The 113041-nt window shown below is 61.2% G+C and carries 107 protein-coding genes, 1 tRNA gene and 1 riboswitch (2 of these 109 only partly in view); of the genes, 44 read left to right on the plus strand and 64 right to left on the minus strand.

Annotated elements, in window-relative coordinates:
• The 3 genes from ACN0SO_RS07515 to ACN0SO_RS07525 form a co-directional block, all read left to right on the plus strand.
• On the plus strand, positions 1–385 hold the 3' end of the coding sequence (locus ACN0SO_RS07515; protein WP_417676129.1) for a L,D-transpeptidase. It extends 848 nt beyond the left edge of the window; the window shows 385 of its 1233 coding nt (coding positions 849–1233); its start codon lies off the left edge, out of view; the stop codon is at positions 383–385.
• Between the two features lie 154 nt (positions 386–539).
• A complete protein-coding gene (locus ACN0SO_RS07520; protein ID WP_417676131.1) occupies positions 540–1814 on the plus strand; it encodes a DUF3419 family protein in 1275 nt (424 codons plus the stop codon).
• On the plus strand, positions 1798–2496 hold the full coding sequence (locus ACN0SO_RS07525; RefSeq protein WP_417676132.1) for a class I SAM-dependent methyltransferase: 699 nt from the start codon (positions 1798–1800) through the stop codon (positions 2494–2496). The genes ACN0SO_RS07520 and ACN0SO_RS07525 overlap by 17 nt, the downstream gene beginning before the upstream one ends.
• On the opposite strand, the gene ACN0SO_RS07530 is transcribed toward ACN0SO_RS07525, so the two are convergent.
• Positions 2475–3176 carry a hypothetical protein gene (locus tag ACN0SO_RS07530; RefSeq protein WP_417676134.1) on the minus strand — a complete coding sequence of 234 codons (702 nt, stop codon included), beginning with the start codon at positions 3174–3176 and terminating at the stop codon, positions 2475–2477. The genes ACN0SO_RS07525 and ACN0SO_RS07530 overlap by 22 nt on opposite strands.
• A 158-nt stretch (positions 3177–3334) precedes the next feature.
• Between ACN0SO_RS07530 and ACN0SO_RS07535 the strand changes: the two genes are divergently transcribed.
• On the plus strand, positions 3335–3973 hold the full coding sequence (locus ACN0SO_RS07535; RefSeq protein WP_417676136.1) for a LysE family translocator: 639 nt from the start codon (positions 3335–3337) through the stop codon (positions 3971–3973).
• 69 nt (positions 3974–4042) lie between these two features.
• On the opposite strand, the gene ACN0SO_RS07540 is transcribed toward ACN0SO_RS07535, so the two are convergent.
• The 4 genes from ACN0SO_RS07540 to ACN0SO_RS07555 all read right to left on the minus strand — a co-directional run bounded on the left by ACN0SO_RS07540 (position 4043) and on the right by ACN0SO_RS07555 (position 5994).
• Positions 4043–4315, minus strand: a complete 273-nt coding sequence (locus ACN0SO_RS07540; RefSeq protein ID WP_417676138.1) for a hypothetical protein — start codon at positions 4313–4315, stop codon at positions 4043–4045.
• Between the two features lie 189 nt (positions 4316–4504).
• Entirely contained in the window at positions 4505–4903 is a 399-nt protein-coding gene (locus ACN0SO_RS07545) for a TIGR02301 family protein (protein ID WP_417676140.1), read from the minus strand.
• An 89-nt stretch (positions 4904–4992) separates the two neighbouring features.
• The gene (locus ACN0SO_RS07550; protein WP_417676142.1) at positions 4993–5430 is read right to left on the minus strand and encodes an NUDIX hydrolase; all 438 of its coding nucleotides are present in this window, start codon (positions 5428–5430) and stop codon (positions 4993–4995) included.
• A 51-nt stretch (positions 5431–5481) separates the two neighbouring features.
• Positions 5482–5994 (minus strand): hypothetical protein, encoded by a 513-nt coding sequence (locus ACN0SO_RS07555; protein ID WP_417676144.1) that lies wholly within the window; start codon positions 5992–5994, stop codon positions 5482–5484.
• 117 nt (positions 5995–6111) lie between these two features.
• Between ACN0SO_RS07555 and ACN0SO_RS07560 the strand changes: the two genes are divergently transcribed.
• The 4 genes from ACN0SO_RS07560 to ACN0SO_RS07575 all read left to right on the plus strand — a co-directional run bounded on the left by ACN0SO_RS07560 (position 6112) and on the right by ACN0SO_RS07575 (position 10497).
• A complete protein-coding gene (locus tag ACN0SO_RS07560; protein WP_417676146.1) occupies positions 6112–6870 on the plus strand; it encodes an SOS response-associated peptidase in 759 nt (252 codons plus the stop codon).
• An 82-nt stretch (positions 6871–6952) separates the two neighbouring features.
• On the plus strand, positions 6953–7780 hold the full coding sequence (locus ACN0SO_RS07565; RefSeq protein ID WP_417676148.1) for a methyltransferase: 828 nt from the start codon (positions 6953–6955) through the stop codon (positions 7778–7780).
• Positions 7781–7852: 72 nt separating this feature from the next.
• Positions 7853–8392, plus strand: coding sequence for an RNA polymerase sigma factor (locus ACN0SO_RS07570; RefSeq protein WP_417676151.1), 540 nt, complete (start codon positions 7853–7855; stop codon positions 8390–8392).
• Between the two features lie 215 nt (positions 8393–8607).
• Positions 8608–10497: a vWA domain-containing protein gene (locus tag ACN0SO_RS07575; RefSeq protein WP_417676153.1), complete on the plus strand. Its 1890-nt coding sequence runs from the start codon at positions 8608–8610 to the stop codon at positions 10495–10497.
• 61 nt (positions 10498–10558) lie between these two features.
• Here the strand turns inward: ACN0SO_RS07575 and ACN0SO_RS07580 are convergent, their stop codons facing one another.
• Both ACN0SO_RS07580 and ACN0SO_RS07585 read right to left on the minus strand, forming a co-directional pair.
• Positions 10559–10996, minus strand: coding sequence for a glyoxalase superfamily protein (locus ACN0SO_RS07580; RefSeq protein WP_417676155.1), 438 nt, complete (start codon positions 10994–10996; stop codon positions 10559–10561).
• Positions 10997–11231: 235 nt separating this feature from the next.
• Complete coding sequence (locus ACN0SO_RS07585; RefSeq protein WP_417676157.1) at positions 11232–12644, minus strand: FAD-binding oxidoreductase; 1413 nt, start codon at positions 12642–12644, stop codon at positions 11232–11234.
• 168 nt (positions 12645–12812) lie between these two features.
• On the opposite strand from ACN0SO_RS07585, the gene fabI reads away from it, so the two are divergent.
• The 4 genes from fabI (at position 12813) to yghX (ending at position 16716) form a co-directional block, all read left to right on the plus strand.
• Complete coding sequence (fabI, locus tag ACN0SO_RS07590) at positions 12813–13631, plus strand: enoyl-ACP reductase FabI (RefSeq protein ID WP_417676159.1); 819 nt, start codon at positions 12813–12815, stop codon at positions 13629–13631.
• A 123-nt stretch (positions 13632–13754) separates the two neighbouring features.
• Complete coding sequence (locus ACN0SO_RS07595) at positions 13755–14378, plus strand: histidine phosphatase family protein (RefSeq protein ID WP_417676161.1); 624 nt, start codon at positions 13755–13757, stop codon at positions 14376–14378.
• Between the two features lie 174 nt (positions 14379–14552).
• Positions 14553–15638, plus strand: a complete 1086-nt coding sequence (gene aroC / locus ACN0SO_RS07600) for a chorismate synthase (RefSeq protein WP_417676163.1) — start codon at positions 14553–14555, stop codon at positions 15636–15638.
• Between the two features lie 190 nt (positions 15639–15828).
• Entirely contained in the window at positions 15829–16716 is an 888-nt protein-coding gene (gene yghX / locus ACN0SO_RS07605; RefSeq protein WP_417676417.1) for a YghX family hydrolase, read from the plus strand.
• On the opposite strand, the gene ACN0SO_RS07610 is transcribed toward yghX, so the two are convergent.
• The 8 genes from ACN0SO_RS07610 to ACN0SO_RS07645 form a co-directional block, all read right to left on the minus strand.
• A complete protein-coding gene (locus ACN0SO_RS07610; RefSeq protein ID WP_417676165.1) occupies positions 16708–18510 on the minus strand; it encodes a TRAP transporter permease in 1803 nt (600 codons plus the stop codon). The two genes, yghX and ACN0SO_RS07610, sit on opposite strands and share 9 nt — an antisense overlap.
• Before the next feature lie 66 nt (positions 18511–18576).
• Positions 18577–19536 carry a TAXI family TRAP transporter solute-binding subunit gene (locus ACN0SO_RS07615; protein ID WP_417676167.1) on the minus strand — a complete coding sequence of 320 codons (960 nt, stop codon included), beginning with the start codon at positions 19534–19536 and terminating at the stop codon, positions 18577–18579.
• Positions 19537–19682: 146 nt separating this feature from the next.
• Entirely contained in the window at positions 19683–20237 is a 555-nt protein-coding gene (locus ACN0SO_RS07620) for a hypothetical protein (RefSeq protein ID WP_417676169.1), read from the minus strand.
• 210 nt (positions 20238–20447) lie between these two features.
• The gene (locus ACN0SO_RS07625) at positions 20448–21647 is read right to left on the minus strand and encodes a multidrug effflux MFS transporter (protein ID WP_417676171.1); all 1200 of its coding nucleotides are present in this window, start codon (positions 21645–21647) and stop codon (positions 20448–20450) included.
• 252 nt (positions 21648–21899) lie between these two features.
• Positions 21900–23219 (minus strand): 3,4-dihydroxy-2-butanone-4-phosphate synthase, encoded by a 1320-nt coding sequence (ribB, locus tag ACN0SO_RS07630; protein ID WP_417676173.1) that lies wholly within the window; start codon positions 23217–23219, stop codon positions 21900–21902.
• 86 nt (positions 23220–23305) lie between these two features.
• The gene (locus tag ACN0SO_RS07635; RefSeq protein ID WP_417676175.1) at positions 23306–23980 is read right to left on the minus strand and encodes a gamma-glutamyl-gamma-aminobutyrate hydrolase family protein; all 675 of its coding nucleotides are present in this window, start codon (positions 23978–23980) and stop codon (positions 23306–23308) included.
• Positions 23977–24960 (minus strand): amidoligase family protein, encoded by a 984-nt coding sequence (locus tag ACN0SO_RS07640; protein WP_417676177.1) that lies wholly within the window; start codon positions 24958–24960, stop codon positions 23977–23979. The genes ACN0SO_RS07635 and ACN0SO_RS07640 overlap by 4 nt, the downstream gene beginning before the upstream one ends.
• A 31-nt stretch (positions 24961–24991) precedes the next feature.
• Positions 24992–26116 carry a class I SAM-dependent methyltransferase gene (locus ACN0SO_RS07645; RefSeq protein WP_417676179.1) on the minus strand — a complete coding sequence of 375 codons (1125 nt, stop codon included), beginning with the start codon at positions 26114–26116 and terminating at the stop codon, positions 24992–24994.
• 139 nt (positions 26117–26255) lie between these two features.
• Between ACN0SO_RS07645 and ACN0SO_RS07650 the strand changes: the two genes are divergently transcribed.
• Positions 26256–27212 carry a formylglycine-generating enzyme family protein gene (locus tag ACN0SO_RS07650; protein WP_417676181.1) on the plus strand — a complete coding sequence of 319 codons (957 nt, stop codon included), beginning with the start codon at positions 26256–26258 and terminating at the stop codon, positions 27210–27212.
• Between the two features lie 22 nt (positions 27213–27234).
• Here ACN0SO_RS07650 and ACN0SO_RS07655 read toward each other — a convergent pair whose 3' ends face one another.
• From ACN0SO_RS07655 to ACN0SO_RS07710, 12 genes are all read right to left on the minus strand, one after another.
• Positions 27235–28476: a class I SAM-dependent RNA methyltransferase gene (locus tag ACN0SO_RS07655; RefSeq protein ID WP_417676183.1), complete on the minus strand. Its 1242-nt coding sequence runs from the start codon at positions 28474–28476 to the stop codon at positions 27235–27237.
• A 50-nt stretch (positions 28477–28526) separates the two neighbouring features.
• Positions 28527–29291 (minus strand): TlyA family RNA methyltransferase, encoded by a 765-nt coding sequence (locus ACN0SO_RS07660; protein ID WP_417676185.1) that lies wholly within the window; start codon positions 29289–29291, stop codon positions 28527–28529.
• Between the two features lie 8 nt (positions 29292–29299).
• On the minus strand, positions 29300–29434 hold the full coding sequence (locus ACN0SO_RS07665) for a hypothetical protein (RefSeq protein WP_417676187.1): 135 nt from the start codon (positions 29432–29434) through the stop codon (positions 29300–29302).
• 42 nt (positions 29435–29476) lie between these two features.
• Positions 29477–30103, minus strand: a complete 627-nt coding sequence (locus ACN0SO_RS07670) for an SCO family protein (RefSeq protein ID WP_417676189.1) — start codon at positions 30101–30103, stop codon at positions 29477–29479.
• A 7-nt stretch (positions 30104–30110) separates the two neighbouring features.
• Positions 30111–30623 carry a copper chaperone PCu(A)C gene (locus tag ACN0SO_RS07675; protein ID WP_417676191.1) on the minus strand — a complete coding sequence of 171 codons (513 nt, stop codon included), beginning with the start codon at positions 30621–30623 and terminating at the stop codon, positions 30111–30113.
• 58 nt (positions 30624–30681) lie between these two features.
• Entirely contained in the window at positions 30682–31083 is a 402-nt protein-coding gene (locus ACN0SO_RS07680; RefSeq protein WP_417676193.1) for a hypothetical protein, read from the minus strand.
• Positions 31084–31156: 73 nt separating this feature from the next.
• Positions 31157–32602: an MFS transporter gene (locus ACN0SO_RS07685; protein ID WP_417676195.1), complete on the minus strand. Its 1446-nt coding sequence runs from the start codon at positions 32600–32602 to the stop codon at positions 31157–31159.
• A gap of 148 nt (positions 32603–32750) precedes the next feature.
• Positions 32751–34670 carry a 1-deoxy-D-xylulose-5-phosphate synthase gene (gene dxs, locus ACN0SO_RS07690; RefSeq protein WP_417676197.1) on the minus strand — a complete coding sequence of 640 codons (1920 nt, stop codon included), beginning with the start codon at positions 34668–34670 and terminating at the stop codon, positions 32751–32753.
• A gap of 351 nt (positions 34671–35021) precedes the next feature.
• Complete coding sequence (locus ACN0SO_RS07695; RefSeq protein ID WP_417676199.1) at positions 35022–36188, minus strand: helix-turn-helix transcriptional regulator; 1167 nt, start codon at positions 36186–36188, stop codon at positions 35022–35024.
• 155 nt (positions 36189–36343) lie between these two features.
• Positions 36344–36601 carry an exodeoxyribonuclease VII small subunit gene (locus ACN0SO_RS07700; protein WP_190292420.1) on the minus strand — a complete coding sequence of 86 codons (258 nt, stop codon included), beginning with the start codon at positions 36599–36601 and terminating at the stop codon, positions 36344–36346.
• A 379-nt stretch (positions 36602–36980) separates the two neighbouring features.
• Positions 36981–37910, minus strand: a complete 930-nt coding sequence (locus ACN0SO_RS07705) for a histone deacetylase family protein (RefSeq protein ID WP_417676202.1) — start codon at positions 37908–37910, stop codon at positions 36981–36983.
• 469 nt (positions 37911–38379) lie between these two features.
• Positions 38380–39366: an L-threonylcarbamoyladenylate synthase gene (locus tag ACN0SO_RS07710; RefSeq protein WP_417676204.1), complete on the minus strand. Its 987-nt coding sequence runs from the start codon at positions 39364–39366 to the stop codon at positions 38380–38382.
• A 180-nt stretch (positions 39367–39546) separates the two neighbouring features.
• Here ACN0SO_RS07710 and ACN0SO_RS07715 point away from each other — a divergent pair, with 180 nt between their 5' ends.
• From ACN0SO_RS07715 to ACN0SO_RS07730, 4 genes are all read left to right on the plus strand, one after another.
• A complete protein-coding gene (locus tag ACN0SO_RS07715) occupies positions 39547–41328 on the plus strand; it encodes an acyl-CoA dehydrogenase (protein ID WP_417676206.1) in 1782 nt (593 codons plus the stop codon).
• Positions 41329–41344: 16 nt separating this feature from the next.
• The gene (locus tag ACN0SO_RS07720) at positions 41345–42085 is read left to right on the plus strand and encodes a crotonase/enoyl-CoA hydratase family protein (RefSeq protein ID WP_417676208.1); all 741 of its coding nucleotides are present in this window, start codon (positions 41345–41347) and stop codon (positions 42083–42085) included.
• 429 nt (positions 42086–42514) lie between these two features.
• The gene (locus ACN0SO_RS07725) at positions 42515–43453 is read left to right on the plus strand and encodes a hypothetical protein (protein ID WP_417676210.1); all 939 of its coding nucleotides are present in this window, start codon (positions 42515–42517) and stop codon (positions 43451–43453) included.
• 225 nt (positions 43454–43678) lie between these two features.
• Positions 43679–44203 (plus strand): 2'-5' RNA ligase family protein, encoded by a 525-nt coding sequence (locus ACN0SO_RS07730; protein WP_417676212.1) that lies wholly within the window; start codon positions 43679–43681, stop codon positions 44201–44203.
• Between the two features lie 143 nt (positions 44204–44346).
• Here ACN0SO_RS07730 and ACN0SO_RS07735 read toward each other — a convergent pair whose 3' ends face one another.
• Together ACN0SO_RS07735 and ACN0SO_RS07740 are read right to left on the minus strand one after the other, a co-directional pair.
• Positions 44347–45330 (minus strand): DnaJ C-terminal domain-containing protein, encoded by a 984-nt coding sequence (locus tag ACN0SO_RS07735; protein ID WP_417676214.1) that lies wholly within the window; start codon positions 45328–45330, stop codon positions 44347–44349.
• Between the two features lie 201 nt (positions 45331–45531).
• Positions 45532–45993, minus strand: coding sequence for an RT0821/Lpp0805 family surface protein (locus ACN0SO_RS07740; protein ID WP_417676216.1), 462 nt, complete (start codon positions 45991–45993; stop codon positions 45532–45534).
• Positions 45994–46067: 74 nt separating this feature from the next.
• On the opposite strand from ACN0SO_RS07740, the gene pdxH reads away from it, so the two are divergent.
• The gene (gene pdxH, locus ACN0SO_RS07745) at positions 46068–46703 is read left to right on the plus strand and encodes a pyridoxamine 5'-phosphate oxidase (protein ID WP_417676218.1); all 636 of its coding nucleotides are present in this window, start codon (positions 46068–46070) and stop codon (positions 46701–46703) included.
• 13 nt (positions 46704–46716) lie between these two features.
• On the opposite strand, the gene ACN0SO_RS07750 is transcribed toward pdxH, so the two are convergent.
• Positions 46717–47691, minus strand: coding sequence for a magnesium transporter CorA family protein (locus ACN0SO_RS07750; protein ID WP_417676220.1), 975 nt, complete (start codon positions 47689–47691; stop codon positions 46717–46719).
• Between the two features lie 238 nt (positions 47692–47929).
• Complete coding sequence (locus tag ACN0SO_RS07755; protein WP_417676222.1) at positions 47930–48082, minus strand: hypothetical protein; 153 nt, start codon at positions 48080–48082, stop codon at positions 47930–47932.
• Between the two features lie 385 nt (positions 48083–48467).
• Between ACN0SO_RS07755 and ACN0SO_RS07760 the strand changes: the two genes are divergently transcribed.
• Positions 48468–49451, plus strand: a complete 984-nt coding sequence (locus ACN0SO_RS07760) for a DUF1499 domain-containing protein (protein WP_417676224.1) — start codon at positions 48468–48470, stop codon at positions 49449–49451.
• 2 nt (positions 49452–49453) lie between these two features.
• On the opposite strand, the gene ACN0SO_RS07765 is transcribed toward ACN0SO_RS07760, so the two are convergent.
• A complete protein-coding gene (locus tag ACN0SO_RS07765; protein ID WP_417676419.1) occupies positions 49454–50308 on the minus strand; it encodes an MBL fold metallo-hydrolase in 855 nt (284 codons plus the stop codon).
• 262 nt (positions 50309–50570) lie between these two features.
• Between ACN0SO_RS07765 and ACN0SO_RS07770 the strand changes: the two genes are divergently transcribed.
• From ACN0SO_RS07770 to phoB, 8 genes are all read left to right on the plus strand, one after another.
• Positions 50571–51050 (plus strand): SRPBCC family protein, encoded by a 480-nt coding sequence (locus ACN0SO_RS07770; protein WP_417676226.1) that lies wholly within the window; start codon positions 50571–50573, stop codon positions 51048–51050.
• A gap of 170 nt (positions 51051–51220) precedes the next feature.
• The gene (locus ACN0SO_RS07775) at positions 51221–52549 is read left to right on the plus strand and encodes an ATP-binding protein (protein ID WP_417676228.1); all 1329 of its coding nucleotides are present in this window, start codon (positions 51221–51223) and stop codon (positions 52547–52549) included.
• 455 nt (positions 52550–53004) lie between these two features.
• Complete coding sequence (locus tag ACN0SO_RS07780) at positions 53005–54051, plus strand: substrate-binding domain-containing protein (RefSeq protein WP_417676230.1); 1047 nt, start codon at positions 53005–53007, stop codon at positions 54049–54051.
• A 70-nt stretch (positions 54052–54121) separates the two neighbouring features.
• Entirely contained in the window at positions 54122–55582 is a 1461-nt protein-coding gene (pstC, locus tag ACN0SO_RS07785) for a phosphate ABC transporter permease subunit PstC (RefSeq protein ID WP_417676232.1), read from the plus strand.
• Positions 55579–56940, plus strand: coding sequence for a phosphate ABC transporter permease PstA (gene pstA / locus ACN0SO_RS07790; protein ID WP_417676234.1), 1362 nt, complete (start codon positions 55579–55581; stop codon positions 56938–56940). Before pstC ends, pstA begins: the two co-directional genes overlap by 4 nt.
• Before the next feature lie 15 nt (positions 56941–56955).
• Positions 56956–57759 carry a phosphate ABC transporter ATP-binding protein PstB gene (gene pstB / locus ACN0SO_RS07795; RefSeq protein WP_417676236.1) on the plus strand — a complete coding sequence of 268 codons (804 nt, stop codon included), beginning with the start codon at positions 56956–56958 and terminating at the stop codon, positions 57757–57759.
• Positions 57760–57792: 33 nt separating this feature from the next.
• On the plus strand, positions 57793–58503 hold the full coding sequence (gene phoU / locus ACN0SO_RS07800) for a phosphate signaling complex protein PhoU (protein WP_417676238.1): 711 nt from the start codon (positions 57793–57795) through the stop codon (positions 58501–58503).
• A 42-nt stretch (positions 58504–58545) separates the two neighbouring features.
• Positions 58546–59241: a phosphate regulon transcriptional regulator PhoB gene (phoB, locus tag ACN0SO_RS07805; protein WP_417676240.1), complete on the plus strand. Its 696-nt coding sequence runs from the start codon at positions 58546–58548 to the stop codon at positions 59239–59241.
• 96 nt (positions 59242–59337) lie between these two features.
• Here phoB and ACN0SO_RS07810 read toward each other — a convergent pair whose 3' ends face one another.
• Positions 59338–59889 carry a GcrA family cell cycle regulator gene (locus ACN0SO_RS07810; protein ID WP_417676242.1) on the minus strand — a complete coding sequence of 184 codons (552 nt, stop codon included), beginning with the start codon at positions 59887–59889 and terminating at the stop codon, positions 59338–59340.
• A 401-nt stretch (positions 59890–60290) separates the two neighbouring features.
• Between ACN0SO_RS07810 and ACN0SO_RS07815 the strand changes: the two genes are divergently transcribed.
• Genes ACN0SO_RS07815 through ACN0SO_RS07825 form a run of 3 tightly spaced genes read left to right on the plus strand, consistent with a single transcriptional unit; the run spans position 60291 to position 63422 of the window.
• Positions 60291–61493 carry an aspartate aminotransferase family protein gene (locus ACN0SO_RS07815; RefSeq protein ID WP_417676244.1) on the plus strand — a complete coding sequence of 401 codons (1203 nt, stop codon included), beginning with the start codon at positions 60291–60293 and terminating at the stop codon, positions 61491–61493.
• 11 nt (positions 61494–61504) lie between these two features.
• Entirely contained in the window at positions 61505–62419 is a 915-nt protein-coding gene (argF, locus tag ACN0SO_RS07820) for an ornithine carbamoyltransferase (RefSeq protein ID WP_417676421.1), read from the plus strand.
• Positions 62420–62432: 13 nt separating this feature from the next.
• Complete coding sequence (locus ACN0SO_RS07825) at positions 62433–63422, plus strand: Hsp33 family molecular chaperone (RefSeq protein WP_417676246.1); 990 nt, start codon at positions 62433–62435, stop codon at positions 63420–63422.
• Here the strand turns inward: ACN0SO_RS07825 and ACN0SO_RS07830 are convergent.
• From ACN0SO_RS07830 to ACN0SO_RS07850, 5 genes are all read right to left on the minus strand, one after another.
• Positions 63419–64063 carry an alpha/beta family hydrolase gene (locus ACN0SO_RS07830; RefSeq protein ID WP_417676248.1) on the minus strand — a complete coding sequence of 215 codons (645 nt, stop codon included), beginning with the start codon at positions 64061–64063 and terminating at the stop codon, positions 63419–63421. The genes ACN0SO_RS07825 and ACN0SO_RS07830 overlap by 4 nt on opposite strands.
• A gap of 160 nt (positions 64064–64223) precedes the next feature.
• A complete protein-coding gene (locus ACN0SO_RS07835; protein WP_417676250.1) occupies positions 64224–64922 on the minus strand; it encodes an alpha/beta family hydrolase in 699 nt (232 codons plus the stop codon).
• Between the two features lie 32 nt (positions 64923–64954).
• Complete coding sequence (locus tag ACN0SO_RS07840) at positions 64955–65770, minus strand: transporter substrate-binding domain-containing protein (RefSeq protein ID WP_417676252.1); 816 nt, start codon at positions 65768–65770, stop codon at positions 64955–64957.
• A 259-nt stretch (positions 65771–66029) separates the two neighbouring features.
• Positions 66030–66103: transfer RNA gene (locus ACN0SO_RS07845), tRNA-Gly, on the minus strand.
• Between the two features lie 257 nt (positions 66104–66360).
• On the minus strand, positions 66361–66660 hold the full coding sequence (locus tag ACN0SO_RS07850) for a BA14K family protein (protein ID WP_417676254.1): 300 nt from the start codon (positions 66658–66660) through the stop codon (positions 66361–66363).
• Between the two features lie 406 nt (positions 66661–67066).
• Between ACN0SO_RS07850 and ACN0SO_RS07855 the strand changes: the two genes are divergently transcribed.
• Both ACN0SO_RS07855 and ACN0SO_RS07860 read left to right on the plus strand, forming a co-directional pair.
• Complete coding sequence (locus ACN0SO_RS07855; protein WP_417676256.1) at positions 67067–67579, plus strand: FecR domain-containing protein; 513 nt, start codon at positions 67067–67069, stop codon at positions 67577–67579.
• Positions 67576–69444 carry a CHASE2 domain-containing protein gene (locus tag ACN0SO_RS07860; protein ID WP_417676258.1) on the plus strand — a complete coding sequence of 623 codons (1869 nt, stop codon included), beginning with the start codon at positions 67576–67578 and terminating at the stop codon, positions 69442–69444. The genes ACN0SO_RS07855 and ACN0SO_RS07860 overlap by 4 nt, the downstream gene beginning before the upstream one ends.
• Before the next feature lie 51 nt (positions 69445–69495).
• On the opposite strand, the gene ACN0SO_RS07865 is transcribed toward ACN0SO_RS07860, so the two are convergent.
• On the minus strand, positions 69496–71541 hold the full coding sequence (locus tag ACN0SO_RS07865) for an FAD-dependent oxidoreductase (RefSeq protein WP_417676423.1): 2046 nt from the start codon (positions 71539–71541) through the stop codon (positions 69496–69498).
• 37 nt (positions 71542–71578) lie between these two features.
• The gene (locus ACN0SO_RS07870; RefSeq protein WP_417676260.1) at positions 71579–73150 is read right to left on the minus strand and encodes a trimethylamine methyltransferase family protein; all 1572 of its coding nucleotides are present in this window, start codon (positions 73148–73150) and stop codon (positions 71579–71581) included.
• A gap of 91 nt (positions 73151–73241) precedes the next feature.
• Here ACN0SO_RS07870 and ACN0SO_RS07875 point away from each other — a divergent pair, with 91 nt between their 5' ends.
• Together ACN0SO_RS07875 and ACN0SO_RS07880 are read left to right on the plus strand one after the other, a co-directional pair.
• Positions 73242–74144, plus strand: coding sequence for a LysR substrate-binding domain-containing protein (locus ACN0SO_RS07875; protein WP_417676262.1), 903 nt, complete (start codon positions 73242–73244; stop codon positions 74142–74144).
• 151 nt (positions 74145–74295) lie between these two features.
• A complete protein-coding gene (locus tag ACN0SO_RS07880; RefSeq protein ID WP_417676264.1) occupies positions 74296–74760 on the plus strand; it encodes a hypothetical protein in 465 nt (154 codons plus the stop codon).
• A 20-nt stretch (positions 74761–74780) separates the two neighbouring features.
• On the opposite strand, the gene ACN0SO_RS07885 is transcribed toward ACN0SO_RS07880, so the two are convergent.
• Together ACN0SO_RS07885 and ACN0SO_RS07890 are read right to left on the minus strand one after the other, a co-directional pair.
• A complete protein-coding gene (locus ACN0SO_RS07885) occupies positions 74781–75329 on the minus strand; it encodes a YigZ family protein (RefSeq protein ID WP_417676266.1) in 549 nt (182 codons plus the stop codon).
• A 6-nt stretch (positions 75330–75335) separates the two neighbouring features.
• A complete protein-coding gene (locus ACN0SO_RS07890; RefSeq protein ID WP_417676268.1) occupies positions 75336–76436 on the minus strand; it encodes a 2'-deoxycytidine 5'-triphosphate deaminase in 1101 nt (366 codons plus the stop codon).
• Between the two features lie 117 nt (positions 76437–76553).
• Positions 76554–76633: riboswitch (SAM riboswitch) on the plus strand.
• A 40-nt stretch (positions 76634–76673) separates the two neighbouring features.
• On the opposite strand from ACN0SO_RS07890, the gene ACN0SO_RS07895 reads away from it, so the two are divergent.
• Entirely contained in the window at positions 76674–77876 is a 1203-nt protein-coding gene (locus tag ACN0SO_RS07895) for an O-succinylhomoserine sulfhydrylase (RefSeq protein WP_417676270.1), read from the plus strand.
• A gap of 182 nt (positions 77877–78058) precedes the next feature.
• Here the strand turns inward: ACN0SO_RS07895 and ACN0SO_RS07900 are convergent, their stop codons facing one another.
• Positions 78059–78676, minus strand: coding sequence for a CDP-alcohol phosphatidyltransferase family protein (locus ACN0SO_RS07900; protein ID WP_417676272.1), 618 nt, complete (start codon positions 78674–78676; stop codon positions 78059–78061).
• A gap of 430 nt (positions 78677–79106) precedes the next feature.
• On the opposite strand from ACN0SO_RS07900, the gene apaG reads away from it, so the two are divergent.
• Positions 79107–79499, plus strand: a complete 393-nt coding sequence (gene apaG / locus ACN0SO_RS07905; protein ID WP_417676274.1) for a Co2+/Mg2+ efflux protein ApaG — start codon at positions 79107–79109, stop codon at positions 79497–79499.
• A 5-nt stretch (positions 79500–79504) separates the two neighbouring features.
• Here the strand turns inward: apaG and ACN0SO_RS07910 are convergent, their stop codons facing one another.
• Positions 79505–79918 (minus strand): tellurite resistance TerB family protein, encoded by a 414-nt coding sequence (locus tag ACN0SO_RS07910; RefSeq protein WP_417676276.1) that lies wholly within the window; start codon positions 79916–79918, stop codon positions 79505–79507.
• A 268-nt stretch (positions 79919–80186) separates the two neighbouring features.
• Between ACN0SO_RS07910 and ACN0SO_RS07915 the strand changes: the two genes are divergently transcribed.
• Complete coding sequence (locus tag ACN0SO_RS07915; RefSeq protein WP_417676278.1) at positions 80187–81845, plus strand: lysine--tRNA ligase; 1659 nt, start codon at positions 80187–80189, stop codon at positions 81843–81845.
• A gap of 281 nt (positions 81846–82126) precedes the next feature.
• Here ACN0SO_RS07915 and ACN0SO_RS07920 read toward each other — a convergent pair whose 3' ends face one another.
• Positions 82127–83029: a thermonuclease family protein gene (locus tag ACN0SO_RS07920; protein WP_417676280.1), complete on the minus strand. Its 903-nt coding sequence runs from the start codon at positions 83027–83029 to the stop codon at positions 82127–82129.
• Positions 83030–83237: 208 nt separating this feature from the next.
• Here ACN0SO_RS07920 and ACN0SO_RS07925 point away from each other — a divergent pair, with 208 nt between their 5' ends.
• Positions 83238–83582 (plus strand): DUF952 domain-containing protein, encoded by a 345-nt coding sequence (locus ACN0SO_RS07925; protein WP_417676282.1) that lies wholly within the window; start codon positions 83238–83240, stop codon positions 83580–83582.
• A complete protein-coding gene (locus ACN0SO_RS07930; RefSeq protein WP_417676284.1) occupies positions 83579–84673 on the plus strand; it encodes a quinone-dependent dihydroorotate dehydrogenase in 1095 nt (364 codons plus the stop codon). Before ACN0SO_RS07925 ends, ACN0SO_RS07930 begins: the two co-directional genes overlap by 4 nt.
• Here ACN0SO_RS07930 and ACN0SO_RS07935 read toward each other — a convergent pair.
• Positions 84670–86019: an MATE family efflux transporter gene (locus tag ACN0SO_RS07935; RefSeq protein WP_417676286.1), complete on the minus strand. Its 1350-nt coding sequence runs from the start codon at positions 86017–86019 to the stop codon at positions 84670–84672. The two genes, ACN0SO_RS07930 and ACN0SO_RS07935, sit on opposite strands and share 4 nt — an antisense overlap.
• Positions 86020–86178: 159 nt before the next feature.
• On the opposite strand from ACN0SO_RS07935, the gene ACN0SO_RS07940 reads away from it, so the two are divergent.
• Positions 86179–87132: a histone deacetylase gene (locus tag ACN0SO_RS07940; protein WP_417676288.1), complete on the plus strand. Its 954-nt coding sequence runs from the start codon at positions 86179–86181 to the stop codon at positions 87130–87132.
• Here ACN0SO_RS07940 and ACN0SO_RS07945 read toward each other — a convergent pair.
• The 14 genes from ACN0SO_RS07945 to ACN0SO_RS08010 form a co-directional block, all read right to left on the minus strand.
• On the minus strand, positions 87113–87385 hold the full coding sequence (locus tag ACN0SO_RS07945; protein ID WP_417676290.1) for a DUF6460 domain-containing protein: 273 nt from the start codon (positions 87383–87385) through the stop codon (positions 87113–87115). The two genes, ACN0SO_RS07940 and ACN0SO_RS07945, sit on opposite strands and share 20 nt — an antisense overlap.
• A 645-nt stretch (positions 87386–88030) precedes the next feature.
• Positions 88031–88375, minus strand: coding sequence for a helix-turn-helix transcriptional regulator (locus ACN0SO_RS07950; RefSeq protein WP_417676292.1), 345 nt, complete (start codon positions 88373–88375; stop codon positions 88031–88033).
• A gap of 407 nt (positions 88376–88782) precedes the next feature.
• Entirely contained in the window at positions 88783–89052 is a 270-nt protein-coding gene (locus ACN0SO_RS07955) for a hypothetical protein (RefSeq protein WP_417676294.1), read from the minus strand.
• A 104-nt stretch (positions 89053–89156) separates the two neighbouring features.
• Complete coding sequence (locus tag ACN0SO_RS07960) at positions 89157–90179, minus strand: helix-turn-helix domain-containing protein (RefSeq protein WP_417676296.1); 1023 nt, start codon at positions 90177–90179, stop codon at positions 89157–89159.
• A 472-nt stretch (positions 90180–90651) separates the two neighbouring features.
• Entirely contained in the window at positions 90652–91743 is a 1092-nt protein-coding gene (locus ACN0SO_RS07965) for a helix-turn-helix domain-containing protein (RefSeq protein ID WP_417676298.1), read from the minus strand.
• Positions 91744–91951: 208 nt separating this feature from the next.
• A complete protein-coding gene (locus ACN0SO_RS07970; RefSeq protein WP_417676300.1) occupies positions 91952–93007 on the minus strand; it encodes a helix-turn-helix domain-containing protein in 1056 nt (351 codons plus the stop codon).
• Between the two features lie 197 nt (positions 93008–93204).
• Positions 93205–95421, minus strand: a complete 2217-nt coding sequence (locus tag ACN0SO_RS07975; RefSeq protein WP_417676302.1) for a 3-hydroxyacyl-CoA dehydrogenase NAD-binding domain-containing protein — start codon at positions 95419–95421, stop codon at positions 93205–93207.
• A gap of 21 nt (positions 95422–95442) precedes the next feature.
• Positions 95443–95901 carry a cupin domain-containing protein gene (locus ACN0SO_RS07980; protein WP_417676304.1) on the minus strand — a complete coding sequence of 153 codons (459 nt, stop codon included), beginning with the start codon at positions 95899–95901 and terminating at the stop codon, positions 95443–95445.
• Between the two features lie 9 nt (positions 95902–95910).
• Complete coding sequence (locus tag ACN0SO_RS07985) at positions 95911–97119, minus strand: acetyl-CoA C-acetyltransferase (protein WP_417676306.1); 1209 nt, start codon at positions 97117–97119, stop codon at positions 95911–95913.
• Positions 97120–97148: 29 nt separating this feature from the next.
• Entirely contained in the window at positions 97149–97781 is a 633-nt protein-coding gene (locus tag ACN0SO_RS07990) for a glutathione S-transferase family protein (RefSeq protein WP_417676308.1), read from the minus strand.
• Between the two features lie 34 nt (positions 97782–97815).
• Positions 97816–98973: an acyl-CoA dehydrogenase family protein gene (locus tag ACN0SO_RS07995; RefSeq protein WP_417676310.1), complete on the minus strand. Its 1158-nt coding sequence runs from the start codon at positions 98971–98973 to the stop codon at positions 97816–97818.
• Between the two features lie 69 nt (positions 98974–99042).
• Complete coding sequence (locus tag ACN0SO_RS08000) at positions 99043–100839, minus strand: acyl-CoA dehydrogenase C-terminal domain-containing protein (protein ID WP_417676312.1); 1797 nt, start codon at positions 100837–100839, stop codon at positions 99043–99045.
• 224 nt (positions 100840–101063) lie between these two features.
• Entirely contained in the window at positions 101064–101624 is a 561-nt protein-coding gene (locus ACN0SO_RS08005; RefSeq protein WP_417676314.1) for a DUF4865 family protein, read from the minus strand.
• Positions 101621–102055, minus strand: coding sequence for a cupin domain-containing protein (locus tag ACN0SO_RS08010; RefSeq protein WP_417676316.1), 435 nt, complete (start codon positions 102053–102055; stop codon positions 101621–101623). The genes ACN0SO_RS08005 and ACN0SO_RS08010 overlap by 4 nt, the downstream gene beginning before the upstream one ends.
• A 114-nt stretch (positions 102056–102169) precedes the next feature.
• Here ACN0SO_RS08010 and ACN0SO_RS08015 point away from each other — a divergent pair, with 114 nt between their 5' ends.
• On the plus strand, positions 102170–103075 hold the full coding sequence (locus tag ACN0SO_RS08015) for a LysR family transcriptional regulator (protein WP_417676318.1): 906 nt from the start codon (positions 102170–102172) through the stop codon (positions 103073–103075).
• A 21-nt stretch (positions 103076–103096) separates the two neighbouring features.
• On the opposite strand, the gene ACN0SO_RS08020 is transcribed toward ACN0SO_RS08015, so the two are convergent.
• A complete protein-coding gene (locus ACN0SO_RS08020; protein ID WP_190291810.1) occupies positions 103097–103561 on the minus strand; it encodes a MerR family transcriptional regulator in 465 nt (154 codons plus the stop codon).
• 420 nt (positions 103562–103981) lie between these two features.
• Here ACN0SO_RS08020 and ACN0SO_RS08025 point away from each other — a divergent pair, with 420 nt between their 5' ends.
• The 3 genes from ACN0SO_RS08025 to ACN0SO_RS08035 all read left to right on the plus strand — a co-directional run bounded on the left by ACN0SO_RS08025 (position 103982) and on the right by ACN0SO_RS08035 (position 109972).
• A complete protein-coding gene (locus tag ACN0SO_RS08025; RefSeq protein WP_417676321.1) occupies positions 103982–108142 on the plus strand; it encodes a peptidoglycan-binding protein in 4161 nt (1386 codons plus the stop codon).
• A gap of 124 nt (positions 108143–108266) precedes the next feature.
• A complete protein-coding gene (locus ACN0SO_RS08030; RefSeq protein ID WP_417676323.1) occupies positions 108267–109196 on the plus strand; it encodes a sulfite exporter TauE/SafE family protein in 930 nt (309 codons plus the stop codon).
• Positions 109193–109972, plus strand: a complete 780-nt coding sequence (locus ACN0SO_RS08035; RefSeq protein ID WP_417676325.1) for a TIGR02186 family protein — start codon at positions 109193–109195, stop codon at positions 109970–109972. Before ACN0SO_RS08030 ends, ACN0SO_RS08035 begins: the two co-directional genes overlap by 4 nt.
• On the opposite strand, the gene ACN0SO_RS08040 is transcribed toward ACN0SO_RS08035, so the two are convergent.
• The 3 genes from ACN0SO_RS08040 to ACN0SO_RS08050 form a co-directional block, all read right to left on the minus strand.
• Entirely contained in the window at positions 109959–110663 is a 705-nt protein-coding gene (locus ACN0SO_RS08040) for a TetR/AcrR family transcriptional regulator (protein ID WP_417676327.1), read from the minus strand. The genes ACN0SO_RS08035 and ACN0SO_RS08040 overlap by 14 nt on opposite strands.
• Before the next feature lie 389 nt (positions 110664–111052).
• The gene (locus ACN0SO_RS08045) at positions 111053–112099 is read right to left on the minus strand and encodes an IS110 family transposase (protein ID WP_417676329.1); all 1047 of its coding nucleotides are present in this window, start codon (positions 112097–112099) and stop codon (positions 111053–111055) included.
• Between the two features lie 350 nt (positions 112100–112449).
• Positions 112450–113041 carry the 3' portion of an amino acid ABC transporter ATP-binding protein gene (locus ACN0SO_RS08050; protein WP_417676331.1) on the minus strand. Its footprint extends 221 nt past the window's final position, so the window shows 592 of its 813 coding nt (coding positions 222–813); its start codon lies off the right edge, out of view; it ends in the stop codon at positions 112450–112452.

Genomic DNA, 113041 nt, shown 5'->3' on the forward strand with positions numbered 1-113041 from the left:
TGTGACCACGGCTCTCGTCAACCGGATCTATCAGGACGCGGGCTATGAAGAAGGGCAGAACGCAACCCTGCGTATCCGCCGCAGCTTCCGCGACATTTACGAAGCCCCGGTCACGCTGAAGGATGCGGACAAGAAGATCGGCACCTTTGTCTATACCGCGCTTGCTTTCGAACCGGGCGATGCCCACGTCGACTGGATGGCTGTGCCTGCCGAAGGCGAGCAGTACGGCACGCCGACGGAAATCCTCGACCGCGTGGTCCTGTCGGACAAGGTGCGCCGTGACCTGTCCAGGATGCTGACCCCGGGATCCTCGCTGATCGTGACGGACCGCTCCTTTGCCCGCAACACGGGTCTCGGTACGGACTTCGTTGTCGTCACCAAGTAACCGATCAACATCCCATTGAGCGAAAAAGGCCGCCTGTTTCGGGCGGCCTTTTTTGTCGGACAGGGATCGGAATCGCCGCGGCGTCACCAAACTGTCGTCTCACTCCCGTATCGCATCGTAAATTTTTTAAACGAGCGCCGAATCGGAGAGAACGATGACGCCTAGCCCACGGGCCGACACCCTCAGTGCCTCCAAGGTCCGATTGAAGAATGCCGTTCACCGGTCCGAAGCGACGTCCCGCGATGGAATTCTGGAACGCCTGTTCACCTTCGCCTTCAAGGGTCTGGTCTATCCGCAGATCTGGGAAGATCCGGACGTCGATATGGAAGCGCTGAAGCTGACCCCGCAATCGCGCATGGTGACGATTGCCTCCGGCGGCTGCAACGTGATGTCCTACCTGACGGCGGATCCGGCGGAAATCACCGCCGTCGATCTCAACCGGGCCCATGTCGCGCTCGGCCGGCTGAAACTGCTGGCGGCTCAACGCCTGCCCAACTACGACAGTTTCTACCGCTTCTTCGGCGAAGCCGACGAAAAGGCGAATATCGCCGCTTATAACCGGTTCCTCCGCGATGAACTGGACGGGGACTCCCGCGCTTACTGGGAGGGCCGGGATCTGGTCGGCTGGGGACGCAAGCGGATCACGCTCTTCTCCCGCGACCTTTATCATCATGGGCTGCTCGGCTATTTCATCGGCATCGGCCATTTTATCGCCAAGCGCTACGGCATCGATCCCAAGCATTTCCTCAAGGCTCGCTCGATCGACGAACAGCGCAGCTATTTCGAGACGGCCCTTGCCCCGCTGTTCGACAAGCGGCTGGTGCGCTGGGCGACGTCGAAGAAAATGTCGCTTTACGGTCTCGGCATTCCGCCGGCGCAGTATGACGCGCTGGTCTCCGCGAATGCGCAAGGCAACATGTCGGAGGTCCTGAAAGAACGTCTGAAGAAGCTCGCCTGCGACTTTTCCATTCAGGACAACTACTTCGCCTGGCAGGCCTTCAGCCGCGGTTACGCGCCTCAAGCAGGCGAGTCGACCGGAGAAGCCGGTCCCCTGCCGCCCTACCTGAAGCGGGAGCATTTCGACGCAATCCGCCAGCGGGCCGACCGGGTTCAGGTGCTGAACCGGAACTTCACCGAGCACCTGCAGGGCGAAGCCGACGACAGTCTCGACGCCTATGTCCTGCTCGATGCCCAGGACTGGATGACCGATGCCCAGCTGAACGCGCTGTGGAGCGAGATCACGCGGACCGCACGGCCGGGCGCGCGGGTGATCTTCCGCACGGCGGCCGAGCCCACGCTTCTGCCGGGACGGGTCGCGGACGAGACGCTCGATCGCTGGACTTACGAGGAAGCCGAAAGCCTGCGGCTTGGACGGCAGGACCGTTCATCGATCTACGGCGGGTTCCACCTGTATGTCTATAACGGATAAATCCCCGGCGGCCGCCACGGAAACGGCGCGGCTGATGGATGCGGTCTACCGCAACCAGCGTCATTTCTACGATCTGACCCGGAAATACTATCTTCTCGGGCGCGACCGGCTGATCGAGCGGCTTGAGTTGCCCCGAGGCGCCACTGTGCTGGAACTGGGCTGCGGCACCGGCCGCAATCTGATCGCGGCCGCGAAACGCTATCCGGACGCCCGCTTTTTCGGGGTCGATATTTCCGAACACATGCTTGAGACCGCCAGGCACAATGTTGCGCGCGCGGGACTGGGCGACCGGATTGTGTTCCGCCAGGGAGATGCCGCCGATCCTTTGGCGGCGGACGCCTTCGGCCTCGATGTCTTCGACCGGGTGATCTATTCCTATACGCTGTCTATGATCCCGGTCTGGCGCGAAGCGCTCAAGGCGGGCATGGCCCGGCTTGCTCCGGGCGGGCGCCTGTCCGTGGTGGATTTCGGTCAGCAGGACCGGCTGCCGGGGGCCTTCAGGAAGCTGTTGTTCCTGTGGCTTGCGAAGTTTCACGTCAGCCCGCGTGCCGACCTCCCGCGGGAACTCGAACAGTTGTCCGCCGAAAATGGCGCAAGCCTGAACGCGTCGGATCTCTACCGCGGATACGCCTGGTACGCGGAAATCAGTCGTCCCGTGGGCTACTCGCCCGCGACGAAGTAGTGCAGGGTTCCGTCCTTGCCGATGCCGACCCGGTAGAACAGCCAGACGCCATAGTCCTCCATTTCCGCAAAGTCGGCGGAAGTGATCAGCCGGTACATCTCGACCTTCTGCTGTGGCGTCAGCCGGGTCAGCGGGTATCGGGCGAAGTAAGGCCAGATATACATTTCCTGAGCCGTGCCAACGTCCACATGAACGAAACCGGCCGACAGCGTGTCCGCCAGAATTCCCAGGACCTCCAGTCCGTCATCGTCGCCGGAGCTCTCTTTCAGAAACTGGATCGGGTCGCCGATTTCCGTCAGCGACAGCGTCGGCGGCATCTCGTTGCTTTCCAGCACCATGCGCAGACGGTTGAAATCGGCTCCGAGCGCGGCTTCCAGCAATTGGGCATGCATGCGGGCCACCGGCGGCGGCAATTGGCCGAGATCGTAAAGAACCTCCGGCAATGCCACCTGATCCTGGTTTGCCGGAGCGCCGGCTTCGGCCTCCGGTTCTGCATCTTCGGGAGTGGACGGCATCACGGAAGGAACGTCGCCTTCCGGAATGGAGGAGCCACCCGGGGTTTGTCCCGGAGTGACCGTAATCGTATCCGTCTTGACGGTTTTCGCCCCGGCCACGCAGGGCACGCCGCCCGCAATGGCGACACTTGCGGCGACCAGCAAAATTTTCAGGCGGACAATCACGGCTCTCACTCCCTCCAGTCGCGAATGACGGACTTTCAATACACGCAAAGGCGCCCCGCTGACCACAGATATTCCCGCAGTGCACATCCATTCTTGTCATCCGGCTGTTGCAGCGGTATCGACAGGCACGACAATCCTGCAAATGAGGGGCCCGGGGTTTGAGCTTTCTGGAATTCGCCTTGATCGGATTTGTGATTGGCGTCATCACGACCGCACCGGTCGGACCGGTCAACATCATGGCGATCCAGCATGCCGCCCAGCAGGGCTTCCGTCAGGGGCTTTACGTGGGGCTCGGGGCGGTCGTCGCCGACGCCATCTACGCCGCGGCCGCCATATTCGGCGTTTCGGCGGTCACCCGGTTCGTCGAAGGCCAGTTCGATCTGATCAAGACGGCGGGTGCGATCCTGCTCATCGTTTTCGGTCTGAAAATCATGAACACCCATCCGCATCTGGAGCGGGAGGACGGCAGTCGGATCAAGGGGCTTTGGAGAGAAGCGACGGCGGCATTTTTCATGGTTCTGACGAACCCGGGGGTGGTGCTGGCTTATGTCGCCATCATCGGTGGCCTGGGAAAATGGCGTCCTCAACCCGGCGATCACAGCGGCGCATTGGCGATGGTTCTGGGCGTCGCATTGGGGGCTGCCTCGTGGTGGGCGCTGCTATCTGCGATCGTCACGCGGTTTTCTGAAAAAATGGATGATCACTGGCTCGACCGTGCCAATCGCATTGCCGGATATATCCTGATCGCCTTCGGACTTGTCATTGGCGCCGACCTGGCTTTCGACCTGTTCGGTTGAATAGAACGAACGCAGAAAATAAAAAGCCGGCACGATGCGCCGGCCTTTTTAGTGTCTCGTCTATGCCGATTACTGCAAGATACGGTTGACCGTGTAATCGCCGCGCTGGATCCGCTCCGGAAGCCCTTCCGCAAGCTTGGAGACCGCATCTTCGCCATAGGTCGCCACCAGATCCGCAAGAGCGGTAAACATGGCCGCATGGGCGACCGCATCCGCATCCACGCCGCAGGCGATCGCCTCGGCCCAGGCATCTGAAATAAAGCCCAAAGCGGCGCGCCGAATGTCCTCGTCTTCGGCAAACTCCGCTTCCATCGCCGCATCACTGTATTCGTCGTTAATCATTGTTCCCTTACCGGTTCCTACCCATCCTTGGCCAAATCAGCGGCGGATGAAGCCCTTCGAATCTCTTGATAAAAATCCTAGCACGGCGAACCGCGAGGATAACCAACCGTGAACGCAAACTTAACAAGCATTCACAAAATTGACGAAAAAGGTTAACCAATCGGTAAGAGTTAAGGCACGACCTTCTGTTTACCGGCCGTAACGGCTGGTAACGTCGCCGATGATCGTTTCGCCCTCGGATATATACTGTCTCAATGCGAGACGCGCGGAGATTGTGCAATCTCGGTAAACGGTTGAGAAACCACGATATCCGCGGTTAAACCGCGCGATGAAGCGTCGCCGGCGGTTTTCTTCCACAACTTCGGTGTCCAGGAGCGTGGTCATCCGGTCGCGCCAGGAGGGCTCGTCGTCATTTCCGCACAAGGGGCGGAGGAAGTGCAAGGCGCCCATAACTTCCGCGAGCCGCAGAAGGTCCTGCTCGTAAGGCGGCTCGGAGCCTTGCGCCGGTTGCGCCTGCGCGACGGAAGGAGCAAGCGCCAGACCTGCCCAGAGGGCGGCAATCGTGAGTGTGCGAAGCAGGAGCGTCATGGCCGGATGATGTACATGGCCCGCCTCCCTGCGCAAGACCAAACACCGATCAGTCGCCTCAACCTGAATAGGAGCAATCCGCTGAAAGCTCACATCTGGTCCAGCCCCAGGATTCGGCGGATGCGCGGTGGCGTACCCGGCGTCGTTTCGAGGTTCTCGAGGCCGGAAAGCGGTATCCAGCCGGCGTCCGCGGCATCGTCGCCCGCATCCACAGTGCCGGATACATAAGGTCCTGAGAACACCACCAGGACGAAATGGGATGCGACCCGCCCGTCGCCATCCTTGTGGATACTGTCGAAGGTGTCGACCGGCGCGCCCAGGTCCGCGTGGACCCCGGTTTCCTCAAATAACTCCCGTTCGGCTGCGGCCTTCAGGGGTTCGCCCAGATCGACGAGACCGCCGGGAAGGCTCCAGCATCCCTGATAGGGTGGCTTGGAACGCTTGATCAGGAGAACGTCGTCATTGCGATGACAAACAACGCTGACGCCCAGAAGCGGAACGGGTGGATAGTGGCGCGGAACACTCATGCCGCCGTTTGTGCCACAACCGGGATGCCGTCGCCATCGGCCAGAGCCGTGTCAGGCGAACATCGCGTCGATTTCCGCTTGGGCGGCTTCGCCTTCGGGCGCTGTTTCCAACGGTTCCACATGTCCGTGGATGACACCGCTGGCGACGGAGATCAGCGGCTTGATCACATTGGTGGCCGCCTCCGCTATTTCGGCTGCGACCATGCTCGGGTCCGGCGCATTCCGCAATTTCTCCTGGGCCGCCAGAACTTCCGCGTCGATTTCCGCGACACGAGACTCCAGATGGGTCCGCAGCTTGACCGGGGCTGCGTGATAGGCGGTGATCGCCAGTTGTTTGTCGGAAAAGCTAGAGTTTTCGAAATGGGATTCGTAGTCGAGCGGCTCCCATTCCAGAACGTCCTCGGCGCAATCCGGCATGGCAGGAAGCATTTCCAGCAGCATGACGACTTCGTTGAAATGGTTCAGATAGTCCGTCGCCAGCCCGGTGTTGGGATTGATATTCGCCCGCTCCAGCCTGTCGGCTGCCAGGATACCGGCGCCTAGAACTGGATCTTCGGATTCCATACTTTTCCCCCAACGGCTAAACTCACCAAACAAGTTAGTATGTCTTTGTTGCCAATTGCCTAACTTAAGGGGAGAGTCCCCGGACGGGTGGCAGGAGACACCAGTACAGGATATGACATGTGCGGCCGCTTTAGCCTGACAGCCACACCGGAAGATGTGCGCGCGCTCTTTGCCTATATCGATCTGCCGAACTTTCCACCGCGCTACAACATTGCGCCGACACAGCCGATCGCGACTGTGCGTCGGGAACACGGCGAGCGGCATTTCGCGCTCGTGCGCTGGGGGCTTGTACCCTCCTGGGTGAAGGATCCGGCAAGCTTCTCCCTCCTGATCAACGCCCGCGCCGAGACTGCTGCCGAAAAGCCCTCGTTCCGCGCCGCCATGCGCCATCACCGCTGCCTGATCCCGGCCTCCGGGTTTTACGAATGGCGCAGGACACCGGACGGCAAGCAACCCTACTGGATCAGCCCGGCCGACGGCGGTCTCATGGCTTTCGCCGGCTTGTGGGAGACCTGGTCCGATCCGGACGGCGGCGACCTCGATACCGGCGCGGTGCTGACCACGCCTGCCAACAGGACGATCGGCCGGATCCATCACCGCATGCCGGCGATCCTGATGCCCGAAGCCTTCGATGACTGGCTTGACACCGGCAATGTCATGGCAAGGGATGCAAAGAAGATGCTGGGGCCGGCGCCGGAGGATTACCTGACAGCGGTTCCGGTGTCTGCCAGGGTGAACAAGGTCTCCAACGACGATCCGGACCTGCAAAGCGAGGTCGAACCTGAAGAACCGGCCACCCAGTCCACAAGATCTGAAAAGCCGAAACGGGCAGCCGCCACTTCAAAACCCGGTGACGGGCAGATGGACCTGTTTTAACGGCGCGGCCCGGAAATAGCTCTGTTCAAACGATCGCGCCTCGACTATCTGGGCAGTTCGATTTTCAAGAGAAAGCGGACGCATGAGCGATATCGACGAAGACGCCCTGGCCGAAGTCTATAACCGGGGGCTGGATCTGGAGAAATCCGGCGACCTGGAAGGTGCGGCCAAGGCGTATCGCGAAGCGCTCGAGCTCGATCCTTCCGATACGGGCGGGGTCTCGATCCGCCTGGCCGCCATGGGCCGGGGCGAAACGCCGGAAAAAATGCCGGACGCCTATGTGGAAACGCTGTTCGACCAGAATGCGGATGTGTTCGACGACATTCTGGTCGATCAACTCGGCTACTGTGTGCCGCTGATCTTGCGCGATAAGGTGCGCCAGCTCGGCATTGGTCCTTTCCAACGTCTGCTGGATCTGGGCTGTGGCACCGGCCTGACCGGCGTGGCCTTCAGCGATTGCGCCGATCATCTGACCGGGGTCGACTTGTCCGAGCGCATCGTCGAACTCGCCTTCGACCGGGAGGTCTATAACGATCTTTATGTGGGCGAAGCGGTCTCCTTCCTGGAAGAGTTCGAGGAAGACGACGGCAGTCGTCCGTCCTGGGACATGATCGCGGCAACCGACGTCTTTCCCTATCTCGGCGCCGTCGAACCGATCCTGAAAGCGGCGGCCGACCGGCTTGCTTCGGGCGGCTATCTGGCCTTTTCGACCGAAACCCTACCCGACGACTTCCTTCAGGGGAGGCCCTATATGGTCGGGCCGAAGCAACGCTTCGCGCAAGGGGAAACCTATTTGCGGCAACGTCTGGCGGCGGAAAGCTTCGAAATCCTGTCCTTCGAACCGATCACCGTGCGGCTCGAAGACGGGGAACCGGTGCCGGGTCATCTGGTGGTCGCCCGAAAATCCTGACAGCGAAACTTTTTGAAAAAAATTTGTCCGACCGCCAAGGATCGGCCGTGGGGTTTCGTCTAATCTATCAAGATGGACACGCAGGCGAACGACGAGGATCTGGCAGAACTGGCCGCGGCGGGCAACGCGGGCGCGTTCCGCTGCCTGCTCGAACGCCATTATGACCGGGTCTACCGGCTGGCCTTTCGTCTCACTGGCCTGCGCGAGGACGCGGAGGATCTGGCGCAGGATATCTGCGCGTCCCTGCCCAAAAGGCTGCAGAGTTTTCGCGGGCAGGCGAAATTCACCACATGGCTCTACAGGGTCGTTCTGAATGCGGCCCGGGACATGCACAGGCGCAAGGCGTCGGCAAACCGGGCCTCCGACGGCTTTGAAGAACTCGCCAGGCTTGAGAGCGACGCCCGCGACGACGCGGAAGACCAGACCGCCTGGCTCTACGATGCGCTGGACCGGATCGGCGGCGATCTTCGTGAAACCGCGATCCTGGTATTGGCCGAGGACCGAACCCATGCGGAAGCCGCTGAAATCCTGTCGGTGAAGGAATCGACGGTTTCCTGGCGCATGTCGAAACTGAAAGAAAAACTCAAATCCATCGCGAAAGCAGACGCATGACGGACGAGTTGGAAAAACTGAAGGCGGCTTTCCGCCAGGAACGGGCAAGCGACCCCGATCCTGAGGCGCGCCATGCCGCGATCCACGCGGCGATGCTTCAGTTCGAGGCGCTTGAACAGGAAAAAAATGTTGCGGCCGGCCAAGGATCGGCGGCTTCGGATCGTCTCAAGACAAGAGCCAGTGAAATTTCGGCTCGGATCTTGAGGAGATTTTCAATGACACTGACCCGTTCAAGGCTTTCCTACATTCTGGCCGGCGGCGTGAGCCTCGCCGCCCTTGTTCTCGTCGTCAATCTGAATTCCCAGAACCTGCCCGGCCTGTCCTCGTGGCAGGGAGATAAAGATCAGTCGGCACCCGCCGGTGGTGGATTGCTGAGCCGGGATTCCGCTAAGCCGGAAGCGCCAGCGCCTGTGGTTGAAGAACAGGCCAGCCCCGATGTCAGCTATGATGTGGCTGCGGAACCGACGCCTGCTCCGGCATCAGGCGCAATCGCGCCGATGGCGCCGCCTTCGTCGATGGCAGCCCGGAAAATGACCGACGGACGGGCGCGGTCGATGGGACCGATGCGCATTCAGCAATCCTTCGGCGATCAACTTTCTTCCGGTCTCGCGCCCCAGGCAGAGGTGTCTCCGCCGGTCTATCAGGACCAGGGCCGCGACCGGTTTTCCAACGTGCCCGACAATCCGGTGAAACGGGTCGCAGATGATCCCGTCTCGACCTTCTCCGCAGATGTCGACACCGCCTCTTATGCCTTCATCCGCGGTTCTCTGAACATGGGCGTCCTGCCGCCCAAGGATGCGGTCCGGATCGAGGAGATGGTGAATTACTTCGACTACGATTATCCGTTGCCGGCGGACCGGAGCCAGCCGTTCAAGGCGGACGTTTCCATCATGCCCACGCCCTGGAACGCGGAAACCCGTCTGATGCGGATCGGGATCAAGGGCTACGAGATCGAACGGGCGGAAGCGCCGAAAGCCAATCTGGTGTTCCTGATCGACACCTCCGGGTCGATGAACGCTCCGGACAAGCTGCCGCTGCTGCGCCAGGCCTTCCGGATGCTGGTGTCCAATCTCCGGCCCGACGATGTGGTCTCAATCGTGACCTATGCGGGTAGCGCTGGAACGGTGCTGGAACCGACGAAGGTTTCCGAAACCGGAAAGATTTTCGCGGCGCTCGACAACCTGTCGGCCGGCGGCAGCACCGCAGGCGGCGAGGGCATTCGTCAGGCCTATCAGCTTGCCGGAGAACACATCGACAAGACCGGCATCAACCGGGTCATCCTGGCGACCGACGGCGATTTCAATGTCGGCATCAGCGATCCGGAGCAACTGAAGGACTTCGTTGAGCGAAAGCGTGAAACCGGCGTGACCCTGTCCGTGCTCGGGTTCGGACGTGGCAATTACAACGACCTTTTGATGCAGGAGTTGGCACAGAACGGCAACGGCAACGCCAGCTACATCGACACGTTGAGCGAGGCGCGCAAGGTGCTGGTCGACGAGGCAAGCTCCACGTTGTTCCCGATTGCGAAGGACGTAAAATTCCAGGTCGAGTTCAACCCGGCCGAGGTCAGAGAATACCGCCTGATCGGCTATGAAACCCGCACGCTGCAGCGTGAGGACTTCAACAACGACAAGGTCGACGCCGGCGATATCGGCGCGGGCCACACGGTGACGGCACTTTACGAATTTCGGCCGGCATCGACGTCCGGTGCCCTGATCGAGCCCTTGCGCTACCAGACAGAAGCCAAACCTGCGTCGACGGACAAGACCGATAGCACCGACAAGATGGGCGAGATCGCGTTCCTGAAGATCCGCTACAAGCTGCCGGATGAGGACGTGAGCAAGCTGATCACGACACCCATCGGCGCGGATGCGGTCAAGGCGGAGATTTCCGAAGCCTCGAACGACACGCGGTTTGCGGCTGCGGTGGCCGGCTTCGGCGAGATCCTGAAGGGCGGCAAATATACCGGCAGCTACAGCCTGGATGACGTCCTCGCCCTGGCAGGAGGTGCCCGCGGCAGCGATCCCTATAATTACCGGGGATCGTTCGTGGAACTGGTCCGCCTCGCCAAGAGCGCCGGGGCGATGGAACCCTTGAAGAAATAAAATAAGAAGCGGAAAAGGTAAGCCCCTGCCCATCGAAGGGCAGGGGCTTCCTGTTTGTCGACTAGCTCGCCAGACGGCGAACGCGCATATGCGGGACGCCGTCGGACGTCTTGGCGGCGGTGACGCCGTATTCGTCGACCGTAGCCGTCACGCGGGTCCGGTAGGCGGAGAAGCTGTCGAAGGTCACCACATCGACCGGCTCGTCGAACCGGACGGTGACCCGCAGGTGCCCGTGGGCGCCGACAGCGGCCACGCCGATGACTTCGCCGGTAAACGGCTGATGCAGATAGTCTCCGCTCACCCGGTCGCCGAGCGACAGCAGCACCTTCGGCCCGTTTCCGGCAGCCGCGTGCAGGGTGTTCCAGTCACGGTAGCCGTATTGCCGGGCAACGAGTTCCAGTGCCTGGCCGTGGCCGAGCGGTTTTCCGTCCACCACGGGAACGGCCGTACGTAATCTCTTCGCCTGAGCCTTGAGCTCAGAAATGGTCGGTAGGGACATTGCTAACGCCTTTCATGTCGTCACAGGCGCATTCGACGGGGCTCGCATTGCCATCGGCCTGCATGAACATGCAAAGGCTGATTGAACCGGCAGGTATTCGAAAACGAATTCTCTGCCGGGAAGGTTTCACCAAAGACACGTGTCTGCGAGCGGCCGGGACCTTCTGCCCGGATGCCCAGATAGGAAGGCGTCCGGCATTTGTCAATGCCGGACGCCGGCTTGGATGATTGCAGCTTTAGAGAACCCGGCCCGGATTGAGCAGGTCCTTGGGATCGAAGGCCGCCTTCACCCGTTGCATCAGGTCGAGCTCCAGTTCGCTCTTCACGCCTTTCAGCAGGTCGCGCTTCAGGCGGCCGATACCGTGCTCGGCGGAAATCGATCCGTGGAAGTCATGGACGATCCCGTGGACGATGGCGTTCATCGGGTCCCACTTGGAAAGATATTCTTCCTTGTCCATGCCGAGCGGCTGGCTGACGTTGAAGTGGATGTTGCCGTCGCCCAGGTGGCCGAAGGGAACCGGGCGGCAACCCGGCACGAATTCGGTGACGGCGGCCATGGCCTTGTCGAGGAACGCCGGGATCGAGGCGACGGGAACGGAAACGTCGTGCTTGATCGAGCCGCCCTCGTGCTTCTGCACCTCCGACATGCCATGGCGGATGTGCCAGAAGTCCTTCACCTGGGCCAGGCTCTGGGCAAAGGCGGCGTCTTCCACGAGACCGGCCTCGAAGGCTTCGCCGAGGATCGATTCCATCAGGTCGCGAACCGGAAAGGCTTCCGAACCGCTGGACAGTTCCATCAGCACGTACCAGGCATGGGTGCCTTCCAGCGGATCGCGGGCGCCGTCCAGGTGGGCCAGGCAGAAGTCGATCCCGATGCGTGGCAGGATTTCGAAACCCGTCAGCACCGGTCCGGCCTGGGCCTTGGTGATGGAAAACAGCTTCAGCGCCTCATGCGGGCTGGCCAGCCCGATGAAGGCCACTTCCAGCTTCTTCGGCTTGGGGAAAAGTTTGAGCGACGCTGCGGTGATGATGCCGAGCGTCCCTTCCGCACCGATAAACAATTGTTTCAAATCATAACCGGTGTTGTCCTTGCGCAGGGTGCGCAGGCCGTTCCAGATGTCACCGTTCGGCAGCACCACTTCCAGCCCCAGAACCAGGTCCCGGGTGTTGCCGTAAGCGAGTACGGCGGTGCCGCCGGCATTGGTGGAGATGTTGCCCCCGATCTGGCACGAGCCTTGGGCGCCGAGCGAAAGGGGGAACAGCCGGTCGACCTTTTCCACTTCGTTCTGCAGCGTCTCCAGGACCACGCCGGCATCCACGGTGATGGTGAAACCGTCCGGATCGACATGGCGGACCTTGTTCATCCGGCCGAGGCAAAGCACGATTTCATCACCGGTTTCCGTAGGGATTTGACCGCCGACGAGCCCCGTATTGCCGCCCTGCGGAACGATCTTCAGGCCGTTCTCGTAAGCATAGGTCAGGACCGCGCTGACTTCCTCGGTCGAGCCCGGACGCAGCACGATGGGCGCCGTGCCCCGGTACAGGTCGCGCTGTTCGACCAGAAACGGCGCCTTGTCTTCCGGGGTGGTCAGAACGTTGCCGGCACCAATGATTTCGGCAAAACGGTCGGCATGGGAGTTTCGCTCCATGAGCGCGGATCCTCGTCTTTGGTAAGGGTGAATTCGGCCGGCAACATAGTTGTTTGGATCGCGCGCGTCGACCGTTCATTCCACAGGGATCGGCTTGAAGGAACAGGGTGTGTGTGCCATAGGAAGCTGCCCTCTCGGGTGGTTAAGGGAATCCTTCTGGAGATGACAATGGCGGTAACGCGCGGACTTATGAGCGGTAAACGCGGACTGATCATGGGCCTGGCGAACAACAAGTCGATTGCATGGGGCATTGCCAAGTCCCTCAGCGACGCGGGCGCCGAACTTGCCCTGACCTATCAGGGCGACGCCCTGAAAAAGCGCGTGGAACCGCTCGCCGAACAGCTCGGTGCTTTCGTTGTCGGTCATTGCGATGTGACCGAGGCCGAAACCATCGACACCGTCTTCAAGGTCCTGGAGGACAAGTGGGGCAAGATCGACTTCGTCGTCCACGCCGTCGCGTTTTCCGACAAGGAAGAACTGACCGGCCGGTTCGTGGACACCACGTCGGCGAATTTCACACGCACCATGGACATCTCCTGCTATTCGCTGACTGCCGTGACCCAGCGGGCGGAGAAGCTGATGACCGACGGCGGCTCGATCCTGACGCTGACCTATTACGGCGCGGAAAAGGTCATGCCGCACTACAACGTCATGGGCGTCGCCAAGGCAGCTCTTGAAACCAGCGTCCGCTACCTGGCCATGGACCTCGGCCCGAAGAACATCCGCGTCAATGCGATTTCGGCCGGTCCGATCAAGACCCTGGCCGCCTCCGGCATCGGCGACTTCCGCTACATTCTGAAGTGGAACGAATACAATTCGCCGCTGCGCCGGACGGTCACCATCGAGGAAGTCGGCGACAGCGCCCTGTTCCTGCTTTCGGACCTGAGCCGGGGCGTGACCGGTGAGATCCAGCACGTGGATTGCGGCTACAATATCGTCGGGATGAAGGCGGTCGACGCGCCCGACATTTCCGTGGTCAAGGATTGACCTCAACTCTCTTGAAATGGCCGGAATACCGGCCATTTTCCTGGATATGCTTCCATTCCCGCCGTCTGGCTGTTTTCCGACCCGAACATAAGGGCCGTCCAGATCACTCTGCCGGTTTTTCCGATGACGTCCGTCCTGCCCCGCTTGCACAACCCGGATCTTCTTATTTTCCTTCGCCACGGCGAGACTGACTGGAATGCGGAAGGCCGCATGCAGGGGCAGAAGGATATCCCGCTGAACGCGACAGGCATGGAGCAGGCCCGCCGGAACGGTCAGCGCCTGAAGGCCTATCTCGAAGACGAGCGGATCGATGCGTCGGATCTCGACTTTCTGGCGTCCCCGCTGGGGCGCACCCGGATGACCATGGAGCTTGCCCGAACCGAAATGGGACTTGTACCCGGGGCCTATCGCCTGGAAGATCGGCTGAAGGAGCTGACCTTCGGGTCGTGGGAAGGCAGTACGCTGGAGGAAATAGCGGAAACCGCTCCGGAGCTTGTGGAGCAACGCCGGACCGACAAATGGGGCTTCGTGCCGCCCGGCGGCGGCGAGAGTTACGAGATGCTGGCGCAACGGATCGGCGGCTGGCTGCAGACGATCGACCGTCCGAGCGTCGTCGTTGCCCATGGTGGTGTCTTCCGGGTGCTGCGTGGTCTGCTCGAAGGCCTGGACCGCCGGCGCGTGCCGAAACTTCCCGTACCGCAGGACGTCGTTTTCATATGGCGCGACGGACGCCTGGAGGAAATCTGAGCCCGGCCGGAAACCCTTTGCAACGGGAACGCGACGCCGGGTCTTGAGCTGGCGGGCGTCATGTCGTATCGCTTGCGCCAAAGACTTTCGGAACGGCCGATGGCGGTATTGCCTGCGGATTCCGGATCCTCACATCGAAGGCCGCTGCCGAACCGGCGCTGGGAAGCTTGATACATGTCGCACAATATTTTCGGTCATCTGTTTCGCGTCATGACCTGGGGCGAAAGCCACGGTCCGGCCATTGGCTGCGTGGTCGACGGTTGTCCGCCGCTGGTGCCGCTGACGGAAGCCGATATCCAGGGGTTCATGGACAAGCGCAAGCCCGGTCAGTCGCGTTTCACGACCCAGCGCCGCGAGCCGGATGAAGTCCGGATCCTGTCCGGGGTCATGGTCGACGACGATGGCGTTCAGAAGACCACCGGCACGCCGATCTCCCTCATGGTCGAGAACACCGACCAGCGGTCCAAAGACTATTCGGAGATCAAGGACCGGTTCCGTCCCGGCCATGCCGACTACACCTACGATGCGAAATATGGCATTCGCGACTACCGCGGCGGCGGTCGGTCGTCGGCGCGCGAAACCGCCATGCGCGTGGCCGCCGGGGCCATTGCCCGCAAGGTCCTCAGTGGAATCAGCATCCGTGGCGCACTGGTCCAGGTCGGGCCGCACAAGATCGACCGGTCCAACTGGAACTGGGGCGAGGTCGACAACAACGCCTTTTTCTGCCCGGACAAGGCGGCAGCAGAATTCTGGGCCGACTATCTGGACGGCATCCGCAAGAACGGCTCTTCCGTGGGCGCGGTGATCGAGGTGGTTGCCGAGGGCGTGCCGGCCGGCTGGGGCGCGCCGATCTACGGCAAGCTCGACATCGAAATCGCTGCGGCTCTCATGTCGATCAACGCCGTGAAGGGCGTGGAAATCGGCAACGGCTTTGAGGCTGCGACCCTGACAGGCGAGGAGAACGCCGACGAGATGCGCATGGGCAACGACGGCAAGCCGTTCTTCCTGTCCAACAATGCCGGCGGCATCCTGGGCGGTATTTCAAACGGGGATCCGATCGTCGCCCGCTTTGCCGTCAAGCCGACATCCTCGATCCTGACCGAACGCAAATCGGTCACCCGAACCGGTGAGGAAGTCGACGTCATGACCAAGGGCCGGCACGACCCCTGCGTCGGTATCCGCGCGGTCCCGGTCGGCGAGGCCATGATGGCCTGCGTGCTGGCCGATCATTTTCTGCGTCACCGCGGCCAGGTCGGCTAAAGGGGTAATACCCGGCGGTTTGCGTTCACGATTGCGCGAGCGGTGACGGAAACCGGCCGCCGGTTACATCTCGTTACAATTTTGTGCGCTCCGCAACGCTGGATCGCCGGAGCGAGCTTCCTAAAACTACGGACAGCAGACCCATGATCTGCCGTCTGTTCGGAGGGAAGCCATGAATGAGATGACGCCGATTGTGCGGAAGACCGCGAAGGATTTTCCGCAGGAACTTTTGGAACTCTACGATTACTACGTGCACGGAAAGATCACCAAGCGGGCGTTCCTGGAGGGCGCGGGCAAGTTTGCCGTTGCCGGAGTGACGGCTGCCATGCTGCTCGATCAGCTCTCGCCGAATTATGCGCTCGCCCAGCAGGTGGCGCCGGATGACGCGTCGATCGTCACCGAGCGGATCACCTATCCCTCGCCTAACGGCCATGGCGAGGTGAACGGCTATCTGGTCAGACCGGCCGGTGTCACCGGCAAGCTGCCGGCGGTCCTGGTCGTGCACGAGAACCGGGGCCTCAACCCCTATATCGAGGACGTGGCGCGCCGCATGGGCAAGGCAGGCTTCATGGCGCTGGCGCCCGACGGGCTGACTTCGGTTGGCGGCTATCCCGGCAATGACGACGAGGGCCGCGAACTGCAAAGGACCGTCGACGGCACCAAGCTGATGAACGACTTCTTCGCCGGCTTCGAATATCTCCGCGGCCGGGACGATTGTACCGGCAAGGTCGGCGCGGTCGGCTTCTGCTACGGCGGCGGCGTGGTCAATGCGATTGCGGTCGCCTACCCGGAACTGGCCGCCGGCGTGCCCTTCTATGGGCGCCAGCCGAAGGCGGAAGATGTTGCAAGCATCCAGGCGCCGCTGCTCCTGCAATACGCGGCCTTGGACGAACGCATCAACGCCGGATGGCCGGCCTATGAGGAGGCCCTGAAAAAAGAGGGCAAGACCTATACCGCCCACATCTATCCGGACGTCAATCACGGGTTCCATAACGATACGACGCCGCGCTACGACGAGGCGGCGGCGAAACTCGCCGAGGAACGCACGATCGCGTTCTTCAACGAGCACCTAAAATAGGACGTCCGCGAGAGGTCTGACGAAGATCACCAGCAGCCCCGCGCCAAGCAGGGCTGCTGTTTTGGGTAGGGACCGGGTGGCGATCAGCCCGTAGGAGATCAGTCCGAGACCCACGCCGATCTGGACGAAGGCGATGAGGGCTGCAAGCGGCTCCGTCGACAGCGAAATCAGGGCGGGGTTGGCGATCATGCCCAGCGGGATCACATAGAGCCCGACCCCGAGGCCCATCGCGGTTATGGCCACCTTCAGCCAATTCTCCCCCACCATGCCGGCCGCAATGAAGACCGCGCCGCAGACCGGTGGTGTGATGGTCGACAGCAGCGCGAACCAGAACACGAAGAGATGGGACTGCAACGGCTCGAGACCGAGCTGGGTCAGGGCCGGTCCGGCGACCGAGACGCAAATCACATAGGCTGCGGTCGTCGGCACTTCCATGCCGAGGATCAGGCAGGCAAGTGCCGTCAGCAGAAGCGAGGGCCAGAGCAATCCGCCCGAACCGGACAGGATCAGCGAGGTGATCTTCACCCCGAGGCCGGTAATGGACAGAACGCCGATGATGATCGAGGCGCACAGAATGATCGATGCGATCATCGCCACCTGACGGGCCGCCGTCACAAGTCCTTCTTCGATGCGCAGCAGGGCATCCTTCAGGTTCATCGACAGGCGTCCGTCGATGAACAGCAGGATGAAGCCGGTGAGAATGGCAAGGCTGGCCGCATATTGCGGGGTGTAGCCGGCGGCGAACATCCCCCACATCAGCACGCTGAACGGAACAAGGAAGAACGCGGTGGTGATCACCGTGTTCTTCAGGTCGGGCCGGTCTGCCGCATCGATGCCTTTCAGTTCAAGCGTGCGTGCATGGGCGTTGATGCCGATCCAGACCGCGATGAAGTAGAGCAGGGCGGGGAGGATCGCCGCACCCATGATGGCGGTATAGGGAACGCCGGTCAGCTCGACCATCACGAAGGCGCCCGCCCCCATGAGCGGCGGCATGATCTGTCCGCCGGAGGAGGCGACCGCCTCGACAGCGCCGGCCAGCCGTCTTGGATAGCCGAGCTTCGTCATGGCGGGCAGGGTGATGGCGCCCGTGGAGGCCACATTGGCGGAGGCCGACCCGGAGATCGAGCCGAACAGGGCGGAGGAGATGATCGAGACCTTGGCCGCGCCGCCGTTGAGCCGGCCAGCGGCGGCTGCCGCTACGTTCATGAACCCCTTTCCGGCTTCGCCCGCATTGAGCACGGCGCCGAAGATCACGAAGATGGCGACGACGGACACGGATACGCCCGCAAGGCTTCCCCAGATGCCGCCTTCGGCGATGGTGAGCGTGCCGAGAAAACTTTCCAGCGGCGTGCCGGCATGGCCGAACTCGCCGGGAATGTATTGACCGAACAATCCGTAGGTCAGGGCAAGGAGCGCCACCAGCGGCAACGGCCAGTTGATGGCGCGCCGTGCGGCTTCCAGGACGGTGACCAGCAGAACCACGGCGATTGCGATTTGAAAGTCGCCTTCCAGAAACCCGTATTGATCGAGCAGCCGTTCGTGGTTCACGGCCACCCAGACACTGGCGCCGGTCCCGAAAAGCGCAAACAGCCATCCGGTGAAGCGTTTTACGGGTGTGGCCGGAACGAACAGGAAGATCCAGGGCAGGGCAAGTGCCAGGTGCAGCGGCCGGCTGACAAGGTTGGGCACCAGGCCGGAAAAGATCAGCCCCAGGTGAAACAGGACGAGGACGGTCGCGCAAAGGAGGCGGCCGATCCGGACAAGATGATCGGCAGATGGGGAAGGGCTTTGCATGAATGGCTCTGCGAGACGGTCCCCGGACCGTTAAGACCGCCCCGGGGACCGTATGGAAACGGCAGGTTATTTTTGTGCGTCGGTCAGCGTGAAGCCGGCTTCCTCATAGTAGCGCAGGGCGCCGGGGTGGATCTTGCCGGTGATCGTTGGCATCAGGCCCTGGTCGACCCCGTTCCACCAGCGGCTCGTTTCGCCCATGGCGGCCTTGGTTTCCCAGAACGTCTTGGTAAGCTCATAGGCGGTGTCGTCGTCCATCGCCAGGGTCGTGTAAGCCACCACCGGAAGGGACGTGGTGGTGATATCCTTGTCCTGGCCCGCATAGGTGCCGGCGGGAATGACCAGTTTGGAGCGCTTGGTCTCCGCAATCTGATCATCGGTCAGCGACAGGACGGTAACGTCGGTGGACGCGGCCGCTTCGACCACGTTCGGAGCCGGCCAGGAACCGGCGGTGACGAAGCCGTCGATCTGGCCGTTCTTCAGCGCCGGAACCGCATTGGAGAGTTCCACTTCGGCGAGTTTCACCTTGCCTTCAAGGCCGAACAGATTGAGGTATTTCTCCCCTTCCTTCGCGCCGAAGGAGCCTTTGCCGAGCAGGATCGTTTTGCCGTCCAGGCCGGCAAAGTCGGTCACGCCGCTCTTTTTGGCCATGACGAAATGCATGGTCAGCGACGGGATCGGGAACAGGGCCCGGATATCGTCGAATTTGGGGCTCGTCTTGCCTTCGAACATGGCCTTGCCGGCCTGTGCCAGGCCGACCAGGGCGGGCGGAGTGGTAAAGACGTAATCACCGCCACGCGCGCGGGTTTCCATCACGTTTTGCACCGATCCCTGGCTTTCCTCGACGGTCACGATGATCTCGCCCTTCGAGCCCGCCTTCATGGCTTCGGCGATCTCCACACCCATCTGGTAATAGGAGGATCCGGTCTTGGCTGACTTGTAGGTGATCCGGGTTTCGGCAGACGCCGGCAGTGTCATTGCCAGGCCGGCGAGCGCGGCAAGGCCCAGTCGAAACGTTTTGGTGAGCATGGTTTCCTCCTGAACGGCGTGGGGATAGGGTCCCGTATCGCCTTATGAATTCGCTTGCAAAATGACGGCTGGCCATTCGGATCGGCGCCAGCCCTTATTGGTATGAAACCGAACAGGCCATAATGCAATCTCGTATGCAACCTGCCTTAAACGTTCCGGTACGCCCGGAGCCTGTCCATGATCTGCTCCGGATCGGCGGCCAGCGTATGCAGCTGGATCACAAGCGTGTCCGTGCCGTCGGCTTCGCGGCGGGTCTTCCAGCTGCGCATCATCACCTTCTTCCAGACCGGAAAGATCTGCGGCCCGGAGACCGCATCGGCCAGGGGCCGCGTGAGCGAGACTTCCAGCCGCGCGAGCTGGATGTTGCGGACCGCGGTGCGGTGCAGCTCGAACTTCCGGATCGAGGCCCAGTCGATAAAGCCGATCCGTTCGACGAAAAAGCCGTCCGCATTGGCGCCGATCTGCGGAACGCGCCGGTCGAGCATCGGATAGTGCCAGAAGGCGACGGCGAGCGGCGCAAGGGCGATCAGCGCCATCACCGGCATGTCCGCGGCAATTGAGACGACGACCATGACCGCACCCAGGAACAGGCCTCCGAACACCATTGCATCACCACTTGAACGGTCGAAGCCGATGGCAAAGGGAGCCGGTCCCATTGGTTTTTCCAGATCGCTGAACGGATCGGCATCCGAATTGCTCATGTACCGCACTTCGCCTGTTTCGGGTTGTCAGTCGCGCGATTTTCAGGCGCTTCGACGGTGTTGTCAAAGGCGCGCCCGCACTTAATCAGGCCGAAGGCCGGTAGTGCAGATAATAGCGCGCCTGCACTCAAGTAGGCCGAAGGCCGGTAGTGCAGATAATAGCGCGCCCGGACTCAAGCAGGCCGAAGGCCGATAGTGCAAAAAACATATTCAAACCGTGCCTCGCGTCTCCGGCGCGCCGACACGCAGGATCCTGGAAATGGCAAAGGCCATCACCGCGCAGACCGCGATGGTCGCGACCATGGGCAGAGCGGTGCCGTCGAAGAACGGGCTGGCCGCTGCGATCATCAGTCCGCCGATCACCATCTGCAGGGTGCCGCCAAGTGAGGAGGCGAGGCCGGCAATGTGCCCGTGCCGGTCGAGGGCAAGCACCATCGTGGTCGGAATGACCAGACCGAGGCAGGCATTTCCGGCAAACAGAAACGCGATCAGGACCGGGAGCGATCCGAGGCCTGCGGCGGTGAGCGTCAGCAACGCCAGTTCGATGAGGAAAAAGCCGGTTGTCGCCCAGGCGATCATCCGGGCCATGCCGAACCGCTCGCCCAGACCGGCCGCGAACTGGGAGGAGGAGAAGAAGCCGATGGCGTTGACCGCAAAGGCCAGACTGAACTGCATCAGGCTCAGGCCGTATTGCTGGGTGTAGACGAAGCTTGCGCTGGCGATGAAGACGAAGAAGCTCGCCAGGCCGCAGCCGCCGATCAGCGTCAGGCCCATGAACCTGGGATCCTTCAGCAGTTCCCGGGAACCGGCCACAAGGTTCCTGACGTTGACCGGCGTCCTGTTCTCGGGCGCGAGCGTTTCCGGCAGGGTCGTTGCCACCATTGCAATGCTGAACAGGCCCGCCACCGCCAGGAACAGGAAGATCGTGGGCCAGCCTCCGAGTGCGATCAGGCCGGTGCCGGCCAGGGGCGCAAGCATGGGCGATACGCTGATGACCAGCATGACCAGCGCCATCAGCCGCGTCGCTTCGTAGCCGGTATGCAGGTCGCGGATGATGGCCCGCGGCACCACCATGACCGCCGCCGCGCCGATGCCCTGTACGAACCGGGCGGCAATCAGCCATTCGATCGTCGGCGCAAACGCGCAGCCGAGCGAGCCGAGACAGAAGATCGAAAGCCCCATGTAAACCGGCAGCTTCCGCCCGATCTGATCGGACAGCGGCCCATAGATCATCTGCGAGATGCCGAACGACAGGAAAAAGACGGTCAGCGTCATCTGCGTGGCGGCGACGGACGCATCAAGCGCCTCCCCTATGGCCGGCAGGGCGGGAAGATAGATATCGATCGAAAAGGGGCCGACAGCCGACATCAGGCCGAGCACGACCGCAGAGCGAAACAAACCGCTGGACATGGTCCGAAGTCCTGGAAATTTAGGAATATGAAAACCGGAAGGGCACGGGTGGCCCGGATCGCAACGTGAGGAACGGGAGCGCGATCCGAACACGTCTAAAACTAAAGGCGCATATGGCGCTGTTCAATGGCCGAAACCAATGTTCCGGCCATTTGGTCCCCGGTGTGGCCGAAATGCCATGGGAAGCGAGGACGGGATGAGCCGGTACCGTCGGAACGGGACCGGGAAAATTGGGGACGAGCGGAGCCCGGATCAGTGATCCAGGATCTCGGTCTCCTCGATCTTGATATCGAAACCTTCCAGCCCGACGTAGTGCCGCTCGCGGGAGGCAAGCAGGCGGATGGAGGTGACGCCAAGATCCTTGAGGATCTGCGCGCCGAGGCCGATTTCCCGCCATTGCTCCTGGCGTGCCTGCGCCGAACTGTGCTCTTCGGTTTCGGCGGCCTCGAGTTCGCTGCGCGGGCGGGTTGACTGGCGGGCGACGCCGACCGAGCCCTCGCGCAGGTAGACGATGATGCCGCGGCCCCGTTCGGCGAAATGCTTCATGGTGGCGTCGAGTGGCTGGTTCTTGCCGAACACGTCATCGAGAACGGATTCAAGCTGCAGCCGGACCGGCACGTTGCGGCCGTCCAGAATGTCGCCGTAGACGATGGCCACATGGTGCATCGGATCGTAGGGCGTGGAATAGGTCATGGCATAGGCCGGGCCGACGATCGTGTCGACCGGCTGTTCGTTGATCCGTTCCACCAGACGTTCGGTCCGCTGGCGCCAGGCGATCAGGTCGGAAACGGAAACCATCTTGAGGTCGTGCTCTGCGGCGAAATCGGCCACCTGCGCACCGCGCTTGACGGTGCCGTCGTCATTGACGAGCTCGCTGATAACGCCCACTTCCGTCAGTCCGGCCAGCCGGCACAGATCGACGGCGGCTTCCGTATGGCCGGAACGCATCAGAACGCCGCCTTCCTTGGCCACAAGCGGGAAGATATGGCCGGGCCGGACGAAATCCTCCGCCGCCACATTCGAATTGGCGAGTGCGCGGACCGTGGAGCAGCGCTCCTCGGCGGAAATGCCGGTCGTCAGCCCCTGACGATAGTCGACGGAGATGGTGAAGGCGGTTGCCAGCGGTGCATCGTTTTCCGCCACCATCGGGTCGAGCCGGAGCCGGCGGGCAGCAGCGACTGTCATGGGGGCGCAGACGATGCCGGAGGTATGGCGGACGACGAAGGCCATCTGTTCCGGTGTCACCTTGGAGGCGGCAACGATCAGATCGCCTTCGTTTTCGCGATCGTCGTCGTCGGTGACGACCACGATTTCGCCGCGTTCGAACGCACGGATGGCTTCTGCGACACGGGCCTGGGACACGGGATGCTCCTTGGTTATGGAAAGGCCGAGAAAGTCGTTGGGGGTCACCGCGCCGTTGGTGGCTTCGGCGATCTTGCGCGCCATGTCGCGCGACACCCAGACATTCGGATCATTGCAAAGCGCTGTGACCGAGGCAGCGGACAGGTTGGCGCGGCGCGCAAAGGCGCTGCGGCTTTCCCCGTTCTGCGATAGCCAGTGATCCAGTCTCATGACCGTTCATGTACTGCCCGGACGGGCTTGCCGCAAGCCGATTCCGGAAAAAATTTCAGTATCACTGAAATGGGGGCCGAGATTGCTCAGAGTCGGTCCCGGACCGCGGTCAGGAAAGCCTTGAACAGCCGGCGGTGAATCCGCCTGTAGATCAGAAATTCCGGGTGCCACTGAACTCCCATGGTGAAATGGGCGTCGGGATCTTCGACCGCCTGCGGGACGTTGTATTCGTCCCGGGCGACGATTTTCAGCCCCCTGCCAAGTCGGTCGATCGCCTGGTTGTGCAGACTATTGACCCGCAGGGTTTCGCGTTCATGGATCCTGGAGAGCCGGCTGTCGTTGACGAATTGAACCGTCTTGGCAGGAAGCGGGGTCCACATCTTCGGCACGCCCTCGAAGACGGCGCGCACATCCTGGTGCAGAGAGCCGCCGCGATGGATGTTGAGCATCTGCGCCCCGCGACAGATACCGAGCACCGGCATATCCAGCGGATCGACATATTTCAGGATCTCCAGCTCCATCTGATCCCGTTCCGGGTCGAGCCGGGCATCGAGGGGCGTATTCGCCAGATAGAGGTCGGGGCTGATGTCGTCGCCGCCGCCGATGATGAAGCCGTCGAAATCGGTCAGGTCGTACTGACGCGCAGGCGCGATCAGCCGCACAGGTTCCGCGCCGTAGAGGGTCAGCGACATCCAGTAGAACCACCACATGTACCGTCCGCCGCCGCGTGATGTGGTAACGCCTATCCGGGGTCTGGTCATGACAGCAGCAGCCATTCACTGGATTTAACGGCCCAGGTGCCGCTGAAAGGCCATTTATGATGATATTGGTAGGCTTCGCCCATTTTCCGAAGCAAGTCCGGTCTCTCGGCAAGCTTCTCCACCAGGCACCATCGGTTCCATTCCAGAAGAATGCCCCAACCCGGTTCGCCGAGGCGGGAGTCGGGCAGGCGGTAATGGAACGTCGGCCGCGCCTTGATCAGCGGATCGTTGACAACATCCAGCACCCGTTTCTTGTCGAGATGGGCGAACAGCGGCAGCATGTCCAGCTCCCGGTTCCGGGTCGGATTGGCTTCCAGGTAATCGTCGATCAGCGTGGGCAGGTCAGGAGCGTAATCCGGCGCGAGGACCTTGTTGACATAGGCCAGCGGAAAAGGATCCGCGAAGGCGGCGATCAGGCGGGTCGGGTCGACGTCGATGACCGCCCGGAGCCAGTCTGACATCAGGAGATAGGCCTTGAGCATCGCCGTCAGGTAGCTTGCGTCCGCCGACACGATTTCCGGATTGAGCTGCGCGCCGAACGCATAGAGCGGGCTCGATCGCGTGCTGGATGCGCCCGCGTCGTGGAGGGCGTCCACAAGTGTTTCGACTTCCGAAAGGTCATCGAGGGCAATCGGCGGGCAGACAACCTCGCAGGGCACGATATAGGACGAGATGTCGCCGAGAAGTTTGCGAAACTCGGCCCGGAACTTTGTCAGGAACTCCTTCGCGCCTTCCGTCGGCGTTTCGAGCTTGTTTTCGTCAGCAGCCGAATGGACATACTGACTGTCGAGTTCGCAGATGAACTCGCCGAACTTCGTGTCCTTGACGAAGAACCGGTGCGGGTCCTCCTCCACGATGCTGCCGCCGAAAAGCGACTGGACGAGACGGGCGCCGTCCCGGGCGCTGACGGCCGCGAATTCCAGTTCCACCCCGACCCGGCGTGTTTTTCCGTCCGCACCGAGTGTGTGCGGCGGCCACATCATTTTTTCCGACAGGATCATGGTTTCCCGGTCAGGCTTTCTCTTTGACGAATTCCGCGACACGCGAAACGAACGCAGGCACCACGGCATTCTCCCTCAAGCCCGCCTGTTGGAACAAGCCCGTGAGGTCTTCTTTCAGATACGAGGTAAAGTAAGGTTCGTGGAAGAGCTGCGGGAAGAGAGACAAGAGCCCGTCATAGTCGGGAATGTCGCCGGTTTGCAGGCTGTCGACGAACAGAAAGCTGCCGCCCGGTTTCAACACGCGCGCGACTTCGCAAATCACCTGCCGGCGCACCTTGGGCGGAAGCTCGTGGAACAAAAAGACACACGAAACCACGTCCAGGCTGTTGTCCGAAAAGGGCAGGGTTTCCGCCATGGCTTTGACGAAAGAGGCCCTATGGCTGTCGATCCGCTCGCGGGCGACGTTGAGATAGGGTTCCGACAGATCCACACCGATGCCCCTGAGACGCGGAAAGGCGGCAAGGGCCGGTTTCAACAATCCGCCGGTGCCGCAGGCCAGATCCGCGTAGGCGACCTTCCGCTGGTCCTTTGCGCGCAGGATCCGGGCAAGAGGCACGAGCGCGCGCCGGCGCATGGCCGCAGTCGCTCCGGAAAACAGGACATCGACCTGAAAATCGTAAAGCCTTGCGCTTTCTTCGGAAAACCAGCCGTCCGTCTGGAAATGGAAATTCTGGCGGTAGTACCGCGGCAGGTGCTTACCGAACCGGTCGCTTTCCTCAAAGACTTCCTGATGGCTGCCGGTTGCCCGGCGTTCGGCGACCCTGGGCACATCGGCGAAAAAGGCCCGGCTCGTTCTGAGCAGTTCGCGCGGGGTCATGGTGCCGTCGCGCGGGGACGGGTAGTCGCCATCCTCCACCGATTTCAGATCCGCGGCAAAGAGCTTTGCGATATCGGCCAGCATGCGGCGCTGGGACGGCACCGGCCCGTCCGGAACCGGTGTCGGTGTTTCGGGGAGATCCGCCTTCAGCCGGTTGTTGACCCGGCGCATGGCTTCCGAATGGGCGGTATAAAGCGCAATCCGGCTGCCTTGCCGCAGGATGTAGCCTGTCCGCCTGGCCAGCGTGCCAAGCGATGGCCGTGCGGATCGTTCCTGTCCGGAGGTCTCAACAGTTTCCCTGGTCTCGACCGGCTTCATCGGTTCACTCCCTCACGAGGTTGCGCCTACCTCAATATAGGGTGAAAAAATCGAATTTCTCCGAATGAAAACAACAATTTTTACTTTTGCATATGACGGCCGCTAGCCTAGAAAGTTCAAAGCGACGCGCCGCGTAACCATGGCGTGTGGTCGCGGCGCTGACAGTCGAAACCTATCGGGAGTGAGAATGTTCGCAAAAACATTTCGGAAGTCAGGTGCTGGTCGTATTGGCGCGTCCCTTTCTTTCAAGTCATTCTTCTTCAATGTAATTTTCGTTTTCTGTGGGTTTTGGTGCCATGCCGCCTCGGCGGCTGAAGAAGTCGTCAGCTTTGTCAGCTGCAAGGACTGTCCGGAGATGGTCCGGGTGAAGGAATCGGACTTTTCGAGCTTCATGAAAAGCGGTTCGTCCGGTGCAGCCGGAAAGCGCAAGTTCGCGATCGGAAGATACGAAGTCACCAATGAAGAATATGCGGATTTCCTCAATGACCTCCTGAAAGGGCGGAAGGAAATCAAGGACGCCTGGTTCGACGGAAAAAAGAACAATCCGAAAAGCCGTTTGATTTTCAAAGGAGGCCGGATCCAGATCGCGAAAGGCTACGAACGGCATCCTGTCGCATTCGTATCGTGGGTCGGCGCGGTCGCCTATACGGACTGGTTGAGCGAGAAAAGCGGCCAGACATACCGTTTACCCACTGTCGAGGAGTGGGTGATCGCGAACAAGGCGGGGTCGCGCCACAAGTTCTTTTATGGCGATGAGCTTGAGGATATGTGCTTCTATGCGAATGTCGTGGACATATCCTACGCCTCCGTAAACAAAGCGGCCTTCGTCAAATGCGACGATCTGAATGTCGGTCCGGCAAGAGTGGGGTCCTTTCTTCCGAACAAGTACAAACTGTTTGACACGACCGGGAACGTGAAGGAATGGACCTCCAGCTGCAAACCGATCAATAAAAAGGAAGAAGATTGCGAGAGCAGAATGACTGCCGGTGGCAGCTTCTCCAATCTCGGCTGGGACGACAAAGGCCTGACCCGGACGGCTGAACCGAAAACCTCGAAATCGGAGCAGGTCGGTTTTCGCGTGTTGCTTGAAGAATAAGCTAAGCGCGCGTGCGCCTCTGCTATTTGCGCCTGTCCAGGATAGCGACCACCTCGACGTGGGGCGAGAAAACGAACTGGTCCACCGGCGTGACCGTCCGAAGGTCGTAGCCGCCATCGATCAGGAGCCTGAGATCCCTGGCAAGCGTTGCCGGATTGCAGGATACGGCGGCGATCCGCGGCACAGTCGAAAGCGCCAGTTGTTCCGCCTGGGCCTGCGCACCGGCCCGCGGCGGATCGAAGACCACCGCGTCGAAGGCGTTCAACTCTTCCGCCATCAGCGGTCGCCGGAACAGGTCCCGCCGCTCCATCGTGACCTGTTTCAGGCCTTTCGGGATGCGCAGGGCGTTTTCCAGCGCCTTGATCGCCGCGGCATCGCCTTCGACCGCATGAACGGAGGCGGATTTCGCGATCCTGAGCGCAAATGTGCCGGAGCCGGCGAAGAGATCAGCGACCTTCTTCGGCTTGCCGAGGCCGTCCGTGACCAGACCGCAAAGGGCCGTCTCGGCGGTAAGGGTCGCCTGGGTAAAGCCGCCGGGTGGCGGAACGACGGCGGTCCCGTCCATATCGAGCACGGGCGGACGCACTTCCAAAAGGGTTTCGCCATTGACCGACAGCCGCGCCAGGTCCAGCTCGACCGCAAGCTGGGACAGCTGCGCGATCTTCTGTTCGTAATTCCGGTTGGCCTGCTCGAAGGTCACATCGAGACCGGCGGTCGTCGACAGGACCGTGACCCGGAGCTCGCCTTTCTTCGGCATCAGCGGATCGGCGAGCTTTTTGAGGCCGGGAAGAGCAGCGACGATTTCTGGAACGAGCACCGGGCATTCGCGAATATCGACCAGCCGGTGGCTTGCCTTTTCATGATAGCCCAGCAGCACGTGACGCCCGGCCCGGACGGCGGTCAGGACCGCCCGGCGGCGTGTGCCGGGGGATCCCGCAACGACGGCCTCCACGGCGGCGTCGATGCCCCGGTCGGACAGGGCCTTTTCGACGAGCACGCGTTTCCAGTCCAGATAGGCGCCGGAGGCCAGATGCTGCACCGAGCAGCCACCACAGGCGTCGAAGTGCCGGCAGATCGGCGCGATCCGTTCCGGGCTTTCCTGCTCGATCCGGATATGGTTCGCCCGGCCGTCCGCGATCTGCGCGGAGACCGTTTCACCGGGCAGGGCACCTGCGACGAAGACTGGGCCGTCCGCGGTCTCCGCAATGCCGTCGCCACGATGACCGAGACTTGTGACCTGAAGCTGGGTGTTTTCCTTGCTCATGGCCGAGCGATAGCTTTGAACCGGCAACAACGCAACCGCGAAGGCTCGGACTAACCCGACTTCTTGCCGTAAAGCAGCCACTCGGCGTTGCCATCGCCGCCCTTGACCGGCGAGGGCGTCAGGCCACAGGCCTGCCACCCGGGAACCCCGTCGAGCCAGATCTGCAACGCGTGCGCCGTACTTTCGGCGATCTCCGGATCGACAAGTCCGCCCTTGCCGATGTTTTCCCGCCCCGCCTCGAACTGCGGTTTCACCAGGAAGATACCTTCCGCCTCGGGGGGCGCCAGATCGAGAGCGGGCGGCAGCGCCAGTTTCAGGGAAATGAAGCTGACGTCCGAGACCAGCAACTCCGGCCAATCTCCGGTGATGTCGGCCCCGTTGAGGTCACTGCCGGTCAGATCGCGGGCGTTGAGACCGTCGCGGGCAATGACCCTCGGATCGGATCGCACGGTCTCGTGCAACTGGTCGTGGCCGACGTCGATGGCATGAACGCGGCTTGCGCCGCGTTCCAGAAGCACCTGGGTGAAGCCGCCTGTGGAGGCGCCGATATCGAGGCAGATTTTGTTCCGCGGATCGACGCCGAAGACGTCCAGTCCTTCGATCAGCTTGAGGGCCGCGCGGGAAACATATCGAGATGCCGGATCGGCGACCGACACGGATGCGTCGCCTGCCACCTTCTGTGCCGGCTTCTCGCACACGGCTCCGTTCACGGTCACCGTTCCCCGCAGGATCGCGTCGCGCGCCCGGGCCCGGCTCGGAAAGAGCCCGATATCGACGAGATGCTGATCGAGGCGCGTTTTAGGGGGCGGACTCATGGCGTCTTCTAAAAACAACCGGCAATCGCGGAGATCATCCTGTCGAAATAGATCCGCTCGCCGAAACGCAGCCACAAGAAGCCGGACAGGACCAGCAGAACGGCTGCTCCAAGAGCCAATCCCCTGTAAAGCGATGCGTTCACGGCAGCCACTCCGGTTCTGTCCGCACGACCTGACAAGAAGCCCTAGCTGGTCTTCGGGGCGTTGTCGATCAGGCGGCGCAGCTTCTTCAGTGCGTTTTCCTCATCCTCCCCGTAGGCAATCGTGCCGACGAAGCGGTTGTCCGAGTTCATCAGGAAAACCGCGGCAGAATGGTCCATCGTGTAGTCGCCATCGTCAAGCGGCACCTTTTTCGCGTAGACCCGGTAAGTCTTCACGACCGCGTCGACCTGCTCGCGGCTGCCGCTCAGCGGAACGATCCGCTTGTCGAAAGCGGCGACATAGTCGCGCATGACATTTGGAGTATCGCGCTCCGGATCCACCGTCACGAACAGGAAATTCAGCCGGTCCGCATCCGGGCCGAGCGACTCGATCCAGCCCTGCATCTCGGTAAGGGTCGTCGGGCAGACTTCAGGACAATAGGTGAAGCCGAAATAGATCGCGAGCGGTTTGCCGGCGAAATCCTTGTCGGTCACGGTTTCGCCGTTGCCGTTGACGAGTTCGAAAGGCCCGCCGATGGCGGCCAACGGCTCAATCAGCGCGCCTGCGTTCTTGGAGCCGGTCGCCTGTTGATAGACCAGTACTCCGGCGGCGGCGGCAAGGGCGGCAACCGCCGCCCACGCCCCGATACGGATAAGTTTCAATGTAGACATGAAGTCCTCAATTGCCGTTCTTTTTCATGCCGCCCTGGTTCATGTTCATCTTGCCATGACCCATGCCCTTGGCACCCATTTTCTCGACTGCCAGCTTGATCTCCACGTCGCCCGCCTTTTCGAAGGTCAGCTTGACCGGCACTTCGGTTCCTTCCTCGAAGGGCGCGTTCAGACCCATGAACATGATGTGGAGACCGCCGGGCTGCAGGGCAACCGTTTCGCCTGCAGGCACCTCGATACCGCCTTCCTTCTCGCGCATGACCATGACGCCGTCGGTCACGGCCATCTCATGCAGCTCCACCTTTTTCGCGGCCGGTGAGCTCGCGGCAATCAGTCGGTCGGCCTCGGTGCCGGAATTGGTGATTTCGACGAAGCCGCCCCCGGCCATGGCCTTGGGCGGAGTGGCCCGGGTCCATGTCTTGGAAAGGGTCAGGTTGCCGAGAGTGACGTCTTCCGCCTGGGCGGCGGAGGCAACGATGGTGAGCATGGCCGCAGCGGCCAGGGTTTTCAGGAGTTTCATCTGTTTAGTCCTTGAATGAGAGTGGGGTGCGCCAATCGGCGCGTTTCGTTGTCTTGTCTCAGCTCAAGGAAAGGGGAGGGGCGCGAATCGGAGTTTGTTCCCGCAGAATCGCCGGCGTATGCCATCCGGAGGCGGGCAGCGGAAGCTTTCCGCTCTGGGTCTGAGCGGCGACTTTCCAGACAGCATCGACGGCCGGTGTGGCCGTGAAATGGCCCAGATGAATACATGCGGGTCCGCAAATGCAGTGAGCCGGATCATGGGGCGCGGGCGATGGCAAACTGCCGTCGTCCTGAACGGACGGCTGGCACAGAATGCCGAGACCGGAGGCCGCGACTTCCGGGGACAGCGCCAGACCGATCATGATCACGGTGACCCGCAATCCGACGGCCAGCATGGCCAGGAGCGCCAGGGGACGGCGTTCCATGCGCAGTGTCTGGAAGAAGGTCATCGGTGCGGACATGCGCGCAATATGATCATGTTTTGTGCAAAGGTCGAGTGCTGGAATCGTCACAGGGGCGCGGCGCCTGCGAAGCTCAGGGTTTGTCCGTTTTCTCTCCCGTTGCAGACCCTGCTTTTTCACCTTCCGCGTCAACCTCGGTTTCGGTCAGATGTCCATGTCCATGTCCATGTCCATGTCCATGTCCATGTCCATCTTCCGGCGTGATGACTTCTTCGGTGATTTCATGCGCTTCCGGATCGTAGACCGCGTCTTCATAGGCAGGGAATTCCTCAGGCGGGATCACGTTGTCCGCATCCACATCGAGCGGTTCGGGCGTAATAACCGAACCGACCTGCGCCGTGGCGGCGTATTCGAAGTCGTACTTGTCCTCCGGATCGATCGCCTGGCGTGCGAACATGCGGGCGAATACGAAGCCCGCCAAAGCGATTTCGGCGGCGGCGACCAGAAAATACAAGCCGCCCGGGCCTGTCTGGCTCATGAGGATCGAGGCCGTGAACGGGCCGATGATCGACCCGATGCCGAACGACAGCAGAAGGCCGGACGAGGTTTCCAGGAAATCTTCCGGATCGGCATAGTCGAACGCATGTGCGACCGCGATTGCGTATCCGGGCTGAGAGCAGATGCCGATCAGGACGGCAAGGCCTGCCGCCATGTAAAATCCCGTCGGCGACAGAAACGCGATCACAAGGGCGACGATCGTGGTGGAGATGCCGATGCCGATCAGCACAATGCGCCGATCGATCAGGTCCGACACCCGCCCGATCGGCCACTGGGAGAGCATTCCGCCGCCGATGATGGCGGCGGCATAGAAGGCCGACTGGTCGTTGTTCAGCCCGATCTGGGTTCCGTAGAGCGGCGCCAGGGTCCAAAGCGCACCGTTGGCAACCCCGACCAGCAAGGTGCCGATCAGTGCGGCTGGCGAATTTCGGTAGAGCTTCACGGGGCGGAACTGTACCAGGGCGATCGGCGCCGGCTGCGTGGTGGTGGTCAGGGCGACCGGCATCACCGCGAGACTTACGGCGACCGATGCGATCGCGAACGGCACGAAAGAAGTGATGTCCATGGTGGAGATTGAGATCTGCCCGATCATCATGAAACCGAACAGGATCACGATGTAGATCGACATGACGGTGCCGCGGTTTTCATTGGTCGCCCGTTCGTTCAGCCAGCTTTCGATGATCATGTAAAAGGCGGCCAGGCAGAAGCCGGAGATGATACGGATCAGGCTCCAGGAGAACGGGTCGACCAGGATCGGATGGAAGATCGCGGCCGCCGACATCAGGGAGACCATGGCCGCATAGGCCCGGATATGCCCCGCGCGCATGATCACGTGCGGTGCGGCCAGGCAACCCAGGACAAGGCCGAAAAAGTAGGAAGACGAAACCACCCCGATGGAGAGGTTGGAGAAGGAAGCCTGTGACGCGGCAAGGGGAAGCAGTGTGCTCTGCAGTCCGTGGCCGAAGACGAGCATGGCCACGGAAATCAGCAATGCGGAAATGGATGCGATCGTTTGGGCCATGGGACATCCGAAGCTGTTCGGCTAAACAAAACGCCGGCGATCAGCCGGCGTAAGGTTCATCTGTTTAGAGCCTTTTCAGGACATGCCGGCCCTGTCAATCTCTTAACGGCGCATAATGGAAGCCACCATTATGTTTTTGCGCTCAGGGTCAGGCGTGCTTGAACGAGCCCAGGCTGTCGGTGCCGAGGGCATGGAAAACCTGCTTGAGAATACCGTCGCAGGTCAGGCCGGCATCCCGGTACATGACGTCCGGCTTGTCCTGGTCCTGATATCGGTCCGGCAAGGACAGGGTGCGCACCTTCAGGCCGCTGTCGAGCAGGCCGAGCTCCGCCAGAGTGGTCAGCACATGGCCGCCGAAGCCGCCGCTTGCGCCTTCTTCCACCGCGACGAGTACTTCGTGTTCCCGGGCGAGGCGCTGCAGGAGGTCGATATCCAGCGGCTTGGCGAAACGGGCGTCGGCGACCGTGGTGGAAAGACCGGCCGCATCCAGTTCGTCGGCCGCCTTGAGGCATTCCGCCAGGCGCGTACCGAAGGAAAGCAGGGCGACCTTTGTGCCTTCGCGGCGAATCTTGCCCCGGCCGATTTCAAGCACGCTGCCGCGTTCCGGCAGGTCCAGGCCGACCCCTTCGCCCCGCGGATAGCGGAAGGAGATCGGGCCTTCGTCATAGGCTGCCGCGGTTGCCACCATGTGGCGCAGTTCCACTTCATCGGCGGCTGCCATGACGACGAAACCCGGCAGGCAGGACAGAAAGGCCGTGTCGAAGGAGCCTGCGTGGGTGGGGCCGTCGGCACCCACAAGTCCGGCCCGGTCGATCGGAAAACGAACCGGCAGGCCCTGGATGGCCACATCGTGCACGACCTGGTCATAGGCACGCTGCAGGAACGTCGAATAGATCGCGACGAACGGTTTGAAGCCCTCGGTCGCCAGGCCGGCGGCAAAGGTGACCGCGTGCTGTTCGGCGATGCCCACATCGAACGTACGTTTTGGAAAGACCTCCTCGAAGAGATTGAGGCCGGTTCCGTCCGGCATTGCCGCGGTGACGGCAACGATCTTTTCGTCGTGCTCGGCTTCCCGGATCAGGGATGTCGCGAACACATTGGTGTAGGACGGCGCGTTGGCCTTCGGCTTGGCCTGCTTGCCGGTGACGACATCGAATTTGGCGACGCCGTGATACTTGTCCTTCGCGCCTTCCGCGGGCGGATAGCCCTTGCCCTTCTGGGTCACGGCGTGAATCAGCACCGGTCCATGGTGGGTGTCGCGGACGTTCTTCAGGATCGGCAGCAGGTGTTCCAGATTGTGACCGTCGACCGGGCCGACATAATAGAAGCCGAGTTCCTCAAACAGAGTGCCGCCGGTCCAGAAACCGCGTGCGTATTCCTCCGCCCGCGCGGCTTTTTCCTGTAGAGGCTTGGGAAGGTTCTTGGCGATGTGCTTCGCGGCGTCACGGAAGGACTGATAGGTCGGGCCGGAGACCAGCTTGGCGAGATAGGCCGACATGGCGCCGACGGGCGGCGCAATCGACATGTCGTTGTCGTTGAGGATAACGACCAGCCGCGATCCCAGATGCCCGGCGTTGTTCATGGCTTCATAGGCCATGCCGGCGGACATGGCGCCGTCGCCTATGACCGCGATGACATTGTTGTTTCCTTCTTTGAGATCCCGTCCGACGGCCATGCCGAGCCCGGCGGAAATCGACGTCGAGGAATGCGCCGCGCCGAACGGGTCGTAGGCACTTTCCGCCCGCTTGGTGAACCCGGAAAGGCCGCCGCTCTGGCGCAGCGTGCGGATGCGGTCACGGCGTTCGGTCAGGATCTTGTGCGGATAGCACTGGTGCCCGACATCCCAGATCAACCGGTCTTCGGGCGTGTTGAAGACATAGTGGAGCGCCACCGTCAGTTCCACCACTCCGAGGCCGGCACCCAGATGACCGCCGGTAATCGAAACGGCATCGATCATTTCCTGACGCAGTTCTTCGGACAGTTGAGGAAGGTCGCTTTCCTTTAACTGTCGAAGGTCAGCCGGGTTCCTGATCGTGTCGAGCAAGGGGGTGTGCGGATGGGAAGTCACGCGACGAACGGCTCCAAATATTGGCTACAAGCGGGCAGCCTTACACCATGCAAAGATAGGGCGCAAATCGGCGGCTGAAATAGGCAAAGGACGGAAGGTTGCGAGGCGGAGCTTCCGTATACGGAAATATTGTTCGGAAAAGGGCGGAGTATTGGTAATTTTAATGCAGCAGTCACCCATTTGGGTGATGCAATCGTTCGCAAACTGCCTTACCAAGAAGGCGTGGTCGATGGGGCCACGTGCACAGTGATCAACTGGGGCCGCTTCTTTGCGGCCCCTTTTTTTGTGCGTGTTTCTGTCATCACGCGAGGCTCCGGGGCCGTTCGGCGGATGGAAACAGGCAGCGGCCCGTCACAGGAGGCCGGACAATCCGTGAAGCAGCTTGGAAAGCTCCAGATGCGATTGGGTCGCAGTTTTTTCGTATATCCTGCGCAGATGCGTCTTGGCCGTGTTCCGGGTAATCCCGAGAACGTCGAGCGTTGCCGTCAATGATCCGGTCGTTGTCAGGAAATAGGCCAGCTGTGCTTCCTTCTCGGACAGATCGAAACAGGATTTGAGAAGACCGTTCACGTCTTCCGGCAATTCGAGCTGCTCGCGGACCTCGACGAGGATAAAGGCATCTGAGCGATGCTGAATGGGTTTGGCTGCCGGCAGAACGCTTCTTATCAAAACACGCGCAAGCCGGTCATCTGCACGCGACAGGAGCACCGATTGTTCCGCCAGCGGAGCAGCGGGAGGTTCGATGTCGGCAAGCCTGGCAGCGTTCACCCTACCGTTGATGTCCGAGCATACCGAATGCAGGGCATTTTCCACGTCTCTTCGCAAGGGAATAAGACGGTCTTCCTCCGTTGCGAAAACGTCGCCTGCCGAGAGAAGCTCCCGACAGGCGGGCGTCGAGACTTTGATCAGGTAGTCTGTATCGATCAGGAAGGACGATTGCGATCGGTTCTGCAGCAACTCATGCAGCGCCATATGCCGCATGTTTACGTTTTCGAAGCGGTAAATCAGATCCAGGGTCAGTGAAATGGCTTTTGACAGACGCTCGAATGTTGGAAGCATCTGGCGGCAGGTCGCTTCATCGTCCTTTTCGGAAACGAACAGGCAGCACATCAGAATGATGCGGCCATTGTTCCGGTTCAAAAGGGTGATGTAGCCGGGATAGATTCCGAACTCGTGGACCTTCGTTCTCGTCCCGTAGTAGGACTTGATCTTTCCCGGGTCGAGATTTTCCCTTGAGTATGGAAAAAATGCGCGTGCTTCGCGGAGCAGGAATTCAAAGCTGTTTTCTCCTGCACGTATGGAAATCGAAGACAGGTAATCGATGAGGTCTGCCGCGTCCGCATGATTGCAGTAGCGCCCGGTATGGCGACCGTCGGAGGTCAGTTCGAGTAGATAGATCCGCCATCGGCAGGATTTCTCGATCTGGTCCAGGGTCTGATGCCACGAATCGGGATCGTTCGCGCACGCGTGCACGTTCTCCAGGAGCTGAAATTCTTCTGCCGTTGAAAGCCCTGCCATGTTTCAAAGAGTTACTGAAACTTTAACAGTTGGCAATGCTTTTGAGGAATTGTCGTTAAGATCAGAAAAGCATGGTCTGTATATGTAGTTTAACTTACAAGTGTATTTGAAAATCTATTAGTTAATCGACCGGGCTCAATTCTATTAATTGGAAGCTAGTCCGCAGCATCCAGCGGCTCGGTTCCGCTCGGCGATCCGTCTTGTGCCAGCTGTATCTTTTCCACCTTGGCTTCGGCGGCCTTGAGCAGGTCGTCGCAATGTTTGCGCAGGACGGCGCCGCGCTCATACATTTCGATGCTGCGCTCCAGCGGAACATTGCCCTGTTCGAGTTCGCGCACGATCGTTTCGAGCTGCTTCAGCGCCTCTTCGAAGGATAGGGCGGAAACATCGGTCTGTGTCTTGGCATCGGTCATGGCGCGCGAATCCGGATCTCTCTTGCATTTCGATCTGGGCCCAACCTTGCGCCCCGGAGGCGTCAGGTCAAGGACCGAAGAGTGTTAAGAAAGTGGATTAGAGCATCGTGCGCTAACTTTGAACCATTTGATGTCTGAAAGCAGTTCACTCGGCCAGGCGCGTCGCGTGAGCTGAGATGCGGTGCATCGTGCGAACGGCGCAACGCAGCCGATGGGCTGCTTTCAGACACCCGAAGGGCCGGGCTCTTTTGCCCGCTGACCGCGCTGGCCCGTGTTTTTGGGGCTCGCGCTTGTGGTGGGAAACACCACGGCACGCGACCCGCCGTGTCAGCAGACAAAAGCGCGCCGGTCAGATGCTTCAAAGTTAGCGCAGGATGCTCTAACCCGTCATCAGCGTCATGACATGGGCTGCCACCGATCGCGCGAGGCCTTCCAGGTCATAACCACCTTCAAGGATGGAAACGACGCGGCCGTCGGCGGTCTTGTTGGCGACGTCCATCAGCGCGCGGGTCGCCCAGGCGAAATCGGTCTCCACCAGGTTCAAGGCACCGAGCGGATCGCGGGCATGGGCATCGAAGCCGGCGGAGATCACGATAAGGTCCGGCGCAAAAGCCTCAAGACGTGGCAGGATTGCGGTTTCCATCGCCTCCTGAAAGACAGCTCCGTCATCGCCGGCGGCGAGCGGTACGTTGACGATGTTGTCCGTTTCACCCGTTTCATTGGCAGCCCCGGAGCCCGGATAAAACGGCATCTGATGGGTCGAACAGTACATGACCGTCGGGTCGTTCCAGAAGATGTCCTGTGTGCCGTTGCCGTGATGGACGTCGAAATCGACAATCGCGACCCGGTCGAGCCCGTGAACGGCCTGGGCGTGCCGGGCTGCGATCGCTGCGTTGTTGAAAAAGCAGAAGCCCATCGCGCGGTTCCTCTCCGCGTGGTGCCCCGGAGGCCGCGAGGCGGAAAAGGCGTTTGCAACCTTCTTTTCGACGACTTCGTCCACCGCAAGGCACGCGCCGCCGACTGCGCGCAGGGCCGCTTCCCAGGTGCCCGGCGACATGGTCGTGTCCGTATCCAGCCGGACCAGCCCTTCTTCGGGAGACATGTTGTGCAGCGCATCCACATAGGACATGGGATGTGCACGGGCGATGTCTTCCATGGTTCCGAGAGGCGCCTGCTCTCTGGCGAGCGGTTGAAAGCGCTCGTTCTCCAGGATCCGGTCGATGGCGCGAATCCGGTCCGGACGTTCGGGGTGTCCGAGCGGCGTCAGGTGGTCGAGATAGCAATGATGGTGCAGCAACAAAGTCGACACGGGCGTTCCTCAAAAGCCGCGGCTGTATTTACCGCTTGTTCGATCCGGCAATGAGATCGTTCCGGCAGCCAAGTGTCAATGCACCTTGAAGGAAACGTCCGTCCGGTTAAGGAAGCGCGTCAATTCTGGAGAGGAAATTCGACAAAGAAATGGGGCCGGCCTGGTGGGTGATCCGGCCCCGAAAGGTGCGAGCATCAAAATGCCCGAGGGGAGGTCCGCTGCATCTCTATTTCCATATAGATCTCTAGATGATTCTGTCGCAGTAAGGCGAGTAGTTTACCGTAATGAGGGTATGTAAAATTGTGAATAACCTTTGGATCTACTGTTAAAATTACTCGTGGTGCAATTGGCGTGGGAGTGTCTTATTAAAATATAAATGTCATATAATTTAGAAAAATTCTTTAAATTACAGAGGCTTCTGTTCTCTCGCCTGTTTCTCGCCTGAAAGCAGTCTCTGTGGAATTAATAGTCAGGGGCGCGGTGCTGCTGCACGCCGCAATCTGTCATTAATTGCCTCTCCGAGGCCGGTTTCCGGGATATCCTGAACGCAAATAACCTCTGCCCCGACCGCGTCGAGCGCGCGCAGGGCCGCAAACAGGCGGGCGGCAGCTTCCGACAGGTCGCCGGTTTCGCTCAGGTTGACTTCGCCGGCCGCATTGTCTGCTCCGGGAAGGCGCTGGGCTCCGAAAGACAGGAGCGCCTCTCCGGGCCGGACAACGCTGGCATGCAGACGGACCCCCGCCTTCGGAGCGTAATGGGAACTGAGCATGCCGGGCGCGGCCGGTGTCGGCGCGTCGGCGGGGCGTTCCAGCGGACGCCCGATCACCTGTTCGATATCTTCCCGGGCGATGCCCCCCGGGCGAAGAAGTCGCGGCGTTTCGTCGACGCAGGACACGATCGTGGATTCGATGCCGACACGGCAGGGGCCGGCATCGACCAGATAGCTCAAGGCCTCCGACAGGTCGGCGGCGACAGCGTCAGCCGACGTCGTGCTGACCCGTCCGGAGATATTGGCACTGGGGGCGGCCAGCGGGACACCGGTTTTCTCCGACAGGAACCGCATCACCGGACCGGCGGGAACCCGGAGCGCTACCGTATCGAGGCCGGCCGTCGCCAGGTCGCAGATCGGCGAGGAGGGGGTTTTACGGACCACCAGCGTGAGTGGTCCCGGCCAGAAGGCTTCGGCAAGTTTCATGGCATCCGCATTGAAGTCGCCATGCTCGAAGGCAACTTCGGCGGAAGGAACATGGGAAATCAGCGGATTGAACTGGGGACGGCCCTTGGCAGCGAAGATCTTCGCGCAAGCGAGCGGGTTGGTCGCGTCCGCGGCCAGGCCGTAGACCGTTTCGGTCGGCACGGCGACAAGTCCGCCGTCGAGTAGGGCCTTGCAGACCGCGTTCGCCTGCGGATCGTTGCGCCAGGCCTCAGCGCTCAGGTCAACGGTCCATCGCTGCATGCCATTCTTCCCTGTCGCTCCGCGTGCCGGATAACGAATTTGTTGATATTGACGTTTACGTAAACGCCGTTACTGTCCGGACAACCTTGCCGGCCAGATTGCCTTTTGCGGACGAACGCAGTGTCCGTCAAGGCGATTGACCAGGCAGGACAGGTATAAAACAGGTCTGGGAGAACCGGAATGTATCGCGCGCCGATTGATGAGATCGCCTTTACCCTGAAAGACATTTGCGGTCTTTCCGATTTGCAGGCAACGGAGGCCTTCAGCGAATTGGGCGATGATCTGGTCGCCGCGATCCTTTCCGAAGCCGGCCGGTTTGCGGCCGAGGAAATCGCTCCGCTCAATTCGGTTGCCGACAAGCACGGGACGCCGCTATCGGATGGCGCGGTAACCACGCCTCCGGGCTGGCGCGATTGCTATCACCGCTGGATCGAAGGCGGCTGGAACGGCCTGACGGCCAACCCGGAAGCGGGCGGGCAGGGCCTTCCGGTCATGCTGCTGGCGGCTTCCCTTGAAATGTGGAATTCCGGTTCGATGGCTTTCGCCATCGGTCCGACGCTGACCATCGGCGCGGTCGAGGCTCTCGAGAAACATGCATCCGAAGAACTGAAGGCGACCTACCTGGAGAAGCTCGTTTCGGGCGAGTGGATGGGGACCATGAACCTCACCGAACCTCAGGCCGGGTCGGACCTGAACGCCCTGAGGGCAAAGGCCGAACGGGCGGACGACGGCACCTACCGGATATTCGGCCAGAAGATCTTCATCACCTATGGCGAGCACGACCTGACCGACAATATCGTGCATCTGGTGCTGGCCCGTCTGCCGGACGCTCCGGCAGGAACCCGCGGCATCTCCCTGTTCGTGGTTCCCAAGTTCCTCGTCAATGCGGACGGCAGCCTGGGCGCGCGCAATGACGTGCGCTGCACCGGCGTCGAGCACAAGCTGGGGATCCACGGATCGCCGACCTGCACCATGACCTATGGCGACGACGGCGGGGCGATCGGCTGGCTCGTCGGCGAGGAAAACCGGGGCCTGGCCTGCATGTTCACCATGATGAACAACGCCCGTCTCGCCGTCGGCATCCAGGGGCTCGGCGTTGCCGAGCGCGCCTATCAGGGGGCGCTGGCCTATGCGCTGGACCGCAAGCAGGGCCGAACCGCGGGACAGACGACGGAAGGCATGGCTCCGATTGCCGATCATCCGGACATCAAGCGGTCGCTTCTTGCCATGAAAACCCGGACACAGGTCGCCCGTGCGATCTGCTATGCCTGCGCTCACGCCATCGATATGGCCAAGGTCGCCGGCACCGAGGAGGAACGCCTCCACTGGAGCGAGCGGGCCGGCCTGCTGACCCCGATCGCAAAGGCGCTTTCGACAGACTTCGGCGTCGAGGTGGCGTCGCTCGGGGTCCAGGTCCACGGCGGCATGGGATACATCGAGGAAACCGGCGCGGCCCAGCATCTGCGGGACGCTCGCATCGCTCCGATCTACGAGGGCACAAACGGCATTCAGTCGATCGATCTGGTTCTGCGTAAACTGCCCCTGTCCGGCGGTGAACACGTCAAGGGCTTCATCGCGGAACTGAGCGAGATCGCCGACGAGGCGGCCGCCTCCAACCGGCCCGAGCTGGGCAGGGTCGGGGAGCGTCTGAACGCGGCGATCGAAGATCTGAAGGCGGCAACCGGTTTCATGGCAGAGGCGCAGGCCGAGGGGCGGGTTAATGATGCGCTCGCCGGGGCAACGCCTTATCTGCGGCTTGCAGGACTGACCCTGGGTGGTGCGTTGCTGGCCAAGGGGGCGCTTCGCTCGGGCGCGGACAATCCGTCCGCCTCCCGGCAGCGGGCCCTGATGGCGCGCACCTTCTGCGAAACCAGCCTGTGTGAAACCGCGGCTCTCAGAGCCGACATTCTCACATCCGCGGAAGGAATCCTCTCCTTCGACGCCCATGAACTGGCGTCCTGAGCAGGAGGGAAAAGAGATGATCAGCCGATCCCTTGCCGACGGCATCCAGATCCTGCGGATCGACCGGCCGGAAAAGAAGAACGCGCTCACTGGCGCCATGTACGCCGCCCTTGCCGAGGCGCTGGAGGAAGGCAACACGGATGATGCGATCCGATGCCACCTCATATGCGGTCATCCGGGCGCCTTCACTGCCGGCAACGACATCGCCGATTTCCTGAAATACGGAGTGGGCGGCGATGCCGGAGACCGGCCGTCCGGCCGTTTTCTGAAGGCTCTCGTCATGAACGACAAGCCGCTGGTCGCAGCCGTTGACGGCCTCGCGGTCGGCGTCGGAACGACACTGCTCATGCATTGCGACATGATCTTTGCGTCGAGACAGGCCGTGTTCAAGGCGCCGTTCGTCGATCTGGGGCTGGTGCCGGAGGCCGGGTCCACCCTGATCGGACCGAAACTGATGGGCAACCAGTGGGCCTTCGAACTCCTGTGTCTCGGCGAGACCTTCGATGCGGAGCGGGCCGAAAAAGCCGGTCTCGTCAATCATGTCGTCGACGGCGACGTTGAAGCCGCAGCCCTGGACTGCGCCCGAAAGATTGCCGGAAAGCCACCGGCCGCACTCGCGGCGGCGCGTCGCCTGCTGAAAGGCGATCGCGACGCTCTGCTTGCCTGCATCGAGACGGAAACGGAAATTTTCACCGAACGGCTCACCGCCCCGGAAACCATCGCCACCTTCGAGGCGTTCATGGGGAAAAAGACATAAGCAAAAAGACGCCTGCAATCTTTCAGGGATCGAAGACGCCCCAAAGCCGCATTCCAAATTGGTCGGATTTGTTGTCTGACGAGGGAGAGTTACCGGCCTTTTGGCTCTAACGAATTGACGGGAATGGGGCCGTAAAGAGATCGGCCGGTTGGATGCAACTGCCAGGAAAGGGGACAGTCGCGTGCCACTGGCGCTTAGGCGCTTCCGATCCCTACCCGACATTCACCCGCCGATATGATGCTGCCGTACAGCTCGGCAAAGCCGCCATTGGTTGCGATTGCGAAGTCCATAGCCGTAGGACGGCGGTAGTGGGACAGGGCGAACTTTCATTATCGCCATCCCGATGACTGCTTTCGATGAAGCAGGTCATGCCTTATGCTTAGACCTCGTCAGTTGGCCATGGCAATTTGTTCAATGCAGGACTGAGTGATGAAAAACTATTTTAAAATTAGCTTATTGGTCGCCCTTATTGCCGCACTTGGATCGTTTATTTCAAACAGCGAAAAAATACTTTACGCACTTCAAAAATATGGCTCGATTGCGCTGAACAGAACCGCAGCGCTCGGTGGAGGCATTGAAACCTATGTGGACTACGTTGCCCTAGGGAAAATTGAAGAGATCTATGACGGTCAAGCCTGTGCGATATCCGCGCAGGCCGTCTCTATGGATAATGACTCAATCAAAAATGACCTGTTGGTTAGGATGTCACGAAGAGTCGGAATTAGTTGCTCGGAAGTTTCTCCAATCGTGTCCTTTTCATTGTTCCGATTCAATGGTTTTGGATATGATTTTATAGATGATCTATCCGGCTATGCTTGGCCCGGGATCTCAGTCGACAATTTGGGACCATTTTTTATTGTGCAGGTGAATCAAACAGATTTTCCGCAGGGAATGGTTATGCGGGTGAACGGCGACCGTCTTGAAAGAGTTTTGCCTTTCTTGGGTTGGACTGAGGCTGGAGGTGGCGATGACGGCTCGGACGAGTTCGCCAACGTACAATATACTCTTGTGGGCGATTGCTTACTGCTGATTGCCGCAGGTGAGAGCAAAAGGATTGAGATATGTTCAGACGATGACCGGACTTATGACGCCAATCCTATTTCATTTGACCGTGGGCCGATTTTAGGCGCTGGCGAAGCATGCGAAGAAGCATGTAGCCTATATGTTGAGATGTTGTCACGTTGGACTGTTCCGGGGCACTGTGTGCCGCATAGAAATGTATTGGAATGGGAGAATTTCCCATACACATATCGCATAGAACGACCCGAAAAGAGTGTTTTGGAGGAATTCGGCGAAGCGCGTGGAGAGTTCTTTTGTTTTCCAAATTCCACCTTGACTGTTATTGCGGACAAAGCCGACTTTCTCTAGAAAGAGCCCGAACACTCTTCCTTCGCCGCAACTTACTCAAGCATTCTCGATGACTAGGAAGTGGGCCTTTTGTCACAAGCGCGGCATCCAACGCTTATGGCCATTGGCTTAAATGCACAGTCCTGGATCAAGGTGAATGTCTTAGCTGGGCTCGAAGTATCAACGGCAACTATGCGGAGCAGAGCAGACGTTGATCTTCGGTGTCGAATGCCTCATCGTCGCTCTATGATCTACGTGCTGGCATATCCACAATTCGAACCGAGCGTGGCAGAAAGTATTAATCGCTTCCGGTCTGCCCATGAGCCTGAAAGAGCAAGGCTCGTGCCTCCGCACGTCACTCTGCTGTTCGGGATGAGGAATGCGCGCCCACAGGATATTCTTGCGCACTCTGAAGGTGTGGCTACGCATACCCCGGAATTGGCTGTGGACTTCACGGCAGGCGATATCGTTTATGATCCCTCTGAAAAGACACATAAACTGCTTCTACACAGTTCAATTGGAAAGAACGCTCTGATTTCATTGCACCAACAACTCTGTGACGGGCCGCATCGGGCAGAGCTGAAACTCGATATTCCCTATCGTCCTCATATGACTGTGGCCACGCATAAGGACCGTGCGATCATCGAGCGGCTGGATGTGGCCGCACTTGGCGCATTCCCGATACCCGGAACGATCAGGGCACTAGAGGTCGTCGAACTTGCAGACAACACGCTCCAACTACTTCGGACCGTCCCGCTCCGTAGGCATTGACCACTAAGCAAACATCAAAAAGAAACGTGAACGAATCCTGCGTTTGAATGGCCCGGATCAATCGAACTTCCGAATTGAGGGCGTCAAGCGGATACATATAGGTCTTTGCCGCCGGTTGGATGCCGGCGGCTTTTCTTGTTCGCTTATTCGAATTCCGGTCCCCGCGCCCGGTAGGGCGTGATTTCCTTCCAGGCCTTCATCAGGGTTTCCAGTTCTTCGTCCGCATTCGGCGGCAGGGTGATCTGCAGGCGGACCAGAAGGTCGCCGTGGCCGCCGCCCTTGGTCGGCAGGCCCTTGCCCTTCAGGCGCATGATCTTGCCGCCTGAGGAGTTCGGCGGGATGCTGAGATTGACCGCGCCGGTCAGGGTCGGCGTGCGCACCTTCGCGCCGAGAACAGCTTCATAGAGTGTTAGCGGCAGATCCAGGATCAGATCGCTGCCGCGCACTTCGAACAGCTTGTGCCGCTTCAGGTGAACCTCGACGAGGGCGTCGCCCGGCTGGCCGCCGCCTTCGCCCGGATACCCCTGGCCGCGCAGGCGGATCGTGTCGCCTTCGCTGCTGCCTGCTGGAATGGTGACGTTGACCGTCTTGCCGTTCGGCAGGGTCACCTGGGTCTTGCCGGTCGTGACGAGTTCCTCAAGCGAGACGTTTGCAATCAGCTCGGCATTCTTGCCTTTCTGCGGTGCAGGGCCGCGCGGACCCGCGGAGGCCTTGCCTGCACGGGCTTTGCGTCCGGCACCGAAGCCTCCCAGGATGTCGTTCAGAATGTCGTCGAAGCCGCCGCCTCCGGTGGGGCCGCCACCCTGAAAGCCGCCGCCTTGGCCACGGAAACCGCGCGCGCCGGCCGCGCCGCCGAAATCCTGGAAATCGCTGAAGCCGTCGAAACCGTGAGACTGGAACCGCGGCTTTCCGTCCGCGTCGATCTCGCCGCGGTCGAATTTCTGTCGCTTTTCCTTGTCGCCGACGATTTCATAGGCCTGATTGACTTCGGCAAAGCGCTGCTGTGCCGTCGGATCGTCCTTGTTCTGGTCCGGATGATATTTCTTGGCCAGTTTCCGGAAGGCCTTTTTGATGTCGCCCTCGCTGGCGCCTTTCGCCACGCCGAGAACGCTGTAGGGATCACGCATCTGTTGTCACCTAACCCCATGGGGTACTTGTTGAGAGCCAGCGCGCCTTCCCGAAACTCTGCCGCATCTTCTGACGGCGGTTCACCTGGGCGGTCGCTGAACAGTGTTTCCCTGTATATCGGAAGTGTTGGGGAAAAATTCCAGATCCGATTCCCAGGATCAGTAAGATTAGCCGCTGTTTTACAGGGAATACCAGCGCAATCAAGTTTTGGCGACGCGCAGCACGGTGATGGCCATGGTTTTGGAAATGTCGCGGCAGGCGGTTCCCTCGTAAAGCCTGACACCGGTAATCGTATTGGCCGTTGTCTTGAAGGAGAGGCAGCCTGTGTCCTCGAACTTGGATACGTCGAGGGCGGAGATCGTGCCGGAATTGCCGCTGTTCGGATTGGCCCAGGCAAGCGTCTCAGTCGTGTCGTCGTCGTCCACTGCGGTATGAATGGTCTGCGCAATCAGTTTCCGGTCATCGGTGCCAACGTCGACATAGGCTTCATCGTCCAGGGATGGGATGGATCCGGTGAGCACGAGCGGCGTTTCGATATCCGAGCTGCCGATCGGCATGCTGACCGGGCTGCACGCGCCGAGCAATCCGGAAATCGCAACTGCTGCCAGCCATGCGCTCTGGATCTTTATACCTCTGGCGGTATATGACTTGAACTCAAACACGCCCCCAAGACCCCGCTTGTCCGGCTACTCAATACACATTTGGACGAGCCATCGATTTTTTTGACAGGTATCCGATGACCACCCCTGACCCTTCAACAAAAGCGTTAACAAATAGTGACTTTACAGAGGTCAAGAAACCGTTTGCGCTTTTCGGTGAATGGCTTAACGACGCAACGGAAGCCGAAATCAACGATCCGAATGCCGTGGCTCTGGCGACGGTGGACCCGGATGGATTGCCGAATGTGCGGATGGTTTTGTTGAAGGGCTTCGACGAACGGGGCTTCGTTTTTTACACGAATTTCGAAAGCGCGAAGGGGACCGAACTGCTGTCCGCGGGCAAGGCCGCCATGTGCTTCCACTGGAAGTCCCTGCGCCGTCAGATCCGGATTCGCGGCCCGGTCAGTCCTGTTTCCGATCAGGAAGCGGACGAATATTACCGCTCCAGGGCGCGCGGCAGCCGCATCGGTGCCTGGGCCTCCAAGCAGTCACGCCCGCTGGAAAGCCGCTTCGCGCTGGAGAAGGAAGTCGCCCGCTATACCGCCAAATTCGCCCTCGGAGAGATCCCGCGCCCCGAATACTGGTCCGGGATGCGGCTGGTGCCCACCTCGATTGAATTCTGGCATGACCGTCCGTTCCGTCTCCATGACCGGGTTCAGTTCAAACGGCCCGGGCCGGAGGAAGAGTGGACCACGAGCCGGCTTTATCCGTGAGGCGCCAATCCCGTCACAACAGTTTCTTCATCCGGAAGAACAGGAAGGTCACGGCGACGGATCCGAACATCAGGGCAAGCGAGAAGAAAAAGCCGAAGTCCCACTTCAGTTCCGGCATGTTGATGAAATTCATCCCGTAGATGGATGCAATCAGGGTCGGCGGCAGGAAGATAACGCCGAGAACGGAGAAGATCTTGATGATCTGGTTCTGTTCGAGGGTCACCAGGCCGACGGTCGCGTCGAGCAGGAAGGACAGTTTGTTGTCCAGGGCGTCGCCGTGCTCCTTGATTGAGTGAATGTCCCGTCCGGCCGAGCGGCACTGTTCGACCTGATCTTCGCTCAGCGAAACCTTCTGGGCATGGCTGGCCAGAAACAGCATCATCCTGGAAAAGCTGGCGCAGACGTCATGCATCTTGGCGACCTGCAGCCCGATGCGGCCCTGTTCCTTGATGGCCGACTGATAGCTCTTGGTCTTTCGGGAGGTGAGTCCCACCTCGAACACCTGGAGCGACAGGGAATCGTAATGCGATGACGCTTCTTCCATGACTTCTGCACACCGGTCAACGATGATGTCGAGCATGGCGAAAAGGACAGCCGATCCCGTATGGGCGATCGTCGCGTCCGTTTGGACCTTGCGTGCGCAAATGGCGACCGATTTCGGTTCGCCGTAGCGCACGGTGACCAGCCGTTTGGAACTCAGGACAAAGGTGACGGACGACAGCTCCGGGTCGAGCGCCTTGGCGGCCATGGGCAGGATCGCGGTCATGACGATCGCGCCCGGCTCGTCGTAGAGGCGTGCCGAGGTCTCGATCGAGGCGATTTCCTCCCGGGTCGGGATAGCCGCCCCCATCAGCTTTTCGGCGGTTTTCTGCTCCTCCAGCGTCGGGCGCACAAGGTCGATCCACACCGATGTCGAGGGCAGGTGATCACCGGGGCCCAGTTCTATCCGGGTCAGGCCGGATGTGGACGGGCAATAGGCGATGATCATCGAATGGCTCCCGGAATCGTAAAAAGAGCAGCCGAAAGCAAGTCGCTACGGCTTGTCCAACCATACCGGAGATTAGAAGCCTTGATGGGCGGTTGCCAAGAGCGGACTTGCACGTTCTACCGCGCAAGGTCCTTGTCTTCCTCGAACCGCACTGAGGTCGCGCAGAGAGAGCCCGCAAAAGACAAACCCGTGACGGGAGCCCGTGACCCGGGCGTTGGCCGGGAACGTCCCGCCAGGATTATTTCTTGCCGGTCTGGTCCGACCGGGGCTGGCTCTTGCACATTGTTGCCGCGTTGACCGCGGCAATACCCACCGGCTTATACTGGTTTTCCAGATTGGGCTTTGCCGGTGCCGGAGCTTGAGATGCCGGGCGTGTTACAGTTCTAGACATTGTTTGCGTCCAAATCGATGCGTTTCGGTCAGCGTGCACTTCGATTGGGACCTTCATAAGGCGAATTCGAGCTTGCAGGTCCTTCGGCGCAACGCGTGGTTAACGACGATTCATGATGCGCTTTTGAACGAAAGGTTGCCAGTCAAAAGACATGACAGTTTGTTACGCGGCTTAACGATTTGGTCAGGAAAACTCTACGGTTTAAGTGTTTATACTACATCGGGTGGAGCAATCTTTGCGGGTGGGTCCGGTTCTGTATTTCAGAGGTAGGTCAATTGACGTATGTCGTTTCCGTATGTTTCTGCTTTCTGTTTCCCGAAATGTGATGCTAACCCTAGGGTCCTGACCCTGGCATGGCGAAAGTCAAAAACGAATCTGCGGTGCGATGAAGCGGTTTCCGGTCTACAATTCGACAAGTGCGCGTGTCAGCCAACGGCTCGGTGCCGTGGCTGTGCCTGTCAGCATCCTTGCGGTGCTCGCGCAGCGTGTCGCGTTGATCGGACCACGCGAGATGGTGTTCTCGGTCCTCGCGGGCGCGGGGCTTGGCATCGTCGCTATCCTGTTCGCGCTGGTGGCCTTCACCCGCCTTTGGGCGCGGGGCGGAACGGGGGCGACGAAGGCCGTTCTGGGCACGTTTTACGGCTTGCTGGCGTTGGTGCCATTGGGACTGTTTGCGGGACAAGCTGTCCTGTCTCCGGGAATGGGGGATGTTTCCACGAACTGGAGCGATCCGCCGCAATTCAAGACCGTGTCCGCTGAGGCTGGCGAAGAGCCGGGCGAAGTCCTGAAAGCGTTGTTCCAGCCAGCGGAAACCGGCCTGCAACCGGATCTTTTTCCCGACATCGTTCCGCGCCGGTACAGGATCGCCCCGGCGCAGCTGCATGCGGCGGCTCTTGAAGTTGCCAGGCGCAACGGCTGGGTGATCACCTATGAACTGCCGCCCGACCTTCTGGATGCTCCCACCGGTTTACAGGTGGAAGCCAGAACCCCGTTGCTTGGGCTGGTGGAAGACATGGTGGTGCGGATCAGGCCGGACCCCGTCGGTGCGCTGCTGGATGTGCGGTCCGTGTCCCGATTCGGCCTTGAAGGCCTGACCGGGAATGTCGACCGCGTCCGCGCACTGTTTTCCGGCATCGATGACGTGCTGCTTGAAACCTACGGTGACCTTGCGCGGGTTGCGGTCACGGAGGGCGACCTTGCCGGTCCAGAGCAGGCTGCCTCGGATCCCGGCGTGGAGGGTCCGGTTGAAACCGATACGGGGACGGCGGATGCGGAGCGTATTCCGATCCCCGCTTTCAAGCCCTATTTCGAAGAGGAAGGCAATCCCGTGCCCGACGAGGAAAACACCGCCGCCGGTCTCTCAGGCTAAATTTAAGGTGCCCGGCGGTAGGACGCGGTCAACGTGACGTTCGGATCGGCCGCAACAAGACCGCGCTCCGCCAGATCTTCCAGATGGGCGAAGACGGACAGGGCCGCGGCCGGCCGCAACCCGGGAGGCAGGTCGTCGTAGATTTGCAGGACGAGGTCCGGGATGGAAACAGGCGAATCGTCGAGCCGGTCCAGAATGGAACGCTCCCGCCCCAGCCGGTGCGCCTTCAGTTCCTCGACATATCCGTGTGCATCGCGCACCACGCCGCCGTGGCCGGGCAGATAGTCGGTTTCCGGCCTTTCAAGAAGGCGTTCGAGGGACGTCATGTAGTCCCGCATGTTGCCGTCCGGCGGTGCCACGATGGACGTCGACCATGCCATCACGTGATCGGCGGAGAAAAGAACGTGCGTTCCCGCGATGGCGAAGCAGAGATGATTGGCCGTATGTCCGGGGGTTTCGATCGCTTCGAACACGGTATCGCCAAGCGAAAACGTGTCGCCGGCTTTCAGTTCCCCGTCCGGAATATGGTCGGCATCGGCGCTCGCATCCATCGTGTTGACTTCGCCGCTGGCAAGGGTGCGGGCCGCCCTGTGAGGACCGCAGCCGATGATCGGTGCCCCCGTCCTGGCCTGCAACAGCCGGGCTCCGGGCGAATGGTCCATATGCGTGTGGCTGACCAGGATGGCCTTGATGGCGCCGGCGCCGGCAGCGTTCACGATGTCGTCGATGTGTGTGTCGTTCGTCGGGCCGGGGTCCAGAACCGCAATCTCGCGCTGGCCGATCAGATATGTGTTGGTCCCGTGGAAGGTGAAGGGGCTGGGATTCTCGCAAGTGAGGCGCCGGATGCCGTCCGCCATCTCGACGGCTGTCCCATAGGAAGGATCGAATGTGCGTTCGTGCTTCAACCGAGGCCCCTTTTTCCAGTGACAACAGGCTTTCGTTGCCTGATCGCATCTTGCCCCATAGCATGGTTCTTATATCGTGCACCACGATGCCATTCGAAGTGTCATTTTTATGATGCCTGAACCGGCTACAGCCTCGCCGGCAGCAGGTGGCCGTCTGCGGGCAGCTTTCTCTGGACCGCCGAAATGCGTGCAAATGGAATTTGAGGGACCGAAGATGTCGAACGAAGAACCGTGCCGGTTCGAATGTGTTCTGCCGTTGGTTCGCGGGAAGGCGTTCGAGCTGGTCGTGGATCATCCTTCGGCCTGGTGGATATCGCCGTTTCCCGGGAGTGGTGGCGCGATACGCGAATGCGGCATCGAACCGCGCCCCGGCGGAACGTGTTACGAAATCGGACAGGACGGCCGCAGGCGGGTCTGGGGGACGATCCTGTCGATCGAGGAGCCTCTCTATGTCCGCCTTGCCTGGCAGGTGTCTGCGAAAGGAGAACCGATCGCGGATCCGGCAACCGCAAGCCGCGTCATGATCAGCTTCCGCGATGCCGGCGAGGCGACGCGCCTGGAACTGGTGCACAGCGAATTCCTTCGTCATGGCGAGGAGGCGGACGATTATCTGCACGCCATGGCCTCCGATAGCGGCTGGGAAAAGCGGCTCGATCGCATGGCCGAAGTGGCCGCCGGCAAGGAATTTCGCTGACAAAGTATTTTGTGCCGCGAAACTTGTTCAAATGTCGCCTGATTGACATATCCTGCGTGCTATCAGCTTTGCCCACCGTCACGCGCCGTGACGACAGCGCCGTCTTGGGAAGGGGCCAAGGCCGGTGAACTGATCCGCCAAAGGGTACCCGCAACAGCCTGCAATTGAAGATGGCCGACAAATTCACTTCGCCAGACGATCTGGCCATAGACCTTGAGGGGGCCGCTCCGTTGTCGCGGTTCCGCGACGCCCGCTGGCTTCTGTTCGTCGGATTGGTGCTGGGGGCCGTGGCGTCCGTATTTTACGGGGTCCCCGTGCTCGCTTCCCTGTCGGGTGTCGTCATCCTGGCGACGGTGGCTGCGTTTGCGCCGCGCCGCTCGCGGTCGATGAGGCTGCAGGCCGGCAAGAGGCGCCAGCTTCGGCGCATGTGGCCTGGAACCGGCATGAAGGTAACGGTCGATGCCTTGCCGGTTCCCTGTTTCGTTGCCGATGGCCGGGGCATTACCCGTTATGTCAACGCGGCCGCGATTGACTATTATGGACAGGTCAAGCCCGGAGATCCCCTGTCCTTCTCCCTGCGCGCGCCGTCCCTTCTGGAGGCCTTCGACCGTGTTTCGACCACGGGCGAGCCGGAGCGGATCCACTGGCAGGAAAAGGTCCCGACCGAAGCCTTTTTCGAGGCTCATGTGGCGCCCGTCTACATGCCCGGGTCCGCGGGTGCCGGCAATCTGCCGGCGACACCGGATTTCATTCTGGTGGTCATCAACGATCAGACCGAACAAAAGCGCCTGGAACGGATGCGGACCGACTTCGTTGCGAATGCGAGCCATGAACTGCGCACGCCGTTGGCATCCCTGACCGGTTTCGTGGAGACCTTGCAGGGGCCGGCAAAGGACGATCCGGATGCGCGGGAGCGGTTCCTGAAGATCATGCTGGATCAGGCCGGTCGCATGCGCAGGCTGATCGACGACATTCTGTCCCTGTCCCGAATCGAGCTGAAGGCGCATGTCCGTCCGGCTGCGTCCGTCGACCTGATCGAGATCGTCCGCCACACGGCCGATGCGCTCGCACCGCTTGCGCGCGATTTGGGAATGACGATTCGCACCGAGGTCGATGTTGACGACGCCATCGTCAGGGGCGACCGCGACGAGTTGATCCAGGTGGCTGAAAACCTTGTCGAGAATGCCTTGAAATACGGCGGGGACGGGGAGTTCGTGGATATCCGGATTTCCATGAAAAAGAATGGCGATCCGGCGGAACACATCTGCCTCTCGGTCCAGGACTATGGGGCGGGGATCGCGTCGGAACACGTCCCCCGCCTGACGGAACGCTTCTACCGGGTCGATGTCGGCTCCAGCCGCGCGATGAAGGGAACGGGCCTCGGCCTTGCGATCGTGAAGCATATCCTGGCACGTCACCGGGCTCGGCTCGAAATCGTCAGCTCCCCCGGAAAGGGCTCTGTGTTTACAGTTCACTTTCTGCCCCCCGAAGCCTCCTGACCCTGACGCCTTACAAGCCCGTAGCACACCAGGTTCCGCCTGCCGGATCGCTCGGCGGAAGGAAAACCCGCTCTCGGGCGGAGCATCCACGCCCCTATGTTTCCCCCAAATGGTCGGGCCGGCGATCTGCGTGTGCATCGAGGCGGGCAAATCCGCAACTGACGTTTCGGAAGTTATGAAGAGAGGGATTTACAGCGCCGTTTGCGCGTCGCTTCCCAAGCCCGGCCGGTCTGGTCCGAGCGGTAGGATTCTTGTCATCCTGATCGGCCGATTTTGTCATGCTTTTATTATTTGGGGAAAAAAGAATATATAATTCAATAATTTGAACAGTCACAAAACTGATACATAACCGTCATAGAAGTCTCACGAACGAGGCCTAGGGTCCGCTCGTCGTCGGGGCTTACACGGTCTCTTCGATTATCCAACAAACCTTGACATTCAAAAGGAGTGGTCAAGTGAAATTCAAGACCCTCGTTAGCGTGGCAGCACTGTCTGTTGCCGGAACCGTTGTCGCTGGTGCCGCTCAGGCGCGCGACCAGATCCAGATCGCTGGTTCGTCCACCGTTCTGCCGTACGCGTCCATCGTTGCTGAAGCATTCGGCGAAAACTTCGAATTCCCGACCCCGGTCGTTGAGTCGGGCGGTTCGGGTGCCGGCCGCAAGAAGCTGTGTGAAGGCGTCGGTGAAAACACCATCGACATTGCCAACTCCTCTTCGCGCATCAAGCAGTCGGACATCGACCTTTGCGCCCAGAACGGCGTTACCGAAATCCAGGAAGTCCGCATCGGTTATGACGGCATCGTCTTCGCCAGCGACATCGATGGTCCGGCTTATGCCTTTACCCCGGCTGACTGGCACAAGGCTCTTGCTGCCAAGGTGCTGATGGACGGCAAGCTGGTCGACAACACCTACAAGACCTGGGATCAGATCCGCTCTGACCTGCCGAATCAGGAAATCCTGGCCTTCGTTCCGGGCACCAAGCACGGCACCCGTGAAGTGTTCGAAGAAAAGGTGATCGTCGCCGGCTGTGAAGAAGACGGCACTTTCGAAGCCTTCATGGCAGAGAACGGTGGCGACAAGAAAGCTGCCAAGAAGTCCTGCATGAGCCTGCGCACCGACGGTGCGTCCATCGACATCGATGGCGACTACACCGAAACGCTGGCTCGCGTCGACGCCAACAAGAACGGTCTCGGCGTGTTCGGTCTGTCCTTCTACCAGAACAACACCGACAAGCTGCAGGTTGCGACCATGTCCGGCGTGACCCCGTCCACCGAAACGATCGCTTCCGGCGAGTATCCGGTTTCCCGTCCGCTGTACTTCTACGTGAAGAACGCTCACCTGGACGTGATCCCGGGCATGCAGGAATACATCGAGTTCTTCGTGTCTGACGAAATGGCCGGCCCGGACGGCCCGCTGGCCGCTTACGGCCTGGTTTCCGACCCGGAACTGGCCAAGACCCAGGAAATGGTCAAGAACCGCACTCCGATGGGTCCGCTGAAGTAATCTCCAAAAACGACCGGTGGCGCACGGATTGCGCGCCACCGGTTTCCATTTTTGATTATGGCGGAAAGCGATGAGCGTGGGCATTCTTATCCTGATTTTGCTGGGCCTTGCTGTGCTCGGTTACTTCGTAGGCAGGCAGCGTGCCTTGTCCCAGGCGGCGAATGACAGCCGCAAACTGCACTCCCTTCCAAGTTATTACGGACAGTACCTGGCACTGTTCACGGTCGTTCCCGCCCTGCTTCTTCTGGCTGCCTGGCTGTTCGTACAGCCGATGCTGATTGAAAGCCGCGTGAGCGGAATGATCCCCGACAGCGCCATCCCTGAAGGGGGCGCGCGCAGTCTGGTGATGTCCGACGTTCGCCGGATCGCGGACGGCCTGGATGCCCTGATGGAGCAGGGGGGGCTCGGTGAGGACGATCTGGCCCGGATGCGGGCCGACTTCACCAATGTCCGCAGCCGCCTCGCCGATGTCGGCGTCGCATTGGGGTCCAACGTTCCCGTCGAGGTATTCGACGCCGCCAAGACCTATCGTTCCCAGCAGAAAAACGGCTCACTGCTGATGACCATTGCCGTTTTGGGTCTGGCACTTGCCGCCGGAGGATGGGCCTTTTCGCGCATCCGTCCCGATCTGCGTGCCAGAAACAACAGCGAAACCTTCGTCAAGGCACTCCTGATCGGTTCGTCGATGGTCGCGATCCTGACGACCGTCGGCATCGTCGCCTCGCTGCTGTTGGAGACCTTCAACTTTTTCAAGCTGTATCCGGCGAAGGATTTCTTCTTCTCCACCGTATGGAACCCGCAATTCCGCGGCGGATCGGATCTCGGCATCCTGCCGTTGTTGTGGGGCACCTTCTACGTGTCGTTTGTGGCATTGCTGGTGGCCGTTCCGATCGGTCTGATGATCGCCATCTATCTGTCCGAATATGCCGGACGAACCGTGCGCAATCTGGCGAAACCCGCCATCGAGGTGCTGGCCGGTATTCCGACGATCGTCTACGGTCTGTTCGCCCTCATCACCGTCGGCCCGTTCCTGCGCGACTGGCTCGCACAGCCCTTGGGGCTTGGAACTTCGTCGTCGTCGGTTCTGACCGCAGGCCTGGTGATGGGTATCATGCTGATCCCCTTCGTGAGTTCGCTCTCCGACGATATCATCAACGCGGTGCCGCAGGCGATGCGCGACGGCTCCTACGGACTGGGAGCGACCCAGTCGGAAACCATCCGGCAGGTCATTCTGCCCGCGGCCCTTCCGGGCGTTGTCGGTGCGATCCTGCTGGCAGCCAGCCGCGCCATCGGGGAAACGATGATCGTGGTCCTGGGGGCCGGGGCGGCCGCCAAGCTTGGCCTCAATCCCTTCGACGCCATGACGACCGTCACCGTCAAGATCGTCAGCCAGTTGACCGGCGATACGGAGTTCGCCAGCCCTGAAACGCTGGTGGCCTTTGCCTTGGGTCTGACTTTGTTTGTCTTCACACTGGGGCTGAATGTGCTGGCCCTCTATATCGTGCGCAAGTACCGGGAGCAGTACGAATGAGCGACGCAACCGCAATGGCTGACGCTGCCGCAACCGCAGGTCCGCGCAAGGGGTCGCTTCTGGTCGTCGACAAGCGCACCAAGCAGCGCAACGCGGCGGAAGCCCGCTTCCGCCTCATCGGGCAGATCGCGGTGACGATCGGCGTGCTGGCGCTCGTGGGCCTCCTGACTTCGATCCTGATGAACGGTCTGTCGTCCTTTCGCCAGACCTACATTGCGGTCGATGTTTATCTTGACCCGGCAAAGCTGGACAAGAAAGGCGATCGCAATCTCGATGACATCGCCAAGGTCACGACCTTCGGTTATGCGCCTCTGATCAAGAAGGCGCTTGCCGACAAGATGGCGCGGGAGGGGATTGTCATCGACGGGTTGAGCGAAAAGGACGCGGCGGAACTGATTTCCAAGGAAGCCCCGGCCGATCTGCGCCGTTATGTGCTCGCTCATCCCTCGAGCATCGGCAAAACCGTCCCGTTCAACCTGCTCGCCTCAGGGCGTATCGACGGCTACTACAAGGGCCGCGTGACCATGGAGAGCGCGGAACTCGATCGGAACGTGTCTCCCCAGCAGCTCATGCTGGCGGACAAGCTGAAGGCGGACGGTGTGCTCACGACCCGGTTCAACTGGGAGTTCTTCACCGCGCCGGACGCATCCGACACCCGGCCCGAGGCCGCGGGCCTCGGCGTGGCGATCCTGGGGTCGGCCTACATGATGCTCGTGGTGCTGGTCCTGTCGTTGCCGCTGGGGGTTGCCGCTTCGATTTACCTGGAAGAGTTCGCGCCCCAGAATACCCTGACCGACATTATCGAGGTGAACATTGCCAACCTCGCCGCGGTGCCGTCGATTGTTTTCGGTATCCTTGGCCTGGCCGTGTTCATCAATTTTGCCGGGCTGCCGCAGTCGGCGCCGATCGTCGGCGGCCTGGTTCTGACGCTGATGACCCTTCCGACGATCATCATCGCCACCCGCGCCGCCTTGAAAGCGGTGCCGCCGTCGATCCGCGATGCGGCTCTGGGCGTGGGCGCTTCGAAGATGCAGTCGGTCTTCCACCATGTGCTGCCGCTGGCCATGCCCGGCATTCTGACGGGAACGATCATCGGTCTCGCCCAGGCACTCGGGGAAACCGCTCCGCTCCTGCTGATCGGCATGGTGGCCTTCGTTCGGGAATATCCGGGGGCTCCGCCGGAAGGATTCTTCGATCCGGCGTCCGCTCTCCCGGTCCAGGTCTATAACTGGACCCAGCGCGGAGACCCGGCCTTCGTCGAGCGCGCATCGGGAGCGATCATCGTTCTCCTGGTCTTCCTGGTGCTCATGAACCTCATCGCAATCATTCTCCGCCGCCGCTTCGAGCGCCGCTGGTAAGGAAAGTACAGTTCCATGAACAAAATGCCCGAAGTCGAGCAGAAGGCTGTCGAGATGTTGAATGAGCCGAAAATCGTCGCACGGAAGGTGCAGGTCTATTATGGCGACACCCACGCCATCAAGGATGTCGATGTGGACATTCCCGCCCAGTCGGTCACGGCCTTCATCGGGCCTTCGGGTTGCGGCAAGTCGACCTTCCTGCGCAGCCTGAACCGGATGAACGACACCATCGACATCTGCCGGGTGAAAGGCGAGATCCTGATCGACGGCGAAGATGTCTATGACCCCAAGGTCGATCCGGTTCAGCTTCGGGCCAAGGTCGGCATGGTGTTCCAGAAGCCGAACCCTTTCCCCAAGTCGATCTACGACAACGTCGCCTACGGTCCGCGGATCCACGGCCTGTCGCGCAACAAGGCGGAACTGGATGACATCGTGTCGTCCAGCCTGCAGAAGGCCGGTCTCTGGGAGGAAGTCAAGGATCGCCTCGATGCGCCCGGAACGGGTCTGTCCGGCGGGCAGCAGCAGCGCCTTTGCATTGCGCGTGCCATTGCCGTCAACCCGGAGATCATCCTGATGGACGAACCCTGCTCGGCGCTCGATCCGATCGCGACGGCCAAAGTGGAGGAACTGATCGACGAACTGCGCGAGAACTACACGATCGTGATCGTGACGCACTCCATGCAGCAGGCCGCGCGTGTTTCGCAGCGAACCGCCTTTTTCCACCTGGGCGTTCTGGTCGAAGAAGGGCCGACGGAGGACATCTTTACCAATCCGCAGGACAAGCGTACGCAGGATTACATCACGGGCCGCTTCGGCTGATGCACTAGACCAGAATTTGCGGAGAGATACAGTATGACCGATCATACAGTTACGGCCTATGACGAAGAACTGACGGCGCTCAAGAGCCGGATTGCTGAAATGGGCGGCCTTGCCGAGACCATCGTCAACAACTCGGTGACGGCGCTTGTGACCCAGGATCTGGGGCTCGCCCAATCCATGATCGACCACGACGTGCGCCTCGACGAACTGCAGCAGGACGTCGAAGTCAAGATCGTCGAGATCATTGCCCGGCGCCAGCCGATGGGCAGCGACCTGCGCGAAATCATGGCCGCCGGTCGCATCGCCAACGACCTGGAACGGGTCGGCGATCTGGCCAAGAACGTGTCCAAGCGCGTGATCGCCATCGACAACGACCTGCAGTCCAAGAAGCTTTCCATCGGCGTGGAGCACATCGCCGAGCTTGCCCTGGCGCAATTGAAGGAAGTTCTGGACGCCTATACGAAACGCGACGCCGCGACCGCCAGCCACGTGCGCGAGCGGGATTCGGAGGTCGACGCGATCTACACCTCGCTGTTCCGCGAACTCTTGACCTACATGATGGAAGATCCGCGTAACATCACCCAGTGCGCACATCTGCTCTTCTGCGCGAAGAACCTCGAGCGGATCGGCGACCATGCCACGAATATCGCGGAAAACGTCTATTGGATGACGACCGGTGAACGGCTTGAGGACGAACGTCCCAAGGTCGATGAGACCGGCGTTACCGACAAGGAAAACGCCTGACGGGCCATGCCCGTCTGGCGGGATGACTCGGAGCTCATGTAAATGCCGAAGGTACTCATCGTTGAAGACGAGGAACCGCTCAGCCTGCTGCTGAGATACAATCTGGAAGCTGAAGGATATTCAGTCGAAACCTGCGAACGCGGAGACGAAGCGGAGATCAGGCTCAGGGAGAGCCAGCCGGACCTGCTGCTGCTGGACTGGATGTTGCCGGGCCTGTCCGGGATCGAGCTTTGCCGTCGCATTCGTGCGCGTGAAGACACCGAACGCCTGCCGGTCATCATGCTGACGGCCCGCGGCGAGGAAGCGGAGCGTATCCGCGGACTGTCGACCGGTGCCGACGATTACGTGGTCAAGCCGTTTTCGGTGCCGGAACTGATGGCGCGTGTCCGTGCGATCCTGCGCCGGGCAAGCCCTGAAGTCGTCTCTTCCATGCTGCGCTCCGGCGATATCGAACTTGATCGCGAAACCCACCGGGTTCGCCGGAACACCAAGGAAATCCATCTGGGACCGACCGAATTCCGGCTCCTGGAGTTTCTGATGACCTCGCCCGGCCGTGTGTTCTCCCGCGAGCAGCTTCTCGATGGCGTCTGGGGACACGACGTCTATGTGGACGAGCGCACGGTGGACGTTCACGTCGGCCGTCTTCGCAAGGCATTGAACCGGGGCAAGGCAAAGGATCCGATCCGCACGGTGCGTGGGGCGGGGTATGCGTTCAACGACCAGTTCGCCGTCGCCTGATCAGCCTTGACCTGAACAATCTTCAAACGGAAATGACAAAAAACCCGCCGGTTTGGCGGGTTTTTCGTGCCGGGAAATGGAAGTGGCTGCGCGCTCTTAAGAAGCGCGCGCCGCCGTGTTTGCTGTGTTTGCCACCCGGCGGTCCCGGCGGCGGTCGCTGACCGGCTGATAGGCGATCTTGCAGTGATGGGCACAGTAAGGCACGCCCGGATCGGAATGGCGTCCGCAGAAATAGAAGTCCTCGCGGCTCGGATCGCCGATCGGCCATTTGCAGGTCCGTTCCGTCAAGGTCAGGATCGTCGCCCGCTCCGAAATCGGCACCAGCTCGGCGATCGGTTCCGCCTGCCGTTCGATCTCGGGGGCGGGAGCCGGGGCCATCTTCAGGGCCGTTGCGCCGCGCGACTGGGGCTGCTGCGTATTCTGACGGCTGGCCGAAGAGGCGGGAGAGGCTGGCGATGAGGGCCGGTTGCGGCGCGGCTTGCTGGCCGGCGACGGCGTCTTTGCCCGGCCGGAAAGGCCCAGGCGGTGAACCTTGCCGATGACCGCATTGCGCGTGACGCCGCCGAGTTCTCCGGCGATCTGGCTTGCGCTCAGGCCCTCGCTCCAGAGTTTCTTTAAAAGCTCAACGCGTTCCGTCGTCCAACTCATTTGCCGCACCCCTTGGTCCGTAGCGCTTGCCTGAAGGCATTAACCCGGTGTTAAGGCGCGTGTGAACGCGCCAGTCATGGCATATATAGTGCCGTGATTTGATTTAATGCACGAGATATCGTGGCTGATGGGTTGGAGATTACAATAGGGAGAAAAGCGCAGGCAAGTTGCCCGCCTGAATGAGATGGGGAAGAACTGACTTTTCCCCATAAATGGCGCAAATCATGCCGCTCTCTGGAAGTGGCTGATTTGCGCCATTTGCATTGACACAAAGCCCGGGAAGCAGTGTATAAGGAGACCTGAACTGCGCGTGCCGCCTCTTTGGGGCGGCACGTTGCGTTTTGGCCTTCAAAGGGGCCTGAGGCGAGCCGGAAAACCCGGTTTCCAGAGGAGTTGAATCAATGTCTGCGACTGCGCTGTTCGCGAATTACGCAAGATCGAGCCTGGAGTTCGATCATGGGGAAGGTGTCTGGCTCGTGACGAACGACGGCCGACGTTTTCTCGATTGCGGTTCCGGCATTGCGGTCAACTCCGTCGGCCATTGTCACCCGCATCTGGTCAAGACCCTGAAAAACCAGGCCGAAAAGCTCTGGCATGTGTCGAACCTGCATAAGGTGCCGGATCAGGAGCGGCTTGGCCGCCGCCTCGCCGAGGCGACCTTCGCGGACAAGGTCATGTTCTGCAATTCCGGCGCGGAAGCGATGGAAGCCGCCATCAAGACGGCGCGGCGCTACCATTATGACCGCGGCGAGCCCGAGCGCTTCCATATCGTCACCTTCGAAGGCGCGTTCCACGGCCGGACCATCGCCACGATCGCGGCCGGCGGTCAGGCAAAATACCTTGAAGGCTTCGGCCCCAAGGCACCCGGTTTCGACCAGGTTCCCCCCTGCGACATGGAGGCCCTGAAAAAGGTCGTCGGCCCGCAGACGGCGGCAATCGCCATCGAGCCGATCCAGGGCGAAGGCGGTATCCGCGAAATCCCGGTCGACTTCCTGCGCCAGCTGCGCAAGCTGTGCGACGACGAAGGCATTCTGCTGATTTTCGACGAGATCCAGACCGGCGTCGGCCGGACCGGCAAGCTGTTTGCCCATGAATGGGCCGGGATCACGCCGGACCTCATGGCGATCGCCAAGGGCATCGGCGGCGGGTTCCCGATGGGCGCCTGCCTGGCGACGGAAGAGGCGGCCGCGCCGATGGTTCCCGGAACTCACGGCACCACCTTCGGCGGCAATCCGCTGGCCATGGCTGTCGGCAATGCGGTCCTGGATGTCGTCCTCGCTGACGGCTTCCTGGAAGGTGTCCGGTCCAAGGGCCTGTCTTTCAAGCAGAAGCTCGCCGGACTGGTCGACAGTCATCCGAAGGTTTTTGCCGAGGTGCGCGGCACCGGCCTGATGCTGGGTCTCAAATGCTTGGTTCCGGTCGGAGATTTCGTCGGCGCGGCCCGTGAAGCCGATGTGCTGGTCGTGCCCGCCGGTGACAACGTGGCGCGTGTCATGCCGCCGCTGACCATTTCTGAAGATGAAATCGGCGAAGCGGTTGCACGCTTTGAAGCCGCGGCAATCGCGATCGAGCAGACACTGATAGCAAAAGGAGCGGCAGAGTGACCAGCAACGGTATGTCGCGGCATTTTCTCGACCTGACCCAGTTCGGCGGCGACGAGCTTCGCCATATCCTGGATGCCTGCAAGCGCATCAAGAAGACCCGAAACGGCGTCCGCCGCGGCGAGGGGATCCTGGCCGGCAAGGTGCTGGCGATGATTTTCGAACAGCCCTCGACCCGGACCCGCATTTCCTTCGATGTCGGCATGCGCGAGCTCGGCGGCGAGACACTGATGCTGACCGGCGCCGAAATGCAGCTCGGCCGGGGCGAGACCATTGCCGATACCGCGCGTGTCCTGTCCCGTTTCGTCGATGCGATCATGATCCGGATTCTGGACCACGACCAGCTCAATGAATTGGCCGAAAACGCTACCGTTCCGGTCATCAACGGCCTGACCAAGGAATCCCATCCCTGCCAGATCATGGCCGATTTGCTGACGTTTGAGGAACATCGCGGCGCAATTACCGGCAAGAGCGTCGCCTGGACCGGCGACAGCAACAACGTGCTGGCCTCCTGGGTGCATGCCGCGCCGCGCTTCGATTTCGAACTGCGGATCGCCACCCCGAAGGAACTCGCACCGCCGACGGACCTGATCGAAAAAGCCCGTGCCGACGGGGGCTCGATTATCGTCACCGACGACCCATATGAAGCGGTAAAGGATACCGATTGCGTGGTGACCGACTGCTGGGTTTCCATGGGAGACGATGACGAGGAAAACCGTCACAATCTCCTCAGTGCCTATCAGGTCAACAAGCGCCTGATGCAGGAAGCCAGGCCGGACGCGCTTTTCATGCATTGCCTTCCCGCCCACCGGGGTGAAGAGGTGACGTCTGAAGTGATGGACGGGCCGAATTCCGTGGTCTTCGACGAGGCGGAAAACCGCCTGCACGCGCAAAAGGGTATCCTTGCCTGGTGTTTTGACGCGGTTTGAAGGACGTAAGCTTTTGGCGTTCAATATTGAGGATTATGGCGTAAGCCCCGCAGGGCAGGACGCGGTGCGCCCCTTTGCGGTGGAAGGACTGGACGTGCGCGGACGGGCGGTGTCGCTCGGCCCCGTGGTGGAAAAGATCCTGGAGCGACACAACTATCCGGAGCCGGTTTCCAGGGTGCTGGCCGAGGCGATCGTGCTGACGTGCCTGCTTGGAACATCGCTCAAGTTCGACGGCCGATTTACCCTGCAGACCCAGACCGACGGGCCGGTCTCCATGCTGGTCGTCGATTTCACCTCGCCCGACGCGGTGCGCGCCTGCGCGAGTTTCGACGCGGAAAAACTGGCTCAGGTCACGAAAAACGGTCCACCGTCGGCCGAACAGCTGCTCGGCCGCGGGCACCTTGCCATGACCATCGACCAGGGCCGGCACATGCAGCGCTATCAGGGGCTGGTCGAGCTCGACGGCATTTCGCTGGAAGAGGTTGCCCGCCGCTATTTCGCCCGCTCCGAACAGATCCCGACCGAGGTCCGCCTTGCCGTCGGCGAACTTTTCACCCGAAACGAGGGCGAAGGGCCGTCGCACAACTGGATTGCCGGCGGCGTCATTGCCCAGTTCCTGCCCGAAGCGCCCGAACGCATGCGCCAGGCGGACTTCGCACCGGGCGACGCACCGGAAGGCGCGGCCGTTCATGATATCGACGATGATGATGCCTGGGTGGAGGCGAAAGCGCTCGTCGAAACGGTCAAGGACGTGGAACTGACCGACCCGGAAGTGACCGTCGAACGGCTGCTGTTCCGTCTGTTCCACGAACGCGGCATCCGCCTGTTCGAACCGCAGCCGATCGTCGACCGCTGCCGGTGCTCGCGCGAAAAGGTCGTCGGCATCCTGAAAAGCTTCAGCGCCGAGGAAATGGCGGACATGAAAGAGGACGGCAAGGTGGTCGTCACCTGCGAGTTCTGCAGCACCCGCTACGAATTCGATCCTGAAGAGGCGACCGGCTAGCCTATCTTCTCCGCAAAACCGGCAACCGCCTTTGCGGCCTCGGCGATGTTGCCATCGAGCGTTGCCGGGGATTTTCCGCGCGGACCGAAGTCGTGATTGCCGTCTTCCAGATAGACAATGGACACCTGTTCCGGAAGGGAAATCTCGTCCAGCTCGGCGCGCGATCCGAACGGGTCGCGGTCGCCCTGGCAGATCAGTACCGGCCGTTTGGCCCCCTGAAGCGGCTCCATGCGCCAGTCCGCATCCGCTTTGCCGGTCGGATGGAACGGATAGCCGAAACAGCACACGCCCTTGACGCGGCCGGGCAGGGAAGCGCCGCCCGCCAGCATGGCGGCCACGCGCCCGCCCATGGATTTGCCGCCGATCAGGATCGGGCCTTCCCTTTCGGTCATGAGCGCCTGCAGGGCGGTCTGGACCTCGCCGATGAGCTTGTCCGCTTTGGGCGGCGGACGTTTGGATCCGCCCGTCCGGCGCCCGGCCATATAGGCAAACTCGAACCGGGCGACTGCGATCCCGTTGGCGGCCAGTGCCGCGGCCAGCCTGTTCATGAAGGCGGAATCCATAGCAGCCCCGGCTCCGTGGGCGAGCAGGAGGGTGGCGATCGGTGGGGGTTCCGGGTGTGTCCAGAGAAAGTCGGGCATTGAAGATTAGGATCCGTTGGAACGAGCTGAATTCGGGGAAATGATCGATATCGGCTTTTGAGCCTTGCTCAGGTGTCCGTCAACCGGATTGGCGACTTTTCCGCGGTTCTGGTATGCTGCTTTGGCTGCCGGGCCTGAGCAACAGGCAGGTGATCAAGGATCAACCTTTCTTCTTCGACAGATTTTCACCGTGTTCAATAGTCTTCGCTTCTGCCGGAAGTAGACCCGCGACAAAGGCGGTCGTTGCCCGGGCCGCTTTTCCGATGTTTGCGTCGAACGTCGAGCCTGCATCCGCGCCGGGGTTGAAACCGTGCGTTCCGCCTTCGAGATAGACCAGCGTGACCTGTTCAGGAAGTGACATGGCTTCCAGTTCCGCGCGCGGCCCCATGGGATCGTTCTCACCCTGACAGATCAGGATCGGGTTTCCGGACTTCTTGAGGGGCCCGATGTGCCATTTTGAATCGGGTCGGTTGGCCTGATGGAAGGGATAGCCGAAACAGCATAAGCCGACCACACGGTCGGGCAGGAAGCCTCCTGCGGCAAATTTGGCGGCCACGCGGGCACCCATGGATTTACCTCCGATAAGGACCGGGCCGTCGCACTCTCCCAAGAAAACCCGCAGCACGGTCCGGAATTCGCCGATCAGCTCGATGTCCAGAGGCCTCGGCGGCAGGACAGTGCTGTTCCGTCGGCTCGCCATATAGGCGAATTCGAACCGGGCAACGGCGAAGCCCTGGCCGGCCAGGGCCGCGGTTATCTTCGTCATGAACGGACAGTCCATGGCTGTTCCCGCGCCATGAGCGAGCAGAATCGTGGCAAGCGGCGAGGTTTCCGGGCGTGTCCAGAGAAAGTCGAGCATAGGAATGCGGATCCGGTATGAAAAAACGGGATTCAGAAAAAGCTGATCGGAAAATAGCGCAGGTATAGTTCGCGGTAGGTGCCGGTCTGTTGCAGCCGGCGCAAGGCGTAGTTGATCGCCTCGCGCGTGGAAGCATCGTCCTTGCGCATCGCGATCGACAGGCCTTCGTCGAAATAACCCGGCTCCAGCCAGGGTCCGCCGGCAAACCGGCAGCAACCGGCAGCAGCCGTGCTGTTGAGCCAGAAGGAGAGGGCGAGTCCGTCGCCGAAATGCGCATCCGCATCGCCCTTGATCAGAGCCGTTCGGGCGGCCTCCACCGTTTCGAAAGGCTCCAGGAGGGCATCCGGCCAGAACCGGGCGGCAAAGGCTTCATGCCGGGAGCCCGCTTCGACGGAAATCCGGGCGCCGGCGATGGTATCGGCGCCGAAGGACTTTTCCTGTCCCGCGCGCACGACAAAACGCGCCGGAAGCTTCAGATAGTCGTCGCTGAACGAAAGCCGTTCCACCAGGTCTTCGGTCCGCGCCAGGCCGGAAATGATGGCGTCGCCTTCGCCTTCCTCGAGCGCCGGTAGAAGGCCGCTGAATTCCTTGATGCGCAGCGAACAGGACGTGTCGAGCTCCTGGCAGATTGCGCGGGCAAGATCGACGTTGAAACCTGTCAGTTGATCCTCCGCATCCCGGTACACGAACGGGGGATAGCCGTCGGTCGCCAGAAACTGGATCTTGCCGGGAATGTCGGTCGGGCGGTCCTGAACGGCCTTGGGGTCCCAGAAATTGGGGACCACGACCTTGTCCTGTGCATTGGCCCCTGTGAGGAAGGCGCAAAGGGTCAGGAGAACAAGAAGCAAGTTTCTGAAGTGAGTGACCATCGCCTGGCGCTTGTGCCTCGACCTTACCGACTAAATGTTGCTGGTGAGTCTTCCAGTTCTTTATAGCGCTTTTGCGGACAGTTGCAGGGTCTTTCGTCAGGGGGAGGGAATTTGGCGATTTTTGTCAATGGCGCCCCGCTGTGCATCCAAAGCCGGACAAAGGGGGAATGCGTGCTGCAAATGCCAGTGTCAGGACCCATTCATTTTAAGCATTCTGCGGGTCGGACACATCGGCGTCTGGAGCGGGTGAAGGGAATCGAACCCTCGTCTTAAGCTTGGGAAGCTTCTGCTCTACCATTGAGCTACACCCGCGAGAGAAGCGCTTTTCTGCGCTTCGCGCCGTCTTCTGTCAAGACGGATTTGCCATCCGGCACGGCGAGAGCCTTTAGACCCGAGCGCCGGCTCCAAAACGGCGAGGGCTTTTCGGTTCCGGACGAAAATCTCTGGATATTGCGCTTGCCGTTCTAAATCGGGAAACGGAAGCACACCCCCCAGCCAAAGCTGGAGGGTGTTGCCGATCTGATGTCGGACCCGGAGGGAGGCAGGCCTGACGCCAGACCAATCCGGGGTCAGCCCCTGTAGTAGGGCGAGTAGCACGGCTGGCGCGGGCCGTTGTACGGTTGGTAGGAGTTGTCGTGCGCGTTGTAGGTGTTGTAGCGGTCGTAACACCAGTCGACGTGCTGCTGCCAGTTGTTGTTGTGCTTGTAGGGCTGCTGGTAGCCACTGTTGTAACCGCGGTTATAGCCGCCATTGTAGCCGCTGTTGCCGTAGCCATAGCCGCCGGCCGAAGCCGCGGTGGTGCCGAGGGCCGCGGCAGTGGTTCCCAGAATTGCGATCGTCATTGCAGAGATAATGGACTTCCGAAACATTGTGATCTTCCTTTCGCTTTGAACGTTGGCGGCGGGTCATTCCGCCGATGTCCAAAACCTAGGTGAGATCTGTTCGTGGCACCTGTGACGCGCGACACTCCCCAAGCATCAGGAGGAGTTAATTGAAAAATTTCAATGTGTTATCGGTTCGTGATCGGTGCCGAGACGTAAATTTCGCTGCGGAAACGGGTAAATGCGGTGCGGTCTCGCATGCTTCCGCGTCCAGCGCCTTGAAAATGAGGCGGCGGCTCCGCACCTTTTCCTCTATGATTGTATCGTTACCGTTTAATCGCTGTGCTTTTATGTCCGTATATTGAGCCGATGCAAAGATGAGGGTGCGTGGTCATTGCCGGGTTTGGCAGTTTGACGGGGAAATTCCGAAAAACTTTTCAAGGAACTGATACCAATGCGAATTCTCACTCTCTTTATGGCCGTGACGTGTTTTATCGCCATTGCTCTGTCGGCGGGCATGGCGCAGCAGGTCAACGGTTGCGTCCGCAGCGAACTGACCGATCCCGCGCGGGTCGTCTATACGTGCCCGGGCGGGCTGGTTCTTGAGGCCGAGGCGGCCGCGGCACTTGCGATCACCGGTTCCGGAGCCCCCGGCCGGCCGGTCGCGGTGGAACTCTCCGGTAAAGGCGTTCTGGTCGAGGTCGAGCCCGGCAGCGGGCCGTTTCAGATCCTGACGCCCCAGGCGATCGCAGCCGTACGCGGAACGGTCTATGCGGTCGATGTGGAAGACGGGGTGACCTCCGTCTTCGTGGTGCGTGGCGAAGTCGGCGTTTCCCGTCCCGACGGATCGGAAGCGGTCGCACTTGGCGCAGGCGAAGGCGTTACGGTGACGACGGCTGAACCGCTGGTCGTGAAGCGCTGGCCCCAGGAAAAGGTCGATAGGCTGCTCGCCCGCTTCGCTCGATGAAATCAAGCCTGCCCTACTGGTTCGTCGCGCTCGCCCTGCTTGTTGGCGTTGCCTGGGCAGGCTGGCTCGGGCAACGGCATCTGGCGGGGCTTGCCAGCCCCATCGACCGGGCGGAAACCGTGCTGCTCGACATGCGCATTCTGGCGGTCGGCCCGCGTCCGGCGCCGCCGGAAGTGGTCATTGTCGGGATCGATGACGAGACCATTACCAAGGCGGGACGCTATCCGATCGGGCGGGACCGTCTGGCGGAACTCATCGGAAAAATACGGAACGCCGGCGCCAAGGCGCTCGGCATCGACATGCTGCTGGTCGGAAACACCGATGACGCAGCGGATGCCGGACTGACCTCGGCCCTCGGCAGTCTGCCGAGCGTCATCGCCGCGGCGGGCGTCTTCAAGGACGATAATCGGCCCGTTTCCGCAATCCCCGCGCCGGATAGCATCCTGCCCCCGCTGCCGGAGTTTGCGACGTCTGCATCCGTCGGGCTCGTCAATGTCGCAGCCGACGCGGGCGGCACGCCGCGGCACATTCCGCTCCTGTTCATGACGCCCGAGGGGCCGGAACCGTCCCTCAGCCTGCGCGCGCTGGGCCTTTATCTGGGAGACATGCCCGCATTGACCGCCGGGGGCGTTCGACTTCCGGGCGGGGTTCAACCGCTCGATCTCGGCTGGCATCTCCCGCTGAACTACTACGGCCCGATGGGAACCGTCCGGACCGTAAGCGCACAGGACCTTTTCGACGGGACGCCGGGGGCGGCCGCCGCCGTCAAGGACCGCCTCGTTCTGCTGGGCGCGACGGCGACCGGCGTCGGCGACCGGTTCAGCACGCCCTTCGATCAGATCCTGCCGGGCGTCGAGGTGCTGGCGACCGGGGTCTCCAATCTGATGGATGGATCGGCGCTGATCCGGGATGGTTTGGTTCGGAAGGCCGATGTGGCGGCGGCTCTCCTGATCACGGTTGCGGGTATGGCAGCGGCGGCTTTTCTTCCGCTCGCGGTCGCCTCCGTTCTTTTCGTCCTGACCCTGTGCGGCTGGCTGGCCGCGGCGACGCTTCTGCTTGGGGACGGTTACTGGTTCAGCGCGGCGTTGCCGCTCGCGGCAAGTGTGCCGCCGGTCATCGGCCTTGCCATCCTCCGCCAGGTCTTCGACCGCTACCAGATGCGACGGCTTGAGACCGCTCAGGACGCCCTCAGCCGGTTTCAGGCGCCCGAACTGGCACGGCGCATTGCCGAGGATCCGTCTTTTCTGCGGGAACCGAGTGAGCAGGATGCGGCCGTGCTTTTTGTCGATCTGGCCGGTTATACCGGCCTGAGCGAGCGGATGGGACCTGCCCGAACGCGGGAATTTCTTCAGGCGTTTCATACGATCGTGGTCAACGAGACCGAACGCCACCACGGCCTAGCCATGTCCTTCATGGGCGATGGCGCCATGATCTGCTTCGGGATTCCCGACCCGGGACTGAAGGATGCGGTCAATGCATGGCAATGTACCTTCGATCTTGTCCGCGAGGTCGGCAAATGGATGGCCGGTACCGGTTTGAGGTCGGGGACAGGTGCCTTGCGTGCCGGTGTACATTTCGGCCCGGTGGTGCTGTCGCGCCTTGGCCACGAGCACCAGCAGCAGATCACCGTGACCGGCGATTGCGTCAATGTGGCAAGCCGCCTGATGGAGGTGGCAAAGGAACATGGCTCCCTTGTCGCCATGTCTTCGGAACTGATGGAGGCCGCCGCTCACGAGGCAGGTGCCGACCTGCATGCCCCGCGCACGGAGACCGTCGCCATCCGCGGCCGTCAGAAAGAGATGCTCGTCGGCCTATGGACGGCACTGGAAGCGGAGGCGGTAAAGCTTGTTGTTCCAGCGAATTGAACGGCTTAGAGCAGGTGAGAAAATGCCCCCGCGTCTTGAGCCTCGACAGCCTTACCAGCGTATCCCGAGGCGGAGCGCGTCATAGATGGCCGCATGGATATTGCGGGCCGAGACCGCGTCGCCGATGCGGTACAGGATGAATTTGCCGTCGTCTGAGGCGTTCGGAAACACGTCCCCGCCCATGACCAGCTTGTCGTAATCCACCGCGCCGAGATTGGACGACAGCGGCTTCAGGTCGAAGTAAAGCTCGTCCATGGGCCATGTGCCGTGTTCGACGACCACCTGATCCACCTGCCGCTCCTCCGACCAGCTGTCGGCATAGTCGGACCCGAGCGTTGCGACGAGGCCGTTGCCGTCGCGCCGGACGGCGGTCAGCCGGGTGTTGATCGTGATCCGGACGCCCTTTTCCTGGAAGGTCTTCATGTAGGGCACATGGTTCAGCCCGCCGATTTCCGGGGCGAAGAAACGTTCCGGCGTAATGAGTTCCAGGGAAGCACCGGCATTGGCGATCATCTCGGTGGCGGACATGCCCTGATGCCCGCCGGAATCGTCAAAGACGAGAACGTTGCCGGCCGGTTTCACCGTACCGCCGATGATATCCCAGGAGGACACGACCAGATCGTCTCCGGCCTCCAGCGGCGGGTTTTGCGGGATGCCGCCGGAGGCGACGATGACCACGTCCGGTTCGAGCGCCAGCACGTCACCGCTTTCCGCATAAGTGTCGTAGCGGATCTCCACGCCGAGCCGGTCCAGTTCCTCAAGCCGCCAGTCGACGATGCCGATCATTTCCTTCCGACGCGGGTTCTGGGCAAGAAGGTTGATCTGCCCGCCGGCGCGGCCGGAGGCTTCCAGCACCGTGACCGCGTGGCCCCGTTCGGCGGCGACCCGTGCCGCTTCCAGGCCGGCCGGCCCCGCGCCGACGATAACGACACGCTTGCCCGGCGTTTCGCTTTTGGAAATCACGTGGGGGATTGCGGCCTCGCGCCCCGTCGCCGCGTTGTGGATGCACAGTGCCCCGCCTCCCTCGTAGATCCGGTCGAGGCAATAGGTGGCGCCGACGCAGGGGCGGATCCGGGCTTCCTCGCCGCGCGTGATCTTGGCGACGATATGCGGATCGGCGATATGGGCGCGGGTCATGCCGACCATGTCGAGCTTGCCCTCGGCGACCGCATGCCGTGCGGTCGCGACATCGGCGATCCGGGCAGCGTGGAACACCGGGAACTTCGTTGCCGAGCGCACCTCTCCTGCGAAATCGAGATGGGGCGCTGACCGCATCCCCTGGATCGGGATCACCTTTGAAAGCGCTGCGTCGCTGTCGATATGCCCGCGTATCAGGTTGATGAAGTCGAAGCTGCCGCTCGCAGCAATCCGCCGGGCGATCTCCACGCCCTCGTCGCGGGAAAGGCCCTTGTCCCAGTCCTCGTCGGCGACCATACGAATGCCGACGATGAAGTCCGGACCGACCTCCTTGCGGATCGCGTCTATGACGCGCCAGGTGAAGCGCAGGCGGTTGTCCAGTGAGCCGCCGTAATCGTCGTCGCGAAAGTTGGTCGCCGGCGACCAGAAACTGTCGAGAAGATGGCCGTAAGCTTCGATTTCGAAGCCATCGAGACCCGCGGCCTTCATCCGTCCGGCTGCCGCCGCATAGTCGCCGATGATCCGTTCGATGTCCCAGTCTTCGGCCACCTTGGGAAACGAGCGGTGCGCTGCTTCCCGAACAAGAGAGGGCGCGAGCACGGGCAGCCAGTCGTCCGTGTTCCACCCGGTCCTGCGGCCGAGGTGCGTGAGCTGGATCATCACCTTGCAGTCGTATTCGTGGCAGTGATCGGCCAGGTCCTTCAGCCACGGCACGATCCGGTCGTCATAGGCGTGCAGGTTGCCGAAGGCGGCCGGGCTGTCGCGGGACACAAGCGCGGAGCCCGCCGTCATGGTCATGGCGATGCCGCCCTTGGCCTTTTCCGCGTGATAGAGCCGGTAGCGCTCCTTCGGCATGCCGTCTTCCGCATAAGCCGGCTCGTGGGCCGTCGACATGATGCGGTTCTTGAAGGTCAGGTGCTTGAGCTGAAACGGCTGGAGCAGCGGATCGTTCGACATTATCTACCTTCGTCTCCGGCTTGACGGCTTCAATAAGACCTCAGTACCACTGGTCTTCCACCGAGGCTTTCTTCTGAGCGACAAAAGCTTGTAGGGCTTCGTCAACACTGCCATCGATTTCCGGAGCTTGATAGTCCTGAAGCCGCTTCTTCCAGAGGCGGTTGGCGCGGGTCGCCGCGTCGACCGATCCGGCATCCGACCATTTCTCGAAAGGCTCATTGTCGGCCATGTCGGAATCCCAGAAGGCCGTCTGATAGTTGGCCATGGTATGGGCGCAACCGAAGAAATGGTTGCCGGGGCCGACTTCGGAAAAGGCGTCGAGCGCCAGTGAATTGTCGTCCACGACAACGCCGTCGAGATAGGTGTGCAGCGCGCCGCACAGGTCCGTGTCCATGACGAATTTCTCGTAGGACATGGACAGGAGCCCGTCGAGGAACCCGGCCGAATGCAGGATGAAATTCGCGCCGCACTCTACGGCGGCGAGCATGGACATGGTCCCCTCGGTCATGGCCTGTGCATCGGGCAGCTTGGAGGTGGTGAAATTCCCCGAGCAGCGCAACGGAAGCTTGAGCCGGCGGGCAAGCTGGCCCACCACCAGCGATCCGACCGCCGGCTCCGGCGTGCCGAAGGTGGGCGAACCGGAGCGCAGCGCAATGGACGACAGGAAGTTGCCGAAGATCACCGGCGCGCCGGGCCGCTCCAGCTGGGTCAGGGCGCAGCCGGCCATGGTTTCCGCCAGCGCCTGGGCGATCGCGCCCGCATTGGTCACCGGCCCCATGGCGCCGCCCAGGATGAAGGGCACAATCACGGCGGCCTGATTGGCACGCGCATAGGTCCGGATCACCTTCGTCGCCATGCCGTCCCAGACGAGCGGCGAGTTCACGTTGACATTGCCGAGGATGACGCAGTTGTCCGCGACCGTCTGTTCGCCGTACAGGATGCGGCACATGTCGATGCAGTCTTGCGCCCGGTCGTCGGTGGTCACGGAGCCCATGAACGGCCGGTCGGAATAGCGGATATGGCTGTAGACCATGTCGAGGTGGCGCTTGTTGACCGGCACGTCGACCGGCTCGCAGATCGTTCCGCCGGAATGGTGCAGCCAGGGCGAGCTCTGGGCCAGCTTGATGAAGTTCCGGAAGTCCTCCAGCGTGCCGTAACGTCGTCCCTTGTCCAGGTCCATGACGAAGGGCGACCCGTAGGCGGGGGCGAAGACGACATTCCTGTCGCCGATCCGGACGCTGTTTTCCCGGTTGCGGGCCAACTGGGTGAATTCCGGAGGTGCTGTCTTCAGGATCTCCCGGAGCATCCCCGGCTCGAACCGGACCAGCTCTCCGGAGACATCGGCGCCGGCGTTCCGCCACAGCGCCAGCGTCTCGTCATCGCCGCGGAACTCGATCCCGACCTCAGCCAGGATCCGGTCGGCGGCGGCCTCGATCCGCATAAGATTTTCTTCTGATAGAACCTCATAGGGCGGAATGTTGCGGACAATGAACGGCCGGTGCAGCGCCTGGGACGGGGTCGCGCGTTTCCCCCTTCTGCCCTGACGGCCGCCTTCCCTTGTGCGGCGTGGGGCAAGCAGGGTGTTTTCGTCGACGCTCCGCAACGGTTCCATGGCGCATCTCCTTCGCTGACCGGTTCAGCCTAGGAGCGGAAAAATGCGCGGTGAAGCTGGAAAATTCTAATTAGTCAGATAAGCTGGACTTATGCGAAGCTTGCGTTTCCTCGTCCCCTCCGCGGGCGCCCTGATCGTATTCGAAACAGCCGGCCGGCTGCAAAGTTTCACCGCCGCCGGACGGGAACTCGGCATGAGCCAGGCCGCCGTCTCCCAGGCGATCCGTTCCCTGGAAGCGCAACTGGGCGTCAGCCTCTTCCGGCGTGAGCACAGGAAGGTCGTCCTGACCGACGCGGGGCGGCGGTTTTTCGCAGATGTGACCCTGGGCCTGTCCCACATTCGAAAATCCGCGGAAGAGCTGCGCTCCTTTGCGACCGAAACCCACGTCACACTGGCCGGGTCCACTGCCTTTGCATCCTTCTGGATGATGCCCAAGCTGCAGCGCATCCGGAACGATCTGCCGGACATCGAGCTGCGCCTCCAGAGCGCCGACCGGGACCTGGACCTTCTGACGGAAGGCATTCCGCTCGGCATACGCGGCGGCCAGCCCGAGGACTGGCCGGAATACGATTGCGCCTTTCTGGCCGAGGAGGAAATCATCGCGGTCGCCGGCACCCGTTACGAGGAAATCGCGGGCCTGCCGAACACGCCTGAGGAATTGCTCAGCCATCGCCTGATCCATCTTGAGGAGCCCTATCGTGACGCCATCGACTGGGCCGATTGGCTCGCAAGCGCGGGCGTGCAGGCACCGCGCCCCTTACGCGGACTGGTGATCAACGACTACGCACTGGTCATGCAGGCAGCCATCGAGGGGCAGGGGATCGCGCTTGGCTGGAACCATCTGACCGAGCACATGGTCGGCGCCGGTCTGCTTCAGCGGGTAACGGATCACACCCTGAAGACCGGCAAGGCGTTCTACGTCGTCTGGCACAAGACGAGGGCCCTTTCGGACCCGGCAAAGCAGGTGCGGGACTGGCTGCTGGAACGGGCCTGATCACGTCTGAAGCCGATTTCTGATTGGCACCGAAGATTTTCTCAATCTCAGGCTGTTATGCCGGGAGCAAAATTTGTATGGTCTTTCACGGCTATGCGGCCGGTCCGGGAAATGGTCAAGCCGCACATGGGATTGAACCGGGGGCAGTGAATTGATCGAATGTTTTCAGTCGGCCGCAAAGGCGCGGTTCCCTGAATTGAGAAGAGTTATCATCGCAATTCTGGCTCTTGCCATCGGACTCGGTCAGTCATTGCCCGTCGCCGCGCAGGGAATTCCCGTGAAGCGCCTCAATGACTGGCAGTTTCGCTTCTACGTATGCAAGAACGTCGTGGAAAACGCGGCCATTGTGTTGGGTCTGATGAACCGCTTTCAACTTTCCAGCCAGACCGATGTGGATGAGCTGCAATCCCAACTGGGGCCGACGGTCGCGAAGACCGTTCTAGAGCGCGAGAAGGATTATCCGTTTTCGGACATTGAGGCGCGAATGGTTAGCGATCTCGTTTTCTCTGTGGTTGGCGGCATGGCGGGTGGCGGCTTTGAGCTTACGGACAAGGTGCTTATGCATGTCGGTCCCGGCCTGTGCATCCACGTGCTCGATGGTGCTGCGAGCCAGTAGGCATTGTTTTCCAGCGCACACTAGACCTGTTCAATCAGGTCTTCCGGCCCCTCGACCGCAAGCGTCACTCCGGTCGCGGTATAATCGCGTGAAATCACGGTGAGACCGAGCGTTTCCACCTGCCGTTCCAGGTCCGAACTCTTGGCGAACTCCGCGCTGATCGTTTTGCGGGCAAGCTTTTGGAACGGGACCAGCGTCGCATTGGCAATCGCATCTGCTGCAGCCCCTGAATAGGCCCGCGCCAGCCCGCCGCCGCCGAGTTTCACGCCGCCGAAATAGCGCACCACGATGACGCCCGCCTCGATCAGCTTCGCGCCCTGCAGGACCTTGAGCGTCGGCATACCTGAAGTGCCTGCAGGCTCGCCGTCGTCCTTGCCGCTCTCCTCGATCCGGTCGTCCTCCAGAAGGTGCCGGTGGGCGGTGACGAAATGGTTCGCCTTGCGGTGTTCCTTGCGCAACGCCTCCAGCCGGGCCGGAAACGCGCCATAGGGCACGAGAAACGCCAGAAACCGGGACTTGCGGTCTTCCAGCTCGCCGGTGGCTTCGCTTGTGATTGTGTAGAGGTCCATGCCGCGTTACGCGGGCACCTTGAAATGCTTGGAAAGCTTCAGCGCCTGGCCCTGATAGTTCGAGCCGATGCCCTCGCCGTAGAGCTGCTTCGGCCGCTCCGCCATTTTTTCGTAGACCAGCCGGCCGACCGTCTGCCCGTGTTCGACGATGAAGGGCACGTCGTGGGAGCGCACTTCCAGGACGGCGCGAGACCCGATGCCGCCGGCGCCCGCATGGCCGAAGCCGGGATCGAAGAAGCCGGCGTAATGGACGCGGAACTCGCCGACCAGCGCATCGAAAGGCACCATTTCCGCCGCATAGTCCGGTGGCACATGGACCGCTTCCTGGCTGACCAGGATGTAGAATTCGTTCGGGTCGAGGATCAGTTCGGCAGTACCGCGCCGGTAGATCGGCTCCCAGTAGTCGAGCGGGTCCTTTTCGCCCGGCAGGTCGACGTCGATCAGGCCGGAATGGTGCTTGGCGCGGTAACCGACCAGGCTGCCTTCGCCTTCGCCCTCCAGGTCGATGGAAAGCTGGACACCGCCGCCGATGCGCTCGTTGCCGCCGGAAACCAGCGTGTGTTCGCTGTGCACCTTGAGCAGGGCTTCATCGGATACGGTCGCAAGGCCGCGGCGGAAGCGGATCTGGCTGAGACGCGAACCGGCGCGCACCAGGATCGGAAAGGTCAGCGGCGAGATTTCCGCGTAAAGCGGGCCGCTGTAGCCGGCAGGCACCGTGTCGAAGGCAAGCCCGTGATCGGCGATCACACGGGTGAAGACGTCCAACCGGCCGGTCGAACTTTTCGGATTGGCGGTCGCCGAAATATCTGCCGAAAGGGCAAGGTTTTCCTGCAGCGGAACGATATAGACGCAGCCGGTTTCCAGAACCGCGCCCTCGGAGATATTGAAAGCGTGAAGTTCCAGCGCTTCGAGCTTTTCGGCAACCGTGGCCTCTGGCCCGGGCAGGAAGCTGGCGCGGACCCGATAGGCGGTATGGCCCAGGCGCAGGTCGAGGCTTGCCGGCTGGATCTGTCCTTTCACCGGAGCGTTTTCGGCGAAGATCGTGTTGTCGCCGAACATCGCTTCGATCGTATGCGCCGGCAAAATGCCCGTCGGTGCCGCTGTCATCAGCTCTTCCCGTTTCAATGCGTTCCCTATATCCCGTGCTTAGCGGATCGGCTTCCCGAGGCCAACATGTATTCGCTTTGCGCTATTTGACGTGTACGGTTTTTTACCCTATGCGTGAACCAAATTCGTGGTGATTTGGGCCGGCCGGCTTGCAGCCACGTTAAACAAGTCGCTAAAAAGGCCGGGTTGTAAAAACCCCGGTCCAGGCCGGGGTTTTTGCATTTTGGGGTAATTTTTATGACGACCAACGACACGAAAGCGAAGAAGACCTGGCGTCCGGCAACGGAACTGGTTCACGGCGGAACCTCCCGCTCTCAATACGGCGAGACATCCGAAGCGCTTTTTCTGACGCAGGGCTTCATCTATGCGGGCGCCGAAGCGGCAGAGGCCCGGTTCAACGGCGAGGATCCGGGCTTCGTCTATTCCCGCTACGCCAATCCGACGACAGCCATGTTCGAGGACCGGATGAAGGCGCTGGAAGGCGCGGAGGCCGCGCGGGCGACCGCCAGCGGTATGGCAGCGGTCAATCTGGCGCTGATGGCTTCGGTCAAGGCGGGCGATCACGTGGTCGCCGCCAAGGCCCTGTTCGGTTCCTGCCGCTATATCGTCGAAACGCTGCTGCCGCGTTACGGCGTTGAATCGACCCTGGTCGACGGCACCGATCTCGACCAGTGGAAGGCGGCGGTGAAGCCGAACACGGCGGCCCTGTTCCTGGAAAGCCCGACCAACCCGACGCTGGAAGTGATCGATATTGCGGCGGTGGCCGAGATCGCCCATTCGGTCGGTGCCCGGCTGATCGTGGACAATGTCTTCGCCACCCCGATCTTTCAGGCGCCGCTCACCCTGGGCGCCGATGTGGTCGTCTATTCGGCAACCAAGCACATCGACGGCCAGGGGCGCTGTCTCGGGGGCATCGTGCTGTCCGATGAGGAATGGATTGCCGACGAAGTGATGCCCTTCGTCAAGCACACCGGGCCGCACATGAGCCCGTTCAATGCCTGGGTGCTCCTGAAAGGTCTGGAAACACTCCCTCTGCGGGTCGAACGGCAAACCGCTACCGCCGGCCGCATCGCCGATTTCCTTGCCGGGCAGTCCGCGGTCTCGCGGCTGATTTATCCCGGCCGGGACGATCATCTGCAGGCGGAAGTTGCGAAGCGGCAGATGCGCGGCGGTTCGACCATGCTCGCCTTCGAGATCGACGGCGGCAAGGAGGCGGCGTTCCGTTTCACCGACGCGCTGGAGATCGTGAAGATCTCCAACAATCTCGGTGACGCAAAAAGCCTGATCACCCATCCGGCCACGACGACGCACCAGTCGATCGGCGAGGAGGCGAGGGTGGAACTCGACATTTCCGATGGCCTGCTCCGTTTGTCCATCGGTCTGGAAGATCCGGAAGACCTTCTGGAAGACATCCAGGGCGCGCTGGACGCCATCAGGTAATCGGCAGCGAAGGCCAGGAGCCGCAGCAAAATTCCCTCTCCCATGGGGAGAGGGCTAGGGTGAGGGGATAGAACCTTTCTTATGGCACGGCGGTGCCTCAAATGCGCTCCGAAACCCCTCACCCGGAGCTGCGCCCGACCTCTCCCCATGGGAGAGGTTACAAAGTGCCCCGCGTCGGATCTTTATATGGTCTTCCGCCTGAGCGTCCGGACACCGATCAGGGTCCGGGCGCCGGCGGACACGATGCAGACGGCGGCGAAGGCCCAGGCGAGTATCGCGAAGCCGGACGGCCACAGGCACATGAGGATGAAGACGCCGATGGTTTCCGCGCCCTCGGCCAGCCCCCCCAGATAGTAGAGCGATTTCGACCCCTGCCGGTCGGTTTCCAGTCCGTGCTTTTCCGCCATGATCGCGAAGGCGAGGAACGACGCGCCATTGGCATAGAAGCTCAGGAGCAGGGCCGTGGCGGCAAGTGCGTTCTTTGACGGATCGAGGACCGCGAAGGCAAAGGGCACAGCCCCGTAAAAGAAGAAGTCGAGGGTGATGTCGAGATAACCGCCCAGGTCGGTCTTGCCGTTGACCCTGGCGACCGCGCCGTCCAGTCCGTCGGCGATCCGGTTGATGAGCACGAACACGAGGCCTGCCAGCGGGGCGCCAAGGGCGATCAGGGCGGCCGCCAGCATGCCGAAGACGAAACCCGATACCGTGACTGCGTTGGCGCTGATCCCCGTTCGGGCGAGGCGTTTGCCGGCCGCATTCATCGGCGGATCGATCATGGGGCGCAGACGGCTATCGAACATGGTTCTCTCAACTTGGGACCGGCTTTCTTTTAGAGCATCGGGCGTTAACCTTGAAACATTTGACCGGCGCGCTTTTGTCTGCTGACAAGGCGGGTCGCGTGCCGTGGTGTTTCCCACCACAAGCGCGAGCCCCAAAAACACGGGCCAACGCGGTCATCGGGCAAAAGAGCCCGGCCCTTCGGGTGTCTGAAAGCAGCCCATCGACTGCGTTGCGCCGCTTGCACGATACACCGCATCGCGCTTCGCGACGCGCCTGGCCGAATGAACTGCTTTCAGACATCAAATGGTTCAAAGTTATCGCCCGATGCTCTAATCACATTACGTAATATCGAGACTTTGAGCTGCAGATCCCTTTCACGTATGCGTCATCGGCCCTATAAGCGCAGGACGGGCAGGGAGACAAACTGCACGAGACAACTGGAGTTTTGGAATGTATCGCGCGGTCACCAACCGAATTGAGGTTTCCGTCGAGCCTTATTATCTCGATGACGAATCCAATCCGGAGGAAAACGAGTACATTTGGGCCTACGCGGTCGAAATCCGCAATGACGGCGATGAGCCGGTTCAGCTCAAGACCCGGTACTGGAAAATCATGGATGGCCTCGGCCGCGTCGAAGAAGTGCGCGGCGCGGGTGTTGTCGGCGAACAGCCGGTGATCAGTCCGGGCGAGACCTTTGAATATTCGTCCGGATGTCCGCTTTCGACGGACTCCGGCTTCATGCAGGGCAGCTACGGCATGGAGCGCCAGGACGGGACGACCTTCGACGTGGCCATACCCGCTTTTTCGCTCGACCTGCCGGACGCGATCCGGAGTATGAATTAAGTGGCTTAAACCGTCCGGTGCCGGGCGATCGCACCGCGCTCGATGGCAGCCACCGTCAGTTTGTCCAGGTTGAAGCGGTCGCGCAGCAGCTGGAGAATGCGCAGTTCTTCCTTTGAAACGCCGAGATCGGCGGCGGCAACTTCGACCGCCAGCGCATAGGCGGTGTCGAACAGGTGGACCGGCAATGTGTCGGCCACCAGGCCAAGCACATCCATCAGGCCGTCTTCGGCCTGGAGACGTTCGCCGCATCGCTGGGCTGCCGGCAGCACATTCGCGGGATCATAATCACGGAACACGGGAAGGGTCTTGGCCACTTCGCCGATGGTTGCCAATTCGCTGTCGGTCATGCTGGCGTCGGATGCCGATGTGATTACCATGACGTAGATCAGGGCTTCCTGGATGCTGATTGTATCGCTCATTGAGTGTATTGCCTTGTCGCCAGCTTTGGGTTTTTCGTGTGGTACCCGGTCACGCATCGCACTTCAAGTCATACAAGGTCGACAAACGAGTGACCGGAAGGCCCCTTTTATCAGCCACGACGGAGCGCTTCGGGGCGCACGCCTGCGGGTAAAAGACACTTGACCATTGCGTCGGCTATGCTCTACGCGTCAACCGCCGCGGCTTGCGGGCTTTCGTTGAGGCCACGCAGCGCGGATTTCTTCACCTCAACAGAACTGAAAACACACTATGACCGACCAATCCCTGCCACCGCTTGACCTCTCGCAAGATCTTGTCGAGGCGGCCCGGGTTTCCAAAGCCTGGCCCTTCGAAGAGGCGCGTAAACTGGTCAAACGGATCGAGAAACGGGATCCGGGCCGGCCGGTTCTGTTCGAGACAGGATACGGCCCCTCGGGCCTGCCCCACATCGGCACCTTCGGCGAGGTTGCCCGCACAACCATGGTGCGCACCGCCTTCCGGCTGATCACCGAGGACAAGATCCCGACCCGGCTGCTGTGCTTCTCCGACGACATGGACGGCATGCGCAAGATCCCGGAAAACGTGCCCGACCGGGCAATGCTGGAGCCGCATCTGCACAAGCCGCTGACCTCCGTACCGAACCCGTTCGGCGACGACTACGACAGCTTTGCCGCGCACAACAACGCCATGCTGCGTCGGTTCCTGGACACGTTCGGCTTCAATTACGAATTCGCCAGTGCGACCGAGTATTACAAGTCCGGCAAGTTCGACGCGATCCTCATGAAGGCCGTGGAGAAATACCAGGCGATCATGGATGTCATGCTGCCCACACTCGGTGCAGAGCGCCAGGCGACCTACAGCCCGTTCCTGCCGATCTCGCCGACGACCGGCCGGGTGCTCTATGTGCCGATGAAGGACGTCGACGCCAAAAACGGCACCATCACCTTTGCCGACGAAGACGGCACCGACATTACCCTGCCGGTGACCGGCGGCAATGTGAAGCTGCAGTGGAAGCCGGATTTCGGTGCGCGCTGGGCAGCCCTCGATGTCGACTTCGAAATGTTCGGCAAGGACCACGGCCCGAACATGGCCGTCTACGACCGGATCTGCCAGGTACTCGGCGGCCGTCCGCCGGAGCATTACGTTTACGAACTCTTCCTGGACGAGAACGGCGAGAAGATCTCCAAGTCCAAGGGCAACGGCCTGACCATCGATGAATGGCTGACCTATGCGCCGACGGAAAGCCTCTCGCTCTACATGTTCCAGAAGCCGCGCACGGCCAAGAAGCTCTATTTCGACGTGATCCCGAAGGCAGTCGACGAATATTACACCTTCGCCCAGAAGTACCCGTCGATGCCGATCGAACAGCAGTTGGGGAACCCGGCCTGGCATATTCATTCCGGTAACGTGCCGGCGATCGATCTGCCGGTGCCGTTCTCCATGCTGCTCAACCTGGTTTCGGCCTCCAATGCCGAGAACAAGGACGTGCTGTGGGCCTTCATCTCCCGCTACGCACCGGGTGTGACGCCGGAAAATCATCCCGAGCTGGATGCGCTGGTCGGCTACGCGATCCGCTACTTCGACGATTTCGTCAAACCGACCAAGTCGTTCCGCGCTCCGGACGAGGTGGAACGGGCGGCGCTGGAACAGCTGGACGCCCAGCTGGCAGCCCTTCCCGCCGATGCGGACGGCGCGGTGATCCAGGACGCGGCCCTTGACGTGGCCCGTGCCATCGAGCGTTATCAGGACCACAACAAGAAGAGCCCGGACGGCGGCCCCGGCGTGTCGGTGGCCTGGTTCCAGGCGCTCTATCAGGTCCTGCTCGGCCAGGAACGCGGTCCGCGCTTCGGGTCTTTCGTCGCGCTCTACGGCATCGACGAAACCCGTACGCTGATCGAAAAGGCGTTGAAGGGCGAACTGACGGCTTAAGGCAGGTTTTCCGACTGCTCACAATAGCAAAAGCCGCGCAGTTCGCGCGGCTGAGGTTGATGACAAACCCTGATTAAGTCATCCCGGACGAAGCGCGAGCGAAGATCCGGGACCGGCGAGCCGAGGTGTTTGTCACCTTGATCTTATTGAATTGGTGAAGCTTTTGCCTCGCCGGCCCCGGCTCGCGCTTTCGCTTGGCCGGGGTGACTACGGTGAGGGGAGAGCTTTGTCAGCAGTCTGAGCCGCGCGGTTCGCGCGGCTTTTCGCGTTCCGGGTGGACATCAGCCGTTCGGCGGCAGCGTTTCCCGCAGATCCAGGGAAGGCAACGGTCCGTCCTGGGGGCTGACCAGAATATTGTTGCCGTCATCCGGCAATTCGTCGGGCAGGCCGGTTGGAAGTCCCGGCAGGGACAGGTCGGCAACCGGTTCCGGCAGATCCTTCAGCCATTCCGCTTGCCACTTGCCCCGCTTGTTCTTTTTCGCCTCCGCCGCGAGCTCCAGATAAGTCTCCGGCGCATCTTCCGCCGGATCGGCCCAGCCGTAGCGCACGAGCCATTCGCCGATGTCGGTCTTGCGCCGGATGCAGGTGGCCGCGATCTGCCGTGGACCGAGGTCCTGGGTCTTGTGACAGACAATGGTGAACATGCGGATCAGGCCGCGCAGCGCGGTCCGGGCGCGGGTGCCGCAGGGCCAGGTGCCCCCCACACGGGAAACGCAGGTTTCGTCGGGCTTCAGGGGGGAGATATGGGCAATCCTGACAAGTAGATCCTCGGTGCCGAGGGTTCCGGCATCGATCACCTTGGGACGCTGCAGCTTGAACTCGCCGTCCGGTACCGGTTCCACGGGGGGATTGATCAGGTCGAGCAGGCGTTGCGACGGCTTGACACGGGTCAGCTTGCCGGTGACTTCGGGCGGGCTGATCCCTGCCGGAGAGACATTGCGGATGTCGCTCGGCAATGGCGGCGGCGATTCGGCGGCTTCCTTTGTTACCGCCGACTGCGCGGCAATCGTATTGCGGGTGTCGGACGGAGACGCGGTTTGCGGCTCGGTCTCGCCAGAGGCGCTCTTTCGGAGCGTGGGCGGCTCCGGCGGATCGGCCAGAAGCAGCCAGGCAAGCAGGCTCGCTCCCGCAATCAGGACAATGGCCGGTATCAGGACCGGGCGGAGCTTCCTAAGCAGTCCCAATCCGGGCTCCTGTTGGCTTGGTTATGGCGCGCATTGAAACGATGGGAATTGTTACCTTTCATAATTATGTTCGGGGTGAAAATCCCTGTCAAAGCCGAGAACGCCGTTGCCCACGCTTGTTCTGCGGTGCGTCAGGCGATAGGGTCCGCGCCGCCCGGTTCCGGTGGCGGAGACGGGCGAGCAACCCGACTCCCAGGACATGACCCGCATGCGACTGATTTTCAAGATTGTACCTGAAAACCTCTGGCAGGAAGCCGAAGCGCTTGGCGTCTTCAAGGGTGCGCCGGTGGATCTGGCCGACGGCTTCATCCACTTCTCTACCGCGGACCAGGCACGAGAGACAGCTGCCAAACATTTCGCCGGTCAGGAAGGTCTGCTGCTTGCGGCCTTCGATGCGGATGCACTGGGCCCGGATCTGAAATGGGAGCCGTCGCGGGGGGGCGACCTGTTCCCGCATCTTTATGCCGACCTGCCGACATCGCTTGCCGTCTGGGTCCGGCCACTGCCGCTCGGGCCCGATGGCGCGCACGTCTTTCCGGACATTGGACAATGACCGCGTCTCCGTTTGAAAAACTGGCTCTTGCCGGGCTTCACTTTCTGGACGCTGAAACCGCCCACGGCCTGACCATCAAGGCGTTGAAGACCGGTCTTATGCCGAAATGCCCGATCGCCGCCGATCCGCGTCTGGAAGTGCAGCTCTGGGATCTGCGCTTTCCCAATCCCGTCGGCATGGCGGCGGGTTTCGACAAGAACGGTGAGGTTCCCGATGCGCTGTTGAAACTCGGCTTCGGCTTTACTGAGGTCGGGTCCGTCACGCCGAGGCCCCAGCCGGGAAATCCGAAGCCGCGCGTATTCCGTCTGCCCGCCGATCAGGGGGTGATCAACCGCTATGGCTTCAACAACGAAGGCCATGAGGCACTGCGTCGCCGTCTGGACGGGCGCAGACGCCAGACCGGTATCGTCGGCGTCAATGTCGGCGCCAACAAGGATGCCACGGACCGCGTCGCCGATTACGTGGCCGGTATTCACGCCTTCGCCGATCTCGCCTCCTATTTCACCGTCAACGTGTCCTCGCCGAACACGCCAGGGCTGCGCGACCTGCAGGCGCGCGAGGCGCTCGCCGAACTTCTGACCGGCGTCATTACCGCGCGGGACGAGCGCATGCAGGTCGTGGGTCGGCATGTGCCGGTCCTGTTGAAGATCGCTCCGGACGTGGACGAGGCCTCGCTGGAGGATATCATCGAGGAAATCCAGGCCAAATGCGTCGACGGGTTGATCGTCTCCAATACGACCGTTGCGCGCGACGGCCTGACCGATACGGTGACCGCACAGGAAACCGGTGGGTTGTCCGGCCGGCCCCTGTTCCGCAAATCCACCATTGCGCTTGCCAAGGCGCGCCGGCTCGCCGGTCCCGACCTGCCGATCATCGGCGTCGGCGGGATCGACAGCGCGGAAAGTGCCTGGACGAAAATCACTGCGGGCGCGGATCTGCTGCAGCTCTATTCGTCCCTGACCTATCACGGCATCGGCCTCGTCGGAGAGATCCTGAAAGGCCTCTCGGAGAAGCTCGACCAGCATGGACTTAAACACATTTCCGAGGCCCGTGACACCAATCTGGAAGCCTGGGCCGGTCTGGACTTTTAAGCAGGCTGAAAGGTCTGGTTGGCGCGGTGCCGGCACATGGCGGCAAGGCTGATGCCGCGCGCGCCCAGGAAGATTTCCAGCGACAACCACAGGCCGTGGTTTCCCATGAGCGGAAACAGCGTGTAGTAGGCGGCGATATAGATCGCCAGCGACAACAGCATCATGTTGCGCATGTCGCGGGACCATGTCGCGCCGATGAAGACCCCGTCCATCTGGAAGGCGAGCACGCCGAAAAGGGGCGTGAGCGCCGCCCAGGGCAGATAGACGCGCCCGAGTTCCCGCACGCCAGGCGAAACGGTCATGAGATCGACCAGCAGTGGGCCGGCCGCGAAATAGACAAGGGCGAGGCCGAGCGCCAGCGCAAAGCCCCAGAGCGTGGTGAGTTTCACTGCCCGGTCGAACGCCGGCCGATAGCGTGCGCCGACCGCCCGGCCTGCCAGCTGTTCGACCGCCGTCGCCAGGCCGTCGAGAAAATAGCCGCCCACCAGGAAGAATTTCTCCAGGATCGCATTGGCTGCCAGAAGGACATCGCCCTGGTCCGCCGAGCGGGCGGTAAAGAAGGCGAAGGCGAACAGCAGGCTGAAGGAGCGGATCATGATGTCGCGGTTGATCGCCATCATGCGCAGGAGCAGCCTTCGGTCGAAAACGACCGACCACACAGGCCAGGCGCTGCCTCTGGCGGTGCGCAGGATAAGCAGGAGTCCGGCCAGGCAGGTAGCGGCTTCGCTGAGAACCGTGGCGGCGGCGACACCCTCGATGCTCCAGCCGAGGCCCATGACGAACCAGATGCTCAAGGCGATGTTGAGCCCGTTCAGGAAAAGCTGCAGGAACAGCCCGGTCCCGGCACGGCTCAGCCCCAGGAACCAGCCGAGGATCGCGTAATTGGCGAGCAGGAACGGGGCGCTGTAGACGCGGACCTCGAAATACCTTCGGGTGGCCGACTGCACATCCGCGCTGCCGCCCAGAAAGGTCAGGCCGATTTCCAGAAACGGCACCTGCAGGAGAATGACGGCGATCCCGGCGACGGCGGCGATGAACAGGGCGCGCAGAAACGTCGCCTTGATCTCGCTCTGGTCGTCGGCGCCGTAGGCTTGCGCGGTCAGCCCCGTGGTGCCGGACCGCAGGAAATTGAAGGTGGTGAACACCAAGTCGAAGATCACCCCGCCGATGGCGATGCCGCCCACCAAAGCCGCATCCCCGAGCCGACCGATCACCGCCGTGTCCACGACGCCCAGAAGGGGCGTCGACAGGAACGCCAGCGTCATTGGGACCGCGATCGCAAGGACACTGCGATGGGTTACGTCAAACGCCTTTTCAGGCCCGATGTCGGAAATATGCGTTGTCATGGAGCGTCCGGAAGGCGATGACACACTCTTTGGCATTTGCCCTTTGCCGTCAAGCGCATATGAATGCTTCCGGCACCGCCGGTCGGTAGAGATCGCCACGTGCTGCCCCAGCGAAAATCACAGGTGGTTCAGGGGCTTTTCGGGCTGTAATCTGTCGTTATGACGCTGCCGATCGTACATCACCCCGACTATTGCGCCGACCTGCCGGTAAATCACCGGTTTCCGATGGACAAGTTCCGCGCGGTTGCGGAACGCATCGTCGCGGAAGGGCTGTTGAGCGGCGGGAAATTCGTCAGGCCGCGGCCGGCGCCGGCCGAATGGGTCGCCCTGGCCCATGACCGGCGCTATGTCGATCAGGTGTTCGGCGCGCGCGTCCCGGCGGAAATCGCCCGGGAAATCGGATTCCCGATGAACGAGGAAATTGCCCGGCGCGCCCGCTGCGCGACCGGCGGTACCGTTCTGACCGGGTATCTCGCCCTGGAGCACGGCCTTGCCTGCAACACGGCCGGCGGCAGCCATCATGCAAGGCGCGCCCACGGCGCCGGTTTCTGCGTCTTCAACGACGTGGCGGTGGCAATCCGGGTGATGCAGGCGGACGGTGCGATCGAGAAGGCCCTGGTGGTCGATCTGGACGTGCACCAGGGCGACGGAACGGCGGATATCTTCACCGGTGACGACAGTGTCTTCACCTTCTCCATGCACAGCGAGAAGAACTATCCGGTCCGGAAAGTTCCCTCCGACCTGGATATCGCTTTGCCCGACCATACGGGCGACGAGGCGTATCTGGAATGCCTTTTGGGCGTGCTCCCCACCGTCATCGAACGGGCCCGGGCGGACATCGTTTTTTTCAATGCCGGTGTCGATCCCTTTCTTGGAGACAGGCTCGGCCGTCTGGGTCTCAGCCGGGACGGCCTGATCCGCCGCGACCGGTATGTGCTCGAAACCCTGCGCGCAGCAGGGCTTCCGGTCGCAGGTGTTTTGGGCGGAGGCTATTCCACGGATATCGATGAACTGGCCGACCGGCACGTCACCTTGCACCGCGAGGCCATGCGCCTGTGCGATGCAAGGCGTCCGGTGCAGTTCGCCGAAGCCGTTATCTGCCGACCGACTTGATCAGGCGCATGACCAGCCAGATGGGCACGACAATTATGGCGCCGATTGCGAAATAGCGCAGGATGTTTTCGATCGCCGCAAATCCCATATTCCAGAGTCGTTGGACGAATTGCACGGCGTAGTCGACGATCTGGAGCGGATCGAGATCGAGCGCAGACAGGATCACTCCGACCACGAAGGACAGGAACAGGAGCCGGAGGATCACCTGACCGGGAGAACCGCCCATGAATTTGGTGAGGTTGCTGTCGGACATTGATCGATCCTGTCATTGGTGAGGAGAAGGGATTCGGTCAGATAGGCCATCATCTAACGTGATTTTTTGATACTTAAGACGGGTGAATGATAACCGCAATGCCTCGGGAATTTTCATCAGTATTTGCACGATAAAGACAGGCGCATTTTCCTTAAGCTTGGAACATCTATGACACTTTGATGACATTTGGCATATATGGGTAAATATGAAACAAGTTCTGCCAATTACCCCTGCTGGCTTTTGAGGTATTTACCGAATTGCGTCGTAGCGGAAACGCGGCTTCATTCCTCCCATGAAACCGCGGAACATGCAGGCGCGGTTCAGCCATCGCGCTGGAAGACGAATCGTAACGAGGCACCTGACATCGCACATGGCCCCATCTGGCTGCGACTGTTTTGGTTACGGTTTGAAAGCGGCGGTATAAGAATGACAAGGCTGACCCGGTCCGGTAAGTAAACCTGTGAACTTTGGTTCTGCATACGGCGGATGCAGATACCGAGATGGCCGATATGGGTTGTCGAGATGACAATCCCGGGCCGCGCAGCAAAGGCCGGATATTTACAGACGGGCCCCGTACGGCGTACGGGGCCCGTTTTCTTTTCATGCGTCCGACACGGCGAAATCGACCGGGTATCGCCCGATACTCTAGCGGTTGCGGCGATATTGGCTTGGCGAGATGCCGAACCAGGTCTTGACCGCCCGGGAAAAGGAACTCGGTTCGGAAAAGCCGAGGAGGAAGGCGACTTCCTTCAAATTCAGGTTCGTATCGCGCAAATATTTGGATGCCAGCGTCCGACGGCTCCTGTCGGTGAGGTCCCGAAAGCACGTTCCCTCCGTTTCCAGGTGACGCTGCAGGCTGCGCCGGGATATCCCAAGGCTTCTGGCAACCGTTTCCAGTTTGCAGTCACCGGCCTTGAAATGTTCGTTGATGGCAGCCTTGATGCGGGCAATCGGATCCTGCAGCGACAGCACTTTTTCGACTTCGGCCATCGCGTTCAACTTAACCAGGCCGAAAAGGCTTTCTTCGTTTTCCGGGGGCGGCGGCATCGAGATACCGGGAAGGTATCAGGATCCTGTCCCGAGCCTGTGAGAATAAAAGGTGATTGCCGTATTCGTTCTGGAAACAGGATGTGCATCTGCGGACCGGAACGGTCAGCTCGATCGTCAGGTGCACATTCGGATCCTGAACGATGTGCCCGATGCGGCTCGCTGCCCAGGCGATTTTGGCAAATATGTTCTCAGACCGCGGGCCGAGCCGGTCCGGAATATCCCGGGTGAGGACACCGAACTCCGGTTCCTGGGTGAAAATCATGTGATAGCAATTGGTGCGCAGCGCAATGAACCGCTGCCAGTTTTACACGGCGGCACGAAGCGTTGGCGCGCAAAGCGCCACACAGTCAAACGTTGGTATGGCGCCGTGCGGCAGGTCGGACATAGTAGTCCAGCATCGCGGCGTCGTCGCCGATGAGTTCCGCCGCATACTCGAACACCTCGAGCAAAAGCGACATTTCCACTTTCTGGTCTTTCAGGTCCGAGGCATCTCCGGAGAGGGGAAAGTGCTGGACGAGATTTTCCCAACACCGCCCATTCGAGTTGAGAAGCGGCTCCAGGTAGCTGATCTGTTCAGCCTGTCCCCATTCCCCGCAGTGCCGTTTCCTGGCAGCCAAGCCGCCTTTCCTCCCTGCAAACTCTGCTGCCGATGAAACATCGGGCACTACAGTTTAGGCCGCGAAAGCTTGATTGTTATGGGTCGTTTCATTGGTGTTTTTAACTAGTTTATCCGTCGCGTGCCGCTTTCGCGGATTTTTCGCGGAGGAACGCCGTACCAGGTCTTGACCGCCCGGGAGAACGTACTCAGTTCCGAAAACCCGAGAAGAAAGGCAATTTCCTTGAAAGGCAGGTCGGTGCTTTGCAGATAGCGTTCTGCGGCCGTCTTTCGAATGTCCTCGGTCAGCTTGCGGAACGTGGTCCCTTCCTGTTCCAGGACACGCTGGACGGAGCGTTGCGACATGCCGAGGTTCTGAGCGATCTGCGCCAGGTTGCACGTGCCGTTCTTCAGGGTTTCCGCGATCTCGTTCGCAACCCGGGACATCGGCGAGTTCCGGTTCTGGAACAGACCCAATTCCCGGAACGCAGAGGTCTGGATAATCGCATAAAGATTGTCCTCGTTCTGCGGCAGGCGCTTCGACAACAGATATGCGGGAATCGAGATGCAGTTGCGAAGGCGGTTGAACCTGACTTTCCGGCCGTAGCGCTCAAGAAAGTCAGACTGATCTTTCGGTGCCGGCGTCGCCAGTTCGATCGCGATCGGCGGATGGTCGGTTTCAAGCACGATTTCAAAGCGTCTGGCTGCCCAGCCTATGCGTGCATACATGCTTTGGCACCAGATACCGCGCCCTTCCAGGATCGGCCACTCGAGAATGCCGTAGTGTTCATCCTCATGATAATGCAGGCCATAGGCGTTGGTGCGCATGGGCATGAAGCGCTTCCAGGCCTTGCACGCATCCCTGAGTGTCGGAGCACAAATGAACAGGTAATCGAATACGGAAAATGCGCCGACATCCATCTTGTTGAAAATGTCGAACATGATGGCGTCGCTGCCTAGTTCCTGCGCCACATGTTCGAAGACGTCGAGCCAGGTGGTTATCGGAACAGTGCCCTCCGGATCGTCGATAACGGCAGGGTCGAATTTATGAAGCTCGGCAATTGCCCGCCAATCCAGCTTGGCGGCCGGGGAATGGTACTTCAGAGCCCTGAATGCATCGGAACGCATCCATTCAGTTTTGGATGGCATGGACGTCCCCCGTCAGCGCAGGTGCACGCAGGGCGTGCGGGGTCACAAGGTACCTCTATTGGCGCGTTTTGTCTAATTTACGGTTTAATCTGCCAAATTTGCAGCCCGGATAACTACGAACACGCGGACTTGGAAAAAGGAAGCATACCGTTTCATTGGATTAAGTCGGATTGTCTCGACCTGAAGAGGAGACGCCGTTGTTTTCGCGGCTTTGAAAATATAGTTGCAAGATATGGAAAATTACGTATTATCCCGTATATGGAATCCCTGATGGAATCAGTTGTGGAAATGGAAATGAAATCAGCTGGTTAACCTCGCCGTCTCGTGCGGAGTGACCGGTTCGATCAGACACTTTCCAGAAAGTCAGAAAGCATTGTTCGATACCGGCATGTGGCCCCATCACAAAGATAAGCCGGACGTTTGCCTTACTGAACGCGCCGAATAGGCGTCTATCCGTTCAGCAGAATCCCGGTCAGGAACCTGATGGCCGGTCGCCGCTTTGTTCACGGATAGCGCGCGGCGGCTGGCCAAACCATCTCTTCACAGCTCTGGAAAATGCGCTGGCTTCCGAAAAGCCGAGCAGATAGGCGATTTCCTTTATCGGCAGATTCGTTTGGGTGAGATAATGTCCGGCCATGGAACTTCGGGCATTTTCCAGGACATGCCGGAAACATGTTCCCTTCCGTTCGAGCGCTCTTTGCAATGCCTTCTGGGTTAGCCCCATGATGGATGCCACATGTCCCATCGAAAAGTCCCCGGACCTTAGGCAATATTCGACGGTCGCATCCAATTCAGGCAGTGGGGACACTTCCCGCGATCGGTCCTGCATATCCCGTTCGGCAGCGTTTACAATGATCTTCAAAAGACCGCCATCCGCCTTGGGAGGTCGGCTGTCCAGAAGCGGCACCGGGATGAGAATGCGGTTTTCCGTGCGGCCGAAATGAGTGCGGTTGTCGTATTTTTCCAGGAACCGGCAGCTTTGTTTCGGCGCCGGAGCCGCGAATTCCAAACGGATTTGTTCCACAATTGTGCCCAGAACCAGTTCAATGCGACCCGCAATCCAGGCAACAAACGCATATGTTGCTTGAAAAGAGGTGCCATTTCCGTCGGGTAGTCGGCACTGCAGCACTCCATAGTCGTTGTCTTCTGAATACTGCAATACGACCGAATTGCTGTGCAGGGGATAAAATCGCTGCCAGTTCCGCAACGCGTCGCGAAGGCTGGGTGCGAGCAGGCCGACATAATCGAAGGTGTAGGCATAGCCTTGCGGAAGCGTGCTGAATTCATTCAGTATGGCGGCATCGTCTCCGATTGCCTGGGCGACTTCCTCAAAAAGGCAGATCACGTCATGTACATTCAACTTGCGGTCCTGGTCATCCAGATCGCCGGGAACAAGACCGTACGCCGCTTTCATGCGAACCCAGTCAAGCCCTCTAGATCTGGCCATCTTGGCCAATACCGTAAGCGGCCTGGCAACGATCCATTCGGACGCCTCTGTCTTGTCAGAGGAGGCTTCCGGAAAGACGACCGGTGCCAATCGGTTGGATTTGACGGTTTCAGGCAAGGACAGGGTCTTCGGGCTCTACTAAGGTATATGTGTAAAATCACTTACAAATATGACCTAGAGGAATAATTATTAGTGTCAAGCATTGTCGGGTGATGTGGAAGGGAAAACGGAAAATCAGAAAATATACTGTATAAAATACTAATGATTAGGCAGTGTATTGCATGCGAACTGATTGTGACCCTGTTGAAAACCGGAATAACGCGCTTTAATGGTGGCGGAGCAGGGAAGCGCGCGCTAACGGAAGGTCATGTATCCGTTGCCGGACGGACTTCGGCGAGACGCCGTACCAGCTCTTTACCGCACGGGAAAACGTGCTGATCTCGGAGAAACCCAGAAGATACGCAATCTCCTTCATCGGCAGCTCTGTATTGACCAGATACTTTTCCGCGATGGAGCGGCGGACTTCCGCGAGCAGGTTTCTATAGGTCGTGCCATGGTCGCTGAGTGTTCTCTGAAGACTGCGGCGCGACATGCCGAGCTCCCTCGCGACGGCCTCCGCCGAGCAGTCTCCGTCCTGCAGCATGGTGCACATCGCTTCCACGATCCTGTTGAGCGGCGATGTTTCCGAGCTGCGTTCCTTGATGATGCTGTAGACGTGCTGCTCGATGATTTGCAGTAAAACCGGATCCGCGGTGGAAGGGCGATGGTCCAGCAGTCGGGCCGGCACGATGACACCGTGATCGGGCTGACTGAACTTGACCCTGCGATCGTATTTCTGCAGCACCCGGGAGGGGGAAGAGGGACGTGGAGACGAGATGCGGATCTTCACATCCTCACAGGCTCCGTCCAGGAGCATTTCGGTTCGTCTGACCGCCCAGCCGAGAAAGGCCAGGGAAAATTGCGTGACGTCGCGATAAAGGCTCGGAATGGTCCATTCCAGCTTCGCGCCTTCCGAATTTTCCGAATAGATCGTCTTGGCGCAATTGCTCCGCAGAAGGGTGACCTTGGCCCAGTTCTTGAGCCCCTCCCTTACCGTCGGCGCACAAAGGCCGACATAGTCGTATCCTTGAGTGAAGCCGACAGGCGTTTCATAGAAGTGATCAAGGATCTGGGCATCGTCGCCGATGGCCTGTGCCACCTGATTGAAAAGTTCGAGCGCGGTCTCCATACCCACGGTCGCGTCCGGGGCTTCGATCCTTGCCACGTCAATGTCGTGAGATTTCAAGATCCCCGCCCAGTCCAGCCCTCGCGCTTTGGCCAGCACGCCCAGACGGGCGACCGGGCTTCCCTGGATCCATGCACTGTTTTTCGGCTGAACCATGATCCTCTCAGTCGGGCCGCGTATCGAACGGTGCGTCCGACCATTAATGCACAGGACGGTAAAGAGGCGATGGATTATTTTCGTCGAGGCGATTTTTCCTGAGGAAATAGTCTTTGGCCGGGGCCGCAATCCGAGAGTTGCTTCACCTCATCCGAAGGGACTTCAGGCGTCCCTCCGGCGGGTGAAGCGACAGGCGGTCAGGCCGCCTCTGCGGCCTTCTCCTGCTCCTTAGGCGGGAATTTTCCGTAGAAGGTTTCGTTCGTTTTCGCCATTTCACGCAGCAGCCGGTTCGGTTTGAACCGCGGGCCCCATTTCTTCGTGAACTGCCGGCAGAGCTTGACGAAGGCAGCCGTTCCCATCGTGTCGATGTAGGACAGGGTGCCGCCGGAATAAGGCGCGAAGCCGAAGCCGAGGATCGAGCCGACATCGGCTTCGCGGACATCGGTCAGGCACTTCTCCTCAAAGATCCGCGCCGTTTCCAGAGCCTGCATCACCAGAAGGCGCTGCTTGAGTTCCTCGATGTTGAATTGCTCCGCCGGTTTCGGCGCGCCGACCACGTCGGGGATACCGGGCCACAGCTGCTTGTCCCGGCCCTGGTAGTCGTAGAAGCCCTTGCCGTTCTTGCGGCCGAAGCGTTCGCGCTTGACCACCATGTCTTCCAGGATGTTGTCGAGCGGGCCTTCGACATATTTGATGCCGAGATCCTTGCGGGTCGCGGAGACGATCTTCCAGGCAAGATCCAGTGCGACTTCGTCGCCGAGCGAAAGGGGGCCGACCGGCATGCCGGCCATCCGGCCGGCGTTTTCGATCATGGCGGCCGGGACACCATCGGCCAGCATCATCAGGCCCTCGCGGATATAGGTCATGACCACACGCGAGGTGTAGAAGCCGCGGCTGTCGTTGACCACGATCGGGGTCTTCCTGATCGCCTTGATGTAATCGAGCGCCATGGCGAGTGCCCGGTCGGAGGTCTTCTTGCCCATGATCACTTCCACCAGCATCATCTTGTCGACCGGCGAGAAGAAGTGGATGCCGATGAAGCTCTTCGGGCGCTTGGAGGCCTGGGCGAGCGAGGTGATCGGCAGCGTCGAGGTATTGGAGGCGAAGATCGCGCGGCTCTTCATCACCGCTTCCGCCTTTTCCGTTACGCCACGCTTGATCTCGCGATCCTCGAAGACCGCCTCGATCACCAGGTCGCAGTTGGCGAGTTCCTCATAGTCGGTCGTTGCCAGAATTTTCGAAAGCAGCTTGTCCTTCTGCTCCTGCGTTGCCCGGCCGCGCTGGATTGCCTTTGTCAGCAGGGCGTCGGAATGGGCCTTGCCCTTGTCCGCGCTTTCCTGGTCCCGGTCGATCAGCACCACATCGATGCCGGCCTGCGCGGTGACATAGGCAATACCCGCCCCCATGAAGCCGGCGCCGAGAATGCCGATTTTCTTGATCTTGTTCGGCCGCTCGGCCGCGGGACGGCGGGCGCCCTTGTTCAGCTCCTGCATGGAGACGAACAGGGAGCGGATCATGTTGGCCGCTTCCGGCGTCTGAAGAACCTTTGCGAAGTAGCGGCTTTCCACCTGCAGCGCGAGATCCATCGGCAGCTGAAGACCTTCCACCACCGCATGCAGCAGATAGCGCGGGCCGGGATAGTTGTCGTGGGTCTCGCGCCGGTAGATCGCGTTGGCCGCCGGCCAGAACTGGAAGCCCTGCGGGGAGTAGATCTTGCCGTTGGGCAGCTTGAAGCCCTTCTTGTCCCAGGGCTTGACCGGGTCGACACCGGCCTTGAGCAGCTTTTTCGCCGCCTCCACCAGCTTCCGGGCCGGAGCCGCGCCGTCGACCAGCTTCATGGCCAGCGCCTGCTTGGTCCTCAGCGTCTTGCCCTGGAGCAGGAACTGCATGCCCTGCTGTCCGTCGGTCATGCGCATGACGCGTTGGGTGCCGCCGGCACCGGGGAAGAGCCCGACCTTGACCTCGGGCAGTCCCATCTTGAAGCCATCGTCATCGGCAACGATGCGCGCGTGGCAGGCAAGTGCGAGTTCCGTGCCGCCGCCCATGCAGGTGCCGGCCACCGCGGCGACGAACGGCTTGCCGCAGGTTTCCAGCTTCCTGTAGATCAGCGACAAGCGGCGCGAGCCCTCGAACAGGGTCCTGGCCGCGCCCTCCGGGTCGCCCCGACGCTTGAGATGGAAGTCCTGCAACAGGCTTTCCAGCATGGTCAGGTCGGCGCCGCCGGTAAACGACGACTTGCCGGAGGTGATGACGGCGCCCTTGATCGCCTCGGTGCCGGCGACCTCGTCGACCAGCGCATCGAGTTCGTCCATGACCGTCATGTCGATCACGTTCATCGAGCGGCCGGGCATGTCCCAGGTGATCAGGGCAATGCCGTCGGTGTCGGTTTTCAGTGTGAAATTGGTGTAGGTCATGCGTTCATGCCTCCCTTCGCCTCAGTAGGGCGTTCCATCTTTGTGCATCAGCCGCTTCGACTGGTTGATCCGCTCGAAATGCAGGTCGGCGTCCGTGTAGCTGACGACCTCGGCGGCAGCGCGCGTGCCGATCTCCAGATAGACGACATCCCGATCGGTGTTGTTGAGCAGACGGTGCCCGACGCCCGCACCGGCCTTGAAGCCGGCGGCCTCTCCGGCCTTGAGGATCTCGACGCTGTCGCCTTCCTCCAGGACTGCCTCGCCCTCAAGGATGAAGACGAATTCGTCCTCGTTTTCATGCCAGTGTTTCAGGGCCGATCCCGCCCCCGGTTTCAGCCGGGTCAGGTTGACCCCGAACTGGGTCAAGTTTGCGGCATCGCCGAGCGCCTGTTTCTCCCGGCCTTCGGTCGCTTTTGCATAGGGCTCGGGGTAGATGGTCTTCGAAAGTGCGGGAACGGACGCGATATCGATTTTAGGCATATCGTCTCCTCACACACGCTCGATGATCGTTGCCGTTCCCATCCCTGCGCCGATGCACAGGGTGACAAGGGCCGTGTTCAGGTCGCGTCGTTCCAGTTCGTCCAGCACGGTGCCGAGGATCATGGCGCCGGTGGCACCCAGCGGATGCCCCATGGCAATCGCGCCGCCGTTGACGTTGACGATTTCCGGATCGAGGTCGAAGGCCTGCTGGTAGCGCAACACGACGGAGGCGAAGGCCTCGTTGATCTCGAACAGGTCGATGTCCTTCAGCGTCATCTTCGTGTTGCGCAGGAGCTTTTCCGTCACATCGACCGGGCCGGTCAGCATGATGGCCGGTTCGGATCCGATGTTGGTGAAGGCCCGAATCCGCGCGCGCGGTTTCAGGTCCGCCGCCTTGCCGGCCTTTCTGGAGCCGATCAGAACGGCTGCGGCCCCGTCGACGATGCCGGAAGAGTTGCCCGCGTGGTGAACGTGCCGGATTTTCTCCACTTCCGGATGCGCCTGGATGCCGACCGCGTCGAAACCGCCCATGCTGCCCATGAGCTCGAAGGAGGGATTGAGCGAGGCGAGCGACTGCATATCGGTTTCCGGCCGCATGTGTTCGTCACGGTCGAGAATGGTGATCCCGTTGATGTCTTTCACCGGAACCACGGACTTGGCGAACCGACCTTCCGCCCAGGACTTTCCAGCCCGCTTCTGGCTTTCCACCGCATAGGCATCGCAGTCGTCGCGGGAAAAGCCGTATTTGGTGGCGATCAGGTCGGCGGAGACGCCCTGCGGCACGAAATAGGAAGGCACGGCCACCTGCGGTTCGATCGGCCAGGCACCGCCGGAGGCGCCGATCCCGACCCGGCTCATGCTCTCCACGCCGCCGGCAATCACGAGCTGATGCTGGCCGGCCATGACCTGTGCCGAGGCCGTGTTGACCGCATCGAGGCCGGAGGCACAGAACCGGTTGATCTGCATGCCCGGCACGGACGTGTCGTAACCGGCGGCAAAGACCGCCGCGCGGGCGATGTCGCCGCCCGCTTCTCCGACCGGATCGACACAGCCGAGGATGACGTCGTCCAGCTTGCGCGTGTCCAGGCCGTTGCGGTCACGCAGGGCCTCGAGCGCGGTCGCCGCGAGGCGCACGCTCGGAACTTCATGCAGGGCGCCGTCCTTTTTGCCGCGTCCGCGCGGCGTGCGAACGTGATCGTAGATATAGGCTTCTGCCATCGTTTCCTCCTAAAAGCTTTTGGTGCAGCCTACGCCGGCAGGGGATGCCCCGGCATCAGGTCGTAGGGTGCTTTCCAGCCGGGCAGGGCGCTGATGTTCCCCAGCCAGCGGTTGATGTTCTTGAACGGCGCAAAGTCGACACCGATTTCCTCCGGCCAGTAGAGGTAAGAGCACAGCGACAGGTCGGCGATCGTCGGCTTGCCGCCGACGACAAAGTCGCGGCCTTCCAGATGGTGCTCGAGGACCTTGTAGGCGCCGATTGCCCGGCCTTCGAGCCACTTCACCACCTCGGTTTCGCCGGTCTTGGCGAAGATCCGCAGGTATCGGAGCGTCGCGGTGTAGCTCGTCAGCTTGTGGTTATCGAACAGGATCCAGCGCAGGACCTCGCGCCGCTCCGTGTCGTCCGTCCAGCCGAAGGTGCCGAGCTTTTCGACGAGATAGTCGAGGATCACCCCGGACTGGGTCAGTTTCAGCCCGGCGTGCTCCAGCACCGGGATCTCGCCCATCTCGTTATAGGTTTCCCGGAAATCCGGGGCACGCGATCCGCCATTGAAGAAGTCATTCCACTTCGGTTCCCAGTCGGCGCCGGAGAGTTCCAGCATGAGGGCGGGCTTGTAGGCGTTTCCGGATTGGGCGAAGCAGTGCAGTACGTATTCGGCCATGAAAAACTCTCAGGGTTTGGCTGTCGCTTGTGCCTCAAAGGCTGCGGGCGATCAGCACCTTCATGATTTCATTCGTCCCGGCGTAGATGCGTTGCACGCGGGCATCCGCGTAGAGCCGGGCGATCGGGTACTCGTTCATGTAACCGTATCCACCGTGAAGCTGGAGGCACTCGTCCATCACTTTGCATTGAAGATCGGTGGTCCAGTACTTGGCCATGGAGGCGGTGACGCTGTCGAGCTTGCCTTCGATGTGGCGCTGAATGCAATCGTTGACGAACACCCGCCCGATCGTGGCCTCGGTCTTGACCTCAGCCAGCTTGAACTGGGTGTTCTGGAAATCCAGGATGGATTTGCCGAACGCCTTGCGCTCCTTCACGTAATCGATCGTGACCATGAGCGCCCGTTCGATGGCCGCCATCGCCTGGCAGGCGACCAGAAGCCGTTCCTGCGGCAGTTGCTCCATCAACTGGTAGAAGCCCCGGCCTTCCTCCGCCCCGATCAGGGCGTCGGCGGGAACGCGGACATCCTCGAAAAAGAGTTCCGACGTGTCGTTGCCCTTCAATCCCAACTTGTCCAGGTTGCGCCCGCGCTTGAAACCGTCGACCTGTTCTGTTTCGACCACGAACAGGGAAATGCCCTTTGCGCCCTGGGCCGGGTCGGTCTTGGCGACGACGATGATCAGGTTGGCGAGCTGGCCGTTGGTGATGAAGGTCTTGCTGCCGTTGATGACGTAGTGATTGCCGTCCTTGCGGGCGGTGGTCTTCACGCCCTGAAGGTCCGATCCGGCACCCGGTTCCGTCATGGCGATGGCGCCGACGAGATCGCCGGAGACGAGACCGGGCAGCCAGCGCTTCTTCTGGTCCTCCGATCCGTAGTGCAGGATATAGGGCGCGACGATCGCCGAGTGCAGCGCGATGCCGAAATGATCGAAACCGTCGACGCCCAGCCGGTGGATGATCGCCGCCTCATGGGCAAAGGTGCCCCCGGCGCCGCCGTAGGCTTCGGGGATGGCCGGGCACAGGAAACCGCCGTCGCCGGTCTTCTTCCAGGCTTCCCGGCTGACGCTTCCCGCCGTGACGAAGTCCTCGTAGTCCGGCGCGATCTCCTGTTCCAGGAAGCGTGCGAACGCTTCGTCCAGAAGAGTGATTTCCTCATCCTGATAGGACGGTGCCGGAACCTCCAGAACACCCATGATTGCTTCTCCCAAATTCTCTGTATCTTTTGTTCGCGGGCAACCTTCTCCTCCTGCCCGCGACGCAGACTAGAAGGCCTCCTCGGGCAGCGCCATCATCGTGTCGGCGCCGCTCGAGATCCGGGCGAGATGCGCGGCCGTCTCCGGCATCAGCCGCTCCATGAAGAACGTGCCGAAGGCCAGTTTGGCCTTGAGCCAGTCTTGCCTGTCGCCCGCGCCTTCGCTGAGCTTCTCCTGCACGGTCTTGGCGATCCTCGCCCACATGTAGCCGAGCGCGACGAGGCCGAAGAGATGCATGTAGTCGGTCGATCCGGCGCCGGCGTTGTCGGGCTTCGTCATGGCGTTGTTCATGAACCACATGGTGGCCCTCTGCAGGTCCTCCAGGCCGTTTTTCAGCGGACCGGTGAAGGCGGCAAGCGCCTCGTTTTCACCGTTCTCCTGCAGGAAGGTGCCGACCTCGTTGAAGAAGCCCATCACTGCGCGGCCGCCATGAGCCGGCAGTTTGCGGCCGACCAGGTCCAGCGCCTGGATGCCGTTCGCGCCCTCGTAGATCATGGCGATGCGGGCGTCGCGGACGAACTGTTCCATGCCCCATTCGGCGATATAGCCGTGACCGCCGAACATCTGCTGGGCATTGACCGTGTTGGCAAAGCCCGTGTCGGTCAGAACCCCCTTCAGCACTGGGGTCATCAGGCCCATCATGTCGTCGGCGGCCTGCCTGGCCTTGTCGTCTTCCGAGCGGTGGGAGATGTCGCCGTTGAGCGCGGTCCACAGGACCAGCGCGCGGGCGGCTTCGTTGAAGGCACGGATGCCCATCAGCACGCGGCGCACGTCCGGATGGACGATGATCGGATCGGCGGCCTTGCCCGGTTCTTTCGGTCCCGACAGCGCGCGGCCCTGCAGCCGGTCCTTGGTATAGGTGACCGCGTTCTGGTAGGCGACTTCCGACTGGGCCAGGCCCTGGATTGCCACGCCGAGGCGCGCTTCGTTCATCATCGTGAACATGGCGCGCAGGCCCTTGTCTTCCTCGCCGACGAGCCAGCCTTTCGCCTCGTCGTAGTTCATGACGCAGGTGGCGTTGCCGTGAATGCCCATCTTGTGTTCCAGCGCGCCGCAGGAGACGCCGTTGGCGGCCCCCGGCGTTCCATCCTCGCCGATGAGCTTTTTCGGCACCACGAACAGGGAAATGCCCTTGGTGCCTTCCGGCGCTCCCTCGATGCGGGCGAGGACCAGATGGATGATGTTTTCCGACAGGTCGTGGTCGCCGGCGGAAATGAAGATCTTGGTGCCTGTAATCCGGTAGCTGCCGTCCGCTTCGGGAACGGCTTTGGTGCGGATCAGGCCGAGATCCGTGCCGCAGTGGGGCTCGGTCAGGTTCATGGTGCCGGACCAGGTGCCGGCGATCATGTTGGGAAGATACTTTGCCTTCTGCTCGTCCGTTCCATGCAGGGTAAGCGCCGCGATCGCTCCAGCCGTCAGGCCCGGATACATGGCAAAGGCCATGTTGGCGGACGACAGATACTCGTTCATGATGGCGGCAAGCGTGTGCGGCAGGCCCTGTCCGCCGAACTCCGAAGACGCAGAAAGACTGCCCCAGCCGGCCGCGCAAAACGCCGAATAGGCGTCCTTGAATCCGCCCGGCGCGGTCACGGTGCCGTCGTCGGCCCTTTTGCAGCCCTCAAGGTCGCCCGTGCGGTTCAGCGGCTGAATAACTTCCTCGCAGAATTTTGCACCTTCGCGCAGGATCGCTTCGACGAGATCCGGCGTGGCATCTTCGAAACCGGGAAGATTGCTGTAACGATCGAATCCCAGGACGTCATTGAGCAGGAAGAGGGTGTCTTCCACGGGGGCACTGTAACTCGGCATGAAATCCTCCCTGAGCGTTTCCGCGGATCTTATACCTTACGTTTGCGTAAACGTAAGCGTTTGGGACAGATACGCGTTTATGATCTGCGAGACAAGCGATGTCCTTACGTCAACCTGTGCGCTTTTTTTGAATAATAGACCAGGTGGTGCCGCTGAAAATGGAAAACCGGAGATTTCTCCCCGGTTTCAGCTTGTTGATAGGAACGGTGGCCTGCGGTCGAATGCTAGGGCAGGGCGACGTAGCCGACCCGGTAGAGTTGGGTCTCTTCGGATTCGCGATCTGGCGGCGACTGCCAGAGGCAAAACCGCAAGCTTTTCCAGCTTGTTGGATCGAAGGCGGTCACACAGGCGACCGCCTTCGGATCGCTCAAGGAGTTGCGTGCGCTTTCCGCTGCCTCGGAACGCTGCGCCTGCAGGTCGCAGTAAGGGCGGATCGGCCGGATATCCCGGCTGGCATAGCGCGCCCGGGTGAGATCCTTGCCCAGCTCCGCATGCCAGCCGATCCAGGTCGCCACACCCGGACGGCCGAAATCCCGAGACACGGCTTCGAAACCGGGGCCGGACAGAAAGCGATCTGCCCCTTCCGGCGCGTCCCAGAGATAGAACGGCGCATAGAGATTTTCGTAAGATCCGATATCGCCGTCCTTGCGATCGGCGAAGAGGTAGGCCTTGAACCGCAGGTGGGGAAATCCGTCAAGCAGATGCCCCTTGTCGCGAATGCGTCGGTCAATGATCTCCATGTCATAGTCGGCCGGCAGCACGAAGCTGTATTGCATTGCCATCATTGTCCGGCCTCCTGCAGAACAACGGGTTCCATCCAGTCAACGGCGCTACCGTCCTTGACGCCCTGGATGCTGATGTAGCTGAACGTGGCTGTGGGGGCAGCGCCGTGCCAGTGGCGTTCGCGGGGCGCGATCCAGACGCAGTCTCCGGCACGGATTTCCCGGATCTCGCCACCGTCACGCTGAACAAGGCCTTCACCGTCCAGAACATACAGGATCTGCCCGCGCGGATGGCTGTGCCAGTGGGTGATGACGCCAGGTCCGGCAACACCGTGCATGACGGTGTTTTCTCCGTCTGCCCTGCTGCTCAGCAGCATCTCATACCGGAACGGACGATTTGAAATGCCGGCGGGCACGTCTTGTAAGGCAACGCCTGCGCGACAAACCGTCAATTCGGGTGGGCAGGCATCGTTCATTTCAAAGTCAGCGCTCATGGGCTCCTCTCCGGATAACGCGGTCATCGATTGACACAGGCACCCTAGATCAGCAGTATCATCCGTAAAATCAGGAAATATTTGATTGATAGTCCAGAAATACGGGATAATGGAATGCGTTTCACCAATCTGGACATGGATGCCCTGCGCAGCTTCGTCACCGGCATGGAGCTCGGTTCTTTCACCCGAGCGGCCGACCGGCTCGGCCGATCTACCTCGGCGATCAGCGCGCAACTCAAGAAGATCGAGGAACAGGCAGGCGTGCCCCTCGTGCGCAAGTCGGGACGGGGGCTGGTGCCGACGGCAAGCGGCGAACAGCTTCTGTCCTATGGCCGCCGGATCCTGGAACTGAACGACGAAGCGGTCGGTGCGGTGAAAGGTGCGGATCTGGACGGCTGGGTGCGTCTGGGCTTGCAGGAGGACTTCGGCGATGCCCTGTTGCCCCGGGTGCTGGGACGGTTCGCCCGCGCCCACCCCAGGGTCAGCATCGAGGGGCGCATTGCCCGAAACAGCGAACTGATCGAAAAAGTGACGTCCGGCGATCTGGATCTGGCAATTGCCTGGGAAGGCGGAGAGGCGGTGCCCTTCGCTCGGCGTATTGCAGAGGTGCCCCTTTGTTGGCTCGGAGCGGCGGACCTGGAGGCGGATTGGCGTCCGGATCGTGAAGCGCCTGTGGCATTGGCCGCCCTCGATGCACCGTGCCTGTTCAGGACGATCGCCTGCGACCGGCTGGACCGGCAGGGGAGGTCATGGCGTCTATCGTTCGTGAGCCCGGGCCTGGCCGGCCTGGGCGCCGCGGTTTCCGCAGGCCTCGGGATCTCCGTGCGCACGCCGGTCGGGTTGCCGAAGGGGACCAGAATGCTGGACCCGACGGCACATGATCTCCCCGAGCTGCCGTCTCTCGGGTTGATGCTTCATCGTGGGCGAAAGACCTTGAGTCCGACCGCGGAACATCTGGCATCGGTGTTGTGCGAGACCCTGGCAGACATCCTGGCGGACGGCTGCCGGGGCGCCGCGTGAAGAAAGGGGAAGGACGGGGGCCTATTCCTCGCCTTCGGCTTCCTTCTGCTTCAGCATGCCGGAGACGATTTCAACCGTGCGCGACAGCTCCTCGATCGCCTGTTCGATGTCCTTGCGCTGGACTTCCAGAATGGCGATCTGCTCGTTGAACCGCGAAAGCGCGACACGCAGTTGCGTCACCTGGCCGTCGCGCAGATCGTAGAGATCCAGCATGTCCCGGATTTCGGTCAAGGAGAAGCCAACCCGCTTGCCCATCAGGACAAGCTTCAGCCGTGCGCGGTCGCGCCGGTTGTAGATCCGGTTCATGCCGTCGCGTTTCGGATTGAGCAGGCCCTTGTCTTCGTAAAACCGCAAGGTGCGCAGGGTGCAGCCGAATTCCTTGGCGAGGTCGCCGATTGTGAATTGGGTCTTCTTGGTGCTTTCGTCTCGCGCGGCGACGACATCGACCAGTTCATTGTCGCTCAGGATGGAGAGGGCTTCGCTCATCGGGTATTCGCCTGTGTTCACGTTGTTGCTTATTGCGGCCTGACCGGCCGTATTAATCTCGATGTGTCTGAGAATGTTCGGGTCCGAAGCCGCACAGGGCCGGGCACATGTCGCGATACGGCTGAAAGACGGCTGCTTCCGTTACGGTTATGTGTAGCTTACGCGAACGTAACCGTCCAGTAGGCAGGTCGATAACCGTTTAATTACGTTAACGGTTGAAATCGTGCCAGGTCGGGTTTTCGCTGCACTTTGCGGAGGGCTACTTCGACAGTTTTTGCATTTGGCTATTCCGATTAACGCCCTGTTTACCCTGAAGGGACAAAGATTCACCAATTGCTGCAATGCCTCTTGTACCTTGTTTTGGCGCAACGCAGCGCGTCTTTTTCAGCGGTCAGGAGACCGTCAGTTCAGGGTCAAGACATGCCGGGTTGGAAAAACCGCGATGCAGGACGCCGCGGGCATGAACGTTTCGAAACACAGGATCGGCGCGGGCGACCGCTGGACGATGAGTTCGAAGGTTCTGCCTCGAGACGGTCCCGTCGTGCGGATCTCGACAGGGTCGAGCGGCTGACCAGAACCGCAACCGCGCTCGGGCCGGGCCGTAGGGACTATTCCGACGGTGAGGACGAACTGGAAGCGGTCGCAGATGAACTCGACCGGCTGCTGGACACGCGTGAGCGTGGCGGGCGGCAAAGACCCGCAGACCGGGAACCCAGGCGCGAGAGGCCAGAAGAACGACTGGAACCCCGCCGGGGCCGGCGGGCAGAGGCGCCTCGCCCGAAGACCCGCCCGGGGCCCAAGCCGGTTGATCGTCTGGACGATGTGCTGGGAGCACTGGAGCGTCTGGACCGGCAGGTTCAGGGCCTGGCCGGCGATGCCGACCATGAAGACGATTACACCGATGGTTACGAGCGCGACATCGAGGAGCGTTACGAGGGCTCCCGTCAGGCTGCCTATGAGCCGGACGATTTCGACGACTTGGAGCCGGAAGACTATGACGAACGTCCGCGCCGCCAGCCGCGCAGGCGGTCCCGGCGCCGGTCTCCCGATCCGGCGATCCATATCTACCGGGACCTCGGCCGCCGGATCGAGGCCTTGCGCCAGCCGCAGGAAGAGGCCTATGGCCGGGTACGCGAGGAGCTGGGCTCCCTGAAGGATGCGCTCGGCGGTTACTCGCGCGGCACCCATGAACGGGTCGGCAAGCAGAATGCCGAACTGCGCCGTCTGGCCGACATGGTCGAGCGTCTGCGCGTGGACCGCGACGATGACCTTCTGGCGAAGGACATCCGCAAGGAAATTTCCGATCTGAAGGCCATGGTGGGCCGCACGAACGTGGAAGGCTCCCTGCAGACGCTCGAGCACGGCTACGCCCATATCCTGCAGCGCCTTGACGAATTGTCCCGCGCGACGGTCGATCCGCGCGCATTGCGCACTCTGGCCTCCCGGCTGAGCGAAATCGAGGAAGCTTTCGCCGCCCTGCCGCGCAGCGAGCATATCCTCGTGCTTCAGGACCGGATCGGCGACATCTCCGAACGCATGGAAGTGTTGCTCCAGCGCAAGAACCACGCGGATATAGAACCCCTGCGCACCGAGTTGCTGGAGGTGCGCCAGTTCATCGAACAGATCGACATCAAGGGCCTGGTCGAAGGCATCGACGACCGCATGCGTTTCGTCTCCAACCGTCTGGATGACCTGGAGCAACTGGCGCGCGAGCAAAAGGGACTGGATACCCGGCTCAGCGCCATGGAAGAGCGCATGCCGGCACCCGAAACCCTTATCCGCCTTCAAGGACGGCTCGAGGAAATCGTCGGAATGATCTCCGACGATCGGGCTTACGGCGAGGCAAACATCGACATCGACCGGGTCGACAACCGGCTCGATGAAATCGTCGGCCGCCTGGAGCGGATGGAACAGGCCGGACCCGCCGCGACGAATGACGGTGCCTATTCCGCCATTACAGACCGGCTCGATACCATCACGGGCAAGATCGAAGCGATCGAGAAAAAGGCCGACAAACCGGCCCCCATGCTCGACGCATCCGCATCGGGTGGCGGCATCGACACGAACGTCCTGTCGCAGCTGCAGGCGCGGCTGAACGTTCTGTCCGAGCAGCTGGAACAGCCCAGGGAAACCGTCACGACCGCGGATCTGGACAAATTGCGCGCGGAAATCGGCGCGATGCGGGAAAGCGTTGCCGCACCCGCTTCCTCCGAAGCTCTGGAGCAACGCATCAACGATCTGGCGCAGGCGATCCAGCAGGGCAGCACGGCACTGGACGAAAGCCGTCTGGAACAGCTGGGCGAGAAGGTCGCGGCCCTTGCCGAACAACTGGAAACCTCTTCGAACCGCAGCAGCGATATGTCGGATGTCGCCACCGCGCTGGCACGGATCGAAAACGGACTTCAGGAAACCCGGCGCGATGTCGTCGATATCGCGCAAAAGGCGGCCCGCGAAGCCGTCTCGGGTGCGCCTGCGGCCCGGTCAGCCGATTATGACGATGCGATCGAGGGTCTCCAGGGGGACCTGAAACGGCTATTGGATGCTGCTGAAGGCTCGGACGAGCGCACACGCAACACCTTCGATGGCGTTCAGGCGGTCCTCAGTTCCCTGACCGGGCGTCTGGAAAGCCTGGAGCGCTCCGGCGATGTCACCGGCCGGTCGCCCGGTTCGTTCCGGGCTTCGAAGCCCGGACGAGGTGCTGCTGAAGACATGGGCGCCCGCACCCCCGTGGATACCTCCAGGGAGCGTCCGTCGGACCGCGTTCGCGATCGCAAGGCGGATTTCATCGCCGCTGCCCGCCGGGCCGCTCATGCGGCATCCGAAGAAGCCGCGCAGCTGAAAGCCGAAGGCGCGATGTCCGCATCGTCCGCAGAGAAGGACGAAGATCGCAGCGAGGCGCGCATCGGTTGGCTGAAGAGCGCCCTGAAGCGTGGCCGGAAGAAGCAGGATCCCGCGGAAGAAGCCGAACCTGTTGCCAAAGAAACCGCGGAAGCCGCAAAATCTGCTCCGCCGAGCGGCGATCCGGGACGGGTGTTGCCGGGTGATCGTCCGGCGCCTGAGGATCCGCAGCCGTCCAGCGGCGGCCGCCGCCGTGCCCTGCTGTTCGCAGCCGCCGCCGTGGTCCTGGCGATCGGCACCCTTCAGGTGTTCAAGATGGCGATGGCCCCCGGGGCCGGCGACAATCAGGTTGCCGCGACGACCGAGGCGCCAGCACCGCAGGTGACGGCAGCCAAAGCGCCTGATGTGAAGACATCCGAGGTCAAGGCATCTGGGGCCGAGACATCTGGGGCCAAGACATCTGGGTTAGGGGCGCCGGCAACCGCGCCCGCGCAAACCGCGGGATTGCCGGACAAGAATGTCGAGGCGCCGCCGCGCACCGCCGAGGCGGAGCCGGTTCCTGGGCCGGTCGGCATGCCGAAGACCGGTTCGGAAAACAAGGATGCGATGGCGGATGGCCATGCCGACGGCAAGCCTGCGCCTGTCCGGGCCGCAACCGCTGAGCCGAAAACGCCATCTCAGGCGGCTTCCGCGCTTGCGTCGGCCCCTTCGATGGCTCCTGCCGAAAGCGGAGAAGAACTGGCTTTCGCGCCGCCCGCAGGCGTGAACAGCAGCTTCGGTGGCGAAAAAGTTCAACCGGAAACGAAATTCGAACCGGGCAAGGCCGGAACCAGGGCCGATACCCACCCGGCGAGCCTAGTGGCCAGCCTGCCTCCGGAAGCTGTCGGCCCCATGGCCCTGCGCAGCGCTGCGGCAAGCGGAAACGCGGCTGCCGAGTTCCTTGTCGGTGTGAAATACACCGAGGGCGACGGCGTGCCCGCGGATCTGGCGGAAGCTGCCAAATGGTACCAGAAGGCCGCCGATCAGGGCTTGGCTCCGGCCCAGTACCGCTTGGCGAGCCTTTACGAGAAAGGCCGCGGCGTTACCAAGGACCTCCAGAAGGCGAAGGACTGGTATCTCAAGGCGGCCGAGGCCGGCAACGCCAAGGCCATGCACAATCTGGCCGTGCTTTATGCGGAAGGCGCCGACGGCGCGCCGGACTTCACCCAGGCCGCCAAGTGGTTCGAGAGCGCCGCCATCTATGGCATCAAGGACAGCCTGTTCAATCTCGGCATTCTCTATGCCCGGGGCCTCGGGGTGGAGAAGGATCTGACCCAGAGCTACAAGTGGTTCGCGATTGCCGCAGAGCAGGGCGATCAGGATGCCGCCAAGAAGCGCGACGGTGTCGCCAATTCCCTCGACCAGGCAGGCCTGGCGAAAGCCCGGCTGGCGGTCGAGAACTTCAAGCTCAAGACGCCGGAGCCGGCGGCCAACAAGGTCGTGACGGATCCGGAATGGGCAGATGCGGGCATCGGGGCGACCAACGCAGCGGTAGGAGGCTCGGATCGCGTCGATTACACAGCGATGGTGCGCAAGGCACAGACCCAGCTCAACCAGCTCGGCTTCGATACGGGCACGCCGGATGGCGAGATGGGGCCGAGAACCCGCAGCGCGGTAAAGGCGTTCCAGCGAAGCCTCGGGCTCAAGGAAACCGGGGTCATTGACGCCGATTTGATCAAGGAACTGGACAGCCAGTCGATTTAGTTAAGTCAAATCGGCGGCGAACAAGTTTCACCGGTTGACAGATCTTCAAGGGACGGTCTTAAACCGGATGTGAAATCACCAGCAGCGCAGGCCGTTGCGCTGCGATGAACTCCGGCAGCCCATCGTGCAACTTTATCTGCCCATCGCCGAGATACCGGTCAATATCTTTGTCATATTCGGCATGGGCGGCGCCGTGGGGTTCCTGTCGGGCCTGTTCGGGATCGGCGGCGGGTTTCTGCTGACGCCGCTGCTGATCTTTTCCGGCATTCCGCCGGCGGTGTCGGTGGCCACGGTCACGACCCAGGTCGTTGCCTCGTCTGCCTCCGCGGTCATCAGCTATTGGCGACGCAAGGCCATCGATTTCAAACTGGCAATCATGCTTCTGGTCGGCGGCGTCAGCGGATCGTCCGTCGGCGTCATGCTGTTCGACCTGCTGCAGTCCCTCGGCCAGCTCGATCTCGTGATTTCGCTGTCCTATGTGACCTTCCTGGGCACCATCGGCGGCCTGATGCTGTTTGAATCGATCCGCGCCATCCGCCGGCGCAAGACCGGGGCGAAGATCACGGCGCGTCGACCGGGTCAGCACAACTGGATCCACGGCCTGCCGTTCAAGATGCGGTTCCGCCAGTCCAAGCTGTATGTCAGCGTGATCCCGGTTCTCGGGCTGGGCGCCATTATCGGGTTCCTCGGCACGGTTCTCGGTATCGGCGGCGGGTTCATGATGGTGCCGGCGCTGATCTATCTCCTGCGCGTGCCGACCTCGGTCGTCATCGGTACGTCCCTGTTCCAGATCCTGTTCACCATGTCGTCGGCCACGGTTCTGCACGCGGCCAGCACCCAGACTGTGGATATCGTGCTGGCCCTGACGCTGATGGTCGGCGGGGTGATCGGCGCCCAATTCGGCGCCCGCATGGGCCAGAACCTGCGCGGCGACCAGCTGCGCCTGCTTCTTGCCCTGCTGGTCCTCGGCGTGGGACTGCGCTTTGCCATAGATCTGCTGCTGACGCCGAAAGACCTTTACTCTATCGCGATCATTACGGGGGCAGGGTCATGATCCGCTATCTTGCCCTACTGGTCGCGGCAATTCTGGCCGGCCTTGCCTCCGGCAGGGCGCTTCACGCGGAGGAACTGGTCACGGCGCTTTCCTCCGACCTGGTGTCCATCCAGTCCAATTTTACCGGGACGGACATCGTCATTTTCGGGCAGGTGGCGCGCGATGTGAACAGCATCAGCCGGAGCGGGGACTATGATCTGGTCATCATCGTCGAGGGGCCGCCCCAGGAAGTCACAACCCGGCGCAAGGGGCGCTTCCTGGGGGTTTGGGTCAACCGCTACTACGAGACCTTCGAACACGTGCCTGCGTTCTACGCGCTGGTCAGCACGGCGAAGGTGAGCGAGCTCGGAACGAGGGAGTTGCTGGACCAATACCGGATCGGGCTCAATCACCTGAACCTTCCCATCGCCCGCCAGTCTTCCGTACCCCTGTCGGAGCGCGACGATTTCCGTCAGGCCTTCCTGCGCCTGCGCCAGCAGCAGGGGTTGTTTTCCGAACGCCCCGGGGAAATCGAGTTCTTGACCAGCACCATGTTCCGCACCAATGTCCCCCTGCCGGCCAATATTCCCGTGGGAACCTACAAGGTCAAAAGCTTCCTGCTGCATCAGGGGAGCCTGCTGTCGAAGACGGAAGCGAAGATGCATGTCGCCAAGACCGGTTTCGAGCAGGTGACCTTCAACCTGGCGCAGAAGATGCCGGTTGCCTATGGCCTCCTTGCCGTCTTCCTGGCGATATTCACCGGCTGGCTCGCCAGCATCATCTTCAAGAAGGACTGACGGTCCCGTAAGCGCCCTTCAGCCAGAGATCCGTCAGAAAGTCCGCGACCGCTTCCGGATCGTCCGCGAAATGCGCCAGGGCCGGTTCCTTGCGCAAGTGGATCTGGGTCAGGAACTCGTCGACCATGCCGCCAAGCGCATAGGCGACGGGCAGGGCCTCTTCCGGCGTGGATGCTTCTCCGTTTTCAGTCTTGTGTCGTGCGATCGCCATGGCCGTCCGCTCGTACCAGGACCGGTTCAGCTCCTGATAGGAGCGCGCGAAGGCCGTGCTCTCGCTGCCCATGTCGAACAGGCATTTCATCAGCGCGGCATTGTCGGCGAACAGCCGGGCATAGACGAGGCTCGTGCCCCGTACACGTTCCCGCGATCCCGGTTCCCCTCCACGCTGGGTGGAGAGCATCGCCCTGAGAAAAAGAGCGAAGTCCTCGATCAGGACATCCGTTGCTGCGCGGATGTCGTCGAAATAGCGATAGAAGGTGCCGTGGGCGACCTCCGCTGCGGCCGTCACGGAAGCGACTTTCAACTCGCGCCGGTCGATTCCGTCCGCCAGATGCTTCGCAAGACTGGCAAGCAGCCGGTTCCTGGTGCGATCGGTCTTGCGCTTCGCATCCTGCGCCCGGTTCGTCAGAACCGCTGCAAAACGAAGGTCGGTATTGTCCGACAGTGGGTATTCGGCAGTCCTGGCCTGCATGTGTCTATGCCACCTTCTTCTCCACTGCCGGTCGGGTCAGCTGTTTGCAATTGGGACCACTCGATATCCCCAAACTCGGTGTCATCCCAGCGCAGGCTGGGATCCATATGTGGACGGCCCCGTGGTTGCAAGGTTGAAGTTCTCAGGTGTTCCGGATCGCTTGCGGTCATATGTACGGCCTGCTTTGCGGCCGTTTTGCCGCTGGCCAAGATGGGTTCCGCAGCGGATGGGATCCAAACAGTACAGCGATATCGGCCTTGAAGCCGCCACTGGATCCCACGGTATTTCCCATCCGCCTCGGTTCGACCGAACACACCTTCTCATCTTCCCTTGCAAGTTCCTCTGTGGCGCCAGCCTGTCTTTGGCCGGGGCAAGTGTTTTGTCTATCGTCAGGCGAGCACCGGTTGCTCCTTCGGTGACCGCGGGTGATAGGTTTCGCCGCTGACCATCAGCTTCCAGGCGATGCGCGCCAGCTTGTTGGCGAGCGCGACGGCAGCCAGCTTATGGGGCTTGTGCGCGCACAGCTTGTCCAGCCAGGGCCAGAGGGTTTTCATCCGTCCCCGCCGCACTTGCAACAGGACCGCGCTTGCTCCGGCAACCAGTGTGGCGCGCAGCATCTCGTCCCCGGCGCGGGTGATCACACCGAGCCGGTTCTTGCCTGCCGTGGAATGGTTTTTCGGCGTCAGGCCGAGCCAGGCAGAGAAATCGCGCCCCGATTTGAAGGCTTGCGCATCGCACACCTTGATCGCCAGCAGGGTCGCGCCAACCGGACCAATGCCCGGGATGCCGGCCAGCCGCTGGCTGAGTTCATCGGCACGGTGGAGCTTCCGCAGCTTTGCATTGAGCTCGGCGATTTCCTCGTCGACCCGTGTGTAATCACGCACCAGCGTTTCGAACATATCCCGTGCCATCTCCGGCAGTGTCTCGTCCGCACGGATCTGATCAACAAGCCGGTTGATCTGGAACAGGCCCTTCGGGGCAACCAAACCGAACTCCGCTGCAAACCCACGGATCGAATTGGAAAGCTGTGTGCGCCGACCAAGGAACTGCGTGCGCAGCTTAGCCAGCATCTGCGCCGCCTGCTGCTCAGGGCTCTTGACGGCCACGAAGCTCTTGGCCAGCTTCGGACGGCTCATCGCCTCACAGATCGCTTCCGCGTCCGCCGCGTCCGATTTGCTCCGCTGCACATAGGGCTTGACGTATTGCGGCGGGATCAGCGCGACCTCATGCCCCAACTTCCGTAACTCCCGAGCCCAATAATGCGAGGCTCCACAGGCCTCAAGGCCCACCTGCGCCGGAGGCAACCCGGCAAAGAAGTCGAGAACCTGACGACGGCGAAGCCGCTTCCGCAACACCGGCTGCTCGCTAACGTCCACCCCATGCAGCTGAAAAACAGTCTTGGACGTATCCATACCAACTCGAATAATATCCCTCATGGACGGCTCCATAGTTTGAGATCGGTAACAACCTCATTCTGGCACATCGATGCCGTAGGGGCCGTCCACCCCAACAGTAATTCGCTGAATTCGCTTTTCTTTTCCACTCGCAAGCGACACCCCAACCGTCACCCCGGGCGAACGCAGTGAGACCCGGGGCCGACTCGTTTGCAGAGCCGTTTTTGTCCTGAGCAAAGCTGCGGCAAGCGGTTTTGCGAGTAGGCCCCGGATCTCCGCTGCGCTTTGTCCGGGGTGACAGCCCGTGTGTGGCGCAAGGCCATGCCTCGTCCGCGGGGATCGCTTATTGCCAAGCCAGATAGCAATGGATTTTCCCACCGATCCCCTCCGCCTCAGACCACGTTGCGTTCGCGGTAGGTCTGCAGGAACGAGCGGACGCGGGCATCGTCGGGCTCGCGGCCGAAGATCTCGGCGGGCGGGGCGCAGGTGACGAGGCGGCCGGCGTCCAAGAAGGCGACCCGATCGGCGACATGGGCGGCAAAGCCCATCTCGTGGGTGACGACCACCATGGTCATGCCCTCCGCCGCCATTTCCTTCATGACGGCGAGCACCTCGCCGACCAGTTCCGGATCGAGCGCCGAGGTCGGCTCGTCGAACAGCATCACCCTTGGTTCCATGGCAATGGCGCGGGCGATCGCCACGCGCTGCTGCTGACCGCCGGAGAGGTTGGCCGGATAGCTCTGCGCCTTGTCGGACAGATGCACCTTTTTCAGCGCGGCCTCGGCCTTCTCGCGGGCCGCGGCCTTGCCTATCCCCTTCACCTGGATCAGCGCCTCGGCGACGTTTTCCAGCGCCGTCATGTGCGGCCACAGATTGAACTGCTGGAACACCATGCCGATGTGCTGGCGCTGCTTGCGCAAGGTGCCGGAAGACCGGGCCTTGCGGGGCGAGACATCTTCCTGCCAACCGATGAGTTCGCCGTCG

Source organism: Roseibium sp. (assembly GCF_048260565.1).
Lineage (GTDB): Bacteria > Pseudomonadota > Alphaproteobacteria > Rhizobiales > Stappiaceae > Roseibium.

Excerpts from the sequence above, each read along its gene's own strand:
- ACN0SO_RS07810 (WP_417676242.1), bottom strand. The coding sequence starts at position 59,889 with ATGAGTTGGACGACGGAACGCGTTGAGCTTTTAAAGAAACTCTGGAGC.
- ACN0SO_RS07730 (WP_417676212.1), top strand. The coding sequence starts at position 43,679 with ATGATCTACGTGCTGGCATATCCACAATTCGAACCGAGCGTGGCAGAA.
- aroC (WP_417676163.1), top strand. The coding sequence starts at position 14,553 with ATGTCGCACAATATTTTCGGTCATCTGTTTCGCGTCATGACCTGGGGC.
- ACN0SO_RS07775 (WP_417676228.1), top strand. The coding sequence starts at position 51,221 with ATGGCCGACAAATTCACTTCGCCAGACGATCTGGCCATAGACCTTGAG.
- ACN0SO_RS07960 (WP_417676296.1), bottom strand. The coding sequence starts at position 90,179 with ATGCCATCCAAAACTGAATGGATGCGTTCCGATGCATTCAGGGCTCTG.
- phoU (WP_417676238.1), top strand. The coding sequence starts at position 57,793 with ATGACCGATCATACAGTTACGGCCTATGACGAAGAACTGACGGCGCTC.
- ACN0SO_RS07545 (WP_417676140.1), bottom strand. The coding sequence starts at position 4,903 with ATGACGCTCCTGCTTCGCACACTCACGATTGCCGCCCTCTGGGCAGGT.
- ACN0SO_RS08005 (WP_417676314.1), bottom strand. The coding sequence starts at position 101,624 with ATGATGGCAATGCAATACAGCTTCGTGCTGCCGGCCGACTATGACATG.
- fabI (WP_417676159.1), top strand. The coding sequence starts at position 12,813 with ATGGCGGTAACGCGCGGACTTATGAGCGGTAAACGCGGACTGATCATG.
- ACN0SO_RS08020 (WP_190291810.1), bottom strand. The coding sequence starts at position 103,561 with ATGAGCGAAGCCCTCTCCATCCTGAGCGACAATGAACTGGTCGATGTC.
- pstC (WP_417676232.1), top strand. The coding sequence starts at position 54,122 with ATGAGCGTGGGCATTCTTATCCTGATTTTGCTGGGCCTTGCTGTGCTC.
- ACN0SO_RS07885 (WP_417676266.1), bottom strand. The coding sequence starts at position 75,329 with ATGGACCTCTACACAATCACAAGCGAAGCCACCGGCGAGCTGGAAGAC.
- ACN0SO_RS07765 (WP_417676419.1), bottom strand. The coding sequence starts at position 50,308 with ATGGCGGACGGCATCCGGCGCCTCACTTGCGAGAATCCCAGCCCCTTC.
- ACN0SO_RS08025 (WP_417676321.1), top strand. The coding sequence starts at position 103,982 with ATGCCGGGTTGGAAAAACCGCGATGCAGGACGCCGCGGGCATGAACGT.
- ACN0SO_RS07925 (WP_417676282.1), top strand. The coding sequence starts at position 83,238 with ATGCGACTGATTTTCAAGATTGTACCTGAAAACCTCTGGCAGGAAGCC.
- ACN0SO_RS07680 (WP_417676193.1), bottom strand. The coding sequence starts at position 31,083 with ATGTCCGCACCGATGACCTTCTTCCAGACACTGCGCATGGAACGCCGT.
- ACN0SO_RS07870 (WP_417676260.1), bottom strand. The coding sequence starts at position 73,150 with ATGGAACCGTTGCGGAGCGTCGACGAAAACACCCTGCTTGCCCCACGC.
- ACN0SO_RS07645 (WP_417676179.1), bottom strand. The coding sequence starts at position 26,116 with ATGAAGCCGGTCGAGACCAGGGAAACTGTTGAGACCTCCGGACAGGAA.
- apaG (WP_417676274.1), top strand. The coding sequence starts at position 79,107 with ATGTATCGCGCGGTCACCAACCGAATTGAGGTTTCCGTCGAGCCTTAT.
- ACN0SO_RS07610 (WP_417676165.1), bottom strand. The coding sequence starts at position 18,510 with ATGCAAAGCCCTTCCCCATCTGCCGATCATCTTGTCCGGATCGGCCGC.
- ACN0SO_RS07890 (WP_417676268.1), bottom strand. The coding sequence starts at position 76,436 with ATGACAGCGGCACCGACGGGCATTTTGCCGGCGCATACGATCGAAGCG.
- ACN0SO_RS07900 (WP_417676272.1), bottom strand. The coding sequence starts at position 78,676 with ATGTTCGATAGCCGTCTGCGCCCCATGATCGATCCGCCGATGAATGCG.
- ACN0SO_RS07990 (WP_417676308.1), bottom strand. The coding sequence starts at position 97,781 with ATGGCCGAATACGTACTGCACTGCTTCGCCCAATCCGGAAACGCCTAC.
- ACN0SO_RS07755 (WP_417676222.1), bottom strand. The coding sequence starts at position 48,082 with ATGTCTAGAACTGTAACACGCCCGGCATCTCAAGCTCCGGCACCGGCA.
- ACN0SO_RS07710 (WP_417676204.1), bottom strand. The coding sequence starts at position 39,366 with ATGCAGCGATGGACCGTTGACCTGAGCGCTGAGGCCTGGCGCAACGAT.
- ACN0SO_RS07555 (WP_417676144.1), bottom strand. The coding sequence starts at position 5,994 with ATGGAATCCGAAGATCCAGTTCTAGGCGCCGGTATCCTGGCAGCCGAC.
- ACN0SO_RS07715 (WP_417676206.1), top strand. The coding sequence starts at position 39,547 with ATGTATCGCGCGCCGATTGATGAGATCGCCTTTACCCTGAAAGACATT.
- ACN0SO_RS07975 (WP_417676302.1), bottom strand. The coding sequence starts at position 95,421 with ATGACCTACACCAATTTCACACTGAAAACCGACACCGACGGCATTGCC.
- ACN0SO_RS07770 (WP_417676226.1), top strand. The coding sequence starts at position 50,571 with ATGTCGAACGAAGAACCGTGCCGGTTCGAATGTGTTCTGCCGTTGGTT.
- ACN0SO_RS07635 (WP_417676175.1), bottom strand. The coding sequence starts at position 23,980 with ATGACCAGACCCCGGATAGGCGTTACCACATCACGCGGCGGCGGACGG.
- ACN0SO_RS07935 (WP_417676286.1), bottom strand. The coding sequence starts at position 86,019 with ATGACAACGCATATTTCCGACATCGGGCCTGAAAAGGCGTTTGACGTA.
- ACN0SO_RS07735 (WP_417676214.1), bottom strand. The coding sequence starts at position 45,330 with ATGCGTGATCCCTACAGCGTTCTCGGCGTGGCGAAAGGCGCCAGCGAG.
- ACN0SO_RS07625 (WP_417676171.1), bottom strand. The coding sequence starts at position 21,647 with ATGTCCAGCGGTTTGTTTCGCTCTGCGGTCGTGCTCGGCCTGATGTCG.
- ACN0SO_RS07595 (WP_417676161.1), top strand. The coding sequence starts at position 13,755 with ATGACGTCCGTCCTGCCCCGCTTGCACAACCCGGATCTTCTTATTTTC.
- ACN0SO_RS07695 (WP_417676199.1), bottom strand. The coding sequence starts at position 36,188 with ATGGCAGGGCTTTCAACGGCAGAAGAATTTCAGCTCCTGGAGAACGTG.
- ACN0SO_RS07565 (WP_417676148.1), top strand. The coding sequence starts at position 6,953 with ATGAGCGATATCGACGAAGACGCCCTGGCCGAAGTCTATAACCGGGGG.
- ACN0SO_RS07655 (WP_417676183.1), bottom strand. The coding sequence starts at position 28,476 with ATGAGCAAGGAAAACACCCAGCTTCAGGTCACAAGTCTCGGTCATCGT.
- ACN0SO_RS07580 (WP_417676155.1), bottom strand. The coding sequence starts at position 10,996 with ATGTCCCTACCGACCATTTCTGAGCTCAAGGCTCAGGCGAAGAGATTA.
- ACN0SO_RS07620 (WP_417676169.1), bottom strand. The coding sequence starts at position 20,237 with ATGAGCAATTCGGATGCCGATCCGTTCAGCGATCTGGAAAAACCAATG.
- ACN0SO_RS07910 (WP_417676276.1), bottom strand. The coding sequence starts at position 79,918 with ATGAGCGATACAATCAGCATCCAGGAAGCCCTGATCTACGTCATGGTA.
- ACN0SO_RS07560 (WP_417676146.1), top strand. The coding sequence starts at position 6,112 with ATGTGCGGCCGCTTTAGCCTGACAGCCACACCGGAAGATGTGCGCGCG.
- ACN0SO_RS07675 (WP_417676191.1), bottom strand. The coding sequence starts at position 30,623 with ATGAAACTCCTGAAAACCCTGGCCGCTGCGGCCATGCTCACCATCGTT.
- ACN0SO_RS07940 (WP_417676288.1), top strand. The coding sequence starts at position 86,179 with ATGACGCTGCCGATCGTACATCACCCCGACTATTGCGCCGACCTGCCG.
- phoB (WP_417676240.1), top strand. The coding sequence starts at position 58,546 with ATGCCGAAGGTACTCATCGTTGAAGACGAGGAACCGCTCAGCCTGCTG.
- ACN0SO_RS07930 (WP_417676284.1), top strand. The coding sequence starts at position 83,579 with ATGACCGCGTCTCCGTTTGAAAAACTGGCTCTTGCCGGGCTTCACTTT.
- ACN0SO_RS07985 (WP_417676306.1), bottom strand. The coding sequence starts at position 97,119 with ATGGCAGAAGCCTATATCTACGATCACGTTCGCACGCCGCGCGGACGC.
- ACN0SO_RS07525 (WP_417676132.1), top strand. The coding sequence starts at position 1,798 with ATGTCTATAACGGATAAATCCCCGGCGGCCGCCACGGAAACGGCGCGG.
- ACN0SO_RS07830 (WP_417676248.1), bottom strand. The coding sequence starts at position 64,063 with ATGCCCGACTTTCTCTGGACACACCCGGAACCCCCACCGATCGCCACC.
- ACN0SO_RS07650 (WP_417676181.1), top strand. The coding sequence starts at position 26,256 with ATGGCGTGTGGTCGCGGCGCTGACAGTCGAAACCTATCGGGAGTGAGA.
- ACN0SO_RS08045 (WP_417676329.1), bottom strand. The coding sequence starts at position 112,099 with ATGAGGGATATTATTCGAGTTGGTATGGATACGTCCAAGACTGTTTTT.
- ACN0SO_RS07875 (WP_417676262.1), top strand. The coding sequence starts at position 73,242 with ATGCGAAGCTTGCGTTTCCTCGTCCCCTCCGCGGGCGCCCTGATCGTA.
- ACN0SO_RS07660 (WP_417676185.1), bottom strand. The coding sequence starts at position 29,291 with ATGAGTCCGCCCCCTAAAACGCGCCTCGATCAGCATCTCGTCGATATC.
- ACN0SO_RS07815 (WP_417676244.1), top strand. The coding sequence starts at position 60,291 with ATGTCTGCGACTGCGCTGTTCGCGAATTACGCAAGATCGAGCCTGGAG.
- ACN0SO_RS07700 (WP_190292420.1), bottom strand. The coding sequence starts at position 36,601 with ATGACCGATGCCAAGACACAGACCGATGTTTCCGCCCTATCCTTCGAA.
- ACN0SO_RS08010 (WP_417676316.1), bottom strand. The coding sequence starts at position 102,055 with ATGAGCGCTGACTTTGAAATGAACGATGCCTGCCCACCCGAATTGACG.
- ACN0SO_RS08035 (WP_417676325.1), top strand. The coding sequence starts at position 109,193 with ATGATCCGCTATCTTGCCCTACTGGTCGCGGCAATTCTGGCCGGCCTT.
- ACN0SO_RS08015 (WP_417676318.1), top strand. The coding sequence starts at position 102,170 with ATGCGTTTCACCAATCTGGACATGGATGCCCTGCGCAGCTTCGTCACC.
- ACN0SO_RS08040 (WP_417676327.1), bottom strand. The coding sequence starts at position 110,663 with ATGCAGGCCAGGACTGCCGAATACCCACTGTCGGACAATACCGACCTT.
- ACN0SO_RS07945 (WP_417676290.1), bottom strand. The coding sequence starts at position 87,385 with ATGTCCGACAGCAACCTCACCAAATTCATGGGCGGTTCTCCCGGTCAG.
- ACN0SO_RS07850 (WP_417676254.1), bottom strand. The coding sequence starts at position 66,660 with ATGTTTCGGAAGTCCATTATCTCTGCAATGACGATCGCAATTCTGGGA.
- ACN0SO_RS07860 (WP_417676258.1), top strand. The coding sequence starts at position 67,576 with ATGAAATCAAGCCTGCCCTACTGGTTCGTCGCGCTCGCCCTGCTTGTT.
- ACN0SO_RS07720 (WP_417676208.1), top strand. The coding sequence starts at position 41,345 with ATGATCAGCCGATCCCTTGCCGACGGCATCCAGATCCTGCGGATCGAC.
- ACN0SO_RS07895 (WP_417676270.1), top strand. The coding sequence starts at position 76,674 with ATGACGACCAACGACACGAAAGCGAAGAAGACCTGGCGTCCGGCAACG.
- ACN0SO_RS07640 (WP_417676177.1), bottom strand. The coding sequence starts at position 24,960 with ATGTGGCCGCCGCACACACTCGGTGCGGACGGAAAAACACGCCGGGTC.
- ACN0SO_RS07835 (WP_417676250.1), bottom strand. The coding sequence starts at position 64,922 with ATGCTCGACTTTCTCTGGACACGCCCGGAAACCTCGCCGCTTGCCACG.
- ACN0SO_RS07750 (WP_417676220.1), bottom strand. The coding sequence starts at position 47,691 with ATGATCATCGCCTATTGCCCGTCCACATCCGGCCTGACCCGGATAGAA.
- ACN0SO_RS07570 (WP_417676151.1), top strand. The coding sequence starts at position 7,853 with ATGGACACGCAGGCGAACGACGAGGATCTGGCAGAACTGGCCGCGGCG.
- ACN0SO_RS07970 (WP_417676300.1), bottom strand. The coding sequence starts at position 93,007 with ATGGTTCAGCCGAAAAACAGTGCATGGATCCAGGGAAGCCCGGTCGCC.
- ACN0SO_RS07685 (WP_417676195.1), bottom strand. The coding sequence starts at position 32,602 with ATGGCCCAAACGATCGCATCCATTTCCGCATTGCTGATTTCCGTGGCC.
- ACN0SO_RS07950 (WP_417676292.1), bottom strand. The coding sequence starts at position 88,375 with ATGGCCGAAGTCGAAAAAGTGCTGTCGCTGCAGGATCCGATTGCCCGC.
- argF (WP_417676421.1), top strand. The coding sequence starts at position 61,505 with ATGTCGCGGCATTTTCTCGACCTGACCCAGTTCGGCGGCGACGAGCTT.
- ACN0SO_RS07855 (WP_417676256.1), top strand. The coding sequence starts at position 67,067 with ATGCGAATTCTCACTCTCTTTATGGCCGTGACGTGTTTTATCGCCATT.
- ACN0SO_RS07725 (WP_417676210.1), top strand. The coding sequence starts at position 42,515 with ATGAAAAACTATTTTAAAATTAGCTTATTGGTCGCCCTTATTGCCGCA.
- ribB (WP_417676173.1), bottom strand. The coding sequence starts at position 23,219 with ATGAGACTGGATCACTGGCTATCGCAGAACGGGGAAAGCCGCAGCGCC.
- pstB (WP_417676236.1), top strand. The coding sequence starts at position 56,956 with ATGAACAAAATGCCCGAAGTCGAGCAGAAGGCTGTCGAGATGTTGAAT.
- ACN0SO_RS07540 (WP_417676138.1), bottom strand. The coding sequence starts at position 4,315 with ATGATTAACGACGAATACAGTGATGCGGCGATGGAAGCGGAGTTTGCC.
- ACN0SO_RS08000 (WP_417676312.1), bottom strand. The coding sequence starts at position 100,839 with ATGCCGAGTTACAGTGCCCCCGTGGAAGACACCCTCTTCCTGCTCAAT.
- ACN0SO_RS07585 (WP_417676157.1), bottom strand. The coding sequence starts at position 12,644 with ATGGAGCGAAACTCCCATGCCGACCGTTTTGCCGAAATCATTGGTGCC.
- pdxH (WP_417676218.1), top strand. The coding sequence starts at position 46,068 with ATGACCACCCCTGACCCTTCAACAAAAGCGTTAACAAATAGTGACTTT.
- ACN0SO_RS07980 (WP_417676304.1), bottom strand. The coding sequence starts at position 95,901 with ATGCCTAAAATCGATATCGCGTCCGTTCCCGCACTTTCGAAGACCATC.
- pstA (WP_417676234.1), top strand. The coding sequence starts at position 55,579 with ATGAGCGACGCAACCGCAATGGCTGACGCTGCCGCAACCGCAGGTCCG.
- ACN0SO_RS07615 (WP_417676167.1), bottom strand. The coding sequence starts at position 19,536 with ATGCTCACCAAAACGTTTCGACTGGGCCTTGCCGCGCTCGCCGGCCTG.
- ACN0SO_RS07915 (WP_417676278.1), top strand. The coding sequence starts at position 80,187 with ATGACCGACCAATCCCTGCCACCGCTTGACCTCTCGCAAGATCTTGTC.
- ACN0SO_RS07550 (WP_417676142.1), bottom strand. The coding sequence starts at position 5,430 with ATGAGTGTTCCGCGCCACTATCCACCCGTTCCGCTTCTGGGCGTCAGC.
- ACN0SO_RS07520 (WP_417676131.1), top strand. The coding sequence starts at position 540 with ATGACGCCTAGCCCACGGGCCGACACCCTCAGTGCCTCCAAGGTCCGA.
- ACN0SO_RS07670 (WP_417676189.1), bottom strand. The coding sequence starts at position 30,103 with ATGTCTACATTGAAACTTATCCGTATCGGGGCGTGGGCGGCGGTTGCC.
- ACN0SO_RS07760 (WP_417676224.1), top strand. The coding sequence starts at position 48,468 with ATGAAGCGGTTTCCGGTCTACAATTCGACAAGTGCGCGTGTCAGCCAA.
- ACN0SO_RS07575 (WP_417676153.1), top strand. The coding sequence starts at position 8,608 with ATGACACTGACCCGTTCAAGGCTTTCCTACATTCTGGCCGGCGGCGTG.
- ACN0SO_RS07995 (WP_417676310.1), bottom strand. The coding sequence starts at position 98,973 with ATGGGTGTTCTGGAGGTTCCGGCACCGTCCTATCAGGATGAGGAAATC.